Genomic DNA, 111,494 nt, shown 5'->3' on the forward strand with positions numbered 1-111,494 from the left:
TTTCCTGGCCGAGGTCGCGCGCGAGGTCGGCCTGCACAATATCGGCCTGTCGATCGACAATCTCGGCGCCAACTGGCCGTCGCTGATGGACCTCGACAAGATTCCCTTCGTCAAGCTGAAGGCCGATCGGCAGTTCGTCACCGGCAGCGGTGGCGATCGGCTGAAGCGCACGGTGTGCCGTCACATCGTCGAGCTGGCGCAGACCTTTGGCGCGCGCGCGGTGGCGCAAGGGGTCGAAAGTCGCGCCGACCTCATCGCGGCGAGCGAGATCGGCTTCGATGTCGTGCAGGGCTTTCTGTTCGGCAAGCCGATGCCGCTGAAGAAGTTCGCGAAGGCCGCGCTGACGCGGACGGTGATGGGATGAGCGCGCGCGTTCCCGGGCCTTGAGAGCTGCGTCCGTGCGATCCCGCAACTACGCCGTTGCCGCGCGGAGATCCGCCGTCGACCGCATCGTGCCTAGCTCGCCCCGCGCGCCGCCTTCGTCAGCTTGATCGAGGTGGAGCGCGAAACCGCGCGCTCCGGGAGACTCGAGCCCGGCGCGGAGCTGCATGCTCGGAATGATGTAATCGCCGCCATTCTGGCGCCGATAGGGAATCGGCAAAGTCGTCGCGAGCGTTCTCATGCGCTCGCGCAGGCGTTCGGCCGTCGCGCCGAAAGCGGCTTCATCGAACCTGTCGGCCTGATAGGCCACGAACGGCGGCAGGACGTCATAGCCGGGATAATAGAGAATGCCGTGATTGATTGGAAACAGCAGGTCGTCGATCGGCCCGTTGACCCCGCGAGCGGAATAATGGTCCTGCCAGCCGCCGGCCGTCACGATCAGCATCGCGCGCTTGCCCGCCGAGGTCCCTTCGCCGTAACGGTCGCCCCAGCGCTTGTCGCTGTGCTCGCCGACACCATAGCCGAAGCCGTAGGCGAACACGCGGTCGACCCAGCCCTTGAGGATCGCAGGCATGCTGAACCACCACAGCGGAAACTGCAGAATCAGAGCATCCGCCCACAGCAGCTTCTCGATCTCGCCCTTGACGTCGGCGGTCAGCGTGCCCGCCTCGAACGCCTGCTTGGATGCCGCGGCGACCGCGAGACGCGCATCGACCGGCAGCGACGGAAAGTCGCCGCGGTCGACCTCGGACTTCCAGCCCTCGGCATAAAGGTCGGAGACCCGCACCTCGTGCCCCTGCGCCTCGAGCTCTCTGACGGCGACATCCCGGAGCGAGCCGTTGAGCGAGCGCTGTTCAGGATGAGCATAGACGATCAACACTTTCATGTTCGGGCACCATTGGATTGAGGATTGTGGCTCGGCAGATAGCGCGGTGGCCCGCGATCCGGTAGACGTAGCCGATGGATAAGATTGTGCCGGAAAATGGATAGGTCGGAGGTTACGCTCGAGCGCATGCGCAGCTTCGTGCGCGTCGCCGAGCGCGGAAGCCTGTCTGCGGTCGCGCGCGAGCTCGGGGTCGGCCAGTCCACGGTGACTCGGCACATTCGGGAGCTGGAGCAAGCGGTCGGCGTGCCGCTGCTCACCAGGACCACGCGCAGGGTCACCGTGACGGAGGAGGGCCGCAATTACTACGCGGGCTGCGTGCATATCCTGCGTCTGGTCGAGCAGGCCGGTGATGAAGCGCGCTCGACGCGCGGCGCGCCGGCCGGAACGGTCCGGGTCTCCTGCACCGCTGCGTTCGGCGTGCTCCACGTCAGCCGCTTGATCTTCGCCTTCCAGGACGCTTATCCGGAGGTGTCGGTCGACCTCAGCCTGACCGACGAGCGGATCGACCTCATCAGAGAGGGCGTCGATGTCGCATTGCGTTTGGGACCGCTCGCCGAAAGCTCGATGAAGCTGAAGTCGCTCGGGCAGTCGCGGCGGCTGCTCGTGGCCGCACCCGGCTATCTTGCCGCGCGTGGCCGGCCTGCGCGCCCGCAAGACCTCGCCAAGCACGAGGGCGTTCGGATGTCCAACATCGCCGGCAGCGATGTCCTCGTGCTGCAGGGGCGCCGCGGTGGCCGCCATGCGATCCCCTTCTCGGGGCGGCTGCGCCTGGATCACGGGCTTGCCGCGCGTGAGGCGCTCGCGGCCGGCCGCGGCATTGGGCCGGCGCATCTTTGGCTGGTCAGCGACCTGCTCGCGGACGGCAGCCTCGAACGCGTGCTTCCGGACTATTCGCCGCCGCCGGTGCCGCTGAACATGCTGATCGTGCCGGAGCGGTCCGGCATTGCGCGCGTGCGCCTCTTGGTCGATTTCCTCGCCGCAGAGATCGCGCGACTACCCGGGATCGAAAGGCCTCAATCCGGCAGGAAATAAAGCGAGCGCGTTGCCCTCACGCAAACCGCCGCGCGAAGAAGACGCAGGCGACCACGATTGCCGTCGCGGCGATCATGCTGCCTGCGACCGGCTCGCCGAGCAGAAGGCCGGCGAGCGCGAGACCAAAGAACGGCTGGAGCTGCTGCAGCTGGCCGACGCGGGCAATGCCGCCGATGGCGAGCCCGCGGTACCAGAAGATGAAGCCGACGAACATGCTGAAGACGGAGACATAGGCGAGCCCGATCCAGGCCGGCACAGAGATGCCGCTCCAGACCGGCGGCCAGGTCAGCACTGCGAGCACCAGCATCAAGGGCAGCGCGAGCAGCAGCGCCCAGGAGATCACCTGCCAGCCGCCGAGACGGCGCGACAGCGCGGCGCCCTCGGCGTAGCCGAGGCCGCACAGCACGATCGCGGCGACCATTAGGAGATCGCCTTCGACCGACGCCGCGCCGTCGCCGGTGAGGGCAAAGCCGGCCACCGTGGCGCTGCCGAGACCAGCGAACAGCCAGAACAGCGGCCGCGGCCGCTCGCCGCCGCGCAGCACGCCGAAGATCGCGGTCGACAGCGGCAGCAGGCCGATGAAGACGATGGAGCGCGCGGACGTGATGTGCTGGAGCGCGAGCGCCGTCAGCAGGGGAAAGCCGACCACGACGCCGATGGCGACGATGGTGAGCGAGGCGAGATCACGGCGCTGCGGCCGCGCCTGCCGGAGCACGGCGAGCACCGCCGCCCCGATCAGCGCCGCGATGACCGCGCGCGCCGAGGTCAGGAACAGCGCCGAGAAGCCGCCGACGGCGACGCGCGTTGCCGGCAGCGAGCCGCTGAAGATGATGACGCCGAGAAGCCCGTTGCCCCAGCCGCTGGCGGAAGAGTGCATGTTGGTCTCGCTTGGTGGGGAGCGCCGGACCGATGCCGCGACGGTTGAACTCCTCGCGTGAAGGCATGGAGCAACAAAAGTTCGAAAACAACCCCATGCACAGTAGACGGGGGTTGCAAGATCAATGGGTTAGGTGGGGGGTGGGATGGAGTGCTGGTCGGACGGGGTTTCGGGAGCCAAAAAGTCGAGGGAGCGTGGTTTGACGCGCCTGTCCGGCGCGCCTTTGCGAGCCGACGAGATTGGTGGCGAGCGGTGTCGCCCATTCCGAATGACGTCTCCTGTCATTTGCTTCGTCGGGCAAAACAGGAGCATAGTGGCATCATCGCAGGAGGTCGGACAGGCAGAGCTTTGGCCCGGGTCTCTTGAAGGCGTTTGCCGCCGGACGGTGCGTGTCTTGTGCACTGTCACCGCAACATCCAGCACCCGCTCAGGCGAATTGAGAATAGCGCGAAAGCTGAAAGAAGCGTTCTGCCTGATAGGACGGATCGGTGGCAAGGCGAGCAAGCCTTTGCCCGATGGCGGGCGCGAACTTCGCACCATGGCCCGAACACGCGGAGCAGACGATCAGGCGGGAATCCGGCCAGCGGTCGATGATGAATTCCTCGCCCGCGTCTAGCCGGCGGTCGGCGGGCGCAGTGTTGGTGTAGAGGCAGACGTCGCGATCGATGATGGGCCCGGCCGCGCCGGGGGCGAGGGCGGCCAACGCTTCGCCAATCGGGCGGAGCTCGGCATCGGTGGCGTGCGGACCCCAGTCGTCGGGGCCGACCACGGGCCCGTGGTTGTGAGGCGCAGCTTTGACGCCGCGCTGTTCGAAGTCCGGAAAGCCGTAGACGGTGTCGTTCGGACCTCGGTCCAGAATGAAGATCGGGAAACGACCGAGCGCCACAGTTTCGGGGCGGGACGGCTTGAACCAGCCGACCGCCTGTCGGGTGACGTTCAGCAGCGCGCCTAGTCGCGGGAGTGCGCGATCGAGCCATGGGCCTAGCGCCAGAATCGCGCGCTCGGCGAAGAACTCCTGGGTCGCCGTGCGGATCGACACGCCGTTGGGGTGCGGCGTGAAGCTCGCGTGTTCCGGAATCACGCGGTTGCCGGCGCGTGCGCGCATCAGTTTCATGACGACTTCGGTCCGCAGGATCGCGCCGCCGTCCTGGACGACGACGTCCCAGTCGTCAGGCAGGGTGAAAGCCGGAAATTCCTTGTTCGCTTGAGCCGCGGTCAACATCGGATCCGGCCGCCCTTTCGCGATCGCGGCCGCGCGCGAGGACGCCACCATGGCGGAGCCGGAACGGCCAGCCTCCAGAACGGGGGTTTCCGTCAGAACCGTTTGACCGCTTTCGGTCTGCAGCCGGATCCAGCCGGCATGAGCCTCGTCGCTCAGGCTGGTGTAGTTGGGGTTTTCGAAATTGAAGCGACGGAAAATGCGACATGAACCATGTGACGAGCCGCGATCCGAACCTGCTGCGACAGGGTCGAAGCCGAGCGCATCGACGCCGGCATCCAGCAATGCGCCCAGCGCTGCTCCGCCCATGAGCCCCAGACCCAGCACGGCGACTTCGCATTTTCGCATGAAGGCCTCGCAAGCGATGCTACGACACGCCGATCATCCTGATGAATTCGCGTGTTGACAAGGTCTGCGGGAGGGCGATTACGGCACGACGGCCTGCTCGTGGCAACCGCGTTGACACACGATCTGACGCGGAATGATCGCGATGTTGCGGAGCTGGGGGCGAGGGTGATGAACGAGCGTCACGGCCATCGATTGTCCCAGCGCCATCCCGCCCTAATACAGCGGCTCCTCGTACACCTTCTCCCCGTCCAGCAGCAGCCGCTTGATCGCCGCCCGTCCCGAGGGCAGCACGGCGGCGACGATGCGGAGCTTCTGCTGGTTGCGGGCGTCCTCGAGCTTCTTGCCCTCGCCTTCGGGCACGAAATAGCTTTCGAGGCCGTATTTGATCGGCAGCTTGTCGCAGAAGCGGCGCCGGTCTTCGCCGCAGGATCCGCCATAATTTCCGACGCGGCCACGGATCAGCACTTCAGGCGCGGTGACCGCGACCGGCTCGGCATGCACCGAGACGGCTTGATAGAGCCCGTTCGCATTGGGCGCGAGCTTGACGAAGACATCAGGGTGGCGCGCGTCGGCTACCTTGCCGGCGAGGCTGCCTGCCGCCACTTGCGAGATGTCGTAGCTGAGGACGACATAGTCGCCGCGCAGGAGATCGCGGGGATCGACCGGCTGCGTCTGCAGGGTGACCTCGACGCCTTCGCGCAGGATCTGCATGCGGTCGGCCACCATCAGCACCAGGAGCGCAGATTGCAGCAGGACGGCAATGCCGAACAGCACGGCTTTCGGGATGCGCTGCCAAAGCGCGGTGAGCGAAGCGATCAGCCCTTTCATCGCGCGGCCCTCGGCAGCATGCGATTGAGCGCGGTCGCAAAGGCGACGGCCGCGACGCCCGCCACTGCCAGGAAGGCCGAGCGGCGCAGCAGCGAACCCTTCACGGCCCAGGTGATGCCCGCGACCACGCCGGCGATGCCGAGCCAGCCCGCGACGATGCGCGGACGCACGTCATCGAGCATGCCGGAGACGACGAGACACAGCATGGCCGCAAGCAGCGCGGCATAAGCGAGCCAGGATTCGCCGGCCATGGAGGCCGGCCAGACCGGCGCCGCGAGCAGGACCAGGCCGATCGCAGCTGCTGCAAGGAATTCTCCCGCGCGCCGGGTGATCGCGGCCGAGGCCAGCGCGAGGGTCACGCCGGCATTTCCGCACGCGATCGCCCAAAGCGGCTGGCCCGCAATGGATCCTTCGCGGAAGCGGACGAGATCGTCGACCGTCGTCACCTCCAGGAACGCGGCTATGGCCAGGGAAAACGCGCCGTAAACCGACAGGACGCTGCCGAGCCGGAGCGCGCGCGGCGACGGCGCCGCGGCGATCGCGAGCCCGGCGCCGAACAGCAGCGCCGCACCGCTCGCGAGCACGAAGGACGGCTGGGTGCCCTCGAATTCGAAGCGGAGCGCGCTCGCGATCCACCACGGCAGCAGCGCGAGCGCGACGAGATGGGCCGCGACGCGGGAATTCCAGGCAAAGGCGAGCGCGGCGGCGACGAGCCAGACCGCCACGAACGGAAGATGCAGGACATCGGACGCGTCGGTGATCCGCATGCAGGTCCAGATCGAGGCCGCGACGAGGCCGACCGCGAGCGCGCCGCGCGAGCCGGTCAGAAGCGCCCCGGCAAACGCGCCGATCGACCACAGCAGCATGCCGCCGGCAAAATCCTCGCCGAGATGATACATCTGGCCGACCAGCGCGATGCCCGCACCGAAGATGATCGCACCGATGCTGGCGCAGAGATCGGCGAGAACGTCGCGCCCTCGCGTCGCGAACCAGGCGCCGAGGCCGCCGGCGGCGGCCATGCCGGCGAGCAGGATCGCAAACCGCGCGAGGCGCGCGATCTCGGTCCAGTGCGCCGCCACGAAGGCGAGGAACGCCGCCGCGATCAGGAGGCCGCCGACGATGCCGACGACCACGGCGATGTTGATGCCGGGGGGAAGCGGCGGCAGCGCAGTGCGGATGGCGGCGGCCGCCGCCGGCGCGATCACGCCGTCGGCCTCCCATCGCGCAAGATCGGCTTCGAGTCGCTGCCGGTAGGTTTTGTCGAACATCGTGGTGGGGTCACCTGGGATCCTGCCGGATGGCGGGACCTTGCTAGGTCGGATCGTGCGGGCGATGGGTTCAAGCTCCCACGCGCGGCAGGGCTATCGCATAGGGCTCCTTGCGCGAGCTGAGCGCGCGCCTCGTCCTTCGAGACGGCGCTGCCGCGCCTCCTCAGGATGAGGCTAAGCGGGCATCGGAGCCCGCTGAAACCAGCGCCACGCACTCGGTCCTCATCCTGAGGGCCCGCCAACGGCGGGCGTCTCGAAGGATGGCCACAAGCGATATCACTCTCGTTTGCGATGACTCCCCTCCCCGCAGCCGGCCTATTGCGCCGGCGCAGGAATGCGCCGCAGGACATCGTCATAGGGGGCGAGGTCGAGATAGGCCGTGACCTCCGCCGCCTTGCCGTCCTGCATCAGCAGGATCCACGCATAGCTGTTCGCGTAGGGCTTGCCGTCACGCGCCACGCCGCTGCCTTCCCAATGCGCGATGACGTGGTCGCCATCGGCGAAGATCCTCACGGCTGTGGGGCGGACCGGTGTCGACAACCGGCTCGCGAACGGGCGGACCGCGCGATCGATGAAGACATCGCGGCCCCGGAATTCGCCGGCGCTGGGGCCGGACCCCTTGATGCGCCAGACCACGTTGTCGTGCAGCAGGTCATTGAAGAAGGTGGTCCCTCCCGCCGCCCAGCGATCGAACGCGTCGGTGACGATCCGCTTGTTGTCGTCCTGCACCGAATTGGCCTGTCCGCAAGGCGCGGCCGTCGTCAGGGTGGAAGCGGTGACGATGACCGCGTAGACGCAGGACGCAAGCGCGCGATTGAGCAGGGTTGCCATTGGTGTCTCCCTTTCTGGTGCAAGATGTCGTCTGCCCCGAAGTGATGCACGCAGGTCGGTCGCGTCGTTGCTCGACCTACCCGCGCCGCGCGACGGTGGCGCCGCCGAAGATGAGCTGCTCGACCATCGGGCGGCGCAGGAAGCGGCCTGGAAAAATCGGATCGGGCGCGGTCGCCTGGTCGAGGCGCGCCATCTGTTCAGGCGACAGCGAGATCGCGACCGCACCGAAATTGTCTTCCGCCTGCTCCAGGGTGCGGGCCCCGATCACCGGCGCAGTGACCGCGAGATTGGCCAGCGTCCAGGCGATCGCCACCTGCGAGGACGTCGCGCCGAGCTCCCAGGCGACCGATCGAACCACCTCGGCGGCATCCAGCGATCGCTCGTTGAGAAGGCCTGATGAAGCGATGATCGAGGCCCGTGTCGTTCCGACGGCGCTCTCCTTGGAATCCCTGAGATCGGCGCGGCTGTACTTGCCGGTGAGCACGCCGCCGCCGAGAGGCGACCAGGGCAGCACGCCCAGGCCGAGGGCGGCTGCCAGCGGAATGAGCTCATGCTCCACCGTGCGCTCGACCAGATTGTATTCGATCTGCAGGGCCACGAAGGGCGACCAGCCGCGCAGATCTGCGATCGTCTGCAGCTGCGCAATGCGCCAGGCCGGCGTGTTGCAGATGCCGACGTATTGGACCTTGCCGCTGCGCACGAGATCGTCCAGGCCGCGCATCACCTCGTCGGGCTGCGTCGTCGCATCCCAGGCGTGGAGGTAGTGCAGGTCGATGCGGTCGGTCTCGAGCTGCCGCAGGCTCTGCTCCACGGAACGAACCATGTTGAGCCGGTGGTTGCCGCCGGAATTGGGATTGCCGGGATCGCGCGCCATGGTGAACTTGGTGGCGAGCACGAGGCGGTCGCGCTTGCCGCGGGCGAATTCGCCGACCAGTCGCTCGGACGCGCCGTTGGTGTAGTTCACCGCGGTGTCGATGAAATTGCCGCCGCGGTCGACATAGAGGTCGAAGATCCGCCGGGCCTCGCCGGGATCGGCGCCCCATCCCCACTCGGTTCCGAAGGTCATCGTGCCCAGGGCAAGGGGAGATACGCGCAGACCGGAGCGGCCCAGCAGGCGGTATTGATCGAGTGACGTCATCAGAGCCTCCTTAGTATGGCTCGGAGATAGCCCCCGGCGAGAGGTGGGAGAAGTTGGCCAATGATGATTGGGGTGGTAAGCCTAACTAACCAATGAGCACCGACCTGAACCTCGTCGCCGTTTTCATCGCGGTCGCGGAAGCGAAGAGCTTCCGGGGCGCCGCCGAGCGTTTAGGGGTGACTCGATCCGCCGTGAGCCAGGCCATCCGACGCATGGAAGACCAGCTGGGCGTGGCTCTCGTGCAGCGAACGACGCGCAGCGTCAGTCTGACCGAAGCCGGCATGCGCCTGCACGAGCGCGTGGCCCCGGCGGTCGCCGAAGTCGAACAGGCGATCAATGGCGCGCGCGACCGTGACGCGCAGCCGACGGGGCAGCTGCGCCTCGCCGTCTCGTCGATCGCCGAGCGATTCATTCGCGGTCCATTGCTGGCCGATTTCGCGCAGGCTCATCCCGGCGTGCAGGTTGACGTGACCGTGACCGACGAGGAATTCGACATCGTGGCCGAGGGCTATGATGCAGGCGTCCGGCTTGGCGAGGTGATCGAGCAGGACATGATCGCCGTGCCTGTTTCGGGCGATCAGCGCCAGTTGGTGGTGGCAGCTCCCGCCTATCTGCAGCGGTTCGGCGCGCCCTCGCACCCGCGCGAGCTCTCACAGCATCGCTGCATCGGCTGGCGGCCGGCGCCGCACGTCGCGCCCTACCGCTGGGAATTTGCGGAAGGGGGGCGCGAGTTCGACGTCGCGGTGGAGCCGCGGATCACGACGAACGACATGTGGGTCATGGTGCGGACGGCTAGCGCGGGCGGCGGCCTGACATTCGGCATGGAAGAGACGTTCAAGCCGTATATCGAGCGGGGGGAGCTGGTACCCGTGCTGGAGGAATACTGCCCGTCCTTCCCCGGCTTCTTCCTCTACTTCCCGGATCGGCGGAATCTTCCGCCGAAGCTGCGCGCGCTGGTCGATCACGTGCGTTATCGGCCGGGCGGAAAGCGCTAAACTAGTTTGCCTTGATGCCGGCCTCGCTGATCAGCTTGCCCCATTTCGTGCTCTCGCTCTCGATGAAGCGGCCGAACTGCTCGGGCGAAGTCGGCGCAGGCTCCGCGCCGAGGGTGCGGATCTTCTCGGCCACGACAGGATCCTTCAGCGCCTTGGTGAAGGCATCGTTCAGCCGGGCGATGACGTCCGCAGGCGTGCCGGCGGGAGCAACGAGCCCGAACCAGCCGACGGATTCGAAACCGGCAAGGCCGCTCTCGGCCAGAGTCGGCACATCGGGCAGGGACGACAGGCGGCGCGCCGAGGACACGCCGATCGCGTTGAGCTTGCCGTCGAGGATCAATTGTCGCGATGCCGGAATATCCAGCACCGCGAACGGGACATGGCCTGCGAGAACATCGACCGCCGCCGGCGCCGTCCCGCGATACGGCACCAGCTCCATCGCGATCCCGCTTCTGTGCGTGAACAGCGCGGCGGTCAAATGCATCGCGGTCGAGTTGCCGCCATGCCCGATCGAGAGCCCACCCGGCTTCGCCTTGGCGAGCGCGATGGTCTCCGCAGCTGTGCGCGCCGGAATATTCGCGGACGCGACCAGCACAAAGGGAATTTCCGCTAGCAGGGTGATGGGCGCGAGATCCTTGAGCGCGAACGGCATCGCGGCATTGAGGTGCGGATTCACCGTCAGCGCGCCTGCCGGTGCCACGCCGAGCGTGTAGCCGTCGGGCTTGGCCTGCGCGACCGCGGTCATGCCGATGTTGCCGCCGGCGCCGGCGCGGTTCTCGATCACCAGCCCCTGCTTGAGCTCGGCGGTGACCAGCGGCTCGAGCGCGCGGATGACCGTGTCGGCGCTGCCGCCGGGCGGGAAGGTCACGATGATCTTGATCAATTGCTCGGGATAGGCGGCTTGGGCCGCCAGCGGCAACATCGCGAAAGAAGCGGCCGTCAGCGCGGCCAGGATGCGGCGTCTTGCAACGTGAAACACGTTCTCCTCCTCCATGCGTTTCTTTTCTAAACTTGACCTGGCGAGCTGCGCCGCCAGGCCGTCCGCTCGTGTCGTCTCACGCCGCAGCGCCGGTGATACGGGCCAGCAGGCCCAGCGGGTTGTCCGGCACGGACTGCCCGCGCCAGGCGATGTGCTGGTCGGGCCGCGCCAGCACGAGCTTCTCGGCATAGGCGCCGTTCGCCTCCTCCGGCGCGACGTCGACCAGCGCGAGCGGCACGCCGCGCGCCTTTGCAGCGTCTTGCAGCTGCGTCACATCGATTGCCGGATCGAAGCGCAGCAATGTGTATCCGGGGCCGAAGGCGTCATAGAGCGAGCGTCCGTCGCGCAGGAACAGATGCGGCGCGCGGGCGCCCGGCACGGTGGAGGGCGTGAAGCTGCCCATCGCGTAAGGCGGCGGCGTCTCGCCGTCATAGGCGATGATCGGCGAGGCGTCGTAATAGTAGCCGAAGTTGAGGCCGGCGCAGCAATATTGCTGCACGTTGAGATCGTAGGCCGCTTTCGCCAGTGCCGCGCGCGCCGCGTGGCCACGCGGCGTGTCATCCTCGATCTCGGCGGACACGCCGCCGCGCTGCGCCATCATCTTCATCGCATGGTCCATCGCAAAGCGCGACACCTGCTCGGTGATGGGCTGGCGCTCCGCCTCATAGGCTGAGAGGATCGCAGCCGGCGCCCAGCCGTTCAGATGCGCGGCCAATTGCCAGCAGAGATCGACGGCGTCCGCGATGCCGGCATTCATGCCGTAGCCGGCATAGGGCATCCACAGATGCGCGGCGTCGCCGCAGATGAAGACCCTGCGGTCGCGGAAGCGGTCGGCCACGAGGCGCCGTCCGACCCAATCCTCCTTGCTGAGCACGCGGTATTCGAAGCGCGCGTCGACGCCGAGGATGGCACGGATGGCCCAGTCGCGATCGACCGAGTCGAACTCGAGCTCATCCGGCTTCAGATGATTGTGAATCAGCCAGCGGTCGTGGCCGTCGATCGCAACAACGGTGCCGGAACGGCGCGGATTGAGCGAGAGCACCATCCAGGCCGGCTTGTGCGCCCCCATCAGCTCTTTCAGTTGCGGCGCTTCGATGAAGGTCGACTGCACGCGCTGGATCACCGGCGTGCCGGACAGGCTGGCACCGATTGCTTTTCTGACGAAGGATCGGCTGCCGTCGCAGCCGATCACGAAGCTGGCTTCGATGCGGAGCGAATTTCCGCTGTCGAGATCGCGCGCCAGCGCGACGACATGGTCGTCGTGCTGCTCGATGTCTGTGATTTCCGTGCGCGCCAGGATCTTGATGCGTGATTGCGCCGCGGCATGGCTGAACAGGATCGGCTCGAGATAGACCTGGTTGATTCGGTGCGGCGGCTCTGGCGTCGGCCACCAAGTGTCGGGGCCACCGGTCGCGCTATAGCGGCGCGCACGGGAGGGAATGTCGATGCGGCAAAGCTCGATCCCGGTCGCCGCGGTCCGATAGGAGCAATCGTTGGGAAAGTCCGCAGGGAGCCCCGCATCGCGCAAGCGGGCGGCAATTCCGAGCCGCCGAAAAATCTCCATCGAGCGCGCCGACACGTGATTGCACTTGACGCTGGGCGGATCGCCGGCGTGGCGGATTTCCGCGACGACGACATCGATTCCGCGCGAAGCGAGATCCATCGCTGCGGTCAATCCGACGGGCCCGGCCCCCACCACCAGCACTTGCGCTCTCATGCTCGCTCCAATCCTTGCCGCGGATTCTTTCCGTCCGCACAGCATGCATTTTATTGCAGGTCCGTTTATGCGATAAGTCGGAAAGAACTCATCAATTCATGAGCTTTCCAGATGAATGTTACACTGCGCCAGTTGCGGGTCTTCACCGGCGTGTACCGCACGCGCAGCATCACGCGGGCCGCCCGCGAGCTCGGCATCACGCAATCGGCGGCGAGCCTGTTGATCCAGCAGCTCGAGGCCGAGCTCAGCGTCAAGCTGTTCGACCGCTCCACGCGTTCGGTGCAGCCGACGCTGGCCGCCGACGAAGCGTTCGCCACTGCCGAGCGCATGCTGAGCGATGCGCAAGGCTTGTCGCGCCGCATGCGTGATCTCGCGCAGGCCCGCGCCGGCCGGGTCGTGTTCCTCGCCTCGGCCGGCACGGCATCGGCGCTGCTGCCCATGGTGCTGGCGAAATTCCGCGCTGGCCATCCCGACATCGAGATCGACATGCGCGACGTCGCCGCCGACGATCTCGTGCCACGGCTGAGCACGACCGATGCCGAGTTCGCGATCGGCAGCGTGGAGGGCGAATTCGCGGACATGACGATCGAGACGCTGACGAGCGGCCGCCTGAGCGCGATCGGCCGTCGCACCGCGGACTTCGCCGCGCGTCGGTCCCTGACCTGGGACGAGCTGGTGCAACTGCCCACCATCGCGATGCGCAGCGAGACACGCATCCGCATGCAGATCGATCAGGCCCTGAGCGCGCAGGGCAAGCGCCTCGATCCGACATATGAAGTGACCCTGATCAACACCGCGCTCGCCATGACGGCGCAGGGCCTCGGCCTCGCCATCCTTCCCGCGACGATGCTGCCAGCCGACCAGTTCCCGACACTGATCGCAAGACCGCTGGTGCGCCCCGCCCTCACCCGCCCCGTGTCGCTGCTGCAGCGCCAGGGCCGGACGTTGTCGCCGGCGGCGCAGGCCTTCGTGGCGACGGCGCGGATGGTGCTGGCGGGCCGAACGGCACCGGCATCAGGCTGATTTGACGGAGCTATTGCGGGAAGCTGGTCGTTGAGCTGGCGGAGAGGGAGGGATTCGAACCCCCGATAGGCTTGCACCTATGCCGCATTTCGAGTGCGGTGCATTCAACCACTCTGCCACCTCTCCTGAAGGCGCCATATTAGGAGCTGGGCCCCTGTGGTTGGGGGCGTTAATAGGCGAGGATGGCGGGCCAGACAAGGCGCGAACGAGCAAAATCCGCTGCCTCTTTTGCCCCGCGCCCGCCGCCTCTGGAAGGAACTGCCATGGAGCATCTCACGATCTCGGCCAATGGCGCCGATTTCCACCTGGTCCGCGCCGGACAGGGAAAACCGCTGCTTTTGCTGCATGGCTGGCCCGAATTCTGGCTGACCTGGGAGCCGGTGATATCGAGGCTTTCGGACCGGTTCACGCTTGTCGCGCCTGACCTCCGCGGCTTCGGCGACAGCGACAAGCCGGATGGCCCTTACGGGCCGGACGGCCATGCCGCCGACATGCTGGCGCTGATGGACCGGCTCGGCATCGACCGATTCGGCGTGGTCGGCCACGATGTCGGCGGCGCTGTCATGCAGCCGCTGGCCCGGCGGGCGCCCGAGCGGCTCGCGGGACTCTTCTTCTTCGATTTCGTCTATCCCGGGATCGGAGCGCGGATGGCGGCACCCGATCGGCTCAACCACATCTGGTACCAGTCCTTTCACCAGATGGAGATGGCGCCACAGCTCATCGGTGCGAGCCGGGAGAGCTGCCGGCTCTATATCAGCCATTTCCTCAAAGGCTGGGCGCACCGGACAAACGCCTTCGACGAGGTGCTGGACGCCTTCACGGACAATTTCCTGAAAGACGGCAACCTCGCCGGCGGCTTTGCGCATTACCGCGCCTCGCATGCCGGGCGCGTGGCGATGATGAAAGGCGAGGCGCCCAGGCTGCCGCCGATCGTGGTGCCGACCTGCGTGCGCTGGGCCGAGCACGATCCGCTGTTTCCCTTTGGCTGGACCGACCGGCTGTCCGAAACCTTCAGCGATCTCGACCTCGAGATGTTTCCCGGTGTCGGCCACTTCCCGCATCGGGAAAATCCGGATCGCGCGGCACGCGAGATCGCCGCGTTCTTTCAGCGTGTGGGGTGGAGCTGAGGAGAAAAACGGGGTGGGACCGCCAGACGCGGTAAACACTGGCGGTCCCGTGCCGCTCATTGAAATACTGGCCGTGAAGGGCGGCTTCGCCGGCCGAGTGGAAGCGACGATTCGACCCTAGCGTGCGGCGGGCGGTCCGCAACGCAATCCGGTCCTTAACCTAACCGGTCAAGGTTACTCCTTGTCCGCTTTACCTTTTTTCTTCCCGTTCTCCGTGGAATCCCGGTCCTTGCCGTTGCCTTCCTTGCGGCGGTTGGTGAAGCGCGCGTTGCCAAGTCCGGTGCCGATAGTGAGCACGCCCCAGCGCTGGACATGCTGCATGAACGGCACTTCCGACAGACCCTGCACCACGCCGTCATTGTGCATCAGGATCGCGGTGTCGTGCCCGCCAATCTGGGGAATCGCCTCCACGAGGCTCGCCGGCAGGTTGAACTTGCTGCTTTCCCAATTGCCGGGCAAGTTCTGCGCGCCCTTCTCGATCGAGCCGTTGGCAGCGATCACACCGGGACAGGCGATGCCGATGAAGGGTGCGAGCTTGAAGCCTTCGTTTTCGGCTTGCGTGACCAGCCCCTTCAGCATCTTGGTGAGCCGCTTCACCGCGCCTTCGCGGGTCGGCTCGTCGTCGGCATGACGCCACAGCTCCGAATGCACCACCTTGGCCTTCGACAGGTCCTGGGCCTTTTTCCAGCCGGTCTCGACGACGCCGCAGCGGATGTTGGTCCCGCCGATGTCAACAGCGAGAATGCTGTCATAGGCCTCGAAAATCCAGGACGGCGCGAGGTGCAGGGCTCCGATCAGGCCGGCATCGTCAGGATCGAAGCGGATCGGCACCAGGTCGACCTTGAAGCCTTCCGATTTCAGGATGATCTCGGCCCGGGCAATGGCGATCTCGCCGAGCCGGCTAGCGCGAAAGCCGCCCCCGACCACGATGCATTCGGTCTTGGCCCAGGCCTTGGTCTTGAGGAACCGCCGCGTGACGTAGGCGAGCTCCTGCGCAAAGTCCTCGATCGCGCTGTGCACGACGGCGGTCGCCTCGGTATCGTCGCCGACCAGAACGGCATCCAAGACCTTCTTGCTGATCTTGTCGGACGGCTCGTCGCCGAACGGATCCTCGCCGCTCTTGCGCAACGGCTTGCGCCATTCCTCGAGGATGTCGCGAAAGGCGCCCTTGCTGGCGCGGTCGCCGAGAAAGCCGTCCTCGTCCTTGATCTCGATGTTGAAGCTGTCGACATCGACCGACGGCAGCCGTTCGGCGCCATGCTGGGCGATGCCCGTTGTTTTGACCAGTTCGTCTGTTGCCATGAGAGCCCTTGCCCCGCTTGCTTGTTCCGGCCGGGACAACTGCGGGGGAACCCGTTTGTTGCAAAGCCCACCCGAGATTCGGCTGCGCGCTTTCAGCGCGGCCAAAGCCTTCAAATCCGGGCGGTTTTCGCCCAGTTTTCCTTGACTTGCGGCTGTTGGCCGCTATAAGTCCCACAGCCGGCGCGGGGCGTTTCTCGCGCCGCTTGTTTTTGCTTGGGTTTTCAAAGGGATAATTCCCGCCCACGCAGACTCGCATAAACCATAGCGACTGACAAAAAGCCGGCCCGGACGACGCTCGTCCCGAGGCCGGGATTGAACACGGAGAAAGAACGATGTTCGCAGTCATCAAAACCGGCGGCAAGCAATACCGCGTCGTGCCGGATGATGTTCTCGAAGTAGGCAAGATCGAAGGCGAAGTCGGCTCGATCGTGCAGCTGAATGAAGTGCTCGTGGTCGGCGGCGACACGCCGGTGCTGGGCGTCCCGACGGTCGCAGGCGCGTCCGTCGCGGTCGAGGTGCTCGACCACAAGCGCGGACCGAAGGTCATCGCCTTCAAGAAGCGCCGCCGCAAGAACTCGCGCCGCAAGCGCGGCTATCGCGACGAGATCACGGTTCTGCGCATCAGCGAGATTCTGACGGACGGCGCCAAGCCCACCAAGGGCCCGCGTCCGAAGAAGGAAAAGGCGGCGAAGGAGCCGGCAGCGGAAGCCGCCGAGTAACGGAAATCGATCACGCCAATTCACGAATTGATGCGTGCGACGTTTTGAAATGATTCCGTCAAGGAATTGACCTAGAACTACGCAGGATTTCGGAGACGAGCCATGGCTCACAAAAAAGCAGGCGGTTCATCGCGCAACGGTCGCGATTCCAAGGGCAAGCGCCTCGGTATCAAGGCGTTCGGCGGCGAGATCGTCACGCCCGGCAACATCATTGCGCGTCAGCGCGGCACGACCTGGCACCCCGGCCTCAATGTCGGCATGGGTACGGACCACACTCTGTTCGCCAAGATCGAGGGCCGCGTTGCGTTCCAAGCCAAAGCCAACGGCCGCACCTTCGTATCGGTGCTCCCGCTTGCCGAGGCTGCTGAATAGACGGTGGACAAAAACGGAGTCCGCCGGTCCCGACTGAACCGGCGGAGTCCTAGAGATCGCAAGAGATCGAAGGCTCCAAGGGGAGGCGGGAAACCAGCCTCCCCTTTTCTTTGCTCACTTTGTTCTTTGCACTTTGACTTAGTGACTTTCACGGAGCCGGACATGTTGCAGGATTTCTCGAGCGTGACCTTGGCCGAGGCGAGACCCAGCGTCGTCGCCACCGAGCGGCTGACCTTGCGGCGGCCGACGCTGGCCGACGTCAGGACCATCGCCCGGCTCGCCAACGACCGCCGTGTCGCCGAGAACACGCGCCGCCTGCCGCATCCCTATTCGCAGGACGACGCCGCCGAATTCATCCGCGCCACCGCCGAACTCGGAGCTGAGACCGTGTTCCTGATCGAGCACGACAGCGGGCCGGTCGGCATGGTCGGCATCGATTGCTCCAAGCCCGGCAATGCCGAGCTCGGCTACTGGCTCGGCGTCGAGCATTGGGGCCAGGGCTTTGCCACCGAGGCCGCGCGCGGCGCGATCGATTTCTTCTTCGAGGAGTTCGACGACGAGCATCTCTACGCCGGCGCGCGCGTCACCAATCCGGCCTCGCGCAAGGTGCTGGAGAAGTGCGGCTTCCAGTGGAGCGGCGTGCAGCTGCACCGCTTCCTGGCGCTGGGCTCCTCGACGCCCGTCGACTGCTTCCGCCTCTCGCGCGGCGTGTGGGCCTCGCTGAAGAGCTGGAGCAGTGCGAGGCGGCTGCGGTAGGCGAAGGCGCCGCACTCGCAATTGTCATCCCGGGGCGCGCGTAGCGCGAGCCCGGGATCCATAATCCCGGAGCGCAGTGCGGGGCAAAGCGCCCACTCCCGGTCGTCGTTCAACTGCTCCCTGTGGGTATGGATCCCGGGCTCGCGCTTTGCGCGCCCCGGGATGACGTGAGGGTGGCTACGCCGGCGGATTGACCTCGTCGCTCTCACGTCCCAGATCGCGCTCCCGAAGATAGATGTAGAACCCGGCGCCGATGATGATTGCGGCGCCGACGAGTGTTGCGATGGATGGGACGTCGCCGAACACGACGAAGCCGAAGATCACCGCCCATACGATCATCGAATATTGATAGGGCACCACGACGCTGGCCGGCGCCAGCTTGAGCGAGCGGTTGACGCAGAACAGCGCCGTCACCGAAACGCATCCGGCGAGCGCGAAGATCACGAGGCTGCCGGGCGTCGGCGGCACCCAGTTGAACGCCGACAGCACCGCGCCCAGCGAAAAGGTGCCGACGAATTGCGAGGACGCCATCACGATGTCGGGCGTCTTGCGCAGGCTGCGCGTGATCAGCATCAGGGTTGCAAAGGAGAGGCTGCCGCCGAGCGCGATCAACGCCGGCAGGCTGACGGTCTGCGCCGACGGCCGCAGCGCGATCAAGACGCCGCAGAAGCCGATCAGGATCGCGGTCCAGCGCCGCCAGCCGACCTTCTCGCCCAGAAAGATTGCCGACATCGCGGTGACGAAGATCGGGCCGGCGAGATAATAGGTGATGACGTCGGCGAGCGGCAGATAGACGGTTGCGAGAAAGAAGGCCGCGACTTCCAGCGTCGACAGCACGACGCGAACCACCTGCAGCCCCGGCCGCTCCAGATGCAGGAACAGGTGACGCTGCGTCCAGATCAGCGGCGACAGCAGCAGCAGCGCAGCGCAGGCGCGCAGGAACAAGAGCTGCCCCACCGAATAGGTCCCGACCAGGAACTTGCCCATGGCATCGCCGAACGAGAACATGAAGATCGACAGCACCATGAGCCCGATGCCGGCGAGGCGCGCGGAGCGATCGTCATAGGTGGAGAGATTCTTGAACAGGGGCATTGCGACGAGTTGCAGGTTCGGGGGCTCGTCATTGCGAGGAGCTCTTGCGACGAAGCAATCCAGAATCTTTCCGGGGAGGGATTCTGGATTGCTTCGCTGCGCTCGCAATGACGGGGAGAGAGCGGCGAAAGCAGGCGAATAGAGTCGCTTGCAGTCGTTTTAATGACGGCAGCCGCCGCGGCAAGCCCGCGCAAGCCGAATTGAACGGATTGTCGCATTGTTTGCATCGCGGTAGCGATAAGCGCCCAGCGACGAAAAGAGAGCTTTGACATGACCGACTTCGATCCCACCCGGCATCGCATGATCCCGACGCAACGCTGGTTTGAGGATTTCGTCGTTGGCGAACGTTTCGTGCTGCCGAGCCGCACCCAAACCTCGGCAGTGTTCGCCGCATTCCAGACCGCGAGCGGCGACACCCATCCCGTGCATTACGACTTGGAATATTGCCGCGCCCGCGGCATGCCGCATCTGCTCGCCCACGGCTTCCAGACCCTGATCCATACCGCGCCCGGCGCCGGCCTGTTTCCGTTCATGGTCGAGGACTCCCTGGTCGGCTTCCTCGAGCAGTCGAGCCGGTTCCTCAAGCCGGTGTTCGCCGACGACACCATCTATCCCGCGCTCGAAGTCACCGAGCTGGTGCCGGGGCGCAGCACCGGCGTGGTGACGCTGCGCAGCACCGTGTTCAACCAGCGCAAGGAGCTGGTGCTGGAGGGCACGCAGAAATTCCTGATCCGGCGGCGGCCGGCGGGTTAAGCAAGGGGTCCAATTCGCGGAATTCAGCCGATTTGCGGACCGATCCGGGTTGCCGCAGGGGGCCGGCTGGCCTACCTATGGCCCATGAAATTCCTCGACGAAGCAAAGGTCTATATCCGCTCCGGTGACGGCGGGAACGGCTGCGTGGCGTTCCGCCGCGAGAAGTTCATCGAATTCGGCGGTCCCTCCGGCGGCAATGGCGGCCGCGGCGGCAACGTCATCATCGAGGTCGCCGACGGCCTCAACACGCTGATCGACTACCGCTACCAGCAGCACTTCAAGGCCCAGAAGGGCGAGAACGGCATGGGCTCGGACCGTCACGGCGCCAACGGCAAGAATATCGTGCTGAAGGTTCCCGTGGGCACGCAGATCTTCGACGAGGACCGCGAGACGCTGATCCACGACTTCACCAAGGTCGGCGAGAAATTCGTGCTGGCCGAAGGCGGCAATGGCGGCTTCGGCAATGCGCATTTCAAGTCCTCGACCAACCGCGCGCCGCGCAACGCCAATCCCGGCCAGCCCGGCGAGGAGCGCTGGATCTGGCTGCGGCTGAAACTGATTGCCGATGCCGGCCTCGTCGGCATGCCCAACGCCGGCAAATCGACCTTCCTCTCCAAGGTCAGCGCAGCGCGGCCGAAGATCGCCGACTATCCCTTCACCACGCTGCATCCGCAGCTCGGCGTCGTGAATGCCGACGGCCGCGAGTTCGTGCTCGCCGACATTCCCGGCCTGATCGAAGGCGCGCATGAAGGCACCGGCCTCGGCGACCGCTTCCTCGGCCATGTCGAGCGCTGCCGCGTGCTGCTGCACCTGATCGACGCCACCTGCGAGCATGCCGGCAAGGCCTACAAGACCGTGCGCAAGGAGCTCGACGCCTATGGCGGCCAGCTCACCGACAAGATCGAGATCGTCGCGCTGAACAAGATCGACGCGGTCGAGCCGGACGAGCTGAAGAAGCAGAAGGACCGGCTGAAGCGCGCCGCGAAGAAGACGCCGCTGCTGCTGTCGGGCGCCACCGGCCAGGGCGTCAAGGAGGCGTTGCGCGCGCTGGCCGATGTGATCGGCGAAAGCCCGGTCTCCGCCAAGGCCAAGAGCGCGGCCGAAGCGGAGCCGTGGTCGGCTTGATTCGGATAATGTGACAACGCAGCGCCAATCCTGACACCTCTCCCGTAGCAGGGCAATCGCATTTGAATGTTGCAGAGGTCGTCATGCCCGGGCTTGTCCCGGGCATCCACGTTCTTTGTGCTGCGTGGAAAGGCGTGGATGGCCGGGACAAGCCCGGCCATGACGCTGTGGGGATAGTCGGTGCCCATAGCCACATCCCATATGCGATAGCCCTGCTACGGGAGAGGTTGTCATCGCCGCTTCTATATCGCAGCATCGAACGGCGAATGTGCGGAAAGGGCAAGGCATGGCGCGCGCGAAGAACGTTCTCTGGATCATGTGCGACCAGCTTCGCTACGATTATCTCGGCTGCACCGGTCATCCCACGCTGAAGACACCGAACATCGACGCCATGGCCAGGCGCGGCGTGCTGTTCAGTAAGGCCTATGTGCAATCGCCGATCTGCGGCCCGTCGCGGATGTCGTTCTACACCGGCCGCTACATGCGCTCGCACGGCTCGCACTGGAACGGCTGGCCGCTGCGGGTCGGCGAGCCGACGCTCGGCGATCATCTCAACAAGATCGGCGTGCGCAACGTGCTTGTCGGCAAGACCCACATGGCCCCTGATATCGAAGGCATGAAGGCGCTCGGCATTCCCCCGGAATCGGTGATCGGCACGCATGTCGCCGAATGCGGCTTCGAGCCTTACGAGCGCGACGACGGCCTGCACCCGACCGGACGGCCGCGGCCGAAATACGACGAATATCTGCGAAAGCACGGCTTTGAAGCCGCCAATCCCTGGGAGCACTGGGCCAATTCCGGCGCTGCCGAGGATGGCAGCTTGCAGAACGGCTGGCTGCTGGTGCACGCCGACAAGGCCGCGCGCGTGCCAGAAGAGCATTCCGAGACGCCCTACATGACGCGGCGCGCGATGGACTTCATCAGCGAGGCCGAGACCGACGGCCGGCCGTGGTGCCTGCATCTGTCCTACATCAAGCCGCACTGGCCCTATATCGCGCCGGAGCCCTATGCCAGCATGTATTCGACGGATGACATGATCCCGGTGATCCGCTCGGAGCGCGAACGGCAGAATCCGCATCCGGTGTTCGGCGCCTACATGGACATGCGCTACTCCCGCAACATGGCGCGCGATGAGGCCCGCGAGAAGGTGATCCCGACTTATATGGGCCTGATCACCCAGATCGACGACCAGATGGGCGTGCTGATGAAGTTTCTGGAGGCGCGCGGCCTGCTCGACACCACCATGATCGTGTTCACCTCCGATCATGGCGACTATCTCGGCGATCACTGGATGGGCGAGAAGGACCTGTTCCACGAACAGTCGGCGAAGATCCCGCTGATCATCATTGATCCCTCCAGGGAAGCCGACGCCACGCGCGGCACACGCAGCGACGCGCTGGTCGAGGCAATCGATCTCGCGCCGACCTTCGTCGATTATTTCGGCGGCAAGGTGCCGGGCCACATTCTCGAAGGACGTTCGCTGCTGCCGCTGCTGCGCGGGCCCACGCCATCAGATTGGCGCAAGGTGGCGTTCTCCGAATACGACTATTCCATGCAGGACGTGCGGCTGAAGCTGAACCAGCCGATCGAGCGCTGCCGCCTGTTCATGGTGTTCGACGGCCGCTGGAAATACATCCACGCCTCCGGCTTCCGCCCGATGCTGTACGATCTCGAAACCGATCCGGAGGAGTACGTCGATCGCGGCGACGATCCGGAATGCGCAGGCATTATCGCACGGCTCCAGGCCGAATTGTTCGAGTGGGCGCTGCATCCGAACGATCACATCACCACGCCGCGCGAGAAGATCGCCGCCTATGCGGATAATCAGCTCCAGGTGAAGGGTGGGGTCTTGATCGGCATCTGGGACGAGAAAGAGCTTGCGGCGATCAAGGACGGCATCGCCCAGCGCGCGAAGATGTGAGTCCGGAGCGCAGCTCTCTCAACTCGTCATGCCCGGGCTTGACCCGGGCATCCACGTCTCACCTCGGACGCGGAAGCACGTGGATGGCCGGGTCAAGCCCGGCCATGACGGAGTGTGGAGTGCGAGCGGGGCCTATTTCTCGATCTTGTAGCCCGTCGCCTTCACGATCGGCTGCCACAACGCGATGTTCGCGGCGAGCTCCTTCGTCAATCCATCCGCATTGCTGCCGATCGGAATCAGCCCGATCGCCGTCAACTTCTCCTTCACCTCCGGCTTGGCAAGCGCCGCGCTCGCCGCCGCCCCGAGCTTGCTCGCAAACTCCGGCGGGCTGCCGGCGGGGAGCCACATGCCGTACCAGGCGTCGGCGACGAGATCGATGCCGCTCTCCTTCAGCGTCGGTACGTCAGGCGCGAAGGGCGAACGCTCCGCGCTGGCGACCGCAATGATCTTCACGCCCTTGGCGCGATGCTGCGGCAGAGCGTCCGCCAGCGTGGTGATGCCGAACGAGATATGGCCGCCGACGAGGTCGTTGAGGATCGGCGCGCTACCGCGATAGGGCACGCGGGTCAGGGGAATGCCGAGATCCTTCTCGAGCTTGGAGCCGGTGAAATGCGGAATGGTGCCGTTGCTCGGCACTCCGAACGAGGTCTTGTCCGGATGCGATTTCAGCCACGCTACGAACGCTTTGAAATCGGCAGCATCAATGCCCGGGCCGATCACCAGCGCAAACTCGAAGCGCGCCAGCAGCGACACCGGCAGGAAATCCTTGGCCGTGTCGAAGCTCGGCGTCGCCTCCACCATTGGCAGCAGATACATGGTCGGCCCTGTCGTCACCAGCACCATGCTGCCGTCGGGGCTCGCGCCTTTCACCGCCTTGATGCCGATCAGGCCGTCGCCGCCGGTGCGGTTCTCGACCACGACGGTCCGCTGCAGCAGCGGGGCCATCTCCTGCGCGAGCAGCCGGCACAGCGTGTCGCCGCCGGCTCCGGCCGCAAACGGGAAGATGATCTTCGTCAGCCCGACCTGCGCCCGCGCACCACCCGCCTGCGCGAACAGCGGCAGGCCGAGGCATCCGGCCATGAATTTGCGGCGATCCATTCGTTTCCTCTTTCGGCCCGTTTATCGTTGCCGCCATTAGAGCCAGATGGACGGCTGACACAAGGTCGACATGCGCCGTTTACCATCCCGGCTGCCTTGCGCCGGTCACCGTCCTGCTGCAAAAGCAGGGCTCATCGGCGCCGCCTGTCGCTCCGCCGTCATTCGCATCCAGCGCCAGCACAGAGAGACATGGCCAGCCCCGAACTCAGTCAATTCCGCCGCATCGTCGTCAAGGTCGGCTCAGCGCTGCTGGTCGATTCCGACAGGGGCGAGGTGCGGGCGTCCTGGCTCGCCGCGCTCGCCGACGACATGGCCAAGCTGCACCAGGAAGGGCGCGACGTCCTCGTGGTGTCCTCCGGCTCGATCGCACTTGGCCGCAGCCGGCTCAAATTGCCGCGCGGCCCGCTGAAGCTGGAAGAGAGCCAGGCCGCGGCCGCGGTCGGTCAGATCGCGCTGGCGCGGATCTGGTCGGAGGTGCTTGGCGCCCACGGTATCGGCGCCGGCCAGATCCTGGTGACGCTGCAGGACACCGAGGAGCGCCGCCGCTATCTCAACGCGCGCTCCACCATCGGCAAGCTGCTGGAATGGCGCGCGATCCCCGTGATCAACGAGAACGACACGGTGGCGACCACCGAGATCCGCTACGGCGACAATGATCGCCTCGCCGCGCGCGTTGCGACCATGGCGAGCGCAGACCTGCTGGTGCTGCTCTCCGACATCGACGGGCTCTACGATGCCCCGCCGAAGAACAATCCGAACGCAAAGCTCATTCCCGTCGTCGACAGCATCTCCTCGGAGATCGAGGCGGTGGCCGGCGATGCCGAGTCCGAGCTGTCGCGCGGCGGCATGCGCACCAAGGTCGAGGCGGCGAAGATCGCGACGACCGGTGGCACGCATATGCTGATCGCCTCCGGCAAGATCGAGCATCCGTTGCAGGCGATCGCCGATGGCGGCCGCTGCACCTGGTTCCTGACGCCGGCCAACCCCATCACCTCGCGAAAGCGCTGGATCGCGGGCACGCTGGAGCCGAAGGGTACGCTGACGATCGATGCCGGCGCCGTGACCGCGCTACGGGCCGGGGCCAGCCTGCTGCCGGCCGGCGTGAACAAGGTCGAGGGCCAGTTCGCCCGCGGCGATGCCGTGATCGTGCGCGGCCCCGACGGCAGCGAGGTCGGCCGCGGCCTGATCGCCTATGACGCCGATGATGCCGAGCGGATCAAGGGCCGCTCCTCCCCGGATGTGATGACCATCCTCGGTATCAGCGGCCGCGCCGAGATGATCCATCGGGACGATCTGGTGGTGGGCGGGTAAGGACCCCGCCACGCCCGCCGCCGGGAGACCTGCCATACCCTCCCCGCCCTTCGCAAACGCGGGATTTCCGTGCTAGGACACCGCCTTAGCAGAAGGTTGAACTCCCATGGCCGCCCCCCTCAAAGCCGTTGACGGTAATGCCGATCGAGCTGGCGATCTCTTGGCGCTGATGTCCGATCTCGGAACCCGTGCCCGCGCTGCCGCGCGCGTGCTGGCGCTGGCGCCGCCGGAGCAGAAGAACCGGGCGCTCGAGGCCATGGAACGGGCGATCCGCGCGAACTCCGCGGCGATCCTCGCGGCCAATGCCGAGGACGTCGCGGAGGCCCGTGCCGCCGCCAATGCCACCTCCTCCTTCATCGACCGCCTGACGCTGACGCCGGCGCGCATCGAGGGCATGGCCGAAGGCATCGGCATCGTGCGCGGCATCGCCGACCCCATCGGCGTCGTCACCGAGCGCTGGCAGCGGCCGAACGGCATGTCCATCGAGCGCGTGCGCGTGCCGCTCGGCGTCGTCGGCGTGATCTTCGAGAGCCGGCCGAACGTTGCGGCCGATGCCGGCGTGCTGTGCCTGAAGTCGGGCAATGCCGTGATCCTGCGCGGCGGCTCCGACAGTTTTCGTTCGTGCCGCGCCATCCATGACTGCCTGGTGCAGGGCCTGCGGGAAGCCGGCCTGCCGGAAGCTGCGATCACGCTGGTGCCGACCCGCGACCGCGCCGCGGTCGGCATGATGCTGTCGGGCCTGAGCGGCGCCATCGACGTCATCGTGCCGCGCGGCGGCAAGAGCCTCGTCGCGCGCGTCGAGCAGGAAGCGCGCGTGCCTGTCTTCGCGCATCTCGAAGGCGTCAACCACGTCTATATCGACGGCAGCGCCGACCTCGCCATGGCGAAGTCGATCGTGCTCAATGCCAAGATGCGACGCACCGGCGTCTGCGGCGCGGCCGAGACGCTGCTGGTCGATCGTGCCGCCGTTGCATCGAGCCTGAAACCGCTGGTCGAGATGCTGCTCGATGCCGGCTGCGAGATCCGCGGCGACGAGGCCGTGCAGAAGGCCGATGCGCGCGTCAAGCCGGCGAGCGAGGAGGATTGGGACACCGAATATCTCGACGCGATCATCGCGGCGAAGGTGGTGGACGGGGTCGACGGCGCGATCGCGCACATCCAGGACCACGGCTCGCATCACACCGATGCCATCGTGAGCGCGGATGAGGCTGCGGCGAACAAGTTCCTGAGCGAGGTCGATTCCGCGATCGTGCTCCACAACGCCTCGACGCAGTTTGCCGATGGCGGCGAGTTCGGTTTCGGCGCCGAGATCGGAATCGCCACCGGCCGCTTCCACGCCCGCGGGCCGGTCGGCGCCGAGCAGTTGACGAGCTTCAAATATCGCGTCCGCGGCACCGGACAGACCCGGCCGTAGACGTCGCGGGGCGCGGGCATTGAGCAACAATCTCGTCGTGCCGCGCTTCGTGGCGCAAGCGGTTCCGCCCTCGACGCCGGGCATGCGCATCGGCCTGCTCGGCGGCTCGTTCAACCCGCCGCATCAGGCGCACCGCGCGATCAGCCGCTTCGCGCTGAAGCGATTGCAGCTCGATCGCGTCTGGTGGCTGGTCACGCCTGGCAATCCGCTCAAGGAGAACGGCACGCTGCACGAGCTCGGCGAGCGCATGCGGGCCGCGCGCGAGGTCGCCGATGATCCGCGCATCGAGGTGAGCTGTCTCGAATCCGTCATTCGCACCCGCTATACTATCGACACGATCAACACCTTGCGCCGCCGCTTCCCTGGCTTGCGCTTCGTCTGGATCATGGGCGCCGACAATCTCGCTCAATTCCATCGTTGGCAGGACTGGCGGCGCATCGCCGCCCAGGTGCCGATGGCCGTGATCGATCGCCCCCCGCAGAGTTTTCGCGCGCTCGGCTCGCCCGCGGCCCAGGCGTTATCGCGCTACCGTCTGCCCGAGAACAAGGCCGTCCAGCTTGCAGATCGGCCGGCACCGGCCTGGGTGTTCCTGACCGGATTGAAGCTGAATCTCTCTTCGACCGGCCTACGGAACCCGGACGGGAGCTGGAAAGGTACGAAGTGAGACGAAGTGTGCGGACTTGGTGGGGATTTCGGTCTCTCTGGCATATTGAAACCCTTAACCCCACATGATGTAGTGTAACCAGTGGGCGCCCGGATTCGGCGTTCGCGATACAGTGAAAGGAATGGTCCCTGACCGCATCTGTATTGTCCAAGCCTGTTTTACCCAAGGTTGCCAAGCCTACGCGTAAAACATCGACCAAAGCTGCGGCCTTGAAGGCGCAACCCGACGCCGACAAGACGCTGAGCCTGATCCTCTCCCGCCTCGAGGACATGAAGGCGGAAGAGACGGTCACCATCGACCTTCGCGGCAAATCGGCGTACTCCGACTACATGATCGTCACCACCGGCCGGGTGAACCGGCACGTCGGCGCGATCGCGGAAAACGTCACCAAGAGCCTCAAGGAAAACGGCATCAAGACCATCCATGTCGAGGGCTTGCCCAATTGCGACTGGGTGCTGATCGATTCCGGCGACGTGATCGTGCACGTGTTCAGACCCGAGGTCCGCGAGTTCTACAACCTCGAGCGGTTGTACACGCAGGGCCCAGGGGCGGCGAAGGCGATCTAGGCTCGAAGGCCGATTTCGAATCGGCTGACGCGCATGCTAGCGTCGTGCGCGCGCTTGTTGCGCGCGGTCTCGTCAACGCGACTCAAGAACCATGCGTGTTGCTGTCATTGCGGTGGGCCGGCTGAAGCAGGGCCCCGAACGGGAGCTTGCAGACCGCTATTTCGAGCGGTTCGAGGAGGCCGGCCGCAAGCTTGGATTCCGCGAGCTCGGCATCCACGAAATTCCCGAAAGCCGCGCACGCGATGCGGCGACTCGGATGGCCGAAGAGGCCGCGGCGATCTCGGCGCATATACCTGACAAGGCGGTCCTGGTGGCGCTGGACGAGCGCGGCCAGAATCTTGATTCCACCGTATTCGCACGGCATCTGGCGCGCTGGCGCGACGAAGGTGCCGGACATACTATCTTCGTGATCGGAGGGGCGGACGGACTTTCGCCCGAATTGCGCCGTAAGGCCAAGCTCGCGATCGCGTTCGGCTCTGCGACCTGGCCGCACCAAATGATCCGCGTCATGCTTCTGGAACAGCTGTATCGGGCCGCCACCATCCTGGCCGGCCATCCCTATCACCGCGCGTGATGCGCGCCACAACGAGCACCTTTGCCGACACGATGCGAGCGCCGCTCCTCAACCTGCTGCTGATCACCGGCCTTGCCGGCGCAAGCCTCTTCGCCGAAGAAAGCCTCGCGCAAGCTCAGACGCAAGGTCAGACAGTTGCGCCGCCGCAGACTGCTGCGGTCTCGCCCGACGCGATCAAGCAGCGCGAGCAGGAGCTGGAGGCCGCGCGCGCGAGGCAACGAAGCGCGGAAGAAGCGCAGGCCAAGCTGAAGGCCGAGATCACCGCGCTCGGCCAGGACCGCACCCAGCTCAATCAGCAGCTGATCGACACCGCCGCCAATGTGCGCGCCGTGGAAACCAAGATCGACGAGGCCGAGGCGCGGCTGCGAACGCTGAACGGCCGCGAGCAGCAGATGCGCGCTTCGCTGGATTCGCGCCGTGCCGACATCGTCGAGGTGCTGGCGGCCTTGCAGCGCGCCGGCCGGCGCACGCCGCCGGCGCTGCTGGTGAGGCCCGAAGATGCGCTGCAATCCTTGCGCACCGCGATGCTGCTCGGCGCCGTCGTGCCGGAATTGCGCGGCCGCGCCGAGAAGATCGCAAGCGAGCTCGGCGAGCTCGTGGCCCTGCGCAAGACCATAGCCACCGAGCGCGATCAGCTCGCCTCCGACCGCGACAAGGTCAGGAGCGACCAGACCCGGCTCACCGCCCTGATCGAGGAACGGCAGCGCCAGCAGTCCGCACGGGAAAAAGACCTCGATGCCGAAAGCGCGCGCGCGATCGCGCTGTCAAGGCAGGTCGGCGATCTCCAGGGGCTGATCGCCAAGATGGAGCAGGACCTGCAAACCGCCGCCAGGGCAGCCGAGAAGGCCGCCGAGGCCGCAAGGCAGGCCGAGGCCAAGGAGGCCAAATTGGCGGCCGCCAGCGCCAAACAGGGCCCGGGCGCGTTCAAGGACAAGTCCCGCACCACCCCGGCGATCGCCTTCGCCTCGGCCAGGGGTCTCCTGCCGCTTCCGGTTAACGGTAACAAGATCAGGGATTTTGGCGGTTCCGACGGGGTCGGCGGCGTCCAGAAGGGCATCTCGCTGGCGACCAAGCCCAGCGCCCAGGTCACGACGCCGTGTGATGGCTGGGTTGTGTATGCCGGCCCATTCCGCAGCTATGGACAACTCTTGATCCTAAACGCCGGGGGCGGGTATCATGTCCTGATCGCCGGAATGGAGCGCATTTCGGTCAACATCGGGCAGTTTGTGCTCACGGGGGAGCCGGTCGCGACCATGGGGTCGACCTCTCAGGTCGCCTCCATTCTCGCCACGAACGCGAGTCAACCTGTGCTGTATGTCGAGTTCCGTAAAGACGGCACTCCAATCGATCCAGGCCCATGGTGGGCCGCAAATGAAGGCGAGAAGGTTCGCGGATGATGCGCAAGACTTCAGTAATCCTCCTCAGCGCCGCAACCGGTGCGGCGCTGACGCTGTTCGTGACCCAGCCGCGCGCGGTGTTCATGGGCTCCAGCGCGCGAGCCGCCACCGCGGACACCTATCGCCAGCTCAACCTGTTCGGCGACGTGTTCGAGCGCGTGCGCTCCGACTATGTCGAGAAGCCCGATGACACCAAGCTGATCGAGTCCGCCATCAGCGGCATGCTTACCGGCCTCGATCCGCACTCGAGCTACATGGACGCGAAGAGCTTCCGCGACATGCAGGTGCAGACCCGCGGCGAATTCGGCGGGCTCGGCATCGAGGTCACGATGGAAGACGGCCTGATCAAGGTGGTCTCGCCGATCGACGACACGCCCGCCTCGCGCGCCGGCATCATGGCCAACGACATCATCACCAATCTCGACGACGAGGCGGTGCAGGGCCTGACGCTGAACCAGGCGGTCGAGAAGATGCGCGGTCCGGTCAACACCAAGATCAAGCTCAAGATCATCCGCAAGGGCCAGGACAACCCGCTCGACGTCACGCTGGTGCGCGACAATATCCGCGTCCGCTCGGTGCGCGCGCGCGTCGAGCAGGACGACATCGGCTATATCCGCATCACCACCTTCAACGAGCAGACCACCGAAGGCCTGAAGCGCGAGATCAGCAACCTCACGAACCAGATCGGCGGCGACAAGCTCAAGGGCTTCATCATCGACCTCCGCAACAATCCGGGCGGCCTGCTCGAGGAAGCGGTCACCGTCTCCGACTCGTTCCTCGAGAAGGGCGAGATCGTCTCGACCCGCGGCCGCAATGCCGAGGAGACCCAGCGCCGCGCCGCGCATGCGGGCGACCTGACCAAGGGCAGGCCGGTCATCGTGCTGGTCAATGGCGGCTCGGCCTCGGCGTCGGAAATCGTCGCCGGCGCGCTGCAGGACCACAAGCGCGCAACCATCGTCGGCACGCGCTCGTTCGGCAAGGGCTCGGTGCAGACCATCATTCCGCTCGGCAGCGGCAACGGCGCGCTGCGGCTGACCACCGCGCGCTATTACACGCCGTCGGGCAAGTCGATCCAGGCCAAGGGCATCGTGCCCGATATCGAAGTGCTCCAGGACGTGCCGGACGAGCTGAAGTCGCGCACCGACACCAAGGGCGAGGCTTCGCTGCGCGGCCACCTGAAGAACGACGGCGACGAGAAGACGGGCTCGCAGTCCTACGTCCCGCCGGACGCCAAGGACGACAAGGCGCTCAAGCTCGCCGGCGACCTGCTCCACGGCATCAAGAACAGCGCCTCCGCCGCGCCGACCCCGGGCGGCGACAACAAGGCGGCGACCGACAAGGCCAAAGCGGCGAACTAGGTCGGCGTATCACGCGATCCAGCGAAAGGGCGGCTTCCTGAAGCCGCCCTTTTTGCTTGGGAACTGCTGCTGCCTCCGGCCTATCCCGGCCTGCCGCCGCTTGACCTCGGCGTGGTATCGTCGGCTGGAGTGATTCGGGATCGCGCATGACTGAAACGGCCGATGATCTGAGCGCCCCGCTCGGACAGGATAAGCCGCGCCGCAAACGCCGGCTGCGGCTGCCGTTCACGTCTATGCAGCTGCTGGCTGTTCTGCTCGGCCTGTTCCTGGTTACCTTTGCCGGCTTCGCCATCTTCAACAAGGACCCGCTCGGCGGTGAGCCGATGAGCCGGATCGCGATCAACCAGCCCAGGCCGGCCGAGAAGGCGACGGACGACAAGTCTGCCATCGGCCAAGGCCAAGAAACCAAGCACGAGACCAAGGAAGCGCCGAAGCAGGCCGCGCCCGGCGAGCAGAAGACCATCACCATGATCGACGGCTCCACCGGCGCCCGCCGCGACGTGGTGATTGGCGGGGGCGATGCTGCGGACAAGGGCGAGGCTGCATCCGCCCCGCCGCCCGTCATGACCGGGATCAATCCGAAGCTGCTGGAGAAATCGCGCTACGGCATGATCCCGGTGGTCGCCGATGGGCTGAGGCCGTTCAACGTCTATGCGGCGGACGCCGACCGCGCCAAGGCCGCCAAGATGCCGGTGGTCGCGATCGTGATCGGCGGCCTCGGCGTCGGCGCCGCCAAGACCCTGGACGCCATCATGAAGCTGCCGCCGGCGGTGACGCTGGCCTTCACGCCCTACGGCTCCGACCCCGGCAAGCTCGCCGAGCGGGCGCGGGCGCAGCGCCACGAGATCTTCCTCCAGATCCCGATGGAGCCGTACGACTTCCCCGACAACGATCCGGGGCCGCAGACGCTGCTGACCTCGCTCAGCCCCGACCAGAACATGGACCGCCTGTACTGGCACCTCAGCCGGATGCAGGGCTATGCCGGTCTCACCAATTTCATGGGCGCCCGCTTCATCGCCACGGAGCCGGCGATGCAGCCGATCATCCGCGAGGCGGCCAAGCGCGGCCTCGGCTTCTTCGATGACGGCTCCTCGCCCCGCAGCATCGCGCCCCAGGCCGCGGCCAACCAGGCCGTGCCGTTCGGCAAGGGCGATATCGCCATCGACGCGGTGCCGACGGCGACCGAGATCGACCGCGCCCTCAACAAGCTGGAATCGGCGGCGCGCGAGCGCGGCATCGCCGTCGGCACGGCCTCCGCCTTGCCCGTCTCGATCGAGCGCATCAGCGCCTGGACCAAGACATTGGGCGACCGAGGTATCCTTTTGGTGCCATTGACAACCGCGATGCTGAAATCAAAATCCAGCTAAATCAACGAATTGGTTCGGCGCGGGTCTCGCGGGGCCGGCATGCCTTCCCAAGAAGCAGGCAAGAGGTCTGGCGGAATGGCGCGTTACGAGGATCTGCCCTACCGGACCTGCGTCGGCGTGATGCTGATCAATCCAAGGGGACTGGTGTTCATCGGCCGCCGCGCCGGCGGCATCGAGCATGTCGACGACACCCATGTCTGGCAGATGCCGCAGGGCGGGGTCGATCCCGGCGAGGACACCTGGGAGGCGGCCAAGCGCGAGCTCTACGAGGAGACCAGCGTGCGCTCGGTCGAGCGGCTCGGTGAGGTCCCGGACTGGCTCACTTACGACATTCCGCGCACCGTTGCCGGGCGCGCCTGGAAGGGCCGCTACCGCGGCCAGCGCCAGAAATGGTACGCGGTGCGCTTCACCGGCAAGGACAGCGAGATCAACGTCGAGCATCCCGGCGGCGGCCACAAGGCGGAATTCGTGAGCTGGCGCTGGGAGTCGATGAAGAATCTCCCTGAGTTGATCATCCCGTTCAAGCGCCCGGTCTATGAGCGCGTGGTGCAGGAATTTTCTGCGCTGGCGGAGGAGTGATCAGATCACCTGTCGCGGCTCTCTCGCCCGTCATCCCCGCGAAGACGGGGATCCATACTCCCCAGGCAGAAGTTGTGCGAAGGATAGCAGCGACGTCCTTTAAACCGACTACCGCCTGTGGTTATGGATTCCGGGCTCGCGCTCCGCGCGCCCCGGAATGACAAGATGACCAATGAAAAACCCTACCGCCCCAACGTCGGCATCGCGCTGTTCAACGCCGACGGCCGCGTGCTGATCGGCCATCGCTTCAAGGGCGATGGGCCGGAGATCATCCTGCCGGGGCTCGACTGGCAGATGCCGCAGGGCGGTGTCGACGAGGGCGAGAATTTGCGCGACGCGGCGATGCGCGAGCTATGGGAGGAGACCAACGTCGTCAGTGCCGACTATCTCGGCGAGACCGACTGGTTCACCTATGAATTCCCGCCTTACGACGGACCGCAGACGCACCGCCTCGCAAAGTTTCGCGGCCAGCGCCAGAAATGGTTCGCGCTGCGGTTCACCGGCACAGACGACGAGATCGATCCGCTGACGCCGCGCAACGGCCAGCCCGCCGAGTTCGACGCCTGGCGCTGGGAGCGCCTCGATCGTGTCGCCGAGCTCGTAGTGCCGTTCCGCCGCGAGGTCTACCGGGCCGTGGCGCAGGAGTTTGCGGGGTTCGCAAGCTGACTTTCGAAAACAATCCCATGCACAGTAGAAATGGCGTTGAAATTGTTAGAGAATTTTTTTGCCGGCGCGGGCGCGTGAGGTGGCACCTCTGTCATCATGTGCCAGGCCTCATCTCACGTGAGCGCTAATTGATCGGGCCCACCGTGAATGGGCCGATGGCGATGACGTGGCAGTCGCTGTCGCGCTTGGCGCAGTCGGCGAGCGCGGAGGTGACGGCGGTCTGCTCATCAGCGGCCTTGAGACCGAGGCCGGCCCGGCCGGATGTGCCGACGGCGACAGCGGTCCAGCCCATGGTGTCACCGAGCTTGCGGACGACCTCGCCGCGCGCCTCGGCCACGATCGAAGCGTTGGAGGCGGCATTGAAGAAGCCGGTGATCCTGAACGAGGTCGGGATCGGCACGACGAAATTGTCGTCGACCGCGACGACCATGCAGGCAACACCGGCGATCGCGCCGCACGATTCCAGAGAACGCCGCACGGCTTCATCCACCGATGATGCGCCGAGCACCATGAAATAATGCCCGGTCGGGCCGAGCGCGATCGAACGGGATTTTGCCGCGGGCGCGAACATGTTCTCGATCCGCACTTTTGCGGCACTGCGCACGATCGGAAAATCCTTCGACGCGAATGGCTTCTCAGTTATGGCATCGTGGCGGACCCAAGGCTGCGGCGGCATCGGCGGCTTGCCGTGGGTGTAGACGACGTTGCTGCCGACGGCATAAAGCTCGCAGCGTCGCGGCGATTGCGCGGCATCGGCGCGCTTCTGGCACTGTTCGAGCGCCGTGTTTCGCGCGGCTTCCTCGGTTGGTTGATTCAACGCCGAGCCGATGAAGCCGCCGACATTGAGCGCGAAGGCCTTGTAGTCGGCGGCAGCGGAGTAGTCGCCGGCGACGTAGTTGCGGGCGCGCTCGTTGATGAAGGGCACGCTGTCGGCCGCAAGCTTGCCTGTCATCGGTGAGGGTGACGGCGCGGGCATCGGCGCCATCGCGGCGCCGGCGTTCGGCGGCGTCATCGGCGCCTTTACCATCTGGGTCGGCATTGGACTTGGCGTTGCCGCCATCGCGGTCGGCGTTGCGCTCGGCACGGCGACGGGTGCCGCGGCACTCGCGGCGTTCTTCAGCTTGGTGTTGTAGAGAGAGCCGGTAACGGCGATGGCGACGATCGAGACGATTGCGACCGCCAACGGCCATATCCACACCGGCGCCGCCGCCATCTTGGAGGCCGGCTTCTTCAGCTGCGGCTTGGCATAGCCGCCGTCCTCGCGCCGCATCGCCACCATATAGGCGTGCACCGGTGTCGGAATGTTCTTGACCTCCTGCGCGCCGATATCGGCGAACTGCACCGACAGCTTGTTGGCGACCTGCTCATGCACCCCGCGCGAGACGCAGATGCCGCCGACCTCGGCAAGACCCTCGAGGCGCGCGGCGATGTTGACGCCGTCGCCCAAGAGATCGCCGTCGCGCTCGACCACGTCGCCGATGGTGATGCCGATGCGAAACGACATCTGCCGGCTCGGCGGATAGGCCATGTTGCGGGTCCGCAAGCTCTCCTGGATGTCGATCGCGCAGCGCACCGCATCCACAGCGCTCGGAAACTCCGCGAGCACGGCATCGCCCGCCGTGTTGAAGATGCGCCCGCCGGCCTTGGCGATGAAATCGTCGACGACCTCGCGATAGGAGGCCAGACGCCGCAGCGTCTCCTCTTCGTCTTCCGCGACCAGTCTCGAATACCCGGCAATATCGGCTGCGAAAATCGCTGCGATCTTGCGTTTCATCTGCCGGCCCCCGGAACAAATCCGCGCGCGCAGAATGCCGCCATCTCCGGCGCGGTGCAACAAAGTTCAGCGCCCGCCACGGTCGGTGACGAGCGCTGGACCTGTCCCAGAATTCCCTTGCAGGAATGTCTTGTTCGCCCCGGAGCGGTGCCCCGGGGCTTAGTGCATAGCCGTGGCGTTGAGCTGATGCTGGATGCTCTTGAAGTGGTCGAGCCGCTCGATGGCCTGATCGAGCTCGGTGCCTTCGTGCTCCTTCAAATTCTCTTCCATCTCCGCGATCGTCTCGGCGAACTGGACACGGTCGAGCTCGTCCAGCGAGGTCGCGACGTCGGCCAGCACGGTGAGGCCCTTTTCGGAGACTTCGGCAAGGCCGCCGAGCACGATGATCTTCTCGTGCTTGCCGCCGGTGGTGACGGTGAGGATGCCGGGCCGGATTGCAGCCACGACCGGCGCATGCCCCGCCAGCACGCCGAAATCACCCTCGGCGCCGGGGATGTCGACCTGATCGACCTCACCCGAGAAGGCGAGCTTTTCAGGAGAGACGAGATCGAAATGGAAGGTGGCCATGGGAAACCTGCGAATAGCGAGTGGCGAATGGCGAGTAGCGAATGGAAGCAGCGACTATTCGCTACTCCCCATTCGCCATTCGCTTCTTAAGCCGCTTCAGCGGCGAGCTTCTTGCCCTTCTCCACCGCCTCTTCGATGGTGCCGACCATGTAGAAGGCAGCTTCCGGCAGGTGGTCGTACTTGCCTTCCACCAGGCCCTTGAAGCCCTTGATGGTGTCGGCGAGGTCCACGAACTTGCCCGGCGAACCCGTGAAGATTTCGGCGACGTGGAACGGCTGCGACAGGAAGCGCTCGATCTTGCGGGCGCGGGCCACCGTCAGCTTGTCCTCTTCCGAAAGCTCGTCCATGCCGAGAATGGCGATGATGTCCTGGAGCGACTTGTAGCGCTGCAGCACCTGCTGGACCTGACGGGCGACGGTGTAGTGCTCCTCGCCGACGACCAGCGGCGAGAGCATGCGCGAGGTCGAGTCGAGCGGGTCCACCGCCGGATAGATGCCCTTTTCCGAGATCGCGCGCGACAGCACCGTGGTGGCGTCCAAGTGCGCGAACGAGGTCGCGGGCGCCGGGTCGGTCAAGTCGTCGGCCGGCACGTAGATGGCCTGCACCGAGGTGATCGAGCCCTTTTGCGTGGTGGTGATGCGCTCCTGCAGCGCGCCCATGTCGGTCGCGAGCGTCGGCTGATAACCCACCGCCGAAGGAATACGGCCGAGCAGCGCCGACACTTCCGAACCCGCTTGCGTGAAGCGGAAGATGTTGTCGACGAAGAACAGCACGTCCTGGCCCTGGTCGCGGAAGTGCTCGGCGACGGTCAGACCGGTCAGACCGACGCGGGCGCGGGCGCCCGGCGGCTCGTTCATCTGACCAAACACCAGCGCGCACTTCGACTTCACGCTCGGATCCGGATTGTGCGGGTCGGCGTTGACCTTGGACTCGATGAACTCGTGGTAGAGGTCGTTGCCCTCGCGGGTACGTTCGCCGACGCCGGCGAACACGGAGTAACCGCCGTGCGCCTTCGCGACGTTGTTGATCAGCTCCTGAATCAGCACGGTCTTGCCCACGCCGGCGCCGCCGAACAGGCCGATCTTGCCGCCCTTCGCATACGGCGCGAGCAGATCGACGACCTTGATGCCGGTGACGAGAATTTCGGCTTCAGTCGACTGGTCGGTATAGGTCGGCGCTTCCTGGTGGATGGCGCGGGTGCCCTCCGACTTGATCGGGCCGGCCTCGTCGATCGGCTCGCCGATGACGTTCATGATGCGGCCCAGCGTACCGTCCCCCACGGGAACCGAGATCGGCTGACCGGTGTCGGTCACTTCCTGGCCGCGCACCAGACCTTCGGTGGCGTCCATCGCGATGGTGCGGACGGTCGACTCGCCGAGATGCTGCGCGACTTCCAGCACCAGGCGGTTGTTGCCGTTCTTGGTTTCGAGCGAGTTGAGAATGGCCGGCAGGTGGCCTTCGAACTGCACGTCGACGACGGCGCCCATGACCTGGGTAACGCGACCGATCTGTGTGGCTGCTGTAGCCATTTACTGTCTCCTTCGATCCGAATTTCGTGTCCGGTCAGACTGCTTCTGCGCCGGAGATGATTTCGATGAGTTCCTTGGTGATCTGAGCCTGACGCGTGCGGTTGTAGACCAGCGTCTGCTTGCGGATCATTTCCCCGGCGTTGCGGGTGGCGTTGTCCATCGCCGACATCTGCGCACCGTAGAACGAGGCGTTGTTCTCGAGCAGGGCGCGGAATATCTGCACCGCGAGGTTGCGCGGCAACAGGCGCGTGAGGATCTCGTCCTCTTCCGGCTCATATTCGTAAGAGGTCGCGCTGCCATTCGCAGCGCCTTCCTCGACAACCAGCGGAATGATCTGTTGAGCGGTGGGGACCTGTGCGATCACCGACTTGAATTGCGAATAGAATAGCGTGCAGACGTCGAATTCGCCGTTGTCGAAACGCGCCAGAACCTTCTTGGCGATCTCCTCGGCGTTGACGAAGCCGAGCTGGCGGACGCTGCGCAGGTCCATGTGCTCGACGATCTGCTTGTCGAACTGGCGGCGGAGCTGCTCGTAACCCTTGCGGCCGACGCAGAAGAATTTCACCTCTTTGCCCTGCGCAGCGAGCGCCAGAGCGCGCTCGCGGGCGAGACGCACGATCGAGGAGTTGAAGGCGCCGGACAGGCCGCGCTCGCCGGTGCAGACCAGCAGCAGATGAACCTGGTCCCGGCCGGTGCCGGCCAGCAGCACCGGTGCGCCGGGCGAGCCGACCGCGGCGCTGGCGATGTTGGAGATCACCGCGCTCATCTTGTCGGCATAGGGACGCGCCGCTTCCGCAGCGGTCTGCGCGCGGCGCAGCTTGGAGGCCGCGACCATCTGCATGGCCTTGGTGATCTTTTGCGTCGCCTTGGTGGAGGCGATGCGGACGCGCATGTCTTTAAGTGACGCCATTCTTCGTCCCCAGCGATCAGCCTGCGGCTCGACCGCGACCCTATCCTTTCGTCATGCCCGGGCGTGTCCCGGGCATCCACGTTCTCCGTCTTCCACGCACAAGACGTGGATGGCCGGGACAAGCCCGGCCATGACGGCCTTCTTATGAGAAAGACTTCGCGAAGCCCTCGACCACCGACTTCAGCTTGGCAGCGGTATCGTCGGAGAGATCTCGGCTATCGCGGATCGCGTTGAGGATGTCGGCGTGCTTGCCGCGCAGCAGCGACAGCAGGCCGTCCTCGAACGCGCGCACCTTGTTGAGCGGGAGCGGATCGAGATAGCCGTTGGTGCCGGCCCAGATCACGCAGACCTGCTCTTCCATCTTCAGCGGCGAGAACTGCGGCTGCTTGAGCAGCTCGGTGAGGCGCGAGCCGCGGTTGAGCAGGCGCTGGGTCGAGGCGTCGAGGTCGGAGCCGAACTGCGCGAACGCCGCCATTTCGCGGTACTGCGCGAGCTCGCCCTTGATCTTGCCGGCGACCTTCTTAGTGGCCTTGGTTTGCGCCGACGAACCGACGCGCGACACCGACAGACCGACGTTCACGGCAGGACGGATGCCCTGGAAGAACAGGTCGGTTTCCAGGAAGATCTGGCCGTCGGTGATCGAGATGACGTTCGTCGGGATGTAAGCCGACACGTCGTTGGCCTGGGTTTCGATGACAGGCAGCGCCGTCAGCGAGCCCGAGCCCATGTCCTTGTTCAGCTTCGCCGCGCGCTCGAGCAGGCGGGAGTGCAGATAGAACACGTCGCCGGGATAGGCTTCGCGGCCCGGCGGGCGGCGCAGCAGCAGCGACATCTGACGGTAGGCGACAGCCTGCTTGGACAGATCGTCATAGATGATGACCGCGTGCATGCCGTTGTCGCGGAAGTACTCGCCCATGGTGCAGCCGGTAAAGGGCGCGATGTACTGCATCGGCGCCGGATCCGACGCGGTGGCGGCGACGACGATCGAGTATTCGAGCGCGCCCTGCTCTTCCAGCACCTTCACGAACTGCGCGACGGTCGAACGCTTCTGGCCGACCGCGACGTAGACGCAGTACAGCTTGATGTTCTCGTCCGGCTGCGCGTTGAGCGGCTTCTGGTTCAGGATGGTGTCGAGCGCGATCGCGGTCTTGCCGGTCTGGCGATCGCCGATGATCAGCTCGCGCTGGCCGCGGCCGATCGGGATCAGGGCGTCGATCGCCTTGAGGCCGGTCGCCATCGGCTCGTTCACCGACTTTCGCGGAATGATGCCGGGCGCCTTGACGTCGACGCGCATGCGCTTGTCGGCCTGGATCGGTCCCTTGCCGTCGATGGGATTGCCGAGCGCGTCGACGACGCGGCCGAGCAGGCCCTTGCCGACCGGCGCGTCCACGATGGCGCGGGTGCGCTTGACGGTCTGGCCTTCCTTGATCTCGCGGTCGGCACCGAAAATAACGACACCGACGTTGTCGGTTTCGAGGTTCAGCGCCATGCCGCGGGTGCCGTTCTCGAACTCGACCATTTCACCGGCCTGGACGTTGTCCAGACCGTAGACGCGGGCGATACCGTCGCCGACGGACAGCACCTGTCCGACTTCGGAGACTTCAGCTTCCTGGCCGAAATTCTTGATCTGGTCCTTGAGGATCGCGGAAATTTCCGCGGCGCGGATGTCCATCAGCCTGCCTCTTTCATCGCGTGCTTGATCGAATTGAGTTTGGTGCGAAGCGAACCATCCACCATGCGGCTGCCCAGCTTGACGACGAGGCCACCGATGATCGAGGGATCGACTTTCACGTTCAGCGCGACGTCCTTGCCGGTCACCGACTTCAGGGCAACCTTGAGGGCATCGAGATTCTTGTCAGAGAGCGCCTCCGCCACCGTGACGTCAGCCGTCGTCTCGCCCTTGAACCGGGCCACGAGGGCGCGGTAGGCGCGGCTGACGTCGGCCACCGCGAACAGGCGGCGGTTGGCGGTCAGCACTTTCAGAAAGTTGGCGGTGATGCCGGCGATGCCCGCCTTGTCCAGCACGGCCGAAAGGGCCTTGGACTGGGCGTCGGCGGCGAACACCGGGCTGCGAACGAGGCGCTTGAGATCAGCGCTTTCGTTCAGCATGGCATCGAATTTATCAAGATCGGCTTTGACCTCGTCGACCACGTTCTGGTCGCGGGCCAGCTCGAACAAGGCCGTTGCATAACGGCCGGACACACCTGAAACGGACGTATCTTCTGCAGCCACAGACGCGCTCTTTTTGCTGTCAAACTCGCAAGGGAAAAACCGTCGCCACGAAGCGGCGCCTAGCGATCCAAGCCCTTGGAATTCAAGCGGGACTTCGATTTCCGACCAGCACGGGAGGTGCCGGGCTCGTTAAAATCGCGGCTTTGCTAACATAGCAGGTGCGCAGGTGCAACATGACGCCAAACTAAAGGCATGAGGTTCTGTCGCCAGTTCGTCGCAGCCTCGCAACACATTCCGCGCGAGAGGGGCCGACCGAGGCGGCGACCTGCCACGTCACGGAATTCAGCGCCGGCCCTGCCGCGACACCTCCCATTGGTTCCTGCCCCCAGCGCATAGCGGCCATGAACACGGATCGCTGAGGCGTGAATCCGTTCCCACGAGTTCCACCCGCCGAATACTTATCGAATTCTAAACGCTATAGGCGATGACTTCGCTTTACAGTATTCGCAAGTAACCTAGAGGTTAATAAATCGTTAAAGGCGAAGATCACGGGATATCGGATGAATATCTCGCGACGGTAACAAGATATTTCATGACGACACATACCGGATTTACTGCCCAATTCACGCCTCATTGGGAATCGAAACGCCAAATCGCTCACAAACTGATGGGGGCTCCACTTGCCACAAATGTGGCAATACTAGCTTAGGGACCATTAAATGCTGTCTTTGAAGACGCTGGGCTTTGTGACCCGGCCGCGAACGGCGATTGCTTTCGTCGCCGCAACTCTCCTTGTCGGTGGAACTGCCACCGAAGCTTCCGCCAAATCCAAGCATCGCCATCACCACCGCCACCACGCCCAGACCGAGGCCAACGCGACCGCCGATTGGCGCAATGCCAATGCGTCAATGACGCCGACCTCCGGCACGGGCCGCAGCTTCTCCGGCATCGCGTCCTTTTACGGCAATGAGTCCGGTAGCAAGACCGCCTCGGGCCAGCGCTTCAACCAGAACGCCATGACCGCGGCGCACCGTTCGCTGCCCTTCGGCACCAAGCTGCGCGTCACCCATGGCAGCCAGAGCGTCATCGTCACCATCAATGACCGCGGCCCGTTCATTCGCGGGCGTGTGCTCGACCTCTCCACGGGTGCCGCCCGCGCCATTGGCCTCACCAGTCGCGGCGTCGGCCGCGTCACCGCGGAAGTCGTCTCCTAAAGGCGCGATCCGCGCCTGATCGAGCGCGCAGTTTTCATCAGTTTGCTGCGCACGTGAAACAAGCCCGCGGTCTTGGGGGACCGCGGGCTTTTTTTGTTTTGTCATTCCGGGGCGCGCGGAGCGCGAACCCGGAATCCATCGCGCGGCAGAGTCGGTGGAGGAATGGATTCCGGGCTCGCGACTTCGTCGCGCCCCGGGATGACGGCGGAGGATTTGGCTACGGCGATGGCTACAAAAAGCTCTGCGGATCGACGTCGACTTCCAGCTTCAGATTGCCTGTCGGCTTCGGGCAGACCGCGAGCCAGTTGCGCAAGTAGTCCGACAGGTCGAAGCCGCGCGCCGATTTCACCAGGATGCGGAAGCGGTAGCGGCCCTTGATGACGGCGAGCGGCGCTTCGGCGGGGCCGAGTACAACGACGCGCTCGTCGCGCGGCGCGAGCGCGACGAGCTTGCGGCCGAAGCCCTCGGCGCCCGGGCGGTCGCCGGCGGAGATGATCAGGCTGGCGAGCCGGCCGAACGGCGGATAGAGCGTCTTCTCGCGCAGCTCGATCTCGCTGTCGTAGAAGGCCTCGCGGTCGCAGGCGATCAAGGCCCGCATCACGGGGTGATCGGGCTGATGGGTCTGGAGATAGCCGACGCCGCGGCCCTGCTCGCGACCGGCGCGGCCGATCACCTGGTTGAGCAATTGCCAGGTGCGCTCGGCCGCGCGCGGATCGCCATTGCTGAGGCCAAGATCGGCATCGACCACGCCGACCAAGTTGAGCCGCGGGAAGTTGTGGCCCTTGGCCACGAGCTGCGTGCCGATGATGATGTCGACGCGGCCCTCCGCGATCTCGGCGAGCTCGCTTCGCATGGTCTCGATCGAGGTGATGAGATCGCTCGACAGCACCATGGTGCGCGCTTGCGGGAACAGCGCCGCCGCCTCCTCCTGCAGGCGCTCCACGCCGGGTCCGACCGCGACCAGCGATTCCTCGGCCGAACAGTTCGGGCAGATGTGCGGGCGCGGCATCGAGAAGCCGCAATGATGGCAGACGAGGCGCTGGCGAAAGCGATGATCGACCAGCCAGGCATCGCAGATGGTGCAGGCGAAGCGATGGCCGCAGGCACGGCACAAGGTCAGCGGCGCATAGCCGCGACGATTGAGGAACAACAGCGCCTGCTCGCGCCGCTCGATCGCGGTTCGGATCTCGCCGGCAAGCCGCGGCGAGATGAAGCGGCCGCGCGCGGGCGGCTCGCGGCGCAGGTCGATGGCCTCGATATGCGGCATGTGCTGGCCGCCGAAGCGCGAGGGCAGCGCGATGCGCTGGTAGCGGTTCTTGCGCGCATTGACCTCGGATTCCACCGACGGCGTCGCGGAGGCCAGCACGACCGGGATTTTTGCGATATGCCCGCGCACCACCGCCATGTCGCGGGCGTGGTAATGCACGCCGTCGTCCTGCTTGTAGGCCTGGTCGTGCTCCTCATCGACGACGATGAGGCCAAGATTGGCGTAAGGGAGAAACAGCGCCGAACGCGCGCCGACGACGACCGGCGCCGAACCTTCGGAGATCGCGGCCCAATTGCGCGCGCGGGTGCGCGGGGTGAGCTCGGAATGCCATTCGATCGGCCGCACGCCAAAACGCTGCGCGAAGCGATCGAGAAACTGGCCGGTAAGCGCGATCTCCGGCATCAGGATCAGCGCCTGCTTGCCGCGGCGGATCACCTCGGCGACGGCTTCGAAATAGACCTCGGTCTTGCCCGAGCCGGTGACGCCGTCGAGCAGCGCAACATGGAAGGTGCCGTTGGCCGCGAGCGCGCGCATCGCATCCACACCGGCACGCTGCAGCGGCGAAAAATCCGGCCGGCCGAATCCCGGATCGGGCGCCGGCGGCGGTGGCGGCGGCGGCATCGGCTCCACCGTGAGCGTGCCTTCATCGACGAGGCCGTCGATGACGCCCGAGGAGACGCCGGCCTCCTTGGCCGCCTCGGACTTGCCGTGCAGCAGCCGGTCCGACAGCAGCGCGATCACGCGCTGGCGCGCCGGCGTCAGACGCTTCGGCGGATCGCCGGTCAGGCGCACGCCGGCGCGCACCCGCTCCGGGCCGAGATTTTCGCCCATGCGCAGGCACATGCGCAGCACCATGCCGCGCGGGCTCAGCGTGTAATTGGCGACCCAGTCCACCACCTGGCGCAGCTCCGGCTTGAGCGGGGGAATGTCGAGCTTCTCGCTGACCTCCTTGAGGCGGTTATGCAGGCGCGGATCGGGATTGGCGTTCTCGCCCCAGACCACGGCCAGCACCTCGCGCGGACCGAGCGGCACACCGACGAGGTCGCCCGCCTTCAGCTCCATGCCGCGCGGCACCTTGTAGGAATAGGTCTGGTCGAGCGCGACCGGCACCAGCACGTCGACCATGCGGGTGGCGGGGGCGGTGGTGTTGCGCGGCGATTGGTCCATGAGCGGGGAATCGGAACCTTGAGGTCTTCAGGCTAGCGTCGCGCCGCGGCCTTAGCGAACGATAAACGAGTGTGATGCGATATACTGTGCGGAATCACCACGTCCAGAGCGCATGAGCAAAGCGGCCGCCCCACACATCGAGCTCGCCAGCGCCGATCCCTCGATCGCGCAGGAGATGGCGCGCTGGCTGGCGCATCTCGGCGCCGAGCGGCGGCTGTCGCCGAAGACGCTGGAAGCCTATGGCCGCGATCTGCGGCAGTGCCTTGATTTCCTCTGTGCCCATTGGGGCGAGCGGGTGACGCTGGAGCGGTTTGCAGCGCTGGAAGCCACCGATGTGCGCGCCTTCATGGCGATGCGCCGGGCCGACGACATCGCCGGCCGCAGCCTGATGCGCGCGCTGGCGGGCCTGCGCTCGTTCGGACGTTTTCTGGAGCGCGAGGGCAAGGGCAAGGTCGGCGCATTGTCGGCGATCCGCGCGCCGAAGGTCGCCAAGAGCCTGCCGAAGCCGCTGCCGATGGCATCGGCCAAACGTCTGGCCGATGCCGACGAGCGCGCCGGCGAGGAGCGCGAGACCTGGATCCTGGCGCGCGATGCCGCGGTGATGGCGCTGCTCTATGGCTCGGGCCTGCGCATCTCCGAGGCGCTGGGTCTCAAGCGCCGCGAGGTGCCGAAGCCCGGCGAGGGCGACGTGCTGGTCGTGACAGGCAAAGGCAACAAGACCCGCATGGTGCCGGTGCTGCAGAACGTGCTCGCATTGATTCAAGAGTACGTCGCGATGTGTCCGTATCCGCTGCCGGCGGAAGGACCGATCTTCGTCGGCGCGCGCGGCGGCCCCTTGAGCCCGCGCATCATCCAGCTCGCGATGGAGCGGCTGCGCGGCGCGCTGGGACTTCCCGACAGCGCCACGCCGCACGCGCTGCGGCATTCCTTTGCCACGCATCTGCTCTCGCGCGGCGGCGACTTACGCGCCATCCAGGAATTGCTCGGCCATTCCTCGTTGTCGACGACGCAGGTCTATACCGGGATCGATTCCGAGCGGCTGCTCGAGGTGTATGCGAGCGCACATCCGCGGCGGTGACGCTGACAAGCTCTCGTGCCCCGGACGCAGCGCAGCACTTCTTCAGTGATGCGCTGCTGAGCCGGGGCCCATCCTCCGGCGCGATCGTTTGCAGCTTCTGGGTCCCGGCTCAGCGTCGCAGCGTTACACGCCGCGCCGCGTCCGGGACAAGAGAGCCGACAGACTGACACACTCTCGTCATAGCTCGCGTGCCTCTTGCGCCGCGCACGCGGTTGGTTCAATCGTACCGAACCAGGACAGGAGAGACTTATGGGCGCACATGAAAGCATGGAGCATGCCGAGCACGCCGAACACGCGTCCGGCTCGAACAAGAAGATCGCCCTTCTGATCGCCGTGCTGGCGCTGTTCCTGGCGATCTCGGAGACGCTCGGCAAGGGTGCCCAGACCGAATCGATCAGCAAGAACGTCGAAGCCGCCAATCTCTGGGCGTTCTTCCAGGCCAAGAGCATCCGCCGCACCGTGGTGGTGACCGCGGCGGAGCAGGGCAAGCTGACACTGGCCGCCGCGGCCGATGCACAGAAGCCCGCCGTGCAGAAGCAGATCGACGACTGGACCAAGACCGCGCAGCGCTACCGCTCCGAGCCCGAGACCGGCGAAGGCACCGAGCAGCTTGCGGACAAGGCCAAGCACGCCGAGCATGCCCGCGACGAGGCGACCGCGAAGTACCACCATTTCGAGCTGGCCTCGGCCGCCTTCCAGATCGGCATCGTGCTGGCCTCGGCCACCATCATCACGGGCATGCTGGCGCTCGCCTATGTCAGCGGCGTGCTGACGATCGCCGGCCTGATCATGACGGCGCTCGGCCTGTGGTGGCCGCATCTGTTGCATTTGCATTGAGGGTAGCGAGCGTTTGCTCTTTCCGCGTCATTGCGAGGAGCGAAGCGACGAAGCAATCCAGACTGCCTCCGGCGAAAGATACTGGATTGCTTCGCCGCGCTCGCAATGACGGAGGATAGAGCGGGGACGCCTGTCCCGGATTGCGCTGCGCTCCATCCGGGCCACGGACGGTCCTTGTGGTGGCGAAGATCACCGCGCCTGATGCACGCTCTTCCTGAAGCGCTGGATCATACGCAGCGTGCGGTAGGACCAGCCCTCGCCGTTGCCGGCGATCAGCTCGCGGATGCGGCGCTTGATCGGGTCGACCAGCTCCGCGGCCTTGGCGCGGATCTTCAGCACTAAGGCGTAGATCCGCTCGAACCAGGGCATCTCCAGAAGCTTGGCGCGCGTGACGTCGAACACGAAGGCGGTGACGCCGACGCCGACGAGCTTTCCGAACACGATCGTGACGAACGCGCCGGTCCAGTATTCATGCGCGAGCAGCCACAGCCCGACCAGCTTGAGCGGAAACAGCGGGACGACGGGCACCGCGAACACGAGCAGCGTCATGGCCGGCGAGAGCGCATCGACGCGCTCCGTCAGCCAATGCTTGAAGCGCGCCAGCGGGATGGCTGCGACGATCCTGGCGACGATCGGCTCGAGATGATCCCACAGCCAGGCTTCGATCAGGAAAACGATCGCAAGCAGGACCCAGACCGGTTGAAGAAGGCGGCGCAGCATGTGTTTCCCGCCCGGTTCGGCGCTGGGCGCGTCGTTACATATGGATGGCTCGCTTGCCGACCGCAAGCGCGGCTTCCTTAACGGCCTCCGAGCGCGTCGGATGGGCGTGGCAGGTGCGCGCGAGATCTTCCGCACTGCCGCCAAATTCCATCAGAACACACGCTTCATGGATCATTTCGCCGGCTTCGCGGCCGATGATGTGCACGCCGAGCACGCGATCGGTCTTCGCGTCTGCGAGAATCTTCACAAAGCCGTCAGTGGTTTGGTTGACCTTGGAGCGACCGTTGGCGGTGAACGGAAACTTTCCGACCGTGTAAGCCGTGCCCGCCTGCTTGAGTTCCTCCTCGGTCTTGCCGACGGAGGACACTTCCGGCGTGGTATACACGACGCCCGGGATCACGTCGTAATTCACGTGGCCGGCCTGGCCGGCGATGATCTCGGCGACCGCGACGCCCTCGTCCTCGGCCTTGTGCGCGAGCATGGGGCCTGCGACGACGTCGCCGATGGCATAGACGCCCTTCAGGCTGGTGGCGAAATGCGGATCGATCTGGACCCGGCCGCGCGCATCGAGCGCGACACCGGCTTCCTTGAGGCCAAGGCCGTCGGTGTAGGGCACGCGGCCGATGCAGACGAGCACGACGTCGGCTTCAAGCGTCTCAGCGGCACCGCCGGAAGCCGGTTCGATTTTCGCGAGCAATGCCTTGCTGTTCACTTCGACGCCGGTCACCTTCGAGCCCAGCTTGAATGCAAATCCTTGCTTCTCGAGGATGCGCTGGAATTGCTTGGCGATCTCGCCGTCCATGCCGGGCAGGATGCGGTCGAGGAATTCGACCACGACGACTTCGGCACCCAGGCGGTGCCAGACCGAGCCGAGCTCGAGGCCGATCACGCCGGCGCCGACGATGAGGAGCTTGCCGGGGACCTTCTCCAGCGACAGCGCGCCGGTCGAGGAGACGATGCGCTTCTCGTCGATCTCGATGCCCTTGAGGCGCGCGATGTCGGAGCCGGTGGCGATCACGATGTTCTTGGTCTCGACCACCTGCGACTTGCCGTCGGCGGAGACCTCGACCTTGCCGGTGCCGAGGATCTTGCCGGTGCCCTTGAGCACGTCGATCTTGTTCTTCTTCATCAGGAACTCGACGCCCTTGACGTTGCCGTCGATGCCCTGCTGCTTGAAGTTCATCATCGCGGGCAGATCGAGCTTCGGCGCGGAAACGCTGACGCCCATCTTGGCGAAGGAATGGCCGGCTTCCTCGAACATTTCGGAGGCGTGCAGCAGCGCCTTCGACGGCATGCAGCCGACATTGAGGCAGGTGCCGCCGAGGGTCGCGTTCTTTTCGACCACGGCGACCTTCATGCCGAGCTGGCTCGCGCGTACCGCGCAGACATAACCGCCCGGTCCGGTGCCGATGACGACGAGATCGTAGGTAGCCATGAGAGAAAGTCCCGTAAGGTTAGGCGTGGTGAGGATGCGTCAGCGCGGCGCGTCAGCGTCCGCCGGACACATCGAGAATGGCTGAGGTGACGTAGGAGGCCTCGTCCGAGATCAGCCAGACGATGGCATTGGCGATTTCATCGGCGGTGCCGACGCGCTTCATCGGCACCAGATGGGCCAGGCGATGGGCGCGGTCGGGCTCGCCGCCGGCAGCGTGGATGTCGGTGTCGATCAGGCCGGGACGGATCGCGGCGACGCGGATGCCCTCGCCCGCGACCTCATGGCCGAGGCCGACGGTGAAGGAATCGACCGCACCCTTGGACGCGGCATAGTCGACATAGGTGTTGGGCGAGCCGAGCCGCGCAGCGACGGACGACAGGTTGACGATGACGCCGCCCGTGCCGCCGTGCTTGGTCGACATCCGCTTCACCGCCTCGCGCGCGCAGAGGATGGAGCCGGTGACGTTCACCGCCATCACGCGCTGGATGCGCTCGGCCGACATCTCGTCGACGCGCACGCCGCTCTTGCCGACGATGCCGCCATTGTTGACGAGCGCCCCGAGCGTGCCGAACTTGTCGGCCTCCTTGAACAGATTGAGGATGTCACTTTCCTCGGCGACATCGCATTTCACCGCGATGGCCTTGCCGTTGCTGGCCGCGATCTGCGCGACCACCTCGTCGGCGGCCTGCTTATTGCTGGCATAGCCGACCACGACGCGGAAGCCGCGCGCGGCCGCCGCAAGCGCGGTCGCCCGCCCGATGCCGCGGCTGCCGCCGGTGATGACAACGACTTTATCCGTCACGCGCGCCTCCATGGTTCGACACGCGCCGTCGCATCAGTTGCGACGGCGCTCGCAAAGCATCAGCGATCAGAGATCGAGCACCAGGCGCGCCGGATCTTCCAGGCTCTCCTTGACGCGGACCAGGAAGGTGACGGCTTCCTTGCCGTCGATGACGCGGTGATCGTAGGACAGCGCCAGATACATCATCGGGCGGACCTCGATCTTGCCGCCGACGACCATCGGCCGCTCCTGGATCTTGTGCATGCCGAGGATGCCGGACTGCGGCGCGTTCAGGATCGGGGTCGACATCAGCGAGCCGTAGATGCCGCCATTGGTGATGGTGAAGGTGCCGCCCTGCATCTCGTCGATCTTGAGCTGGCCGTCACGGGCGCGGCGGCCGAAATCGGCGATGCTCTTCTCGATGTCGGAGATCGACTTGTGGTCGCAGTCGCGCACCACAGGCACGACCAGGCCCTTGTCGGTGCCGACGGCAACGCCGATGTGGTAGTAGTTCTTGTAGATCAGGTCGCTGCCGTCGATCTCGGCGTTGACGGCCGGGATGTCCTTCAGCGCCTGCACGACGGCCTTGGTGAAGAAGCCCATGAAGCCGAGCTTGGCGCCGTGCTTCTTCTCGAACGCGTCCTTGTAGTGTGCGCGCAGCGCCATGACGTTGGTCATGTCGACCTCGTTGAAGGTCGTGAGCATGGCCGCGGTGTTCTGCACGTCCTTGAGCCGGCGCGCGATGGTCTGGCGCAGCCGGGTCATCTTGACGCGCTCTTCGCGGGCGGCGTCATCGGCCGGCGACGGCGCGCGGACCTGCACGGCAGCGGCGGGTCTGGTTGACCGGCGTCGGCGCCGACGCGGCGCGCTCGATCGCGGCCAGCATGTCGCCCTTGGTGACGCGGCCGTCCTTGCCGGAGCCCGGCACGGTCGAGGCGTCGATGCCGGTCTCGGCCGACAGTTTGCGCACGGACGGCGCGAGCGGCGCATCGGCGGGCGGCGCCTTCGCGGCAGCGGGAGCCGGCGCCGGAGCAGCGGCAGCAGCGGCAGGCGCAGCAGCCTTGACCGGCGCGGCAGCGGGCTTGGCTGCGCCGGCACCTTCGGTGATCTGACCGAGCAGCGCGCCCACGGCAACGGTCGCACCATCAGCAGCGATGATCTCGCTCAGCGTGCCGGCGGTCGGCGCGGGGACTTCGATGGTGACCTTGTCGGTCTCGAGCTCCACCAGGGGCTCGTCGACGGCGACGGGGTCGCCGGCCTTCTTGAACCAGCGGCCGATGGTGGCCTCGGTGACGGATTCGCCGAGCGTCGGCACACGAATTTCAGTCATGGTCTCTTCCTTAATCGTTTTTGGCCGTCATCGTCCGCGCAGGCGGACGATCCAGTACACCGTGACGATCATGGATCAAACGGACGCCGCGGCGTACTGGATGCCCCGCCTTCGCGGGGCATGACAATTGGAATTTCGGTCAGCTCAGTGCTTCGTCCAGGAACGCCTTCAGCTGAGCCTGATGCTTGGACATCAGACCCGTGGCGGTCGCGGCGGAAGCGGCGCGGCCGACATAACGCGGACGCCGGCTCGCGCCGTTCACCTGGTTCAGCACCCATTCCAGATAGGGCTCGATGAAGTGCCAGGCACCCATGTTGCGGGGCTCTTCCTGGCACCACACCATCTCGGCCTTCTTGAAGCGCGACAGCTCGGCCACCAGCGCCTTCAGCGGCACCGGATAGAGCTGCTCGACTCGCATCAGGTAGATGTCGTCGATGCCGCGCTTCTCGCGCTCCTCGTAGAGGTCGTAATAGACCTTGCCGGAGCACAGCACGATGCGACGGATCTTCTCGTCGGGGACGAGCTTGATCGCCTCGTTTGGCAGCATCTGGGCGTCATCGTAGAGGATGCGGTGGAAGGTCGTGCCCTTCGCGAGCTCGTCGAGGCGCGACACCGCCCGCTTGTGACGCAGCAGCGACTTCGGCGTCATCATGATCAGCGGCTTGCGGATCTCGCGATGCAGCTGCCGGCGCAGCACGTGGAAATAGTTCGCCGGCGTGGTCGGGTAGACCACCTGCATGTTGTCTTCCGCGCACATCTGCAAGTAACGCTCGAGGCGCGCCGAGGAGTGCTCCGGCCCCTGGCCCTCATAGCCGTGCGGTAACAGGCAGACCAGACCGGACATGCGCAGCCATTTGCGCTCGCCCGACGAGATGAACTGGTCGAACACGACCTGCGCGCCGTTGGCGAAGTCGCCGAACTGGGCTTCCCACAGCGTCAGCGTGTTCGGCTCGGCGAGCGAATAGCCGTATTCGAAACCGAGCACGGCCTCTTCCGACAGCAGCGAGTTGATGACCTCGTAATGGCCCTGCTCGTGGCCGAGATGGTTGAACGGCGTGTAGCGGCTCTCGTCCTCCTGATCGATCAGGACCGAATGGCGCTGCGAGAAGGTGCCGCGTTCCGAATCCTGTCCGGACAGCCGGACGTGGTGGTTTTCGTTGAGCAGCGAGCAGAACGCCAGCGCCTCGCCGGTCGCCCAGTCGATGCCGTTGCCGCTCTCGATCGCCTTGGCGCGGTTATCGAGAAAGCGCTGAATGGTGCGGTGAACGCGGAAACCGTCCGGCACCTTGGTGATCTTGCGGCCGATGTCCTTCAGCGTAGCGATGTCGACGCCGGTGACGCCGCGCCGCGCATCCTCTTCCTGGTCGGCGATCTTGAAGCCCGCCCACTTGCCGTCGAGCCAGTCGGCCTTGTTCGGCTTGTAGGAGGTGCCGGCCTCGAACTCGGCATCGAGCCGGGCGCGCCAGTCCGCCTTCAGCTTGTCGACCTCGCCCTCGGTGACGACGCCTTCCGCGATCAGGCGCTTGGAGTAGAGCGTCAGCGTCGAGGGATGGGCCGCGATCCGCTTGTACATCACCGGCTGGGTGAAGGCCGGCTCATCGCCCTCATTGTGGCCGTAGCGGCGATAACACCACATGTCGATGACGACGGGCTTGTGGAACTTCTGCCGGAATTCGGTCGCGACCTTGGCCGCGAACACGACGGCTTCCGGATCGTCGCCGTTGACGTGGAAGATCGGCGCATCAATCATCTTCGCCACGTCCGACGGATAGGGCGAGGAGCGCGAGTAGCGCGGATAGGTGGTGAAGCCGATCTGGTTGTTGACGATGAAGTGCACGGAGCCGCCGGTGCGGTAGCCCTTCAGGTCGGACAGGCCGAAACACTCCGCGACCACGCCCTGGCCGGCGAACGCGGCGTCGCCGTGCATCAGGAGCGGCATCACCGAGATGCGCATGTCCGGGGGATCGCCGTGCTGGTCCTGCTTGGCGCGGACCTTGCCGAGCACGACGGGATCGACGATCTCGAGATGCGAGGGGTTGGCGGTCAGCGACAGGTGGATGCGGTTGCCGTCGAACTCGCGGTCCGAGGAGGCGCCGAGGTGATACTTGACGTCGCCGGAGCCTTCGACCGCGTCGGGATTGGCCGAGCCGCCCTTGAACTCGTGGAACAGCGCGCGATGCGCCTTGCCCATCACCTGGGTCAGCACGTTGAGGCGGCCGCGATGCGGCATGCCCAGCACGATTTCCTTCACACCGAGATTGCCGCCGCGCTTGATGATCTGCTCAAGCGCGGGAATCAGGGATTCGCCGCCGTCGAGGCCGAAGCGCTTGGTGCCGGTGAACTTGGTGTCGCAGAACTTCTCGAAGCCTTCGGCCTCGATCAGCTTCTGCAGGATGGCCCTGCGGCCCTCGCGCGTGAACGAGATTTCCTTATCGGGTCCCTCGATGCGCTCCTGGATCCAGGCCTTCTGCGCGGCGTTGCTGATATGCATGAACTCGACGCCGAGCGTCTGGCAGTAGGTGCGCTCGCAGATCGCGGTGATCTCGCGCAAGGTGCCGTATTCGAGGCCGAGCACGTGATCGAGGAAGATCTTGCGGTCGAAATCGGCTTCGCTGAAGCCGTAGGTGCGGGGATCGAGCTCTTCGCGGTTGCGCTGGGCTTCGATGCCGAGCGGATCGAGCTTGGCGTGGAAGTGACCGCGCATGCGGTAGGAGCGGATCAGCATCAGGGCGCGGACGGAATCGCGCGTGGCCTGAAGCACGTCGGCGGAGGAGATGTCGGCCCCCTTGGCCTGCGCCTTGGCGGCGATCTTGGCGCCGACGGCCTTCTCGACCTCGGCCCAGTTGCCGTCGAGGGCGGAGGTCAGGTCATCCTTCGGGGTCAGCGGCCAGTTGTCGCGCTCCCAGGACGGGCCTTCCGCGTTCTTGCTGATGTCGGCCGGCGCGTCGTTCAGGCTCTTGAAGAACTCCTGCCACTCGGCATCGACCGAGGACGGGTCCTTCTGGTAGCGGGCGTAGATTTCGTCGATGTAGGTGGCATTGGTGCCCTGCAAAAAGGATGACAGGGCAAAGGCTGCGTTCGCGTCCTGGCGAGACATACTTGAGTTCCTGGCGATTTCGGTTCGCGCATAACAAACGGCGCTGGCGCCGAGCTCCCCCGACAGGGCTCGACGCGACAGGCACCCTTTACCCTATTTGCTGCGAAACTTCGCCCGGAAAAGCACGAAGGAGTGAATTAGCCTTTCAACTTTTCGGCAAGCGTGTGGCCGAGGCGGGCGGGCGACGGGGACACTGTAATCCCTGCGGATTTCATCGCCTCGGTCTTGGAACCGGCGTCGCCTTTGCCGCCGGAGATGATGGCGCCGGCATGGCCCATGCGGCGGCCGGGAGGCGCGGTAACGCCGGCGATAAAGCCGACCATCGGCTTCTTGCGGCCACGCTTGGCCTCATCCTTGAGGAACTGGGCGGCGTCCTCCTCGGCGGAACCGCCGATCTCGCCGATCATGATGATCGATTCGGTCTTGGGGTCGGCGAGCAGCATCTCCAGCACGTCGATGAACTCGGTGCCCTTGACCGGGTCGCCGCCGATGCCGACCGCGGTGGTCTGGCCGAGGCCCTCCTGGGAGGTCTGGAACACGGCTTCATAGGTCAGCGTGCCCGAGCGGGAGACGATGCCGACCGAGCCGGTCTTGAAGATGTTGGCGGGCATGATGCCGATCTTGCATTCGCCCGCGGTCATGACGCCCGGGCAGTTCGGCCCGATCAGGCGCGACTTGGAGCCGAGCAGCGAGCGCTTGACGCGAACCATGTCGATCACAGGAATGCCCTCGGTGATGCAGACGATCAGCGGGACCTCGGCGTCGATGGCTTCGCAGATCGCGTCGGCTGCGCCCGGCGGCGGCACGTAGATCACCGACGCGTCGGCGCCGGTCTTCTCACGTGCCTCGCGCACGGTGTCGAACACCGGCAGGCCCAGATGCGTCGAGCCGCCTTTGCCCGGCGAGGTGCCGCCGACCATCTTGGTGCCGTAGGCGATCGCGGCCTCCGAGTGGAACGTGCCGTTCTTGCCGGTGAAGCCCTGGCAGATGACCTTGGTGTTCTTGTCGATCAGGATGGACATGAGGTCTGCTTTCGCGAAACTAACAGAGTGAGTGGGTCAGTGGATGCGGCGGTAGACGCCGGTGAGGACGTCGGACCAGCCTTCCGCGTCCGGCGAGAATTGAATCTTCAACGAGTAGGAATCCTCATTGATGATCTCGTAGACGTGGCGCGCATTGCCGCGGAGCGAGCCGCGCACCAGCGTCAGGGTCTTGCCGGCCCACCCGCCTGAGGCGGGCGAAGGCGGCGTGTAGCCGAGCGAGTCGTACCAGAACAATTTGTAGGTCCGGTCGTCGCGGTCGAAGGTGAAGATGCCGTGGGTGGCGAAGACCTGCTTGCCGTCACGCATCTGGACCGAGTCCTGGATCAGATAGAACCCGTTGAGATCCATGCGCGCGACGGTGCGCGAGGTCGCCGGCCCGCCCGCCGTCCAGCGCGACGGGAAGACCATCTCCTCACCAACCCATTCGCCGGCGAACGCGGCGAGGCGCGCGTGCTCGGGGAGTGGAGATGATGCGGCGAGATGGTCTTGGGCCATGGCGCTAGCCTCCCTTGACGGCCTTCACGATCTTCTGCGCAGCGTCGTCGAGATTGTCGGCCGGCACCACGTTCAGCCCGGATTCACGGATGATCTTCTTGCCGAGCTCGACATTGGTGCCTTCGAGGCGGACCACCAGCGGCACGCTGAGGCCGACCTCGCGAACCGCAGCCGTGACGCCCTCGGCGATCACGTCGCACTTCATGATGCCGCCGAAGATGTTGACCAGGATGCCCTTCACGTTGGGATCGGCGGTGATGATCTTGAACGCGGCCGCGACCTTCTCCTTGCTGGCGCTGCCGCCGACGTCGAGGAAGTTCGCCGGCGCCATGCCGTAGAGCTTGATGATGTCCATCGTCGCCATGGCGAGACCGGCGCCGTTGACCATGCAGCCGATATTGCCGTCGAGCGTGACGTAGTTGAGATCGTATTTCGACGCCTCGATTTCCTTGGCGTCTTCCTCGGTCAGATCGCGCAACGACACCGCGATCTCGGGATGGCGGAACAGGGCGTTGTCGTCGAAGGACACCTTGGCATCGAGCACGCGGAGCTCGCCCTGCTTGGTCACGACCAGCGGATTGATCTCCAGCATCGACATGTCCTTGGCGACGAAGGCCGCGTAGAGCTGCGCGGTGAGCTTCTCGGCCTGCTTGGCGAGGTCGCCGGACAGATTCAGCGCCTTCGCGACCGTGCGGCCGTGATGGCCCATGATGCCGGTCGCCGGATCGACCGAGAAGGTCACGATCTTCTCCGGCGTGTTGTGCGCGACGTCCTCGATGTTGACGCCGCCTTCGGTCGACACCACGAAGGAGACGCGCGAGGTCTCGCGGTCGACCAGGATCGAGAGGTAGAATTCCTTGTCGATGTCGGAGCCGTCCTCGATGTAGAGGCGGTTGACCTGCTTGCCGGCAGGTCCCGTCTGCACGGTGACCAGCGTCGCGCCCAGCATCTGCTTGGCGAATTCGTTGACCTCTTCCACCGACTTGGCGATGCGGACGCCGCCTTTGTCGCCGGCGGATGCCTCCTTGAACTTGCCCTTGCCGCGCCCGCCGGCATGGATCTGGCTCTTCACCACCCAGACCGGGCCGGGAAGCTGTCTTGCGGCGGCGTCGGAGTCCGAGGCCTTGAGAACCGCTACGCCGCGCGAAATCGGAACGCCGAATTCATGCAGCAGCGCTTTGGCCTGATATTCATGGATATTCATATGGTCGCTCCCTGAACCCGCGGGCGGTGACCTCATGGGCCCACCTCAGTCTTGTGGCTGGCATACCATATACCACAGGAACTGCAACCCGGATTCTTTGACAATCGAGATCTGCCGAGACCGGAACCCCACCCCGGTCAGCCGGGGTCCGGAAGTGAAATCGCCGAAGACCGGGTTTCGATCTTCGGCGGGTATTGCTTTGCCTTAGCGGCCGAGAAGATCGGGTGCGATCTTCTTGCAGGCATCGACCAAGCCCTGCACGGCACCGACCGACTTGTCAAACGCCTCGCGGTCCTTGCCGGCGAGTTCGATCTCGACCACGCGCTCGACGCCCTTGGCGCCGATCACGACGGGCACGCCGACATACATGTCCTTCACGCTGTACTCGCCGTTGAGATAGGCGGCGCAGGGCAGCACGCGCTTCTTGTCCTTCAGATAGCTCTCGGCCATCGCGATCGCGGAGGCGGCAGGGGCGTAGAAGGCCGAGCCGGTCTTGAGCAGGTTGACGATCTCGGCGCCGCCGTTCCGGGTGCGGTCGACGATCTCGTCGAGGCGCGCCTGTGAGGTCCAGCCCATCTTGACGAGGTCGGGCAGCGGGATGCCGGCGACGGTGGAGTACTTCACCAGCGGCACCATGGTGTCGCCGTGGCCGCCGAGCACGAAGGCGGTGACGTCCTCGACCGAGACGTTGAACTCGTCGGCGAGGAAGTAGCGGAAGCGGGCCGAATCCAGCACGCCGGCCATGCCGACGACCTTCTTGTGCGGCAGGCCCGAAGCCTTCTGCAGCGCCCAGACCATGGCATCGAGCGGGTTGGTGATGCAGATGACGAAGGCGTCGGGGGCGTACTTCTTGATGCCGGCGCCGACCTGCTCCATGACCTTGAGGTTGATCGAAAGGAGGTCGTCGCGGCTCATGCCGGGCTTGCGCGGCACGCCGGCGGTGACGATGCAGACTTTGGCGTTGTCGAGCGCCTCATAGGAGTTCGCGCCGGTATAGTGGGCGTCGAAGCCGTCGACCGGCGAGGACTGCGCGATGTCGAGCGCCTTGCCCTGCGGCACGCCCTCGGCGATGTCGAACATCACGACGTCGCCCAGTTCTTTCAGGCCGATGAGGTGAGCCAGCGTTCCGCCGATCTGGCCGGAGCCAATCAAAGCAATCTTGTCGCGCGCCATGTGAACCTGTCCTTTAGACACGTAAGGAGGGGAAACTGAGACGGGTGGTTATCCCTTTCGCCTCCCCCGTTCAAGTCGCCCAATGCCCAATTGTCGGGCTTGCCGAGATAGCAGCCAGCATACCCCGGCCGTCATTCCGGGGCGCGCGAAGCGCGAGCCCGGAATCCATAACCACCATCCGGAGTATGGATTCCGGGCTCGTCGCTTTGCGACGCCCCGGAATGACGGCGGGGATAGGACTTAAGTCTCCACCAGACCCTTGGTCGAGCCGCTGGCGGTGGAATCCTTGCGGCCGTGAGGCAGCGCCAGATAGGATTCCGAGCTCATTTCGATCAGGCGCGAGGCGGTCCGGTTGAACTCCATGGCCTCGGTGCCATCGGTCGCGAGGTAGAGCGAGATCGGATTGGCGTCGGCCGAGGCCATCAGCTTCACGGCGTTGTCATAGAGCGTATCGATCAGGGTGATGAAGCGCTTGGCCGCGTTGCGCTGGGAGAGGTCCATCACTGGAATATGGTCGACCAGGAGGGTGTGATAGTCGTGGGCCAGCCTGAGGTAGTCGGATGCACCGAGCGGCTGCTCGCAGAGGTCGGCGAAGGAGAACCGCGCCACGCCATGGGCCGAGCAGGGCACGTGCAGAATGCGGCCCTTGATCGAAATGTCGCGCGAGCGGCATTTGGCGCCGCCCGTCATCCGCTTCCAGGCGCGATCGAGCGCGGCATCCGCATCGCCATCGGCCGGTGTCAGCCACATCGGCACGCCCTGCAGCTTCTCCAGGCGGAAGTCGGTGCGCGCATCGAGCCGCGCGACGTCCATGTGGTCGGTGATCTGCTTGATGAAGGGCAGGAACAGCGAGCGGTTGAGACCGCCCTTGTAGAGATCGTCGGGCGCGACGTTGGAGGTCGCGACCACGACGGTGCCGAGCTCGAACAATTTGGCGAACAGGCGGCCCAGGATCATCGCATCCGCGATGTCGGTGACATGGAATTCGTCGAAGCAGAGCAGCCAGCTCTCCTCGAAGATCGCATTGGCCGTTAGAGCGATGACGTCGCTGTCGGCGATCTCGCCGCGCGCGATGCTCTGGCGATAATCGTAGATTCGCTCGTGCACGTCCGCCATGAACTCGTGGAAATGCGCGCGGCGCTTGTGCTCGACCGATGAGTGCTGGAAGAACAGGTCCATCAGCATGGTCTTGCCGCGGCCGACCTCGCCATGGATGTAGAGCCCGCGCGGCGCCTCGTCCTTGTCGCCAGAGCCGAACAGCCGGCTGAGCAGGCCTTGCTTGCGGGCGGGCTTGTAGGTCGAAAGCCGCAGGTCCAGCGCCGCATAGGCCTCGGCAACCTCGGCCTGCGCGGCATCCGGCTCGATCGCGCCGGACGCGATCTCGGCCTGGTAGGCCTCGCGGAATGAGGGATTTGGGGTGGAGAGCATGGCTCTTTACCGCCAGAGACGGACGGAAATTGCAACTGCGTTTTGGCGCAACGGGCGTATGCGGCCTGTCCCTCGCGCTCGCGATGCCGGTTCTCCCAACGAACTGTTCTTGCGCTCCTAGGCGGCTAGAATATACCTATTAAGGAACCAAGGAACTCGAAATGGCGCTTAGCATCAAGGACCCCGAAACGGAGCAATTGGCGCGAAGCCTGGCGCAACTGACCGGGGAGAACATTACCACAGCAACCCGGCGCGCCATTGAGGAGCGATTGCGTCGCCTTGGCGGTCAGAAAAACAAAGACGTGTTGCTCGAAGATCTGGCCGAGATCAGACGACGTTGGAGCGAAATGCGATTTCTGGACGACCGCACACCGGAGGAAATTCTCGGATATGACGAGCACGGATTGCCACGCTGATGGTGATCGATGCGTCGGCGATCGTGGCAATCGCGCTCAACGAAGACGACGCAGCGGATATCGAGCGACTGATCGTGGATGATCCGATCCGCCTGATCTCAGCGGCAACGGTGCTTGAAGCAACGATGGTGATCGAGACACGATTAGGTGATGCGGGCGGGCGCGAGCTTGATCTCTGGCTCGTCAAGATCGGCGCCGAGATCGTGGCAGTCGATGCCGGACAAGCCGATGCAGCACGGCGCGCCTGGCGGCGTTATGGAAAGGGGCGACACGCCGCGTCGCTCAACTACGGGGATTGCTGTTCCTACGCGCTGGCCTTGACCCGCAACGAGCCACTGCTGTTCAAAGGCGCGGACTTTGCGAAGACCGACGTGAGCCGGCCAGGCGCGGCGCCGCCGCCATAGCGCCCCGAAGTGAAAACCTACTCACACAGCTCGTAGGCGTCCTCGACCACATACGGGCCGCCGCCCGTCGATGCGCGCGAGGAGAACAGCACGAAGCGTTCGGCCATGAACGCCTTGCTCGGGAAATAGCCGCGCAGCGAGAGATAGTCGGCGACGTCGCGGTCGGAAGCGTCGTGCAGCCTCGCGAGCGTGACGTGCGGAATGAACTTGCGTCCCTCCGGGTCGAGGCCGATCCGCTGCATCATGCGCTCGAGCTCGGCCTGCAATTCCATCAGCGGCTTGCTCGGCGCAATCGTGGCGACCACCGCGCGGGGCTTGCGGCCGCCGAAGCTGGTGAGCCCCTGCACCTTCACCTCGAACGGCTTTCGGTCGACGCGAAACAGCATCGAGGCGATCTCGTTGGCGGAAGCGCCGTCGATGTCGCCGATGAAGCGCAGGGTGACGTGATAATTTTCGGGATCGATCCAGCGGGCGCCGGGGAGGCCACCCCTCAAGTTGGAAAGCGACTGGCCGATTTCGGCCGGAATTTCCAGACCCGTGAACAAACGCGGCATCGTTTCGCACTCCCGATGCTTGGGTACGGTGCTCGAACAGCGAGACCATATCCAAATTAGAGCCGGCGACGAATCACCGGTACCCTGATTCCTATCGCAGTTGTGTGACTCTGCGAAGCATGCCGCGCTTCACCCCGGTAAAACCCTGGGAATTAGGGTTCGCGCTGCCTGGTTTTCAACGCCGTTGCTCAGCGATCGTGCCAATGAATGCCTCCACCATGGGCATGATCCTGCCGACGATGATGTCGATGCCTTCAGCGGTCGGATGAATGCCGTCGGCCTGGTTGAGCTTGGCCTCGGCCGCGACGCCTTCGAGGAAGAACGGATAGAGCGGCACGTCGAATGTCTTCGCCAGATCCGGATAAATCGAATTGAAGCGCGCGGCGTATTCGGCGCCGTAATTCGGCGGCGCCAGCATGCCGCAGAGCATGACCGCAATCTTGCGCGCCTTGAGCCGCTGGATGATGTCGGTCAGCGCGGCGCGCGCCACGTCGGGATCGATGCCGCGCAGCGCGTCATTGGCGCCGAGCTCGACGATGACACCGTCAGTTCCATCGGGCACCGACCAGTCGAGCCGGTCGCGGCCGCCAGAGGTGGTGTCGCCGGACACCCCGGCATTGGTCATGTCGACCTCTATGCCTTTGGCCCGCAAGGCTTTTTGAAGCTTTTGGGGGAACGCCTCCTGGGCCGGAAGGCCAAGGCCCGCGCTCAGGGAATCGCCGAGGACGACGAGCTTGACCGGTTTTGTCGCACCCGCCCAAGCGGGGTTCGCCATCGTCATGACGGCGAGCATCAACACGGCTATGTGCATGAACAATCCGTAACGCCTCTCGACCCCGCGTGCGGACTTGCCATATGACCGGACCATGGACACTCGCATCGACCCCTCTTCGCTCGCCGCTACCGCGGACACCATCGCCATCTCCAACGTCAACCTCTCATTGGGCACGGGCGCGGCACGCGTTCACATCCTCAAGGATATCAGCCTGCGGGTCGGCCGGAGCGAGACGATCGGCCTGATCGGCCCGTCAGGCTCGGGCAAATCCACGCTGCTGATGGTGATGGCGGGGCTGGAACGTCCTGATAGCGGAGAGGTGGTGGTGAATGGCACGCCTTTCAATGCCCTCGACGAGGACGCGCTGGCGCGCTTCCGCGGCCGCCAGGTCGGCATCGTCTTCCAGTCCTTTCACCTGATCCCGACCATGACGGCGCTGGAGAACGTCGCTGTGCCGCTCGAGCTCGCCGGCAACCCCGATGCCGCCAAGCGCGCGGCAGAGGAGCTGCAATCGGTCGGGCTCGGTGACCGCCTGCATCATTATCCGACCCAGCTCTCCGGCGGCGAGCAGCAGCGCGTCGCGCTCGCCCGCGCGCTGGCACCCGATCCCGCGATCCTCGTCGCCGACGAGCCGACCGGCAATCTCGACGAAGCAACCGGAAAGCAGATCGTCGATCTCCTGTTCAGCAAACATGCCGAGCGCGGCATGACCTTGGTGCTGGTGACGCACGATTCCTCGCTCGCGCATCGCTGCGATCGCGTCATCCGCCTGCGCTCCGGGCGCATCGACACGCAGTCTGCGCCCGCATGAGCGCCGTGGCCGAATCGTTCGCGAAGCCGAACGCCGTTGCGCTGTCGCTGCGCTACGCCTTGCGCGAATTGCGCGGCGGCCTGCGCGGCTTCTACGTCTTCATCGCCTGCATCGCGCTCGGCGTGATGGCGATTGCCGGCGTCGGCTCGGTGTCGGCGAGCCTGAGCGACGGTCTGGCGCGCGAGGGCCGCACGCTGCTCGGCGGCGACGTCTCCTTCGTGCTGTTCCAGCGCGAGGCCAAGCCGGAAGAGGTCGCGTTCCTGCGTTCGCGCGGCACGCTGTCGGCGGCTGCGACCTTGCGCGGCATGGCGCGTTCGGCTGACGGCAAGCTGGCGCTGGTCGAGATGAAGGCGGTCGACAACACCTATCCGATGCTCGGCAAGTTGAAGCTTGCGCCGCAGCTGGAGATGTCCGATCTGCTCGCGGAACGTGACGGCGCGTTCGGCGCTGCCGCCGATCCGACGCTGCTGGCGCGGCTTTCTCTCAAGACCGGCGACCGCGTCACGATCGGGTCCGCAACGTTCCAGATCCGCTCCACCGTCGAGGCCGAGCCCGACAAGCTCGCCGGCGGCATCGGCTTCGGGCCCCGCTTTCTGATCAGCGAGGCGGCCTTGCGCGCCACCGGCCTGATCCAGCCCGGCAGCTTGGTGCGTTGGGTCTACCGGGTCAAGCTGCCGGAGGCCGCGAACAACGAGCGCGCCACCGGAGCCTTCATCGCGGATGCGCGCAGCGCCGCGCCGCAGGCCGGCTGGGAGATCCGCAGCCGCTCCAATGCCTCGCCGCAGCTCGAGCGCAACATCAACCGCTTCACGCAGTTCCTGACCCTAGTCGGCCTTGCCGCGCTGCTGGTCGGCGGCGTCGGCGTCGCCAATGCCGTCAAGAGTCACATCGACCGCAAGCTCGAGGTGATCGCTGCCTTCAAGGCCGTCGGGGCCACCGGCCGGGACGTGTTCGGCATCTATCTGGCGCAAGTGGTCCTGCTGGCCGCGATCGGCTCCGTGATCGGCCTGGCGCTCGGCGCCGCGATGCCCTTTGCGATCGTTGGCCTGTTCGGCAAGCTGTTGCCGCTGCCGGTGGTGCCGGCCGTGCACACCGACGAGCTCGCGCTGTCCTTTCTCTACGGCCTCCTCACCGCGCTCGCCTTCGGCCTGTGGCCGCTCGCGCGCGTGCACGACGTGCCGGTGGCCGCGCTGTTCCGCGACACCATCAGCTCCGAATGGCACCGGCCACGCGCGAGCTATCTCGTGTTCATGGCCGTCGTGATCGCACTCCTCATCGCGGTCGTGATCGGCCTGTCGTTCGACAGGCGCATCGCCGCGGTGTTCGTGGCCTCCTCAGTGGTCGTGTTCGCCTTGCTGCGCGGCATCGCCGCCCTGCTGATGACAATCGCGCGACGGCTGCCACGGACGCGGCTGCCGATGCTGCGGCTTGCGATCGCCAACATCCACCGGCCGGGCGCGCTGACGCCGTCCGTCGTGCTGTCGCTGGGACTCGGGCTCGCCGTGCTCGTCACCATCACCCAGATCGACGGCAATCTGCGCCGGCAGTTCCTGGCGGCGCTCCCCGACCAGGCGCCATCGTTCTTCTTCATCGACATTCCGAGCGCGCAGGCCGAGCAGTTCGATGGCTATCTGCGCCAGATCGCCCCCGGCGCCAGGATCGAGGACGTGCCGATGCTGCGCGGACGCATCGTCGCCGCGCGCGGGGTGCGCGCCGAGGAGCTCAAGCCGACCACGGATTCCGAATGGGTGCTGCAGAGCGATCGCGGCCTGACCTACACCGCCGAGCTGCCGAAGGGCTCCAAGGTGGTCGAGGGCGAATGGTGGCGCGCTGATTATTCCGGCCCGCCGCTGGTCTCGTTGGAGAAGAAGATCGCCGACGGGCTCGGCCTCAAGCTCGGCGACGAGGTGGTGGTCAACGTGCTCGGCCGCGACATCCCGGCCAAGATCAGCAATCTGCGCACGATCGACTGGCAGGGTCTCGGCATCAATTTCGTCCTGGTGTTCTCGCCCAACGCCTTCAAGGGCGCGCCGCACACCCATATCGCGACGCTGACGGAAGCGGGCGGAAAGGCGGGCGACGGCAAGATCATCAAGGAGGTCGCCGACGCCTATCCGATGGTGACCAGTGTGCGCGTGCGCGAGGTGATGGAGACGGTCGGCTCCGTGGTGACCAATCTGGCCCTGGCGATCCGCGGCGCCAGCGCCGTGACGCTGATCTCGGCGATCCTGGTGCTGGGCGGGGCGCTCGCCGCCGGCCACCGCCACCGGGTCTATGACGCGGTTATCCTGAAGACCCTGGGCGCGACGCGGCTGCGGCTGCTCGGCGCCTATGCCCTCGAATACCTCCTGATCGGCCTTGCTACCGCGGTGTTCGGGGTGATCGCGGGCAGCATCGCGGCCTGGCTGATCGTGACGCGGCTGATGACGCTGAGCTTCGTCTGGCAGGCCGGCAGCGCCGCCGGCGTGGTCGCCGCCGCGCTGGTCGTGACCGTCGGGCTCGGGCTTGCCGGCACGCTGCTGGCATTGAACAAAAAGCCCGCGACGGTGTTGCGAAATTTGTGACAAAATGTAGCGGCGGATCGAGCTGCCCGGAATCGGCCCGGTTTCCGCGATTAACCACGCTACCCCCGTCAGCTTCGCGTCAGGATTGACGCCGAGGGCGACATTCAGCCGCGCGTGGAAGGTTGCGGCGAATGTGTTAGTTTCCCACATATCGGATGGGTTCGGAGTCCCGATTGTGAGCCAAAATTAAATCGGCTGGCAGCGGTCTCCGAGATAGAATTTGACGAACCGGCGGCATGGCGACCCTCGTGCCGGACCGGACCAACCAACGGGAATTCGACCATGTCGGACCTAGACCGTAACTACGCTTCTCCTTTCGGCAGGGCCGCCGGGCGTGTTGACGCCGCGACGGTCGATGCCGGCCTGCGCGCCTATATGCTGCGCATCTACAACTACATGACCATTGGCCTGGCCATCACCGGCCTTGCCGCGCTCGGCGTCTACATGGCCGCCGTGACCGACGTTCCGACGGCGGACGCCGTTCGCGTCGGCAAGGTGTTCCTGACGCCGTTCGGCTACGCCATGTTCGTCAGCCCCCTGAAGTGGCTGTTCATCCTAGCGCCGCTCGCGATGGTGTTCGTGATCTCGGCGGGCATCAACCGTCTGGCCCCCTCGACCGCCCAGATCCTGTTCTGGGTGTTCGCGGCGCTGATGGGCATCTCGCTGTCGTCGATCTTCCTGGTGTTCACGCACACCTCGATCGTGCGGGTGTTCTTCATCACCGCGGCGACCTTCGGTGCGCTGAGCCTCTACGGCTACACCACCAAGCGTGACCTGACCGGCATGGGCTCGTTCCTGTTCATGGGCCTGATCGGCATCGTTCTCGCCAGCCTGGTGAACCTGTTCCTGGCCAGCTCGATGCTGCAGTTCATCGTGTCGGTGGTCGGCGTGCTGGTGTTCTCGGGCCTGACCGCCTGGGATACCCAGCGGCTGAAGAACGACTATATCTACGGCTATGCCTCGGCCGGCGGTGAAGTCGCAGAGCGTTCGGCCATCACCGGCGCACTGTCGCTGTACCTGAACTTCATCAACCTGTTCACGCTGCTGCTGCAGCTCCTCGGCCAGCGCGAGTAAGCTCTGAGACGAGAGAACGGACACGAACCCCGGCCGAAAGGCCGGGGTTTTCGTTTGGGGGTACGGGCTCTCCTCGTCATTGCGAGGAGCTCGCGACAAAATTGCGCAGCAATTTTGCTCTGATGCGACGAAGCAATCCAGAGTCCCTCCGCGGATGCATTTCTGGATTGCTTCGCTGCGCTCGCAATGACGCTGCGGAGGCGGCGGAACCCCTTCCAGCAGTCGGACGAAGGCTCTATCCTTCCCCCATGTCCGCACCCGATATCAGGCCCACCACCGAGGCCGACCTTCCCGCCGTCACCGCCATCTACCAGCAGGCCGTCCGCGAGGGCACGGCGACATTCGAGCTGGAGCCGCCCGACCTCACCGAAATGACGCGCCGCTATCGCGCGCTGATCGACGGCGGCTATCCCTATTTCGTCGCCATGCTGGACGGGCGCGTGGCCGGCTATGCCTATGCCGGCGCCTACCGGCCGCGGCCGGCCTATCGCTTCACGGTGGAGAACTCGATCTATCTCGATCCGTCCTTCCACCGCCGCGGCGTCGGGTCAATGCTGCTGGAACGGCTGATCGCCGAATGCGAGGCGCGCGGCTTCCGTCAGATGATCGCTGTCATCGGCGATTCCGCCAATACCGGATCGATCGGCGTGCACACGAGGTGCGGCTTCAAGATGATCGGCACGCATCCCAGTGTCGGGCTGAAATTCGGCCGCTGGCTGGACACCGTGATGATGCAACGCGACCTCGGCGAGGGCGCAAGCACGGTGCCGACAAAGTAGATGTCGTAGGGTGGGCAAAGCGAAGCGTGCCCACCGTTCGCCGCACTAGAGAAAGCGCGTGGGCACGGCGCTACGCGCCTTTGCCCACCCTACGGCACCGTTCGTTCGTCTACACCACCGCCAGTTTGCGATCGATCACCAGCAGCACCCGCTCGAGCTCGTGGCCGCGGCGCAGGATCAGGCCGGTCGCCGAGATCACGCTGTACATGCCCTGCTTGCGCGCCAGGCGCGGGTCCTTCTCGATGCGATAGATCGGCACTTCCGAGGCGCGGCGATAGACCGAGAACACGGCGCGGTCCTTCAGGAAGTCGATGGCATAATCGCGCCACTCGCCGTCAGCGACCATGCGGCCGTAGAGATTGAGAATCCGGTGCAACTCGATCCGGTTGAACGTCACCCGGTTCGGCTGCGCATGCACCGCGGCAGGACGCGCCGCCGCGCGCTGCTCGCTCGGGTCGGCATCCTCCGACGTCAGACTCATGGGAAGCGCCTCCTCATCGCACGGCTATGACCCGCGTCCGCCAAGATCGTCCCCGGAACCGCGTTCGTGACAATTGCATGATTGCGCCAACCGTTCCGCATCGCAAGGGGCTCGCCCCATCGAATCGGCGTCCAACAGGGCACACGCAAGGGTGGAACTCCGTCGCGGCAAACCGTCACGGGATCGTTAGCAGGAATCATAGTATCGCCGCTTTTCCGCCAACCGCCTGCCGCCCTGCACTGCGAAAAGGGTGACGTGCGTTGACCCGGTCCTTTCGGTTCCGGATTCCTCAGCCCCCAGCCCCCCGGGGTCGAACAGGATCGGGTCTGTACGCACGACAAGGAGGGCCAACGCAAGTTGGTCCTTTTTTGTTTGTGCCGGGATGTTTCCGGCGCCCGTCATTCCGGGGCGCGCGAAGCGCGAGCCCGGAATCCATTTCTCAGCTCGGATAATGGGATTGATGGATTCCGGGCTCGCGCCAAGTGGCGCGCCCCGGAATGACGAGAGACTGATGTCTCAAGAAGATCTGCGCTTCAATGCAGCGACGTGTACGCCGCACCCAGCATCGGGCCCGGTCGCTCGCGGCTGCCGTCCTGGACGTAGACCACTGCGCCGTCGACGCCGTCGCGCGTGAGGTTCTCGATCGGCACCGTCCAGCTCTCCGGGCGGCCGGTCCAGTCGCCGACCTTGAGCAGGCTACGCACCACGTTGTGATAGGTGACCTGCTGTCCCTTGTTCTCGCCGCGGGTGATCGCGATCGGCACCGACTTGGCGATCGAGCAGATCCAGACCTCGCCGCGCGAGACCGCGGGCTCCTTGCTGGCGGCGACCGAGACGTTGATCTGCTTGCCCGAGAGCGACATCGTCACCGGCACGCTCATCACGCCGGTGCCCTTGTCGGTCTTGCCGATCGCGTTCTCGATGCCGGCGCGATCGCTGCCGATGACATGGGTGGAGCCGTTGACCACGACCTGCGGCGTGTAGACCTCGCGGTCGCCGCGCATGCGCGAATAGGCACGCTGCCGTGCAGAGAAGCGCGAATCCGCCAGCGTGTCCTTCCAGCCGAGATAGTCCCAGTAATCGATCGGCATGCTCAGCGCGATCACGGAGGGGTCCTTGGAGAGATCGCCGATGATCTGATCGGCGGGCGGGCAGGAGGAGCAGCCCTGCGAGGTGAACAATTCGACGACGGCGCGGGGTTCAGCCTGGGCAGGACGAATGACGGCGATGATCGCACATATGCCGAGAGCTCCCGACCAGAGGGCGCCGGACCAACGTGGAATCAGATGGGAAGCCGTCATTGTCGTCATGTCGAACGCCGCACACCGTTGCTCTCAGGGGGAAATCTTATCGCCGGATGGTCACCGTAGTCTTACGGGGCGCGGTACATTCATCCATCCGGGCCACCGTCCAAAGGGAGGTTTTCCGCCGGGCGGGCCCATCTGAAGCGTACCGCAAACGCGCGAAGGCGGCCTTTGATAGGCCGCCTTCGTTAAGGCTTCTACTCACTTCGCAGTGAGCCATCATTCACAAATCCGCGTTTACGCCGCGAGCTTGCGCAGCACGTAGTGCAGGATGCCGCCGTTACGGTAGTAGTCGAGCTCGTCCAGCGTATCGATGCGGCAGAGCAGCGAAACGCGCTGCAGCGAACCGTCGCCGGAGACGATCTCCGCGGTCAGCTTCTGGCGCGGCTTGAGGTCGCCGACGAGGCCGCGGATGGTCACCTTCTCGTCGCCCTTCAGCCCAAGCGACTGCCAGGAGGTGCCTTCCTCGAAGGTCAGCGGCAGCACGCCCATGCCGACCAGGTTGGAGCGATGGATGCGCTCGAAGCTCTGGCAGATCACGGCGCGCACGCCGAGCAGGCGCGTGCCCTTGGCGGCCCAGTCGCGCGAGGAGCCGTTGCCGTACTCGGCACCGGCGAACACCACCAGCGGCACCTTCTCTTCCTGGTACTTCATCGCGGCGTCGTAGATCGACATCTGCTCGCCGTCGGGCCAGTGCTTGGTCAGGCCGCCCTCGGGGATGTTTCCGTCCGCGCCCTTCAGCATGAAATTCTTGATGCGGATGTTGGCGAAGGTGCCGCGCATCATGACTTCATGGTTGCCGCGGCGCGTGCCGTACTGGTTGAAGTCGGCCGGACGCACCTGGTGTTCGCTGAGATATTTGCCGGCGGGCGAGGTGAGCTTGATCGAGCCGGCCGGCGAGATGTGGTCGGTGGTGATCTTGTCGCCGAACATGGCGAGGATGCGCGCCTCGACGATGTCGGTGACCGGCTCCGGCTCCTTCTTCATGCCTTCGAAGTAGGGCGGGTTCTGCACATAGGTCGAAGACATGTTCCAGCGATAGGTCTCGCTCTCGACCGTCTTGATCTTGCGCCAGTTGGTGTCGCCCTTGAACACGTCGGCGTACTTCTTCTTGAAGATCGACGCGGTCACGAACTTCTTCATGAAGGCGTTGATCTCCTTGGTCGTCGGCCAGATGTCCTTCAGGTACACCGGCTTGCCGTCCTTGCCCTCGCCGAGCGGCTCGGTGGCGAGGTTCTTGGTGACGCTGCCCGCGAGCGCGTAGGCGACCACCAGCGGCGGCGAGGCCAAATAGTTCGCCTGCACATCCGGCGAGACGCGGCCTTCGAAGTTGCGGTTGCCGGAGAGCACGGCGGCCGCGACGACGCCGTTGTCGTTGATCGACTTCGAGATCTCCTCGGGCAGCGGACCGGAATTGCCGATGCAGGTGGTGCAGCCGAAGCCGACCAGGTTGAATCCGACCTTGTCGAGATCGGGCTGCAGACCGGAATTGGCGAGATATTCCGCGACCACTTGGCTGCCCGGGGCGAGCGAGGTCTTCACCCACGGCTTGGCCTTGAGGCCCTTCGCAGCCGCATTGCGCGCGAGCAAGCCGGCGCCGATGAGCACGCTCGGGTTCGAGGTGTTGGTGCAGGAGGTAATGGCGGCGATCACAACGTCGCCATGGCCGATGTCGAAGTTCTTGCCTTCCACGGGGAAGCGCTTGGCCGGCTCCTCGGCCTTCTTGTACTCGCTGGCAAGCGCGAGCGAGAAGCCGTCGGCGACGGTCGGCAGCGCGATGCGGCCTTCGGGACGCTTCGGGCCGGCCATCGACGGCACGACGTCGCCGAGGTCGAGGGTCAGCGTCTCCGTGAACACGGGGTCGGGCGACTTGGCGGTGCGGAACAGGCCCTGGGCCTTGGCATAGGCCTGCACCAGCGCGACGCGGGCCGAGGCACGGCCGGAGGTCTTGAGATAATCGAGCGCGGCGGCATCGACCGGGAAGAAGCCGCAGGTCGCGCCGTATTCGGGCGCCATGTTGGCGATCGTCGCCTTGTCGGCGACCGAGAGGTGGTCGAGGCCAGGGCCGAAGAACTCGACGAACTTGCCGACCACGCCGAGCTTGCGCAGCATCTGCGTCACGGTGAGCACGAGGTCGGTCGCGGTGACGCCCTCCTTCAGCGCGCCCTTCAGCTTGAAGCCGACGACGTTGGGCAGCAGCATCGACAGCGGCTGGCCGAGCATGCAGGCTTCCGCCTCGATGCCGCCGACGCCCCAGCCGAGCACGGCAAGTCCGTTGACCATGGTGGTGTGCGAATCGGTGCCGACCAGCGAATCGGGATAGGCCACCTCGAAGGTGCCGGTCTTCTTGCCGACGGTCATCTTCTCCTTCTTGGTCCAGACCGTCTGGGCCAGATATTCGAGATTGACCTGGTGGCAGATGCCGGTGCCGGGCGGCACGACGGAGAAGTTCGAGAACGCCTTCTGGCCCCACTTCAGGAACTCGTAGCGCTCCTGGTTCTGCTTGTATTCCTCGGTGACGTTCTTGCCGAAGGCCTTGTTGTCGCCGAAGAAGTTCACGATCACAGAGTGGTCGATGACGAGGTCGACGGGCACCAAGGGGTTGATCTTCTCAGGCTCGCCGCCGAGCTTCTGCATCGCGTTGCGCATCGCGGCAAGATCGACCACCGCGGGCACGCCGGTGAAGTCCTGCATCAGCACCCGCGCCGGGCGGAAGGCGATCTCATGCTCCAGCGACTTCTTGCGCAGCCATTTCGAGACCGCGACGATGTCTTCCTTCTTGACCGAGCGGCCGTCCTCGTTGCGCAGCAAATTCTCGAGCAGGACCTTCATCGAATAGGGAAGTTTCGAAATTCCCTTCAGACCATTCTTCTCGGCGGTGGGCAGGCTGTAATAGACATAGGTCTTGGCGCCGACCTTGAGAGTCTTTTTGCATTTGAAGCTGTCGAGCGAGGTCATGTAGGAGATCCCAATTGCTAGTTATACGCGGCAGGGTATTTTAACACCGTCAGCGCATCAGGCTGGGCCGCTTGCAGGGGCAGGTTGAGTTGCTGCATCAAGTAGTTCCGGGCTTATAGAAGCTTTCTAACCGCGCCGCCACAGCCACTATCGTGCCGCAGCAATTCGCGAGCCAAAAATTCCCATGCGCTACCCCAAGATTTCCTGAGGCCCGGCTGTGAACGGACTGAACCAAGGCGACATGCGGCTGTCAGGTCACGGGCTGAGATGCGTGCGGGGCGGGCGCGAGGTGTTCGCCGGGCTCGATTTCGCGGCCGGGTCGGGCGAGGCCGTCGCGGTGATGGGGCGCAATGGATCAGGCAAGACCTCGCTGCTGCGGCTGATCGCGGGCCTGCTCGTTCCGGCCGGCGGGACGATCACGCTGAAGGGGGGCGATGGCGAGCTGACCCTGGCGGAGCAGTGCCACTATCTGGGCCATCGCGATGCCCTGAAGCCGGCGCTGAGCGTGGCCGAGAACCTGGCGTTTTGGGCCGATTTTCTCGGCGGGGAGCGTTTCGACGCGGCCGAGAGCCTCGCCAAGGTGGGCCTCGACCACGCCACCCATCTGCCCGCCGGATTCCTGTCCGCGGGACAGCGCCGCCGGCTGTCGCTGGCGCGGCTGCTGACCGTCCGCCGCCCGGTCTGGCTCTTGGACGAGCCGACCAATGCGCTTGATGTCGCCGGTCAGGACATGTTCGCGGGCCTGATGCGCGAGCATCTGGCCGCCGGCGGCATGATCGTCGCGGCGACGCATGCCCCGCTCGGGATCGAATCGCGGGAGCTGCGGATCGGGGGAGTGGCGTGATGCGAGCCGACCCTCAGCTTTCCGAGCGGCCGGGCGCCGCCCGCTCCGTTGACTCCCTTCAGCTTGCCGCAGCGATCCATCTCGGGCCCGGCACCCAGGCGCCGCCGCGGGCTCCCTTGCCTCTCCCGCTCTTGAGGCACAAGGGGAGCCCCCCATGACCGCCCTTGCCGCCCTCGTCCGCCGGGACATCCGCATCGCGCTCCGCGTCGGCGGCGGAGCCTTGATTGGCGTCTTGTTCTTTCTGACCGTGGTGGTGCTGATGCCGTTCGCGGTCGGGCCGGATCTGGCGCTGCTGTCGCGGCTGGGACCTGCGATCCTCTGGCTCGGCGCCCTCCTAGCCAGCCTGCTGACCCTCGACCGGCTGTTCATGGCCGACCATGAGGACGGCTCGCTCGACCTGATCACGATGAGCCGGACGCCGCTGGAACTCGCCTGCGCCGCCAAGGCGCTGGCGCATTGGCTCGCCGCCGGCCTGCCGCTGATTGTCGCAACCCCCGTGCTCGGCCTGTTGCTCAACCTCGACATGATCGCCACGGCTGCGGTGGCGCTGACGTTGCTAGCGGGCACTCCGGCGCTGACCTTCACCGGCATGATCGGCGCGGCGCTGGCGGTGACGCTGCATCGCGGCGGGCTGTTGATGGCGGTGCTGGTGCTGCCGCTGTCAATTCCCGTGCTGATTTTCGGGGTTGCGGCCTCGCAGGCGGTGATCGTCGGCCCGATGACCTTCGGCGCGCCGTTCTCGATCCTGTGCGCGCTGTCGCTGGTCAGCCTCGTGATCGGCCCGTTCGCGGCCGCAGCGAGCCTGCGGCATGGTCTCGATTGAAATGGACCGGGCCGACCTTGACCCCGATCAACTTTCGCGACGGGCTTTCGTGTTGATTGCCTGAGCGGCCCCCGGTGATTATCAGGATACCATGACGCTGATCGACCTCGCCAACCCCACGCGGTTCCTCGCGCTGACAGCGCGGATGTTGCCGTGGCTGGCGGCCGCGACAATCATCCTGCTCACGATCGGTCTCTATCAAGCTGCGCTCGCGCCCGACGACTATCAGCAGGGCGCGACCGTCAAGATCATGTTCGTCCACGTGCCCAATGCCTGGCTGTCGATGTTCGTGTGGGGCGTGATGAGCATCGCATCGTTGGGCACGCTGGTGTGGCGGCATCCGCTCGCCGACGTCGCCGCCAAGGCCGCAGCTCCGATCGGCGCCGCCTTCACCTTCCTCGCGTTGCTCACGGGCTCGCTCTGGGGCCGGCCGATGTGGGGCACCTATTGGGAGTGGGACGCGCGGCTGACCTCGGTGCTGATCCTGTTCCTGATGTATCTGGGCCTGATGGCGCTGTGGCGCGCCGTCGACGATCCCTCGCGTGCGGCGCGCGCCGCCGCGGTGCTGACCCTGGTCGGCGCGATCAACCTGCCGATCATCAAGTTCTCGGTCGATTGGTGGAACACGCTGCACCAGCCCGCCTCGGTGATGCGCATGGGCGGCTCGGCGCTGGACAAGTCGTTCCTGATTCCGCTGCTGGTGATGGCGCTCGCCTTCACGCTGCTGTTCGTCACGCTGCATCTGGCCGCGATGCGCAACGAGATTTTGCGCCGCCGTGTCCGCTCGCTGCAGATGATGCAGGCCAGTCGCATGGCGTTCTCGAGCGGAGTAGAAAACGCGTCAAAAGAAGCTGGGGCTGCATGACGATGTCGCTCGGTCCTTATGCCTCTTTCATCGTGGCGTCTTACGCAGCTGTCGCCCTCGTGGTTGCGATCCTGATCGGCTGGGTCATGCTCGATTATCGCAGCCAGACGCAGCGCCTACGCGAGCTGGAACAGCGCGGCATCACCCGCCGGTCGGGCCGCAGCGCGACGGAGCCGCGATGAGCGATCAACCTGCCTCCGCTCCGCAGCAGCGCCGCACCTTCCTGGTGGTGCTGCCGCTGATCGTCTTCATCGGCCTGGCGCTTTTGTTCTGGTTCCGGCTCGGCAGCGGCGATCCCTCGCGGATTCCCTCGGCGCTGATCGGCCGGCCCGCACCGCAGACCGTGCTGCCGCCGCTCCAGGGGCTGCAGGACAACGGCACGCAGGTGCCGGGACTCGATCCCGCCGCCTTCAAGGGCAAGGTCAGCCTCGTCAACGTCTGGGCGTCCTGGTGCGTGCCGTGCCATGACGAAGCGCCGCTTTTGACCGAAATGGCAAAGGACAAGCGCTTCCAGCTGGTCGGCATCAACTACAAGGACGCCGCCGACAATGCGCGGCGCTTCCTCGGCCGCTACGGCAACCCGTTCGGCCATGTCGGCGTGGACGCCAACGGCCGCGCCTCGATCGAATGGGGCGTCTATGGCGTGCCGGAGACCTTCGTCGTCGGGCGCGAGGGCACCATCGTCTACAAGCTGGTCGGGCCGATCACGCCGCAAAATCTCAAGGCCGTGCTGATGCCGGAGCTGGAGAAGGCGCTGAAGGCAGGAAGCTGATGCCGCGCTCGTACCACACGCTCAACTGTCATCGCCCGACTTGATCGGGCGATCCAGTATTCCAGAGACGCCAGCGTATACGGAGAAGCTGCGGCGTACTGGATGCCCCGGTCAAGCCGGGGCATGACAGCGGTATGTGGAGCGGCGCTTCGCCTGTCCTTCGCCTATCCCTTGCTCACATCCCCCGCCTCGGCCTCGCTTCTCTCCAGCGAGACCGGAGCGAGATGATAGCGCTTGGTCAGCGGCATCTGGGCGATGGCGAAGATCATCGTGATCGGAGTGACGCCGAATACCTTGAAGTTCACCCAGAAATCCGTGCTCTGGGTGCGCCAGACGATCTCGTTCAGCACCGCCATTCCGGCGAAGAACAGCGCCCAGCGCAAGGTGAGGATGCGCCAGCCCTGCGGCGTCAGGTTGAAAACCTGGTCGAACATGACGGCGATGAAGGAGCGGCCGAACAACAGGCCGCCGCCGAGGATCGCGGCGAACAGGCCGTAGATGATGGTCGGCTTGACCTTGATGAAGGTCTCGTCGTGCAGCACCAGGGTCAGCGTGCCGAACACCAGCACGATCACGCCCGTGACGATCGCCATGATCGGGATGTGGCGCGTCACAATGTAGGAGGCGGCCATCGCGACCGCGATGGCCACCATGAAGGCGCCAGTCGCCGCGAACAGATTGAACTTCGCGTTGACGAAGAAGAACACGAGCAGCGGACCGAGCTCGGTCGCGAGCTTGAACAGCGGATGCGGCTGGGTCTTGTCCATTCTCTCTTCCGTATCTCCCATCCTTCGAGACGACCGCTTCGCGGTCTCCTCAGGATGAGGACCTCATGTGTGGCACGACCTCATCCTGAGGAGCCGCGCAAGCGGCGTCTCGAAGGATGACGCTATTCGATTCCGGCGATGGCGCGGGCGAAGTCGCGCGCGGTGAAGGGCGCGAGATCGTCGACGCCTTCGCCGACGCCGATGAAGTGCACCGGCAGCTTGAACTTCTCCGCGAGCGCCACCAGGATGCCGCCGCGCGCGGTGCCGTCGAGCTTGGTCATCACGAGGCCGGTGACCCCGGCGGTGCGATGGAAGGCCTCGACCTGCGACAGCGCATTCTGGCCGACGGTCGCATCCAGCACCAGCAGCACGGCATGCGGCGCAGTGTCATCCACCTTGCGGATCACGCGCACGACCTTCTCGAGCTCGTTCATCAGCTCGGCCTTGTTCTGCAAGCGGCCGGCGGTGTCGATCAGCAGCACGTCAATCGCCTGCTCCTTCGCCGCGGTGAGCGCGTTGAAGGCGAGGCTTGCGGAATCCGAGCCCTGCGCACCTGCGATGACGGGCGTCTTCGTCCGCTCGCCCCAGACCTTGAGCTGCTCGATGGCGGCGGCGCGAAACGTGTCGCCGGCGGCCAGCATCACCTTGCGGCCTTCGGAGGCGAATTTCTGCGACAGCTTGCCGATCGTGGTGGTCTTGCCGGAACCGTTGACGCCGACGACGAGAATGACGAACGGCTTCTTGGCCGCATCGATCACGAGCGGTTTTGCCACCGGCGACAGCACCTTCTCGACCTCGGTGGCGACGACGTCCTTGACCTCGTCCGCCGAGATCGCCTTGTCGTAGCGGCCGGTGCCGACGGCATCGGCAATGCGCACCGCGACTGACGTGCCGAGGTCGGCGCGCAGCAGCACGTCCTCGATGTCGTCGAGCATGGCGCGGTCGAGCTTGCGCTTGGTGACGAGGTCGGCGACCGCGGTCCCGAGCGAGGACGAGGTGCGCTTCAGCCCGTTGGACAGGCGGCGCCACCAGCTCAGCTTGGGGGTCTCGGAGGTGGTATCGTTCATGGTGGCGTGTTAGCCGTTCCGGCCCGTAAACGAAAGCCTTGACCGAAAGTCCTGCGATTGCTCGATGTTCCCCAATTGACCGCCGATGAGATCTTGGCCCGCGTGCTCCATCGCGACGGCCTGATGCTGGTCATCGACAAGCCTGCCGGCCTGCCGGTGCATCGCGGCCCGAAGGGCGGCCCTAATCTGGAGGATTGCTTCGATGCGCTGCGTTTCGGCCTGCCGCGGCCGCCGGTGCTGGCCCACCGGCTGGACAAGGACACCTCGGGCTGCCTCGTGCTCGGCCGCCACCGCAAGGCGACGGCATCGCTGGGCCTTTTGTTCAAGCACGGCAAGATCGGCAAGACGTACTGGACCGTGGTCGAGGGCGGGCCTGCCGAGGATGAAGGCACCATCGACATGCCGCTCGGCCGGCTCAATGCCGAGCGCGGCTGGTGGCAGAAACCGGATCCCGAAGGCCAGAAGGCGATTACGAACTGGAAGGTGATGGGCCGGGGCGACGGTTTCACCTGGCTTGCCATGGAACCGGTGACCGGCCGGACCCATCAATTGCGGGTACATGCGGCCGCGAGCGGCTGGCCGATCTTCGGCGATAACATTTACGGCAACGGTCCGCGCTTCGGCGAGCCGCGCCTGCACCTGCATTCGCGCGAGATCGTGGTGCCGATCTCCCGGAACAAGGAGCCCGTCCGCGTCGTGGCGCCGGCCCCGCCGCATATGCATGAGAAGCTTCGGGCCTGCGGGTGGAACGGGGAGTAGGTGCCGTTCACCGCTCCCGCTTGCGGGAGAGGTCGCGCCGAAGGCGCGGGTGAGGGTTCTATCCTCTAGGGGATTGTCCCGTTGTGGAGACACCCTCTCCCCAGCCCTCCCCGCAGGCGGGGGAGGGAGCGCACCGCATTCGTGGCGGCATCTCGCTCAACGACCGCATCCCGACCATGGTTTACGAAACCTTCAGCGCTCGCCTCTAATGATAACGGTTGCTTAGAACAAGCTTCCGTAACCGCTCAGGACGAGCCGCGCGTGATGACCAGGGACGGGCTATCGATCATCGACGAGGTCGAATCCGCACTGCGGATCGGCTCGCCGGAAAAGGGCCTGGAGACGGCCAGGCGCGTCACCGAGCTGTTCCTTTCCTCCGCCGGCAATTTCGACGACGAGCAGATCGCGCTGTTCGACGACGTGCTCGAGCGCCTGATCGGCACCATCGAGCTGCGCGCCATCGCCGATGTGGCAGCGCGCGTGGCGCTGGCCGAGATCAGCGCGCAGCTGGCGCCGATCGCGCAGGCGCCGCCGTCGGTGATCCGCCGCCTCGCCAACAATGACGAGATCCGCATCGCCGGCCCCGTGCTGCAGGAATCTGCGCGCCTCGATGACGGCGAGCTGGTGAAGATCGCATCAGCTAAGGGCGAGCCGCATCTGCTCGCGGTCGCCGGCCGCTGGTGGCTGAAGGAGATCGTCACCGACGCGCTGCTGGCGCGCCGCTATTCCAACGTCAGCCGGCGGCTCGCCGCCAATCCCGGCGCCCGCGTCTCCGCAAAGGGATTTGCCATCATCGTCGGCCAGGCCGAAAGCGATCCGGAGCTCGCGGTCAGCGTCGGCGTCCGCGTCGACTTGCCCTCGGAGCTGCGTCGCCAATTGCTGCGCTCGGCGACGGACGCCGTGCGCACCCGCCTGTTGTCGCGCGCCCCGCCGCATCTGTTCGAGGAGATCCAGAGCGCGATCGCCGCCGTCACCATCGGCGCCGAGCGCGAAATGTCGGCGGTGCGCGATTTCGAGGGTGCCAAGCGCGCCATTGCCGGCCTGAAGGCTACCGGCCAGCTCAACGAGGCGACGTTGCTCGGCTTCGCCAGACAGCGGCGCTATGAGGAGACGGTGGCGGCGCTGGCGGCGTTGTCGGGGTCGACGGTCGAGGTGATCCGTCCGCTGATGCAGAGTCTGCGCGAGGACGGCCTGCTGGTGCCGTGCAAGGCCGCACAGCTCAGCTGGGAAACGACCAAGGCCGTGCTCGAATGCCGCTTCGCCACAGGCGCGATGAAGCCCGCGGACATCGCGAGGACACAGGGGCATTTTGTGAGGATGACGGCGGAGAACGCCAAGCGGACGCTGCGATTCTGGCAGGTCAGGGCGTCGTAAACTTTTTAAGGTCCTCTGCGCACCACTCCACGGTGTCATCCCCCGCGAAGGCGGGGGATCCAGTATTCCAGAGACGTTGGTGGGTACGGATAAGCCGCGGTGTACTGGGGCGCCCGGTCAAGCCGGGCGACGACACCGACTATGTGGTGAGCCGCTCGCCATCAACGCCGGCAATCAATCGTGGCACGATGCTTCCCACCCGCTCGCCCGCAATCGCCACCGGCAGATAATGCTCCGTGCGGCCCTGCCCCTCGCTCTCGATCAGCACCTCGCGCATCGTGCCGATCTCGGCTTGCAGGCGCTGCTGCAGCGCCGCCTCTCCTACCGCGCGCAGCCGCTTCGCACGCTCTTTAATGACCGGCCCCGCCACCTGCGGCATCCGCGCGGCCGGCGTGCCGGGCCGCGGCGAATAAGGGAAGACGTGCAGGAAGGTCAGGCCGCATTGCTCGACGAGGTCGAGCGAGCGCGAGAACATGTGCTCGGTCTCGGTCGGGAAGCCCGCGATGATGTCGGCGCCGAAGACGACATCGGGGCGCAGGCGGCGGACCTGCTCGCAGAAGCCAATCGCATCCTGCCGCGAATGCCGCCGCTTCATGCGCTTCAGGATCATGTCATCGCCCGACTGCAGCGACAGGTGCAGGTGCGGCATCAGGCGCGCATCCTCCGCGATGGCATCGAGCAGGTCGTCATCCGCCTCGATCGAATCGATCGAGGAGATGCGCAGGCGCTTGAGCTCGGGCACATGGCGCAGGATCTGCTTGGTCAGCCTGCCGAGCCTGGGCGCGCCGGGCAGGTCCGCACCATAGCTGGTGAGATCGACGCCGGTCAGCACGATCTCGGCATGGCCGCGCTCGACCAGGGTGCGCACCTGCTCGACCACCGCGCCCATCGGCACCGAGCGCGAATTGCCGCGGCCGAACGGGATGATGCAGAAGGTGCAGCGATGATCGCAACCGTTCTGCACCTGCACGAACACGCGCGGCAGGCCGCTCGCATAGCCATCGACGAGATGCGGTGCCATCTCCTTCACGCCCATGATGTCGCTGACGGCGATCTTCTCGCTGGCGCCAAGATCGAAAGCGTGGCGCGTCTCCCGCCACGCCGCGCCGCGCATCTTGTCGTCATTGCCGACGACGCGGTCGACCTCGGCCATGTCGGCGAACATCGCAGCCTGCGTCTGCGCCGCGCAGCCGGTGACGACGATGCGCGCCTCGGGGCGCTCGCGCTTCAGCTTGCGGATCGACTGGCGCGCCTGCGCCACCGCCTCGTTGGTGACGGCGCAACTGTTGATGACGATGGTGTCGGAAAGACCCGCGGCTTCCGCTTTGCTGCGGATCACCTCGGCCTCGAAGGCGTTGAGGCGGCAGCCGAAGGTGACGATGTCGACGGCCATCAGGCGACCGGCGCGAACAGCGCCGGATCGAAGCTGCCCTCATATTCGAAGGTCGCGGTGCCCGTCATCAGCACGTGATCGTCGCGCTCGCGCCATTCGATGCCGAGCTTGCCGCCGGGCAAGGTGATCTCGACCTTGCGCTCGGCGCGCTTCAGCCGCGCGGCGGCGACCGCCGTGGCACAGGCCGCCGACCCGCACGCCTTGGTCAGGCCGGCGCCGCGCTCCCAGGTGCGGATCGTGATGTGCTCGCGATCGACGATATGGGCGAGCGTGATGTTGGCGCGCTCGGGGAAGATCGGATGGTTTTCCAAGAGCGGACCGAAGCGGCCCAGATCGTAGGCGTTGACGTCGTCGACCCAGAACACCGCGTGCGGATTGCCCATGCTCACCACTGAGGGCGAATGCAGAATGGGATTGTCGATCGGCCCGATCTGCAATTCGATGTAGCGGGTGTCGCGAAACTCTTCCGCCAGCGGAATGTCCTGCCAGCCGAATTTCGGCGCGCCCATATCCACTGTGTAGAGGTCGGGCGCCGGACCCTGCCAGGCATTGAGCAGGCCGGCGGCCGTCTCGAAGGTCGCGGTGGTCTGCCCGGTCTTCTCGAAGATGCGGCGCACGACGCAGCGCATGCCGTTGCCGCAGGCACCGGCCTCCGAGCCGTCGTTGTTGTAGATGCTGATGAAGGCCTCGGTGCCGTCGAGCCGCGGCCTCGAGAGCACCATGAGCTGGTCGTAAGCCACGCCGCCGTTCGCGGACGCGACGGCGCGGGCATCGTCCGGCGTGACCTTGGCCGCCGAATCGCGCAAGTCGACAACGACGATCTCGTTGCCGATGCCGTTCATCTTGGCAAATGCGTGGTTGGCCAGCGCGCTCATGAAAATTCCCGAATTTCGCCTGCCTTATATGGCGATCCTCGGCCGCTTGGCCAGTGATTTGCCACCCGAGCCGGCACATCGGGCAAGGTGCCTGCCATGACGCATCTGTCATGGGACGAATTCGGCGCTCGCGTGTTAGAACGGCGCGGTTCGCGCGAACCGGGACGCGCGGCCGGGTTAAGGCCTTGGTGGGTAAGGCCTTGATGAATTGAGGCCCCGACGAAGCGGGCCTCGGGGAGAATAAAATGAACACTTTTCGTCGCCTCGCTTTGGCCGCGCTGATCCCGGCTGCGGCCTTGTCGCATGGGCTGTCAGGCGCTCTGGCGCAGACCGCGAGCCCGGCGCCGGCCGCATCGGCAAGTCCCTCGCCGGCCCCGTCGGCTTCGCCCGCCCCGGCTGCAAGTGCCTCGCCCGCCCCCGCGGCCACCCCCTCGCCTGCGGCGAGCGCCTCACCCGCTCCTGCAGCATCGCCAGCGCCCGCCGCCAGCGCCTCGCCCAGCCCGCCGCCGGCCGCCGCCGCGACCCCCGCCCCGGTTCAGACCGCCGATCCCTTTGGCCTCGAGACCACGCTCGAGTCGAAAAAGGTCGTGATGGTCAAGGGCACCGCCAATTGGGACTCCGCCTTCGACACGCTGATCGACGCCTTCAAGGCGTTGAACACGCTGCTCGACAAGCAGGGCATCAAGCCATCGGGCAATTCGATGATCGTCTACACCTCGACGGACGATACCGGCTTCACCTTTCTTGCCCAGATCCCGGTCGATCAGGACCCGAAGAACCTGTCCAAGGACTTGAGCATCGGCAAATCGCCAGAAGGCAAGGCGCTGAAATTCGTCCATCGCGGCTCCTACGACAACATGGACAATACGTATGAGGCGATCACCAATCATCTCGACGACAAGAGGCTGGAAGCCAAGGACACCTTTATCGAGGAGTACCTCACCGATCCCCTAAAGACCTCCGAGGACAAGCTCGTGATCAATGTTTTCGTGCCACTGAAGTGAGACTGATGAAAAAGCCTGCCCTACTTGCCGCCGTCCTCGCCACCACACTGCTCGCCGCGCCCGCGCGCGCCGAGGATTTTCCCTCCGCGATCTCGGTGAGCGGCGAAGCCTCCGTGTCCGCGGCGCCGGATCTCGCGCAAATCGATGCCGGCGTCGCCAACGACGCCAAGACAGCGAAAGAGGCTTCCGATGCCAACAACGCCGCGATGGGCAAGGTGCTGCTGGCGCTGAAGAGCGCAGGCATCGCCGAGAAGGACTACCAGACCTCGCGGCTGTCGCTGCAGCCGCAATACGGCCAGAACAAATCCACCGGCGCCTCGCCAGTCGTCGGCTTCCGCGCGAGCAACCGCGTCACCGTCAAGATCCGCGACGTGACCAAGGTGGCCGGCATCATCGATACGCTGGTCAGCGCCGGCGCCAACGACATCGGCAACATCTCCTTCGAGGTGACGCAGGCGTCAAAGCTGCTCGATGATGCGCGCGAACAGGCTGTGGCGGATGCGCGGCGCAAGGCGGAGATTTACGCCAAGGCGGCCGGCGTGACGCTGGGCGCGCCGCTCAGCGTCACCGAGGGCGGCGGCCCGGTGCCGCTGTTCAAGGGCCGCATGGCCGAACGGATGGCCGCAGCCCCACAGGCCGCAGTCGCACCGGGCGAGGAGACGCTGACGGTGACAGTGAATGTGAGCTGGGCGATCAAGCAGGGGCAGTAAGTCCCGTGTCCCGGACGCGCTGCGGCACGCAGTGACGCTGCGCAGAGCCGGGACCCAGAAAATTGCACGGTTCGGCGACATGGGCCCCGGCTCTGCAGCGCATCACTGACGTGCTGCGCTGCGTCCGGGGCACGAGCGGTATGCTTGGCGAGACCTAAATCTCCACCACCTGCCCCGGCAGCATCGCCACGAACCGCTCCTGCGGGATCTTCGCTGCAGCGAGCGCTTCGACCAGCGCTTTCGCCGGCGCATCGATGGCCTCGTCCGTCAGCTGGAACGTGCCGTGATGATGGCCGAGCGCTTGCTCGGCGCCGCAATCGGCCAGCGCCTTCACGGCGTCTTCCGGGTTCATGTGCTGGTCGCGCATGAACCAGCGCGGCTCGTAGGCGCCGATCGGGAGGATGGCGAGGCGCAGCTTGCCGTGCTTCTCGGCGACGCGGCGGAAATGGCGGCCATCGCCATAGCCGGAATCGCAGACCACGTAGATCTTCCCGGCCGGCGTCTCCAGGACAAAGCTCGCCCACAGCGCCTTGTTGCGGTCGAACAGGCCGCGCGCGGTCCAGTGCCTTGTCGGCACCAGATGCACCGCGACGCCTTCGCCGAGCTCGACGCGATCGTGCCAATCGAACGCTTCGACCTTGATCGTGGAATCCCAGCTGCGCATGGTGACGTCGTTGCCGAGCGGGGTGACCACGCGCGGGGCGAAATTCTTGGTGAGCCGCGACAGCGTCGCGATGTCGAGATGGTCGTAGTGGCCGTGCGAGACCAGCACGACGTCGATCTTCGGCAGCTTCTCGAAGGCAATACCCGGGTCGTTGTGCCGCTTCGGCCCGGCGAAGGCGACCGGCGAGACCCGCTCGGACCAGACCGGATCGACCAGGATGTTGAGGCCCCCGGCCTGGATCAGCCAGCTGGCGTGACCGACGAAGGAGAGCCGCACCTTGTCGCCATCGACACGCGCCGGCGGGGTGTCGGCATGGGGGCTCGGCGCCCAATCCGGCCAGGTCGCCCGCTGCCGCTTGCCGCCGAGCTGCCAGCGCAGCACCTCGCGCAGCGATTTCGGCGGCGACCCGTCCGGATCGAAGAAGGTCATGCCGTCGAAATGGTCGGAGGCGGGACCGTCATAGGTTTTCATGCGGGACATCCAGAGGGAGGAGACGCCGACCAGCGCACCGGCTCCGGCAAGCAATCCGAAAAGGCGGCGGCGGGTGACTCGCACGGCGGGCTTCTAGCGATGGTCGGAGGGATAAGACATCACCGCCTATATGGGCGGGGCTGGCGGAAAAGGAACCTGCGACAAAAGGATCACGTTTTCAAAACCTTGGCTTACCAAGGGCGGGCCGACACCCTAACTTTCCTTGACTTTTGAGCGGGAGCGGCGTTTAACCCCGCCACTTTCTCGGAAAGGCTTTCTTTTCGACCCGCCGACCGGCCTTAGGGCCGGAGGTCAACGCCCGACAGCGCTGTGCGCCCTCGGGCGCAAAGGTGTTTGGAAGATCGCTTATCCAAGGAAGTGGTCATCGCCCGACTTGATCAGGCGATCCAGTATTCCAGGGGCGGCTCGGCTGGAACCGAGGTGCCGCGGCGTACTGGATGCCCCGGTCAAGCCGGGGCATGACAGCGGTGAGTAACGGAGCGCTCTTCCCGTCGGGAAGACAGCAACAGGACAAGGGCATTGTTCGACAATCTGTCGGAACGGCTTGGTGGCATTCTCGATCGTCTGACGGGGCGCGGTGCGCTGACCGAAAAGGACGTCGACGCCGCGATGCGCGAGGTGCGCCGCGCGCTGCTGGAGGCCGACGTCGCGCTCGAAGTGGTCCGCAGCTTCACCGAGCGCGTGCGCGAGCAGGCGATCGGCGCAACCGTCGTCAAGTCGGTCACCCCCGGCCAGATGGTGGTCAAGATCGTCCATGACGAGCTGGTCAACACACTCGGCAGCGAAGGCCAGACCATCGACGTCAATTCCGTGCCGCCGGTGCCGATCATGATGGTCGGCCTGCAGGGCTCCGGCAAGACCACCACCACCGCAAAGCTCGCCCGCCGTCTGGTCCAGCGCGACAAGCGCAAGGTGCTGATGGCCTCGCTCGACGTCTACCGTCCGGCGGCGATGGAGCAGCTGGCCGTGCTCGGCCGCGACCTCGATATTCCCACTTTGCCAATCGTGGCGGGACAGCAGCCGCCGCAAATTGCAAAACGCGCGCTGGAAGCCGGCAAGCTCGGCGGCTACGACATCGTGCTGCTCGACACCGCCGGCCGCACCACGCTCGACCAAGAGATGATGGCGGAAGCGGCCGCGATCAAAGCCGCGGCCAATCCGCACGAGGTGCTGCTGGTGGCGGACTCGCTCACCGGCCAGGACGCCGTGAACCTCGCGCGCTCGTTCGACCAGCGCGTCGGCCTCACCGGCATCGTGCTCACACGCGTTGACGGCGACGGCCGCGGCGGCGCCGCGCTGTCGATGCGCGCCGTCACCGGCAAGCCGATCAAGCTGATCGGCACCGGCGAAAAGACCGACGCGCTGGAGGACTTCCACCCCGATCGTATCGCCGGCCGCATCCTCGGCATGGGCGACGTGGTCTCGCTGGTCGAGCGCGCCGCCGCCAATATCGACGCCGAAAAGGCCGCGCGCACCGCCGAGCGCATGCGCAAGGGTCAGTTCGACCTCAACGACATGCGCGAGCAGCTGCTGCAGATGGCCAATATGGGCGGCATCAGTGGGCTGATGGGCATGATGCCCGGCATCTCCAAGATGAAGAACCAGATCGCGGCCGCCGGCATCGACGACAAGATCCTGAAGCGCCAGGTCGCGATCATCGATTCCATGACGCGCGAGGAGCGCCGTCATCCTGACCTGTTGAAAGCCAGCCGCAAGAAGCGCATCGCGGCCGGCAGCGGCCAGAGCGTCGAGCACGTCAACAAGCTGCTGAAGATGCACCGGAACATGGCCGACGTGATGAAGGCCATGGGCTCGGGCAAGCGCGGCCCGCTCGCAGGCATCGCGCAGGCGATGGGCTTTGGCGGCGGCATGAAGATGCCCTCGCCCGAAGAGATGAAGGCGCTGCAAGAGAAGATGCAAGGCGCGGGCGGCGGACAAGGCCTGCCGAATCTGCCGAAGGATCTGCCGCCCGGTCTTCGCTCGGGCCTACCGAATTTGCCGGGACTTACGGGCCTCAGCGGCAAGCCGACCCTGCCCGGGCTCGGCGGCTTTCCCGGCAAGAAGAAATGAGGAATTCGTCGCACGGGATCATCAGCATCTCGCGCGGCGCGGAAATACCAATCAACCGAACAAAACGTACTTTGCAAACCACACTTTCAAGGAGAACTGAATGTCCGTCGTTATCCGCCTCGCCCGTGCAGGCACCAAGAAGCGTCCCGTCTATCACGTCGTCGTCGCCGATTCGCGCTTTCCGCGCGATGGCCGCTTCATCGAGCGTCTCGGCCATTTCAATCCGCTGCTGCCGAAGGACAACGAGACCCGCCTCAAGCTCGACATGGACAAGGTGAAGGCCTGGCTCGCCAAGGGCGCGCAGCCGTCGGATCGCGTCGCGCGTTTCCTCGACGCCGCCGGCGTCAAGAAGCGCGAGGCGCGCAACAACCCTGAGAAGGCCGTGCCGCGCAAGGAGCGCAAGGCGCAGGCCGAAGCCGCCGCGAAGGCGTAAGGCCGGATCATGTCGGCGCTGGTCTGCGTCGCGCGGATCGGCGCCGCGCATGGTGTGCGCGGTGCGGTCAAGCTGTGGACCTTCACCGAGGATCCCTTCGCCGTCCGCCGCTACGGTCCGCTGTCGACCAAGGACGGCAGACGCCAGTTCGAAATCGCGCAGGTGCGCGAGGCGAAGGACCATCTGGTCGCGACGTTCAAGGGCGTCGCGACCCGCGATGAGGCCGAGCGCCTCAACGGCATCGAGCTCTATGTCGCGCGCGACAAGCTGCCTGCGACCGATGAGGACGAATATTACCACACCGATTTGATCGGGCTCGCCGCCGTCACAACTGATGGCGATGCGCTCGGTCGCGTGCTCGCGATCCATAATTTCGGCGCCGGCGACATCATCGAGATCGCGCCGCTCAAGGGCCCGACGATGCTGCTGCCGTTCTCCAACGCGGTGGTGCCGGATGTCGACCTCAAAGGCGGCCGCGTCGTGATCGCGCTGCCGCAGGAGATCGAGGGCGATCGGGACGATGCTCCTCCTCCCAATGCCGCCGAAGGCCGGGACCGATAACCACAGGCCGGAATTTTTCGCTAAGCTGATCGCTCCAGCTATCGCAAAACGGGCTGCGGTGGTTATGGGTCCCGGGCTCGCGCTTCGCGCGCCCCGGGACGACGAGATTAGGATGCAATGACCAATCCCTCACCCTGGCGCGCGACGGTGCTGACGCTGTTTCCGGAGATGTTTCCGGGGCCGCTCGGCGTGAGCCTCGCCGGCCGGGCGCTCGCGTCCGGACTCTGGCAGATCGAGGCTCGCGACATCCGGGCGTCCGCGACCGACCGCCACCGCAGCGTCGACGACACGCCGGCCGGCGGTGGCCCGGGCATGGTGCTTCGGGCGGACCTCCTGGCCGCGGCGATCGATGCCGCCGGGACCGGGCCTGAGCGTCCCCGCCTGCTCATGAGCCCCCGGGGTCGGCCGTTGACTCAGGCGCGCGTCACCGAGCTCGCCGAGGGCCCCGGCCCCCTGATCGTCTGCGGGCGATTCGAGGGGGTGGACCAGCGGGTGATTGACGCGCGCGGCCTGGAGGAGGTCTCGATCGGGGATTACGTGCTGTCCGGGGGCGAAATCGCAGCCATGGCCGTGCTCGACGCCTGCGTCCGATTGCTCCCGGGGGTGATGGGCAAGGAAGCCTCGGGAACCGAGGAGAGTTTTTCGGACGGCCTGCTCGAGTACCCCCAATACACCCGCCCGCAGCTGTTCGAGGGGGTTCCGATCCCGGCCATCCTCACCTCTGGCGACCACGCCAAGGTGGCGGCGTGGCGGCGGGCCGAATCCGAGGCCCTGACGGCCGCCCGGCGCCCGGATTTGTGGGAAAAAGCCGCGAATCGGGGGAGCGGCCAAAAAACGCCAAAAAACAAGACAGACGGGTGACAAACGCTCCGGCTTGCCTTATAGGAGCGGCCAAATCCGCAATGGCTGGATAGATGAATTTTGCGCAGCCCCCCGTTTCCAGGGCTGGGCGCGCCGATGGAGATTACCCCATGAACCTGATCAAGCAGCTCGAGCAGGAGCAATTCGACAAGCTGTCCGCCGGCAAGGATATCCCGGAATTCGGCCCTGGCGACACCGTGATCGTCAACGTGAAGGTGGTCGAAGGCGACCGCACCCGCGTGCAGGCCTATGAGGGCGTCTGCATCGGCCGTTCCGGCGGTGGCCTCAACGAGAGCTTCACCGTACGCAAGATCTCCTACGGCGAGGGCGTCGAGCGCGTGTTCCCGCTGCTCTCCCCGATGATCGACTCGATCAAGGTGGTGCGCCGCGGCAAGGTGCGTCGCGCCAAGCTCTATTACCTCCGCAACCTGCGCGGCAAGTCGGCCCGCATCGTCGAGAAGCAGGATCGCCAGGCCGCCGTCGGCGAGTAAGCTTTCGTCACCACGCAAGTCTTTCGAAAGCGCGGGGCTCGGCTCCGCGCTTTTTTGTTGGCTCTGCTGTCATTGCCAGGAGCCCTTGCGACGAAGCAATCCAGACCGTCTCCGCGGATGCATTTCTGGATTGCTTCACGGAGCCTGTCATCGGGCCGCGCTACGCGCGGACCCGGTGGCTCGCAATGACGAGCTGAAACTCTCGCGCTTTAGCTTTCGCGTGCTATATAGCTTCTAGAATGTTTCCAGATCCGACCAGCTTCGCCCGCATCCAGCGCATCGTCATCGACGATCGCTCGCGGCTGCCTGGCCGGTTCTTCGGACGCTTCGCGACCTCGGCAACGTCAGAGCTTAGCCGCGCAGCCTAAAAGCTGCGCTGACGATTTTGTTGCCCGCGCGCTCTGCCGCGCTCATCGCTGACACACATTCTTCGGAGCTCGAGCTCATGTCCAAGCCGACCACCCTGTACGACAAGATCTGGAACGACCATCTGGTGCACGAAGCCGAGGACGGCACCTGCCTGCTCTACATCGACCGCCATCTGGTGCACGAGGTGACCTCGCCGCAGGCGTTCGAAGGCCTGCGCGCCACGGGGCGCAAGGTCCACGCGCCGGAGAAGACGCTCGCCGTCGTCGATCACAACGTGCCGACCACCGACCGCACCAAGCCGAATCCCGATCCTGAAAGCATCGAGCAGATCAAGGCGCTCGCCGAGAACGCCAAGGAATTCGGCATCGAATATTACAACGAGTTCGACAAGCGTCAGGGCATCGTCCACGTCATCGGCCCCGAGCAGGGCTTTACCCTGCCCGGCACCACCATCGTCTGCGGTGACAGCCACACCTCGACGCATGGCGCGTTCGGCGCGCTCGCCCACGGCATCGGCACGAGCGAGGTCGAGCACGTGCTGGCGACGCAGACGCTGATCCAGAAGAAGGCGAAGAACATGCGCGTCACCGTCGACGGCCAATTGCCTGATGGCGTGACGGGCAAGGATATTATCTTGGCCATCATCGGCGAGATCGGCACCGCCGGCGGCACCGGCTACGTGCTGGAATATGCCGGCGAAGCGATCCGTGCGCTCTCGATGGAAGGCCGCATGACGGTCTGCAACATGTCGATCGAAGGCGGCGCGCGCGCCGGCCTAGTTGCGCCCGACCAAAAGGCGTTCGACTTCCTGCGTGATCGTCCGAAGGCTCCGAAGGGCGCGGCCTGGGACGCGGCGATGCGCTACTGGGAGAAGTTGCGCTCCGATGACGGCGCGCATTTCGACCACGAGCTGCGCCTCGATGCCGCAAAGCTGCCGCCGATCGTGACTTGGGGCACCTCGCCTGAAGACGTGATTTCTGTCACCGGTATCGTGCCCGATCCCGACAAGATCGCGGACGAGGCCAAGCGCATCTCCAAGCATCGCGCGCTGAAGTATATGGGCCTGACCGCGGGAACGAAGATCACGGACATCAAGCTCGATCGCGTCTTCATCGGCTCCTGCACCAACGGCCGCATCGAGGATTTGCGCGCGGCAGCGAAGATCGCGGAAGGCAAGACCGTCTCGGCGAACGTCAACGCCATGGTCGTGCCGGGCTCCGGCATCGTGAAGGAGCAGGCCGAGGCCGAGGGCCTGGACAAGATCTTCATCAAGGCCGGTTTCGAATGGCGCGAGCCGGGCTGCTCGATGTGCCTTGCCATGAACCCGGACAAGCTGAAGCCGGAAGAGCGCTGCGCCTCGACCTCGAACCGCAATTTCGAAGGCCGCCAGGGTTTCAAGGGCCGCACCCATCTGGTGTCGCCGGCGATGGCGGCGGCGGCGGCGATCGCAGGCCACTTCGTCGACGTCAGGGACTGGCGCTGAGCTGGTTCCTGCAATTGTAGCGATCGCGGCAAAGCGTCGTTAATCGGCGGCGCCGACGATGTCCTCGCGACGGTTTCGCGAGGACACGTCATGGCCAACAAGCCGGAATATGTCGATCTCATCAGCGAGGCCACGCGCCAGCACCGGCGACGCGCGCCGTTGCGCATCGTCGCCAAGCCGGAGGTCGAGGAGACCTCCAAGCTCAGCCGCTGGCCACCGGCGATGTTTCGGCAGTGGAAGCTGGAGAACCTCACGCGCTGGACGTCGGCATCGTGGAAGCTGAAGGATTGGCTGTAGCCATTCTCTCCGTCATGGCCGGGCTTGTCCCGGCCATCCACGTTCTTAGACGCACATGGAAAGTTCGTGGATGCCCGGGACATAGGCGAGCGGAAGCGACGCCGTCCTTCGGACGGCTATGCCCGGGCATGACGAGTGCGGCGCCAGCAAAAACTCACATCATCAATAGTACCGGTACGGATAGTGCCAGCGCGGCCAGCGGCAGACGCGGCGCGGGCCGTCATAGGTCCAGATGATCCGGCAGCGGCGCGGATAGTGGTAGGCGGGATAGTAGCCGCCGACATAGTAGCGCCGGTGGAAGTGACGATGGCCGAAGTGGGGACGATGATGGCCCCAGTGCCGGTGGACCCCGCCATATCCGCCGTAGCGAAAGCCGCCATGGCGATGGATGCCGACATGTCTGTGGTGAAAGGCCGGCGCGGCGCGGAAGCCGCCGCCATGGAAACCGCGGCCGATATGTCCGCCGCCGCCGCGAAAACCGCCCCCGTGAAAATGCCCGCCGCCACGATGTCCGCCATGCCCACCCTGGCGAACCTGCGTGACGAGATCCTCGGTCGCGACCTTCGCCGCGGGCGACGTGGCCGGATTGATCAACGTGAGCGCTTCAGCGCGACGCACGCTGCCGGCCGACAGCATCAGCGTCGCGGCGGCCGCAAGCCCAAGCAAGCGCATCGGGCCAGCCCGGCGGCCAAACATTCTCAGCATGGAATCCTCCCTGAATCCGGACGGCAGAGCTGCGACATCTCAGCCGCGCCATTGCCGTTCAATTGCGGTCGCTCCCGGGATCAAGTTGCGGACAGCGATGTGAACGCGCCATGAATGAACGAAGCACGGCGCCGCGCTGCGACGCCGTGCCTCGCGCGATCCCAAAGCCGACGGTTCAAGACGGCGCCTTACCAGAAGGGCCCGTAGCTGAAGATGAACGGCGCGGGCACGCCATAGGGATAGGGACGATAATGGACGGGGCGCGCGTAGTAGCGCGGATCGCGGCGTACGGCAGGCCGTGCGATGTCGTAGGTCCGCGCGTGTCGTCGCGCATCGAAAACCGCGATTCCCGCCGATGCCTCCGGGATGGTCGCCCTTGGCGCGGCGGACGCGCGAGGCAGTCCGGCGGCGAGCGCGGCGGCAATTGCCAGTGCGATCCATCTTGCCATCACACCCTCACGAGGCCGCCGCGAGGTCAACCTCGGCGCCAGTAGCAGCTCACGCGCGGCACGATCACCGTGCCGCTCGGCCGGTACTCCTGCACATAGGTGGCGTTGCAGACCCGGACCGCGTCGGGGCCGGGATTGTAGCGGGGATAGACGCCGTCCGGGCTGTAATAGGGCGTGATGCGCAGGCGCGGCCGCTTGCGCAGCGGGGGGACATCGTCCGGCGAGACCAGTTGGGCCATCCGGATTTCGGAACTGGCGGCCTGCGCCTCGGCGCCGACGCAAAGCTGCGAAAACAACCCCATGCACAGTAGAGTCAGCGCTGTTTTCGTTCGCATTTTTCCGCCCACCCTGAAACGTCCCGTTGACGACCCACGCTCCCCGTTTTGGCGGCGCCCGTCAACCTCGCCGCGCTTATAAAGCCAGATGCATCAGCGGGAAACCCGCGCTAAGAGGTGCTCATGTGGACGGAATTGAAAGCCCCTTCGCTGGCCGAAATGGAAGCGATGGCTCACGACGTGTTCGAGCGCCTGCCGGCGGAATTTCGCAAGCTTTGCGAGGGCGTGATCGTCCGTGTCGAGGACTTCCCGACCGAGGAAGTCCTGGACGAGATGCAATGCGAGAGCGAGTTCGACCTGCTCGGCCTGTTCCAGGGCGTCGGCCTGCCCCAGCAGAGCTTTGGCGACGTGGCGCGGCTGCCCAACATGGTCTGGCTCTACCGCCGCCCGATCCTGGACTATTGGGCCGAGCACGACGAAAGCCTCGGCCACATCGTCCGCCACGTCCTGATCCACGAGATCGGCCACCATTTTGGTCTATCGGACGACGATATGGCCGCGATCGAGGCTAAGGCGGAGTAGGACGCTCTCGGTCCACCTCTCCCTGCCGGGGAGAGGTGAAATCCCGATGCCGCGCCAGTTCGGCTTCAAACCCCTAAGGCAGATTAGATCTGCCGAATTCGGCCTAGGATTTCCGGCCCGATCGCGATAAATAGCCGGTTCCCTGAACCACGTGCGGGAAAGCGCAACCATGGACAAGTTCACCACGCTGGAAGGCGTCGCGGCGCCGCTGAAGATCATCAATGTCGACACCGACATGATCATTCCGAAGCAGTACCTCAAGACCATCAAGCGCACCGGCCTTGGCAAGGGGCTCTTCTCCGAGCAGCGCTACAAGGACGACGGCAGCGAGAATCCGGATTTCGTGCTCAACCAGCCCGCCTATCGCAATGCGAAGGTGCTGGTCGCCGGCGACAATTTCGGCTGCGGCTCCAGCCGCGAGCACGCGCCCTGGGCGCTGCTCGACTTCGGCATCCGCTGCGTGATCTCGACCTCGTTCGGCGACATCTTCTACAACAATTGCTTCAAGAACGGCATTCTGCCGATCCGCGTCAGCCAAGAGGACCTCGACAAGCTGTTCGACGACGCCGAGCGCGGTGCCAACGCGACGCTGACGATCGACCTGCCGAACCAGGAGATCCGCGGCCCCGACGGCGGCAAGGTCAAGTTCGAGATCGACCCGTTCCGCAAGCACTGCCTGATCAACGGCCTCGACGACATCGGCCTCACCATGGAGAAGAAGGCCTCGATCGACTCCTACGAGGACAAGCTCAAGCGCGAGCGCGCCTGGGCCTGATCGCAAGTTTTTGTTGAGCCCCGGTGCCGCAAGCGCCGGGGCTTTTTCTTTGCCTGGATTGTCCCGTATAGATTTGCCCATGCTGCCCGAGATCGTCACCTTCTGGCATGGCCCGATGGATGCGCTGCGCCAGACCTGTCTGCACTCGCAATTGGCTGCCGGCCACAAGGTCACGGTCTACAGCTTCGATCCGATTCCCGGACTGCCGGCCGGCGTCGCGAACGCGGAGGCGGAAGCGATCCTGCCGCACGCGTTCTCCGAACGCCTGCGCCCCCCGCAGCCGGACGGCAGCTGGCGCGACTGGACCATTCTGCAGTTCAGCGACTTCTTCCGCATGAAGCTGATGGCGAAGGGCCTCGGCCTCTGGCTGGATGCCGACGTGCTGCTGCTCAAGCCCGTCGAGATCGATCCGGCAAAGCCCTACTTCGCCTGGGAGCGGCCCCGCCAGCTCGGCAATTCCGTGCTCTATCTGCCGCAAGCGCACGGCATCGTCGCCGCGTTCGAGGAGCTGATGGAGCAGGAGGAGCTGACGCCGGACTGGCTGTCGCTGCGCCACCGCATCACCTTCATGATGCGCCGCCTGCGCGGCGGCTCGAACCGGCTCGCCGATATTCGCGTCGCGATCTACGGGCCCGCGGCGCTCACCGCGCTGGCGCGCCGCACCGGCGAGCTGCAGTACGCATTGCCGAAGCAGTCGTTCTATGCCGTGCATGCCGAGCCGAAACTGTTCTTCGATCCCTCGAGCTATCTTGGCCTCGTCGCCGACCCCGCCATCATCGGCCTGCACATCTCGCCCAAGGGCCGCGGCGGCGAGAAGCCGATTCCGGGCAGCCTGTATGCGTGGGCGGCGGAGCGGTTCAGGTAGCTGCTGCGCAGGAAGTGCGCTCCCTCTCCCGCTTGCGGGAGAGGGTTGGGGAGAGGGTGTTTCCGCAAAGGGACAATCCCCAAGAGGAAAGAGCCCTCACCCGCGCCTTCGGCGCGACCTCTCCCGCAAGCGGGATAGGTGCGGAGGCCGCGGCTCCTTTCCCTGTTTGATCCAGCGCAACGCGCCGCTGCATCATTGTGCTTATCTCGCTCCAATTCCGCTCGTCCGAATGGAGCTTGCCATGAGCACCGCAACCAGGCCCTATCCCATCGTCCAGGATCTCATCGAGTCCTTTGCGAACTGGGTGAAGCATCGCCGCGAGATCAACGAGATGCGGCAGCTCGACCGCGCCGATTTCGACCGGATCGCCAATGATCTCAGGATCGCTCCCGACGATCTGGAGGAGCTGGTCCGTCATGGCCGGCACGCCGCCGACGAGCTGCCGAAGCTGCTCGATCAGCTCGGCATCAGCACTGAGGCGCTCGGCCGCGCGCAGCCGCTGCTGCTGCGCGACCTCGAGCGGGTCTGCTCGTTCTGCAATCACAAGGGACAGTGCGACCGCGATCTCGCCGACGGCACCGCCGCGGAGAACTATCACGGCTATTGCGCCAACGCCTCGACGCTGGAGACGCTCGAGCGTGCCGAACATGCGCTGCGGTGAGCATTGCGTTACTCGATCCACTTTGGCGCGTAAGCCATCCCCTGGCTTTGCGCCGTATCGTGATTGATCCAGATTTCGGCGTTCTCGACCCGTAGCAGCTCGACCACCTTGGCCATCGACGCAACCGTCGCCTGCGGGTCGGCATTGAACGACGGTACGCGCATGTGCCGGAGGTTGTCCCGGTTGTGCGCGACGTCGCCGCTCAGCAGCACGGCGCCGCGCCGCGGCAGCCTTGCCATCAGCGAGCAATGCCCAAGCGTATGGCCGGGGGTGAAGATCATGCGCACCGCGCCGTCGCCAAAGATGTCGTGGTCGCCATCGACGATCTCGAAAGGCCGCTCCCGCAACGCCTCGTAGTGCGGCAGCGAGTAGCCGAACTCGTCGGGCTCCGGCCCGAACATGGCTTCGAACTCGGCCCGTTGAGCGATCCATCTTGCGTTTTCGAACAGGTCGACATTTCCGATATGATCGAAATGCGCATGCGAGAGGAGGATCGTGCCGATGTCGCGGGGCCGCACCCCGATTTCATCCAATTGGTCCGCGATGGGACGACGCACGATGCCGCGTATGCCGTGGGCGATGATGCGCCCTTCCGGAACCTTCGCCAGCTCATCCGCTATTCCCGTATCCCAGATCAGCCACTCACCGCGATGACGGATGAGATAGGCATTGCAGCTCAACGTCATGGGAATGCCGACATTGATGCCGGGAGAATAGATCGAGCCGTCCTCGACCTGCGCAATGCCTCCGTCGAGGATGTAGATCCGGTCGATGGTCGCCATGTGAGAACTCTTCAAGCCGCCGATTCGACGCGCCGCTTCGCCTCGCGCATGTCGCGCCCAGGCGGCATGCCGAACAATCGGCAATATTCCCGCGTGAACTGCGTAACGCTTTCGTAGCCGACCCGATGAGAGGCAGTCGCGATGCTCGCGCCATCGGCGAGCATGGTACGGCGCGCCTCGATCAGACGAAGCTGCTTCTGAAACTGAAGCGGGGTCAGCGACGTGATGCTGCGAAAATGCAGGTGAAATGCCGACTGGCTCATCCCGGCGGCCTTGGCAAGCCGGTCGACCCGCAAAGGCGTGGCATAGTCGGCGCGAATGATCGCGACCGCACGGCCGATCCGCTGCGCATGGCTGTCGGCCATGCCGAGCGCCCTGATGGCGCCACCGTGCCGACCGGCCAACAGCCAATAATGCAGCTCTCGCAGCACTTGGCTCTGGAGGATCGAGGCGGATGAGGGCCGATCGATCAGGCGCAGCAACCGCAGCGCCGCGTCGCTCACATCCGGCTCCGTCGGCTCGACCCGCAGCGGCTGGGACGGAACGTAAGGCGCCGCCCCCATCTCGACGACCAGCTCCTCGATGATAATGGGATCGAGCTCGACGACGAGCGACAAATACGGCACCGCGAAAGTGGCGCGCGTAATCTGGCTGACCGTCGGCACGTCGCTCGCGATCACCAGCGAATCGCCCGCACCCAGGTCGAAGGACGTGGCGCCGACCGCAACGCGCTTGGCACCTTGCAGCACCAAAGCCACCAAGGGCTTGGCGATCGCAAATTGGAGCGCGCTCGGCGCGGTCTCACGAACGATTGAGATGCCGGCGAAAGGCGTTGACGCGAGGCCTTTGCCGTCGGCGTGAGCTGCGGCGTAATTGCTGGCGATCTGGAGTAGCGTTTCGGTCACGGGCCCAATCTAGGCCGCGCCAAGCATGCCGGCAATTGCCGAGGGGCGATCAGGCAAGAAGACGGTAGTTTCAGGCAAGCCTGAAGGGGCTACATCTGCCGCCGGCCGCATTCCTGGAGGATTGGGCAAGACGACCACAGGATCCGGCAACATGCGCTTCTCGATCACAGGCAGAAAGGGCCCGTCGAAACTTCACGAGGAATTTCCAAATGCCCACCATTTCGCTCGTCACTGGCGCCAGCCGGGGCCTTGGCCGCAATACCGCAATCGCCATCGCGCGTCACGGCGGCGACGTCATCGTGACCTATCGCAGCGGGGCCGCCGCCGCCCGCGAGGTCGTCACCGAGATCGAGGCGCTCGGCCGAAAAGCGGTCGCGCTCCAGCTCGACGTCACCTCCGTATCGACCTTTCCGGCGTTCGCCGCAAAAGTCCGGTCAGCGCTGGCGGAGCATTGGCACGCCGACAAGTTCGATCATCTCGTCAACAATGCCGGCCAAGGCGAAATGGCCACCTTGGCCGAGACGACGGAGCAGCAGTTCGACGCACTGTTCGACACCCATGTCAAAGGGCCGTTCTTTTTGACGCAGGCCTTGCTGCCGCTGCTCGGCGACAATGGCCGGATCGTCAACTTCTCGAGCGGGCTGACGCGCGTGTCGTTCCCCGGCTTCTCGGCCTATGCCGCAGCCAAGGGCGCCATCGAGGTTCTGACCGTCTACATGGCAAAAGAATTCGGCGAACGCGGCATCACCGCCAACGTCGTTGCGCCGGGCGCGATCGAGACCGACTTCCTTGGCGGCGCCGTCCGCGACATGCCGGATCTAAACAAGCAGTTCGCGCAAATGACCGCGCTTGGCCGCGTCGGTGTGCCCGACGACATCGGGCCGATGGTCGCGAGCCTGCTCGGTCCGGAGAATCGCTGGGTTACGGCCCAGCGCATCGAGGTGTCCGGCGGCCAGACGATCTGAGTGCGGCGGCATTGGCGCACTCCGTCGCGACGCGACGGAGTGTGCGAGCCCTCAGCCCTTCCGCATCACCGCGATCGCATCCGCGATCTCGTCACCGCTACCGCCACCGAGAACGACCCGACCACCTGCCGGACCGCTGATGGCAGCGTACAGCAGAGCTTTCACCTCTTGCGCATCGCCCGGTGGCAACGGGCGTAAATAGTATGACTGTTTGCGCGGCCAGGATGCGGGAAAGCTCACCGCAAATATCCGTGCTTGATCTCGACTATTAGCTCTGTTTGGATCGCTACCGTTCCGCAATTCGCATTTCGGATAATCATGGCGAATGAAACAGATGATTCCCGTCGTTCGTTGGGTGCTCGTTCAACAGAGGACACCGTGACTGCCCACCGCAAGGGCATCGGGAATCGGCTGTTGGCGGCGCTGCCGCCGGCGGATCTCGCTTTGCTGACGCCCCACTTCCAGAAGGTCTCGTTCGAACCCGATGCCGTCCTGGTGCGATCGGGCGACGAACTCGACCCGGTCTATTTTCCCCATAGCGGCGCGATCGCCTTCATGCTCGATATGCCGGACGGGCAAACGGTCGCGACCAGCTTGATGGGACGCGAAGGCGCTTTGGCCTCGTTCTCCGTGCTCGGCCCCTCGCCTTCGTCCGTGACCGCGATTGCTCGCACAGCCGGCACTGCATCGGTGATTTCCGCCGCCAAATTTCGCGCTGCCCATGTGCAAAGCGCAGCGATCAGGAATGTCGTGCAGGTCCACGCCCGCGCCGTGTTGCTGCAGCTGCAGCACGTCGCCGCTTGCAACGCGCTGCACCGGGTGGATGGCCGAATGGCGCGGTGGCTCCTGCAGCTTCACGACCGCGTTCCGGAGGACCTGCTTCCGGTGACGCAGGAGGCGCTGGCGCAGCTGGTTGGGGTACGGCGGACGACAGTAACTTTGACGATGAGCAAGCTACGCGAGGCCGGCGCCATCCCGTCCGAGCGGCGCGGGTTTGTCGAGATCCATCGGACGCGGCTCGAGAGGATCGCATGCGATTGCTATGCGCTCATGCAGCGCACGATCGATCGAATGTATTGCCAGGAATTGGCCGCGCCGCAGCCTGCCGATGCGCCGTTCCGGCAAAGCGCCATCGCCGCCTCCCACGGAGCGGGCGGTGAATTCAAAGCCGTTTCGCGGGCGGGACGATAGAGCGCAAAACTTGCGGCGCGTGGAGAAGTGGATCTCGCGCCTCAGCCCTTCCCCATCGCCGCGATCGCGTCCGCAATCGCAATGGTGCGCCGGGCCATGTCCGCGTGCAGGCGCTCCACCATCGCACCATCGAGGCGGATCGCGCCGCGCGAGGCGTTCTCGGGCAGTTCGAACGCCGCGATGATCTTTCGCGCGCGGGCGACTTCCTCCTCCGGCGGGGTGAAGATGGCGTTGCAGGCGTCGATCTGGGAGGGGTGGATCAGCGTCTTGCCGTCGAAGCCGAGATCGCGGCCTTGCGCGCATTCGGTGGCGAAACCGTCGGAATTGGCGATGTCGCTGTAGGGACCGTCGAGGATCTCGAGGCCGTGCGCGCGGCTCGCCAGGATGCAATGGGTGATCATCGGGATCATCGCGGCGCGGCCCGGCAGCATCCTGATCCGCGTCTCGCGCGAGATGTCGTTCGGGCCGAACACGAAGCCCGAGAGACGGCGCGAGGGATCGCGGCCGGCGGCGGCCAGTTCCTCGGCATGCAGCACGGCGCGCGCGGTCTCGATCATGGCCCAGACCTTGACGGTCGGCGCGGCGCCGAGCTCGGCCAGCTTGCGGCCGATGGCGTCGAGATCCTCAACACTCGAAACTTTTGGAACCAGGATGCCGTCCGGCGAGGCCTTGGCAGCCATGGCGGCATCATCCGGCCACCAGGGCGTGTCGAGGCCGTTGGTCCGGATCAGGACCTCGCGCCTGCCAAATCCCTTGGCGGCGATCGCCGCCGCAATGCCGTCGCGTGCCGCCGCCTTGGCCTCAGGAGCGACGGAATCCTCGAGGTCGAGGATCAGGCCGTCGGCGGGGAGATTGCGCGCCTTTTCCAGCGCGCGCGGGTTGGAGCCGGGCATGAACAGATGGCTGCGGCGCGGGCGGGTCATGCTGCGTTCCTTCCTGGTCTATCGTCCCCCAGCCGATAGCATTTGGCCTGCCCATTCGAAAGGCTTGTCGGCCTTGGCGGTATGTGATTAGGCATGGGCCATGACGACATTCCCGACGCACTTGCTGGAAGGCTACAAGGCCTTCGCCACCCAGCGGCTGCCGACCGAGCAGAACCGCTACCGCGAGCTCTCGGTCAAAGGGCAGTCGCCTGAGACCATGGTGATCGGCTGCTGCGACTCCCGGGTCTCCCCCGAGGTGATCTTCGACGCCGGGCCGGGCGAGCTCTTCGTCGTCCGCAACATCGCCAATCTGGTGCCGACTTATCAGCCTGACGAAGGCGCGCACGGCGTCTCGGCAGCGCTGGAGTTTGCGGTGACAGTGCTGAAGGTGAAGCACATCGTGGTGCTCGGCCACGCCCAATGCGGCGGCATCCGCGCCTTCATCGACAAGATCGACCCGCTCACGCCCGGCGACTTCATCGGCCGCTGGATGCAGATGTTCATCAAGCCGGGCGAGGTGGTCGAGCAGCGCGAGCACGAGACCATGGCGCAGTTCGTCGAGCGCATCGAGAAGGCCGCCGTGTTCCGCAGCCTGGAAAACCTGATGACCTTCCCGTTCGTCCGCAAGGCCGTGGAGAGCGGCCGGATGCAGACCCACGGCGCCTATTTCGGCGTGGCCGAGGGGTCGCTGTTCGTGCTGGACAAGGCGACCAAGGAATTCAGGAACGCACGCGAGGGATAATCCTGCTCGCCCTGCGAAATGCGGGGCTATCGCATATGATTTGTGGCAGCGGCCTGCGCGCACGCCTCGTCCTTCGAGACGGCGCTTACGCGCCTCCTCAGGATGAGGCTATCAGCGTCAGTGCTCCTTGAAACTGTTGCCGCGCACTCCGCCCTCATCCTGAGGAGCCCGCCCAAGCGGGCGTCTCGAAGGATGGCCGCAGGGAAAAACTCTCAAATGCGATAGCCCTCCTTGCGCAATAGGGCATATCGGAAGTGCAAATCGTGCGTGACGAATGGCGGACAGGCGCCTGGTTCGCTAGAGTGTTCTCCATTCGCCACTCGCCATTTGCTCCATCATGCTGATCCTTGCCATCGATACTGCGCTCGAAGCCTGCGCGGCCGCCGTTCTCGACACCGACGCCGGCGAGCTCCTCGCACGGGAATCGCAGCTGATGAAGCGCGGCCATGCCGAGGCGCTGATGCCGATGATCGCGCGCGTGATGCAATCGGCCGGCCGCGCCTTCACCTCGCTCGACCGCATCGCCGTCACCGTCGGGCCCGGCAGCTTCACCGGCCTGCGCGTCGGCATCTCGGCGGCGCGGGGCCTTGCGCTTGCGGCGAAACGGCCGGCGGTCGGGCTGACGACGCTGTCGGCCTATGCCGCTGGGGTCGTCGCCAAGAGCGGAACGGTGCCGGTGATCTCTGCGATCGATGCGCGGCACGATCACGTCTATTTCCAGATCGTCGCCGGCGACGGCAGCCAGCTGGTGCGGCCGGCTGTCGCCTCCATCGACGCGGCGATCGCGGCCTCGCAACACGGTGCGCCGCATCTGGTCGGCAATGCCGCCGGGATCCTCGCAGGTCGCTGGCCGAAGGACGGACCGCAACCCGTTGCGATCGACGCGCAGCCCGCGCCCGACATCAGCTGGGTCGCCTGGCTCGGCGCGGCGGCCAATCCCGACACCAATCCAGCGCGGCCGTTCTATCTGAAAGCGCCCGACGCCAAGCCCGCGGCATCGACGCCGCTCGCAGCACAAGCCGCGAGCTCATGATGGGATGGCTGTCGGAGTGGTGGCGCGGTGGCACCGCCGCCGTCGAGCCCGCGACCATGCGCGATGCCGCGCGCCTCGCGCAGCTGCACGGCGCCTCCTTCGCGCAGGGCTGGGGCGAAGGCGAGTTCGAGAGCATGATGAGCGAGCGCAACACGCTGGTGCATCGCTTGCGGCTCGGCCGCAAGACGATCGGCTTTGCGGTGTCGCGGATCGGCGCGGACGAAGCGGAGATTCTCTCGATCGCGGTGGACGGGGCTTATCGCGGCCGGGGGCTCTCCCGCACGCTGCTGATGACCCATCTCGGCCACCTCGCCGGGCGCGGCGTACGCACCATATTTCTGGAAGTGGAGGAGAACAACCAGCCGGCGCGGCGGCTTTACGATCGAGCCGGATTCGTGGTGGTCGGGCGCCGCGATCGCTACTATAAGCAGCCCAACGGGGAACAATTGAACGCCCTTCTGATGCGGCGTGACTTGTCGTAACATCGGCGGCAGAAAGCGCCCGCCCAGGCAGACAACGCTATGACCACACTGAAACATTCTTCTGCGTCCAAGGCATCCGAGATCGAGGCGCGCTGCGCCGCAACGGGCATGCGCATGACCGAGCAGCGCCGCGTCATCGCCCGCGTGCTGGCGGAAGCGATCGATCATCCCGACGTCGAGGAACTCTACCGGCGCTGCGTTGCGGTCGACGACAAGATCTCGATCTCGACGGTCTATCGCACCGTGAAGCTGTTCGAGGACGCCGGCATCATCGAGCGCCACGATTTTCGTGAAGGCCGCGCGCGCTACGAGCAGATGCGCGACAGCCATCACGACCACCTCATCAACCTGCGCGACGGCAAGGTGATCGAGTTCACCTCGGAGGAGATCGAGAAGCTGCAGGCGGAGATCGCCCGCAAGCTCGGCTATCGCCTGGTCGACCACCGGCTCGAGCTCTATTGTGTCCCGCTCGACGACGACAAGCCGACGAATTGATGAACCTACCTTTCGGCGCGCTCTCTTCACCCCTCCCCGTTGGGGAGAGGTCGATTTGCGAAGCAAATCGGGTGGGGGGCCTCGGGTCCCACGAGAGAGCAGATCCCCTCACCCGGCGCTTCGCGCCGACCTCTCCCTTTGGGAGAGGTGGCACCGCCCGCTCTGAACCACGGTGCCAAAACCGAGCTGCACACTGAATGCCCATCGACCTCATCATCTTCGATTGCGACGGCGTGCTCGTGGACAGCGAGGTGATCTCATGCCGCGCGCATGCGGACGTGCTGACGCGCCACGGCTATCCGATCACGTCGGAGCAGGTGTTCGCGCGCTTCCTCGGCCGCTCGACAAAGCAGGCCAATCTCGAGATCGAGACCGAGCTCGGCCGCAAGCTGCCTGAGGCCTATCACGGCGATCTCCAGGACGAGCTGTTTCGCGCATTCGAAGCCGACCTCGAAGCGATCCGCGGTATCCATGATGTGCTGGATGTCGTCACGCAGGCCGTCTGTGTCGCCTCCAGCGGCTCACATCCGCGCATGCGCGTGAGCCTCGGGAGCACCGGGCTGTACGAGCGCCTCGCGCCAAACATCTTCTCGGCCTCGCAGGTGGCGAACGGCAAGCCGGCGCCGGACCTGTTCTTGTTCGCGGCGAGCCAAATGGGCGTGCCGCCCGAGCGCTGCGTCGTGATCGAGGACAGCCTCGCCGGCATCGCGGGCGCGCGGGCCGCCGGCATGAAAGTGTTCGGCTTTTACGGGGGCAGCCATTGCGGCAACGGCTATGCTGAAACGCTGCGCCAGGCGGGCGCCGACCTGATCTTTGCCGACATGCATCGGCTGCCGGAGCTGGTCCGGCGGGTCGCGGCGGAGGCCGTGGCGGGCTGATTTTCGCCCCGGACCGTCATTCCGGGGCACGCGCGACGCGCGTGAACCCGAAATCTCGCAGTAAAGGTCTGGATTCCGGGTTCGCGACTGCGTCGCGCCCCGGAATGACAGGCGGAAATGGCTCCATTCGCTGGATTTTCGGCCCTCCAGCCTATATCTGAGGGCCGTCCTCCACCTCCATTTCGGGTTCCATGACGCCGCCGCGCAAGCTGCACATCAAATCATATGGCTGCCAGATGAACGTCTACGATGCCCAGCGCATGGTGGACACGCTGGCCCCGGAAGGATTCGTGGAGACGGCGAGCGCGGAGGATGCCGACCTCGTCATCCTCAACACCTGCCATATTCGCGAGAAGGCCTCGGAGAAGGTCTATTCCGAGCTCGGCCGCCTTCGCGTCGCCAAGGACGAGGCCGCGCGTGCGGGCCGCGCGATGAAAATCGCGGTGGCGGGCTGCGTGGCGCAGGCCGAGGGCGAGGAGATCGTGCGCCGCGCGCCTGTCGTCGACGTCGTGGTGGGCCCGCAGAGCTATCATCATCTGCCGGGGCTGTTGAAGCGCGCCGAGGACGAAGGCCGCGCGATCGAGACCGAATTTCCCGCCGCCGACAAGTTCGGCTTCCTGGCCCAGCCGAAGCCGGACGCGATCCGCGCGCGCGGCATTTCCGCCTTCGTCACGGTGCAAGAAGGCTGCGACAAGTTCTGCACCTTCTGCGTCGTGCCCTATACGCGCGGCGCGGAGGTGTCGCGCCCCGTGGCGAAGATCGTCGAGGACGTGAAGCGGCTCGCTGACAACGGCGTGCGCGAGCTCACGCTGATCGGGCAGAACGTCAACGCCTATCACGGCGACGGCCCGGACGGAAAAACCTGGCCGCTCGGCCGGCTGCTCGAACATCTGGCGACGATTCCCGGCATCGCGCGGCTGCGCTATTCGACCAGCCACCCCCGCGACGTCGACGACAGCCTGATCGCGGCCCATCGCGACCTCGGTGCCCTGATGCCGTTCGTGCACCTGCCGGTGCAGTCGGGCTCGGACCGCATTTTGGCGGCCATGAACCGCAAACATACCGCCGATGATTACCGGCGGGTCATCGACCGTTTTCGTACCGCACGCCAAGACATTGCTTTTTCATCGGATTTCATCGTCGGCTTCCCCGGCGAAAGCGAGCAAGATTTTCTCGCCACCCTCGCGCTTGTCACGCAAATCGGCTACGCTGCGGCCTATTCGTTCAAATACTCCGCCCGGCCGGGAACGCCGGCCGCGGATATGCAGGAGACGGTGTCCCCCGCCGAGATGGACCAGCGATTGGAGCGGCTCCAGGAACTGATCGACAGCCAGCAATCGGCCTTCAACAAGGCCGCGATTGGCTCAACGGTCGACGTGCTGTTCGAGCGTCCGGCGCGCAAGGAGGGCCAGATCGTGGGCCGCACCGCCTACCTCCAGCCCGCCCACGTAATGGCCGCGCCCGACATCATCGGACAGATCCTGCCGGTCAGAATCGACAGCCTCGAGCGCTACAGTTTTCTCGGCGAGCTCGTGACGCCGCGCAAGATGCGCGAGCCCGCTTTATCGCAAGCCAGTGGAGCCTGAACCCTTGCCCAAAAGCGCATCGGATTCGTCTTCGTTCGCTCCCAGCCGCAAGTTCGACCGCGACATGCAAGTACCGCCCGAGACCCAGGTCGTCATCGACTTCGACGACAACCGCGCCGCTTCCGCGCTGGTCGGCCCCTACGGCCAGCACCTGGCGCAGATCGAGCGGCGGCTCGGCGTCATCGTCGATTCCAAGGGCAACCACATCACGATCGGCGGCACCCGCGACGGCTGCGACGCCGCGCGCCGCGTGCTGGAGATGCTCTACGCGCAGGCCGCGAAGGGCCACGATCTCGACCAGGGTGAGGTCGAGGGCGCGATCCGCGCCGTGATCGCGCAGGGCTCGTTGTTCGAGTTCGACGCCAAATCGGCCAAATCGACCTTCGACAGCATCAATCTGCGCAAGCGTCCGGTGCGGGCACGCACGGCGGCGCAGGATTCCTACATCCGCGCGCTGAAGCGGCACGAGCTGGTGTTCGGCATCGGCCCCGCCGGCACCGGCAAGACCTGGCTCGCCGTCGCGCATGCCGCGCAGCTGTTCGAGCGCAAGGAGGTCGACAAGATCATCCTGTCGCGCCCGGCGGTGGAAGCCGGCGAGCGGCTCGGCTTTCTCCCCGGCGATCTCCGCGAGAAGGTCGATCCTTATCTGCGGCCGATCTATGATGCGCTCTACGACCTCATGGATGCGCGCATCGTCGAGCGCGCGCTGCAGACCGGCGAGATCGAGATCGCGCCGCTCGCCTTCATGCGCGGCCGCACGCTGACCAATGCCGCCATCATCCTGGACGAGGCCCAGAACACCACCTCGATGCAGATGAAGATGTTCCTGACGCGTCTCGGCGAGAACAGCCGCATGATCGTGACGGGCGATCCCTCGCAGATCGACCTGCCGAACGGCCAGACCTCGGGCCTGGCCGAGGCGACCCGCCTCCTGAGCGGCGTCGAGGGCATCGCCCAGGTTCATTTCAAGGCGGAGGACGTGATCCGCCACGAGCTCGTGGCGCGGATCGTCGCCGCCTATGAAGGGCCGCCGCAGCGGCCGGCCACCGGTCAATCCTGACGAGGCAACACCGGACCCAAGAGGGCCCGAGCACGGCGCCCTTCGTCCGAGACAACACAATGTCCCATTCCAACCTTCCCATGACCGAGGTCCTCGTCGTCGCCGATTGCTGGCAGCGCGAGCCCGATTCCGAAGCCGTGATCCAGCGCGCACTGGCGGCGGCCGCCGAGAGCGTCGACGAGGACGTTGCCGACGCGGAAGTGGCCGTAATGCTGACCGATGATGCCGGCATCCGCACGCTCAACAGCAACTGGCGCGGCATCGACAAGCCGACCAACGTGCTGTCGTTCCCGGCGCTGCAGCCGGAGGGCGCCTGGAAGCCGGGCGATGCCCCGCGCATGCTCGGCGATATCGCGATCGCCTATGAGACCATGCGGCGCGAGGCGGACGAGGAGCACAAGCCGTTCGACCATCATCTGAGCCACCTCGCCGTGCACGGCTTCCTGCACCTGATCGGCTACGACCACGAGAACGACGACGACGCCGAGGAGATGGAAGCGCTCGAAACCGAGATCCTCGCTTATCTCGGCATCCCCGATCCCTATGCCGATCGCCCGGGGACGCACTGAGATGCCGGATTCCGAGCCTACCCACGACAATCCCCGCACCACGGCCAATTTGCCGGTTGTGGTGACGCCGGGCGAGGTGCTGCGCCCGAGTGCCGAAAGCTGGCTGCTGCGCGCCATCCGCACGCTGTTCGGCTGGAAGGCGGGGTCGGTGCGCGACGACCTCCAGGTCGTGCTCGACGCCTCGACGCCCGACGACACCGGCTTCTCCGCGGTCGAGCGCACCATGCTGCGCAACATCCTCAGCCTGCACGAGCGTCGCATCGCCGACGTCATGGTGCATCGCGCCGACATCGTCGCGGTCAAGCGCGACATCCCGCTCGGGGAATTGATGGACCGCTTCGAGAGCGCCGGCCATTCGCGCCTCGTCGTCTTCAACGAGACGCTCGACGATCCCGTCGGCATCGTCCACATCCGCGATTTGCTCGCCTTCATGACCGCGCGCGCCCGCGTGTCGGAAGCCACCAAGACCAAGCGCAAGAAGCCGCTGCCGGCCGGGCTCGATTTGCGCGCGGTCGATCTCGCGCTGCCGCTTCACGAGGCGCACATCATCCGCAAGCTGCTCTACGTACCGCCGTCGATGCGGGCGATCGACCTGCTCGCGCAGATGCAGGCCTCGCGCATCCATCTGGCGCTGGTGGTCGACGAATATGGCGGCAGCGACGGGCTGGTCTCGATCGAGGACATCGTCGAGCAGATCGTCGGCGAGATCGACGACGAGCACGACAGCGACGAGCCGCCCTCGATCGTGCGCCTGCCCGACAACGCCTTCATTGCCGACGCCCGCGCCAGCCTCGACGACGTCCGCTCGGTGATCGGCGAGGATTTCGTCACCGGCGAGGCAGGCGAGGAGGTGGAGACGCTGGGCGGCTATCTCGTCAGCTTCGTCGGGCGCCTGCCGGTGCGCGGCGAGGTGATCTCGGGCCCCGGCAATTACGAGGTCGAGGTGCTCGATGCCGATCCGCGCCGCGTCAAGCGGCTGCGCATCGCGACGCGGAAGGAACGCCCGGCGCCCCGCACCCAGCGCGAGAGCCGGCGGCGTGAAGCCACGCCGGAGAGCGGACAAACGCCGGCCAGCGACACGCCGACATCGCCGCCGCGCGACGGGGCCGCCTCGCAGTGAGCCCATCGCAGCGCCTCCGGCAAATTGCGCTCGCCATCATCCTCACCTGGGGATGGCAGCGCGCAGTCGTCGCCATGGCGGCCGGAGCCTTGTCGGTGCTGGCGCTGGCGCCGTTCAACCTCTTTCCGGTGCTGTTCGTCACCTTCCCGGTGCTGGTCTGGCTGATCGACGGCGCCGGGGGCGGCCGCTATGGCGGCGTGCCCGCCGCCGCCTTGACCGGCTACTGGTTCGGGCTCGGCTATTTCGTGCCCGGCCTTTACTGGATCGGCTACGCCTTCTTCGTCGAAGCCGACACATTCGCCTGGCTGACGCCGTTCGCGGTGCTGGGCCTGCCGGCCTATCTTTCGATCTTCACGGCGATCGGCTTTGCGCTGGCGCGCCTGCTCTGGAGCAAGAACGCCACGCGCGTGCTGGCGCTCGCAGCGAGCCTCACCATCAGCGAATGGCTGCGCGGCCATGCGCTGACCGGCTTCCCCTGGAACACGTTCGGCTATGCGCTGTCCGAGCCATTGCCGCTGGCGCAGACGGCCTCGCTGATCGGCCTGTGGGGCATGACGTTCCTGACGATTGCGATCTTCGCGAGCCCGGCGACGCTGATCGACCGCACGCCGGATCGGCGCCTGCAACGGCGGGTGCCGGCCGCGGCCGTCGCGCTCCTGCTTGTCATGAGCATCTTTGGCGCAATCCGCCTGTCGCTGCATCCGACCACGATCGTATCCGGCCCCAAGCTGCGCCTGATGCAGCCCAACCTGCAGCAGGACGAGAAATTCAACTATGCCGCCAAGCCGGAGGTGATGAAGAAGTACCTTGCGCTGTCGGACCGCGCCTCCGGCCCGCAATCGACCGGCGTGCGCGATGCCACCATCCTGATCTGGCCGGAATCCGCCTTTCCGTTCTTCCTGACCCGCGAAGCCGACGCGATGGCGCAAATCGCCGATCTGTTGCCGAAGGGCACGGTGCTGATCACGGGATCGGTCCGCGCGCCCGATGTGCCGCGGGGCACGCCGATCACGCGCGCCTACAACTCGATCTACGTGATCGATCACGACGGCAGCGTGCTCGCCGTCTACGACAAGCTGCATCTGGTACCGTTCGGAGAATTTCTTCCGTACCAGTCGTTGATGGAGAAGCTCGGTTTCGAGCAACTGACGCGTGTGCGCGGCGGCTTCATTCCAGGCACCGTGCGGCATGCGCTCCCCGTTGCCGGCGCGCCGCCCGCGTTGCCGCTGATCTGCTACGAGGCGATCTTTCCCGACGAAGTGGCTGTGCGCAACGAACGTCCGGGCTGGATCGTGAACCTGACCAATGACGGCTGGTTCGGCATCTCGACCGGTCCCTACCAGCACCTGGAGCAGTCGCGAATGCGCGCGATCGAGCTCGGATTGCCGCTGGTCCGCTCGGCCAATACCGGCATCTCCGCAGTGATCGATCCGGTCGGCCGCACCGTCGCGAGCCTAGGACTCGGCCTCGAAGGCATTTTGGACGCAAACCTGCCGGCCGCGATCCCACCGACCGTTTATGCACGGGTGGGTGATGTGCCCGCAATCATGCTCGTCGCGGTGGCCGTGCTGCTGGCGGTCCGCCGACGAATAGGCAAACGCCAGCCCTGATCGCACCGCCGCCGCAGCGGCCGGAATCCTTTGACAACCGTAGTCCCACGGTTGACAGACTGCACGCGGGCTCCCCATTCTGCACCGGCTGCGAAAGATGGCGGTGCATTGCTAAATTTCTCCGCAATGTTTCCCAATAACAGGGTTTGATTTTGACGGTGCTGCACCCGAGGCATGCTTGATCATTGCGCCGAAGGTGGTGTTTGGAGGGCTGAGGAAATGTCGAAAGCGCCCAACCCTGTTGACAAATATGTCGGCAGTCGCGTGCGCATGCGCCGCATCATGTTGGGCATGAGCCAGGAGAAGCTCGGTGAAGCTTTGGGCCTGACTTTCCAGCAGATTCAGAAGTACGAGAAGGGCACCAACCGGGTTGGCGCAAGCCGCATCCAGCAGATCGCGGAGATTCTGCAGGTGCCGGTGTCCTTCCTGTTCGAGGGCGGCCCGAGCGGCGTGCCGGGTCCGGATGGCTTCAGCGAAGGCGCCTCGCCCTCTTACGTCTCGGACTTTCTCGCCACCTCCGAAGGGCTCGCTTTGACCAAGGCGTTCACGCGAATCACTGATTCGAAGATGCGCCGCTCGATCGTCGATCTCGTCGAGCAGATTGCGGCCCGCGAAGGTCCGGACAAGCGTTAAAGCTCATGCCCCCCGCGATTTGAGACTGCATCAAATCTGGCCTATGTCGTCATTTACGACCGCGCTTTGATGCGCGTCCGCTTCGATGATGCGATTCAAAGGCACAGATGCGTCCATGACCGGCTCCAATTGGTTCGATTCACAAACTATTCTCGATGGCATCCGCCGCTGGGTGGAGATCGAGACGCCGACGGAAGCACCTGAACAGGTCAACAAGCTGGTCTCCGTGGTCGCGGAGCAATACGGCGACCTGCCCGTCACGCTCGAGCGCATCGCGGGCGTGGACGGCTGCGGCGATCATCTCGTGGCGCGCACGAATTGGGGGCAGGATCGACCGGGCATCCTGGTGCTGAGCCATCTCGATACCGTCCATCCCATCGGCTTCATCGAGCGCCTGCCGTTCAAGGTCGAAGGCGACGTCGCGTTCGGTCCGGGCATCTACGACATGAAGGGCGGCGCCTACATTGCCCACCACGCCTTCCGCGCGCTTTGCGCGACGGGCGATCGCTCGCCGCTCGGCATCACGCATCTGTTCACGTCCGACGAGGAGATCGGCAGCCCGACCTCGCGTGCGCTGATCGAGCAGGAAGGACGCAAGGCCAAATACGTGCTGGTGACCGAGCCGGCGCGCGACGGCGGCAAGATCGTCACCGGGCGCAAGGGCGTCGGACGCTTCCGGGTATTCATCAAGGGCGTGCCCGCGCATGCCGGCTCGCGGCCCGAAGACGGCCGCAGCGCCGTCCGCGAACTCGGCAACGTCATCCTGGCGCTGGAAGGAATGAACGATCTTGCGCGCGGCGTGACCGTCAATGTCGGCGTGGTGCGCGGCGGCACGCGCCCCAACGTCACGCCCGAGGAGGCCTATGCCGAAGTCGATCTGCGCGTCGTGAGCCTGAAGGACGCGGACGAGTTCGTCGGCAAGATTCTCTCTTTGACCTCGAAGACCGATGGCGTCACCGTCACGGTCACCGGCGAGCTCAACCGTCCGCCTTACGAGAAGAGCAATGCAGGCGCCGCGCTGTACGAGCATGCCAGGACGATCGCCGGCGAGATCGGCTTCGAGCTGATCGACACCCACACCGGCGGCGGCTCGGACGGCAATTTCACCGCCCCGCACACCGCAACCCTCGACGGGCTCGGCGTCGACGGCAAGGGCGCACACACCCATTATGAGCAGCTCTATGTCTCCTCGCTCGCACCGCGCGCGCGGCTGCTCCATCGGCTTTATCAGACGCTGCGATGAGCGAACGTAAATCAAGCCCCGACCGCGACGACAGCGAGCGCGCCTTCTTCGGGCGCCGCAAGGGTCACAAGCTGAGGCAACACCAGGCCGGCTTGATCGAGCAACTGCTGCCGCATCTTGCCCTCGATATCGACGGTCAGGCGCCGGCGGACGCGCGCGACATCTTCGATCCCGCAGCCGACGACGTCAGGCTCGAGATCGGCTTCGGCGGCGGCGAGCATCTCGCGGCCGAGGCGCAGAACTTCCCCGCCACCGGCTTCATCGGCTGCGAGCCCTATGTCAACGGCATGGCCAAGATCCTCGCGCAGATCGAGGCGGCCAACATCGGCAACATCCGCCTGTTCGCGGGCGATGCCGCCGAGCTCTTGGCCTGGCTTCCCAAGGAGTCGCTGTCGCGCATCGACCTGATCCATCCCGATCCCTGGCCGAAGCGACGACACTGGAAGCGGCGCTTCGTCCAGGACCGCACCATTGCGGTGATGGCGCGCGTGCTCAAGCCGAACGGCGAATTCCGCTTCGTCTGCGACATCGACGATTACTGCGCCTGGACACTGTCGCATCTTGCGCGCTCGCAGGACTTCGTCTGGCTTGCCGAACGCGCCGACGATTTCCGTCTTCCATGGCCGGGCTACACGATGACGCGCTACGGCCGAAAGGCCGCGCGCGAGGGACGCAAGGCGGCCTATCTGCGGTTCAGGCGGGTGGGTTAGCCGTCATTGCGAGGAGCCCGCGACAAATTGCAAGGCAATTTGCGCTGGCGACGAAGCAATCCAGAGCGTTTTCGCGGAACGAGTTCTGGATTGCTTCGGTTCGCTCGCAATGACGGAGTGGGACGCTAGATCGTCTGCCGGTTGCGCCAGAAATTCACGACGCGTTCGGCGGTCGTCGGCATCAGGCGCGTGAAATTCACGCGGGCGGCCTCGATGTCGGCATCGGCCGGCGTGCGGTTCGAACCGTACCAGAGCAG

General features: G+C 65.5%; 110 protein-coding genes, 1 tRNA gene and 1 pseudogene (2 of these 112 running past the window's edge). 65 read left to right on the forward strand and 47 right to left on the reverse strand.

All coding sequences use genetic code 11. The annotated features are described in order from the left end of the window. On the forward strand, positions 1-364 hold the 3' portion of the coding sequence (locus ABIA40_RS29320; protein ID WP_404544691.1) for an EAL domain-containing protein. It extends 845 nt beyond the left edge of the window; only the last 364 of its 1,209 coding nucleotides appear in the window; the start codon falls outside the window, past its left edge; its stop codon occupies positions 362-364. A gap of 48 nt (positions 365-412) precedes the next feature. Here the strand turns inward: ABIA40_RS29320 and ABIA40_RS29325 are convergent, their stop codons facing one another. Next, on the reverse strand, positions 413-1,267 hold the full coding sequence (locus ABIA40_RS29325) for an NAD(P)H-dependent oxidoreductase (RefSeq protein WP_404544694.1): 855 nt from the start codon (positions 1,265-1,267) through the stop codon (positions 413-415). Between the two features lie 96 nt (positions 1,268-1,363). Here ABIA40_RS29325 and ABIA40_RS29330 point away from each other — a divergent pair, with 96 nt between their 5' ends. Next, positions 1,364-2,299 carry a LysR family transcriptional regulator gene (locus ABIA40_RS29330; RefSeq protein WP_404544696.1) on the forward strand — a complete coding sequence of 312 codons (936 nt, stop codon included), beginning with the start codon at positions 1,364-1,366 and terminating at the stop codon, positions 2,297-2,299. Between the two features lie 16 nt (positions 2,300-2,315). Here ABIA40_RS29330 and ABIA40_RS29335 read toward each other — a convergent pair whose 3' ends face one another. From ABIA40_RS29335 to ABIA40_RS29360, 6 genes are all read right to left on the reverse strand, one after another. Then, positions 2,316-3,176, reverse strand: coding sequence for a DMT family transporter (locus ABIA40_RS29335; protein ID WP_404544699.1), 861 nt, complete (start codon positions 3,174-3,176; stop codon positions 2,316-2,318). A gap of 427 nt (positions 3,177-3,603) precedes the next feature. After that, entirely contained in the window at positions 3,604-4,722 is a 1,119-nt protein-coding gene (locus ABIA40_RS29340) for an FAD-dependent oxidoreductase (protein WP_404544701.1), read from the reverse strand. Between the two features lie 234 nt (positions 4,723-4,956). Further along, complete coding sequence (locus ABIA40_RS29345; protein WP_404544704.1) at positions 4,957-5,571, reverse strand: GDYXXLXY domain-containing protein; 615 nt, start codon at positions 5,569-5,571, stop codon at positions 4,957-4,959. Continuing rightward, positions 5,568-6,839, reverse strand: a complete 1,272-nt coding sequence (locus ABIA40_RS29350) for a DUF2157 domain-containing protein (RefSeq protein WP_404544705.1) — start codon at positions 6,837-6,839, stop codon at positions 5,568-5,570. The genes ABIA40_RS29345 and ABIA40_RS29350 overlap by 4 nt, the downstream gene beginning before the upstream one ends. A 315-nt stretch (positions 6,840-7,154) precedes the next feature. After that, the gene (locus ABIA40_RS29355) at positions 7,155-7,670 is read right to left on the reverse strand and encodes a nuclear transport factor 2 family protein (RefSeq protein ID WP_404544706.1); all 516 of its coding nucleotides are present in this window, start codon (positions 7,668-7,670) and stop codon (positions 7,155-7,157) included. Positions 7,671-7,746: 76 nt separating this feature from the next. Continuing rightward, complete coding sequence (locus ABIA40_RS29360) at positions 7,747-8,808, reverse strand: aldo/keto reductase (protein WP_404544708.1); 1,062 nt, start codon at positions 8,806-8,808, stop codon at positions 7,747-7,749. Positions 8,809-8,900: 92 nt separating this feature from the next. Here ABIA40_RS29360 and ABIA40_RS29365 point away from each other — a divergent pair, with 92 nt between their 5' ends. Then, positions 8,901-9,803 carry a LysR family transcriptional regulator gene (locus ABIA40_RS29365; RefSeq protein ID WP_404544709.1) on the forward strand — a complete coding sequence of 301 codons (903 nt, stop codon included), beginning with the start codon at positions 8,901-8,903 and terminating at the stop codon, positions 9,801-9,803. 1 nt (position 9,804) lies between these two features. Here ABIA40_RS29365 and ABIA40_RS29370 read toward each other — a convergent pair whose 3' ends face one another. After that, entirely contained in the window at positions 9,805-10,782 is a 978-nt protein-coding gene (locus tag ABIA40_RS29370) for a Bug family tripartite tricarboxylate transporter substrate binding protein (RefSeq protein ID WP_404544712.1), read from the reverse strand. Between the two features lie 76 nt (positions 10,783-10,858). Next, positions 10,859-12,499, reverse strand: coding sequence for an FAD-dependent oxidoreductase (locus tag ABIA40_RS29375; RefSeq protein ID WP_404544714.1), 1,641 nt, complete (start codon positions 12,497-12,499; stop codon positions 10,859-10,861). A gap of 111 nt (positions 12,500-12,610) precedes the next feature. Between ABIA40_RS29375 and ABIA40_RS29380 the strand changes: the two genes are divergently transcribed. After that, a complete protein-coding gene (locus tag ABIA40_RS29380) occupies positions 12,611-13,522 on the forward strand; it encodes a LysR family transcriptional regulator (protein WP_271543639.1) in 912 nt (303 codons plus the stop codon). Between the two features lie 36 nt (positions 13,523-13,558). Here the strand turns inward: ABIA40_RS29380 and ABIA40_RS29385 are convergent. After that, positions 13,559-13,648: transfer RNA gene (locus ABIA40_RS29385), tRNA-Ser, on the reverse strand. A 137-nt stretch (positions 13,649-13,785) separates the two neighbouring features. Between ABIA40_RS29385 and ABIA40_RS29390 the strand changes: the two genes are divergently transcribed. Further along, positions 13,786-14,649, forward strand: a complete 864-nt coding sequence (locus ABIA40_RS29390) for an alpha/beta fold hydrolase (RefSeq protein WP_271543637.1) — start codon at positions 13,786-13,788, stop codon at positions 14,647-14,649. Between the two features lie 174 nt (positions 14,650-14,823). On the opposite strand, the gene ABIA40_RS29395 is transcribed toward ABIA40_RS29390, so the two are convergent. Continuing rightward, positions 14,824-15,951, reverse strand: a complete 1,128-nt coding sequence (locus tag ABIA40_RS29395) for an ROK family protein (protein ID WP_157286461.1) — start codon at positions 15,949-15,951, stop codon at positions 14,824-14,826. Between the two features lie 332 nt (positions 15,952-16,283). On the opposite strand from ABIA40_RS29395, the gene rplU reads away from it, so the two are divergent. The 3 genes from rplU to ABIA40_RS29410 all read left to right on the forward strand — a co-directional run bounded on the left by rplU (position 16,284) and on the right by ABIA40_RS29410 (position 17,798). After that, positions 16,284-16,670 carry a 50S ribosomal protein L21 gene (gene rplU, locus ABIA40_RS29400; protein ID WP_157286462.1) on the forward strand — a complete coding sequence of 129 codons (387 nt, stop codon included), beginning with the start codon at positions 16,284-16,286 and terminating at the stop codon, positions 16,668-16,670. 102 nt (positions 16,671-16,772) lie between these two features. Continuing rightward, entirely contained in the window at positions 16,773-17,042 is a 270-nt protein-coding gene (rpmA, locus tag ABIA40_RS29405; protein WP_025032812.1) for a 50S ribosomal protein L27, read from the forward strand. Positions 17,043-17,204: 162 nt separating this feature from the next. Beyond that, entirely contained in the window at positions 17,205-17,798 is a 594-nt protein-coding gene (locus ABIA40_RS29410; RefSeq protein WP_271543633.1) for a GNAT family N-acetyltransferase, read from the forward strand. A 177-nt stretch (positions 17,799-17,975) separates the two neighbouring features. Here ABIA40_RS29410 and ABIA40_RS29415 read toward each other — a convergent pair whose 3' ends face one another. Further along, positions 17,976-18,890, reverse strand: a complete 915-nt coding sequence (locus tag ABIA40_RS29415; RefSeq protein ID WP_404544718.1) for a DMT family transporter — start codon at positions 18,888-18,890, stop codon at positions 17,976-17,978. A 270-nt stretch (positions 18,891-19,160) separates the two neighbouring features. Between ABIA40_RS29415 and ABIA40_RS29420 the strand changes: the two genes are divergently transcribed. The 3 genes from ABIA40_RS29420 (at position 19,161) to ABIA40_RS29430 (ending at position 22,689) form a co-directional block, all read left to right on the forward strand. Further along, a complete protein-coding gene (locus tag ABIA40_RS29420; RefSeq protein WP_157286465.1) occupies positions 19,161-19,643 on the forward strand; it encodes a MaoC family dehydratase in 483 nt (160 codons plus the stop codon). Between the two features lie 84 nt (positions 19,644-19,727). Next, a complete protein-coding gene (gene obgE / locus ABIA40_RS29425) occupies positions 19,728-20,768 on the forward strand; it encodes a GTPase ObgE (RefSeq protein ID WP_057026545.1) in 1,041 nt (346 codons plus the stop codon). Positions 20,769-21,054: 286 nt separating this feature from the next. Continuing rightward, positions 21,055-22,689 (forward strand): alkaline phosphatase family protein, encoded by a 1,635-nt coding sequence (locus ABIA40_RS29430; protein WP_404544720.1) that lies wholly within the window; start codon positions 21,055-21,057, stop codon positions 22,687-22,689. A gap of 132 nt (positions 22,690-22,821) precedes the next feature. On the opposite strand, the gene ABIA40_RS29435 is transcribed toward ABIA40_RS29430, so the two are convergent. After that, positions 22,822-23,787 carry a Bug family tripartite tricarboxylate transporter substrate binding protein gene (locus tag ABIA40_RS29435; protein ID WP_404544722.1) on the reverse strand — a complete coding sequence of 322 codons (966 nt, stop codon included), beginning with the start codon at positions 23,785-23,787 and terminating at the stop codon, positions 22,822-22,824. 189 nt (positions 23,788-23,976) lie between these two features. Here ABIA40_RS29435 and proB point away from each other — a divergent pair, with 189 nt between their 5' ends. The 10 genes from proB (at position 23,977) to ABIA40_RS29485 (ending at position 33,683) form a co-directional block, all read left to right on the forward strand. Next, entirely contained in the window at positions 23,977-25,098 is a 1,122-nt protein-coding gene (gene proB / locus ABIA40_RS29440; RefSeq protein WP_157286468.1) for a glutamate 5-kinase, read from the forward strand. A gap of 106 nt (positions 25,099-25,204) precedes the next feature. Further along, the gene (locus tag ABIA40_RS29445) at positions 25,205-26,512 is read left to right on the forward strand and encodes a glutamate-5-semialdehyde dehydrogenase (RefSeq protein ID WP_404544724.1); all 1,308 of its coding nucleotides are present in this window, start codon (positions 25,205-25,207) and stop codon (positions 26,510-26,512) included. A 19-nt stretch (positions 26,513-26,531) separates the two neighbouring features. Beyond that, entirely contained in the window at positions 26,532-27,176 is a 645-nt protein-coding gene (locus ABIA40_RS29450) for a nicotinate-nucleotide adenylyltransferase (RefSeq protein ID WP_271543621.1), read from the forward strand. Between the two features lie 209 nt (positions 27,177-27,385). Continuing rightward, on the forward strand, positions 27,386-27,742 hold the full coding sequence (gene rsfS, locus ABIA40_RS29455) for a ribosome silencing factor (protein WP_128265207.1): 357 nt from the start codon (positions 27,386-27,388) through the stop codon (positions 27,740-27,742). 91 nt (positions 27,743-27,833) lie between these two features. Beyond that, positions 27,834-28,316 carry a 23S rRNA (pseudouridine(1915)-N(3))-methyltransferase RlmH gene (rlmH, locus tag ABIA40_RS29460; protein ID WP_275503042.1) on the forward strand — a complete coding sequence of 161 codons (483 nt, stop codon included), beginning with the start codon at positions 27,834-27,836 and terminating at the stop codon, positions 28,314-28,316. Between the two features lie 32 nt (positions 28,317-28,348). Beyond that, complete coding sequence (locus tag ABIA40_RS29465; protein WP_404546391.1) at positions 28,349-29,713, forward strand: murein hydrolase activator EnvC family protein; 1,365 nt, start codon at positions 28,349-28,351, stop codon at positions 29,711-29,713. Further along, positions 29,710-31,071: a S41 family peptidase gene (locus ABIA40_RS29470; protein WP_404544728.1), complete on the forward strand. Its 1,362-nt coding sequence runs from the start codon at positions 29,710-29,712 to the stop codon at positions 31,069-31,071. Before ABIA40_RS29465 ends, ABIA40_RS29470 begins: the two co-directional genes overlap by 4 nt. Before the next feature lie 146 nt (positions 31,072-31,217). Then, a complete protein-coding gene (locus ABIA40_RS29475; protein ID WP_404544730.1) occupies positions 31,218-32,438 on the forward strand; it encodes a divergent polysaccharide deacetylase family protein in 1,221 nt (406 codons plus the stop codon). A gap of 75 nt (positions 32,439-32,513) precedes the next feature. Continuing rightward, positions 32,514-33,017 (forward strand): RNA pyrophosphohydrolase, encoded by a 504-nt coding sequence (locus tag ABIA40_RS29480; RefSeq protein ID WP_404544732.1) that lies wholly within the window; start codon positions 32,514-32,516, stop codon positions 33,015-33,017. Between the two features lie 165 nt (positions 33,018-33,182). Continuing rightward, positions 33,183-33,683, forward strand: coding sequence for an RNA pyrophosphohydrolase (locus ABIA40_RS29485; protein ID WP_404544734.1), 501 nt, complete (start codon positions 33,183-33,185; stop codon positions 33,681-33,683). 124 nt (positions 33,684-33,807) lie between these two features. Here the strand turns inward: ABIA40_RS29485 and ABIA40_RS29490 are convergent, their stop codons facing one another. From ABIA40_RS29490 to ABIA40_RS29515, 6 genes are all read right to left on the reverse strand, one after another. Next, on the reverse strand, positions 33,808-35,457 hold the full coding sequence (locus ABIA40_RS29490; protein WP_404544735.1) for an adenylate/guanylate cyclase domain-containing protein: 1,650 nt from the start codon (positions 35,455-35,457) through the stop codon (positions 33,808-33,810). 159 nt (positions 35,458-35,616) lie between these two features. Further along, a complete protein-coding gene (locus ABIA40_RS29495) occupies positions 35,617-36,024 on the reverse strand; it encodes a F0F1 ATP synthase subunit epsilon (protein ID WP_157286478.1) in 408 nt (135 codons plus the stop codon). Positions 36,025-36,110: 86 nt separating this feature from the next. Beyond that, a complete protein-coding gene (gene atpD, locus ABIA40_RS29500; protein ID WP_036008750.1) occupies positions 36,111-37,553 on the reverse strand; it encodes a F0F1 ATP synthase subunit beta in 1,443 nt (480 codons plus the stop codon). A gap of 34 nt (positions 37,554-37,587) precedes the next feature. Next, entirely contained in the window at positions 37,588-38,463 is an 876-nt protein-coding gene (locus tag ABIA40_RS29505) for a F0F1 ATP synthase subunit gamma (RefSeq protein ID WP_225158377.1), read from the reverse strand. A gap of 142 nt (positions 38,464-38,605) precedes the next feature. Continuing rightward, positions 38,606-40,135, reverse strand: a complete 1,530-nt coding sequence (atpA, locus tag ABIA40_RS29510; protein ID WP_057026554.1) for a F0F1 ATP synthase subunit alpha — start codon at positions 40,133-40,135, stop codon at positions 38,606-38,608. Next, positions 40,135-40,695: a F0F1 ATP synthase subunit delta gene (locus ABIA40_RS29515; protein WP_271543605.1), complete on the reverse strand. Its 561-nt coding sequence runs from the start codon at positions 40,693-40,695 to the stop codon at positions 40,135-40,137. The genes atpA and ABIA40_RS29515 overlap by 1 nt, the downstream gene beginning before the upstream one ends. Before the next feature lie 659 nt (positions 40,696-41,354). Between ABIA40_RS29515 and ABIA40_RS29520 the strand changes: the two genes are divergently transcribed. Continuing rightward, the gene (locus tag ABIA40_RS29520; protein WP_036040689.1) at positions 41,355-41,849 is read left to right on the forward strand and encodes a septal ring lytic transglycosylase RlpA family protein; all 495 of its coding nucleotides are present in this window, start codon (positions 41,355-41,357) and stop codon (positions 41,847-41,849) included. A gap of 229 nt (positions 41,850-42,078) precedes the next feature. Here the strand turns inward: ABIA40_RS29520 and ABIA40_RS29525 are convergent, their stop codons facing one another. Then, a complete protein-coding gene (locus ABIA40_RS29525; RefSeq protein WP_404544740.1) occupies positions 42,079-44,283 on the reverse strand; it encodes a primosomal protein N' in 2,205 nt (734 codons plus the stop codon). Between the two features lie 112 nt (positions 44,284-44,395). On the opposite strand from ABIA40_RS29525, the gene ABIA40_RS29530 reads away from it, so the two are divergent. After that, the gene (locus ABIA40_RS29530; protein WP_157286481.1) at positions 44,396-45,361 is read left to right on the forward strand and encodes a tyrosine recombinase XerC; all 966 of its coding nucleotides are present in this window, start codon (positions 44,396-44,398) and stop codon (positions 45,359-45,361) included. A gap of 249 nt (positions 45,362-45,610) precedes the next feature. After that, positions 45,611-46,198, forward strand: coding sequence for a DUF4337 domain-containing protein (locus tag ABIA40_RS29535; protein ID WP_157286482.1), 588 nt, complete (start codon positions 45,611-45,613; stop codon positions 46,196-46,198). A 189-nt stretch (positions 46,199-46,387) separates the two neighbouring features. Here ABIA40_RS29535 and ABIA40_RS29540 read toward each other — a convergent pair whose 3' ends face one another. The 10 genes and pseudogenes from ABIA40_RS29540 to zapE form a co-directional block, all read right to left on the reverse strand. Further along, positions 46,388-46,918, reverse strand: a complete 531-nt coding sequence (locus tag ABIA40_RS29540; protein ID WP_157286483.1) for a hypothetical protein — start codon at positions 46,916-46,918, stop codon at positions 46,388-46,390. A 34-nt stretch (positions 46,919-46,952) separates the two neighbouring features. Continuing rightward, a complete protein-coding gene (gene lpdA, locus ABIA40_RS29545) occupies positions 46,953-48,353 on the reverse strand; it encodes a dihydrolipoyl dehydrogenase (protein WP_157286484.1) in 1,401 nt (466 codons plus the stop codon). A 52-nt stretch (positions 48,354-48,405) separates the two neighbouring features. Next, positions 48,406-49,167, reverse strand: a complete 762-nt coding sequence (locus ABIA40_RS29550) for an SDR family oxidoreductase (protein ID WP_128265196.1) — start codon at positions 49,165-49,167, stop codon at positions 48,406-48,408. A gap of 54 nt (positions 49,168-49,221) precedes the next feature. Continuing rightward, positions 49,222-50,464 (reverse strand): annotated as a pseudogene (odhB, locus tag ABIA40_RS29555) (2-oxoglutarate dehydrogenase complex dihydrolipoyllysine-residue succinyltransferase). Positions 50,465-50,603: 139 nt separating this feature from the next. Continuing rightward, complete coding sequence (locus ABIA40_RS29560) at positions 50,604-53,561, reverse strand: 2-oxoglutarate dehydrogenase E1 component (RefSeq protein ID WP_404544743.1); 2,958 nt, start codon at positions 53,559-53,561, stop codon at positions 50,604-50,606. Positions 53,562-53,698: 137 nt separating this feature from the next. Further along, positions 53,699-54,583, reverse strand: coding sequence for a succinate--CoA ligase subunit alpha (gene sucD / locus ABIA40_RS29565; RefSeq protein WP_036008780.1), 885 nt, complete (start codon positions 54,581-54,583; stop codon positions 53,699-53,701). A gap of 36 nt (positions 54,584-54,619) precedes the next feature. After that, the gene (locus ABIA40_RS29570) at positions 54,620-55,099 is read right to left on the reverse strand and encodes a DUF1579 family protein (protein ID WP_271543593.1); all 480 of its coding nucleotides are present in this window, start codon (positions 55,097-55,099) and stop codon (positions 54,620-54,622) included. A 4-nt stretch (positions 55,100-55,103) separates the two neighbouring features. Then, positions 55,104-56,303, reverse strand: a complete 1,200-nt coding sequence (sucC, locus tag ABIA40_RS29575; protein ID WP_036008785.1) for an ADP-forming succinate--CoA ligase subunit beta — start codon at positions 56,301-56,303, stop codon at positions 55,104-55,106. A 204-nt stretch (positions 56,304-56,507) separates the two neighbouring features. After that, positions 56,508-57,476, reverse strand: coding sequence for a malate dehydrogenase (gene mdh / locus ABIA40_RS29580; RefSeq protein ID WP_025032846.1), 969 nt, complete (start codon positions 57,474-57,476; stop codon positions 56,508-56,510). Between the two features lie 240 nt (positions 57,477-57,716). Continuing rightward, on the reverse strand, positions 57,717-58,904 hold the full coding sequence (gene zapE, locus ABIA40_RS29585; protein WP_271543589.1) for a cell division protein ZapE: 1,188 nt from the start codon (positions 58,902-58,904) through the stop codon (positions 57,717-57,719). Between the two features lie 161 nt (positions 58,905-59,065). Here zapE and ABIA40_RS29590 point away from each other — a divergent pair, with 161 nt between their 5' ends. Further along, positions 59,066-59,320: a type II toxin-antitoxin system VapB family antitoxin gene (locus ABIA40_RS29590; RefSeq protein WP_404544746.1), complete on the forward strand. Its 255-nt coding sequence runs from the start codon at positions 59,066-59,068 to the stop codon at positions 59,318-59,320. Continuing rightward, positions 59,320-59,724: a type II toxin-antitoxin system VapC family toxin gene (locus ABIA40_RS29595; protein ID WP_404544747.1), complete on the forward strand. Its 405-nt coding sequence runs from the start codon at positions 59,320-59,322 to the stop codon at positions 59,722-59,724. Before ABIA40_RS29590 ends, ABIA40_RS29595 begins: the two co-directional genes overlap by 1 nt. Positions 59,725-59,741: 17 nt before the next feature. Here ABIA40_RS29595 and thpR read toward each other — a convergent pair whose 3' ends face one another. Together thpR and ABIA40_RS29605 are read right to left on the reverse strand one after the other, a co-directional pair. Beyond that, the gene (gene thpR, locus ABIA40_RS29600; protein ID WP_027572985.1) at positions 59,742-60,278 is read right to left on the reverse strand and encodes an RNA 2',3'-cyclic phosphodiesterase; all 537 of its coding nucleotides are present in this window, start codon (positions 60,276-60,278) and stop codon (positions 59,742-59,744) included. A 175-nt stretch (positions 60,279-60,453) separates the two neighbouring features. Continuing rightward, positions 60,454-61,089 carry an arylesterase gene (locus tag ABIA40_RS29605; protein WP_404546393.1) on the reverse strand — a complete coding sequence of 212 codons (636 nt, stop codon included), beginning with the start codon at positions 61,087-61,089 and terminating at the stop codon, positions 60,454-60,456. A gap of 55 nt (positions 61,090-61,144) precedes the next feature. Between ABIA40_RS29605 and ABIA40_RS29610 the strand changes: the two genes are divergently transcribed. The 4 genes from ABIA40_RS29610 (at position 61,145) to ABIA40_RS29625 (ending at position 66,281) form a co-directional block, all read left to right on the forward strand. Next, complete coding sequence (locus ABIA40_RS29610; RefSeq protein WP_057026565.1) at positions 61,145-61,864, forward strand: ABC transporter ATP-binding protein; 720 nt, start codon at positions 61,145-61,147, stop codon at positions 61,862-61,864. Further along, positions 61,861-64,428 carry an ABC transporter permease gene (locus ABIA40_RS29615; RefSeq protein WP_404544749.1) on the forward strand — a complete coding sequence of 856 codons (2,568 nt, stop codon included), beginning with the start codon at positions 61,861-61,863 and terminating at the stop codon, positions 64,426-64,428. Before ABIA40_RS29610 ends, ABIA40_RS29615 begins: the two co-directional genes overlap by 4 nt. A 282-nt stretch (positions 64,429-64,710) precedes the next feature. Continuing rightward, positions 64,711-65,502, forward strand: a complete 792-nt coding sequence (locus ABIA40_RS29620) for a Bax inhibitor-1/YccA family protein (RefSeq protein ID WP_157286490.1) — start codon at positions 64,711-64,713, stop codon at positions 65,500-65,502. 248 nt (positions 65,503-65,750) lie between these two features. Beyond that, a complete protein-coding gene (locus ABIA40_RS29625; RefSeq protein WP_404544751.1) occupies positions 65,751-66,281 on the forward strand; it encodes a GNAT family N-acetyltransferase in 531 nt (176 codons plus the stop codon). 109 nt (positions 66,282-66,390) lie between these two features. On the opposite strand, the gene ABIA40_RS29630 is transcribed toward ABIA40_RS29625, so the two are convergent. From ABIA40_RS29630 to acnA, 3 genes are all read right to left on the reverse strand, one after another. Next, positions 66,391-66,762, reverse strand: a complete 372-nt coding sequence (locus ABIA40_RS29630) for a DUF2794 domain-containing protein (RefSeq protein ID WP_157286492.1) — start codon at positions 66,760-66,762, stop codon at positions 66,391-66,393. A gap of 533 nt (positions 66,763-67,295) precedes the next feature. Next, on the reverse strand, positions 67,296-68,072 hold the full coding sequence (locus tag ABIA40_RS29635) for a thioredoxin family protein (protein WP_157286493.1): 777 nt from the start codon (positions 68,070-68,072) through the stop codon (positions 67,296-67,298). A 231-nt stretch (positions 68,073-68,303) separates the two neighbouring features. After that, positions 68,304-71,024, reverse strand: a complete 2,721-nt coding sequence (gene acnA / locus ABIA40_RS29640) for an aconitate hydratase AcnA (RefSeq protein ID WP_036008823.1) — start codon at positions 71,022-71,024, stop codon at positions 68,304-68,306. A 241-nt stretch (positions 71,025-71,265) separates the two neighbouring features. Here acnA and ccmA point away from each other — a divergent pair, with 241 nt between their 5' ends. The 5 genes from ccmA to ABIA40_RS29665 all read left to right on the forward strand — a co-directional run bounded on the left by ccmA (position 71,266) and on the right by ABIA40_RS29665 (position 74,328). Next, the gene (gene ccmA, locus ABIA40_RS29645) at positions 71,266-71,868 is read left to right on the forward strand and encodes a heme ABC exporter ATP-binding protein CcmA (RefSeq protein ID WP_404546395.1); all 603 of its coding nucleotides are present in this window, start codon (positions 71,266-71,268) and stop codon (positions 71,866-71,868) included. Positions 71,869-72,022: 154 nt separating this feature from the next. Then, positions 72,023-72,691 carry a heme exporter protein CcmB gene (ccmB, locus tag ABIA40_RS29650; protein ID WP_275503068.1) on the forward strand — a complete coding sequence of 223 codons (669 nt, stop codon included), beginning with the start codon at positions 72,023-72,025 and terminating at the stop codon, positions 72,689-72,691. A gap of 91 nt (positions 72,692-72,782) precedes the next feature. Then, positions 72,783-73,556 carry a heme ABC transporter permease gene (locus ABIA40_RS29655; protein WP_275503070.1) on the forward strand — a complete coding sequence of 258 codons (774 nt, stop codon included), beginning with the start codon at positions 72,783-72,785 and terminating at the stop codon, positions 73,554-73,556. Further along, on the forward strand, positions 73,553-73,738 hold the full coding sequence (gene ccmD / locus ABIA40_RS29660; RefSeq protein ID WP_036040763.1) for a heme exporter protein CcmD: 186 nt from the start codon (positions 73,553-73,555) through the stop codon (positions 73,736-73,738). Before ABIA40_RS29655 ends, ccmD begins: the two co-directional genes overlap by 4 nt. Continuing rightward, positions 73,735-74,328 carry a DsbE family thiol:disulfide interchange protein gene (locus ABIA40_RS29665; RefSeq protein ID WP_157286495.1) on the forward strand — a complete coding sequence of 198 codons (594 nt, stop codon included), beginning with the start codon at positions 73,735-73,737 and terminating at the stop codon, positions 74,326-74,328. Before ccmD ends, ABIA40_RS29665 begins: the two co-directional genes overlap by 4 nt. Positions 74,329-74,492: 164 nt before the next feature. On the opposite strand, the gene ABIA40_RS29670 is transcribed toward ABIA40_RS29665, so the two are convergent. Both ABIA40_RS29670 and ftsY read right to left on the reverse strand, forming a co-directional pair. Next, on the reverse strand, positions 74,493-75,095 hold the full coding sequence (locus ABIA40_RS29670; protein WP_036008846.1) for a septation protein A: 603 nt from the start codon (positions 75,093-75,095) through the stop codon (positions 74,493-74,495). 122 nt (positions 75,096-75,217) lie between these two features. After that, complete coding sequence (gene ftsY, locus ABIA40_RS29675; protein WP_128265185.1) at positions 75,218-76,162, reverse strand: signal recognition particle-docking protein FtsY; 945 nt, start codon at positions 76,160-76,162, stop codon at positions 75,218-75,220. 57 nt (positions 76,163-76,219) lie between these two features. Here ftsY and ABIA40_RS29680 point away from each other — a divergent pair, with 57 nt between their 5' ends. Beyond that, complete coding sequence (locus ABIA40_RS29680; protein WP_198399943.1) at positions 76,220-76,921, forward strand: RluA family pseudouridine synthase; 702 nt, start codon at positions 76,220-76,222, stop codon at positions 76,919-76,921. A 264-nt stretch (positions 76,922-77,185) separates the two neighbouring features. After that, entirely contained in the window at positions 77,186-78,295 is a 1,110-nt protein-coding gene (locus tag ABIA40_RS29685) for a DUF2336 domain-containing protein (RefSeq protein ID WP_404544755.1), read from the forward strand. A 139-nt stretch (positions 78,296-78,434) separates the two neighbouring features. Here ABIA40_RS29685 and mtaB read toward each other — a convergent pair whose 3' ends face one another. Beyond that, positions 78,435-79,688 (reverse strand): tRNA (N(6)-L-threonylcarbamoyladenosine(37)-C(2))-methylthiotransferase MtaB, encoded by a 1,254-nt coding sequence (gene mtaB / locus ABIA40_RS29690; protein WP_404544757.1) that lies wholly within the window; start codon positions 79,686-79,688, stop codon positions 78,435-78,437. Then, a complete protein-coding gene (dapF, locus tag ABIA40_RS29695; protein ID WP_057026575.1) occupies positions 79,688-80,563 on the reverse strand; it encodes a diaminopimelate epimerase in 876 nt (291 codons plus the stop codon). Before dapF ends, mtaB begins: the two co-directional genes overlap by 1 nt. Positions 80,564-80,808: 245 nt before the next feature. Between dapF and ABIA40_RS29700 the strand changes: the two genes are divergently transcribed. Both ABIA40_RS29700 and ABIA40_RS29705 read left to right on the forward strand, forming a co-directional pair. Next, on the forward strand, positions 80,809-81,567 hold the full coding sequence (locus tag ABIA40_RS29700; protein ID WP_404544759.1) for a GyrI-like domain-containing protein: 759 nt from the start codon (positions 80,809-80,811) through the stop codon (positions 81,565-81,567). Positions 81,568-81,572: 5 nt separating this feature from the next. Continuing rightward, complete coding sequence (locus ABIA40_RS29705; protein WP_404544761.1) at positions 81,573-82,277, forward strand: SIMPL domain-containing protein; 705 nt, start codon at positions 81,573-81,575, stop codon at positions 82,275-82,277. A 154-nt stretch (positions 82,278-82,431) separates the two neighbouring features. Here the strand turns inward: ABIA40_RS29705 and ABIA40_RS29710 are convergent, their stop codons facing one another. Further along, positions 82,432-83,496, reverse strand: a complete 1,065-nt coding sequence (locus tag ABIA40_RS29710) for an MBL fold metallo-hydrolase (protein WP_404544763.1) — start codon at positions 83,494-83,496, stop codon at positions 82,432-82,434. 456 nt (positions 83,497-83,952) lie between these two features. Between ABIA40_RS29710 and ffh the strand changes: the two genes are divergently transcribed. From ffh to ABIA40_RS29745, 7 genes are all read left to right on the forward strand, one after another. Continuing rightward, positions 83,953-85,503, forward strand: coding sequence for a signal recognition particle protein (gene ffh / locus ABIA40_RS29715; protein WP_404544764.1), 1,551 nt, complete (start codon positions 83,953-83,955; stop codon positions 85,501-85,503). A 100-nt stretch (positions 85,504-85,603) separates the two neighbouring features. After that, entirely contained in the window at positions 85,604-85,936 is a 333-nt protein-coding gene (gene rpsP, locus ABIA40_RS29720) for a 30S ribosomal protein S16 (RefSeq protein WP_025032875.1), read from the forward strand. Between the two features lie 6 nt (positions 85,937-85,942). Further along, entirely contained in the window at positions 85,943-86,497 is a 555-nt protein-coding gene (rimM, locus tag ABIA40_RS29725; protein ID WP_404546397.1) for a ribosome maturation factor RimM, read from the forward strand. Between the two features lie 117 nt (positions 86,498-86,614). Continuing rightward, on the forward strand, positions 86,615-87,358 hold the full coding sequence (trmD, locus tag ABIA40_RS29730; RefSeq protein WP_404544767.1) for a tRNA (guanosine(37)-N1)-methyltransferase TrmD: 744 nt from the start codon (positions 86,615-86,617) through the stop codon (positions 87,356-87,358). Positions 87,359-87,468: 110 nt separating this feature from the next. Continuing rightward, entirely contained in the window at positions 87,469-87,849 is a 381-nt protein-coding gene (rplS, locus tag ABIA40_RS29735; RefSeq protein WP_212431686.1) for a 50S ribosomal protein L19, read from the forward strand. A gap of 445 nt (positions 87,850-88,294) precedes the next feature. After that, entirely contained in the window at positions 88,295-89,701 is a 1,407-nt protein-coding gene (gene leuC, locus ABIA40_RS29740) for a 3-isopropylmalate dehydratase large subunit (RefSeq protein ID WP_275500544.1), read from the forward strand. A 90-nt stretch (positions 89,702-89,791) separates the two neighbouring features. Then, a complete protein-coding gene (locus ABIA40_RS29745; protein ID WP_404544770.1) occupies positions 89,792-89,998 on the forward strand; it encodes a hypothetical protein in 207 nt (68 codons plus the stop codon). A 162-nt stretch (positions 89,999-90,160) separates the two neighbouring features. On the opposite strand, the gene ABIA40_RS29750 is transcribed toward ABIA40_RS29745, so the two are convergent. The 3 genes from ABIA40_RS29750 to ABIA40_RS29760 form a co-directional block, all read right to left on the reverse strand. After that, positions 90,161-90,703, reverse strand: a complete 543-nt coding sequence (locus ABIA40_RS29750) for a hypothetical protein (RefSeq protein ID WP_404544772.1) — start codon at positions 90,701-90,703, stop codon at positions 90,161-90,163. A 188-nt stretch (positions 90,704-90,891) separates the two neighbouring features. Next, positions 90,892-91,152, reverse strand: a complete 261-nt coding sequence (locus ABIA40_RS29755; RefSeq protein WP_404544774.1) for a hypothetical protein — start codon at positions 91,150-91,152, stop codon at positions 90,892-90,894. Between the two features lie 26 nt (positions 91,153-91,178). After that, the gene (locus tag ABIA40_RS29760; protein WP_271543696.1) at positions 91,179-91,454 is read right to left on the reverse strand and encodes a hypothetical protein; all 276 of its coding nucleotides are present in this window, start codon (positions 91,452-91,454) and stop codon (positions 91,179-91,181) included. Between the two features lie 156 nt (positions 91,455-91,610). On the opposite strand from ABIA40_RS29760, the gene ABIA40_RS29765 reads away from it, so the two are divergent. The 4 genes from ABIA40_RS29765 (at position 91,611) to ABIA40_RS29780 (ending at position 94,310) form a co-directional block, all read left to right on the forward strand. Beyond that, positions 91,611-92,009, forward strand: a complete 399-nt coding sequence (locus tag ABIA40_RS29765) for a metallopeptidase family protein (RefSeq protein WP_157285946.1) — start codon at positions 91,611-91,613, stop codon at positions 92,007-92,009. 169 nt (positions 92,010-92,178) lie between these two features. Further along, positions 92,179-92,784 (forward strand): 3-isopropylmalate dehydratase small subunit, encoded by a 606-nt coding sequence (gene leuD / locus ABIA40_RS29770; RefSeq protein ID WP_027573022.1) that lies wholly within the window; start codon positions 92,179-92,181, stop codon positions 92,782-92,784. A gap of 79 nt (positions 92,785-92,863) precedes the next feature. After that, positions 92,864-93,649 carry a hypothetical protein gene (locus ABIA40_RS29775; protein ID WP_404544777.1) on the forward strand — a complete coding sequence of 262 codons (786 nt, stop codon included), beginning with the start codon at positions 92,864-92,866 and terminating at the stop codon, positions 93,647-93,649. A gap of 241 nt (positions 93,650-93,890) precedes the next feature. Then, positions 93,891-94,310, forward strand: coding sequence for a hypothetical protein (locus ABIA40_RS29780; RefSeq protein WP_404544779.1), 420 nt, complete (start codon positions 93,891-93,893; stop codon positions 94,308-94,310). Positions 94,311-94,318: 8 nt separating this feature from the next. Here the strand turns inward: ABIA40_RS29780 and ABIA40_RS29785 are convergent, their stop codons facing one another. Beyond that, entirely contained in the window at positions 94,319-95,092 is a 774-nt protein-coding gene (locus ABIA40_RS29785) for an N-acyl homoserine lactonase family protein (protein ID WP_404544781.1), read from the reverse strand. Positions 95,093-95,103: 11 nt separating this feature from the next. Continuing rightward, positions 95,104-95,997, reverse strand: coding sequence for an AraC family transcriptional regulator N-terminal domain-containing protein (locus tag ABIA40_RS29790; RefSeq protein ID WP_404544783.1), 894 nt, complete (start codon positions 95,995-95,997; stop codon positions 95,104-95,106). A 209-nt stretch (positions 95,998-96,206) separates the two neighbouring features. On the opposite strand from ABIA40_RS29790, the gene ABIA40_RS29795 reads away from it, so the two are divergent. Both ABIA40_RS29795 and ABIA40_RS29800 read left to right on the forward strand, forming a co-directional pair. Beyond that, positions 96,207-96,962, forward strand: a complete 756-nt coding sequence (locus ABIA40_RS29795) for an SDR family NAD(P)-dependent oxidoreductase (RefSeq protein WP_157285950.1) — start codon at positions 96,207-96,209, stop codon at positions 96,960-96,962. A gap of 378 nt (positions 96,963-97,340) precedes the next feature. Beyond that, on the forward strand, positions 97,341-98,153 hold the full coding sequence (locus ABIA40_RS29800; protein WP_404546399.1) for a Crp/Fnr family transcriptional regulator: 813 nt from the start codon (positions 97,341-97,343) through the stop codon (positions 98,151-98,153). Positions 98,154-98,194: 41 nt separating this feature from the next. Here the strand turns inward: ABIA40_RS29800 and ABIA40_RS29805 are convergent, their stop codons facing one another. Beyond that, positions 98,195-99,076, reverse strand: coding sequence for a CoA ester lyase (locus ABIA40_RS29805; RefSeq protein WP_271543524.1), 882 nt, complete (start codon positions 99,074-99,076; stop codon positions 98,195-98,197). A 100-nt stretch (positions 99,077-99,176) separates the two neighbouring features. On the opposite strand from ABIA40_RS29805, the gene ABIA40_RS29810 reads away from it, so the two are divergent. From ABIA40_RS29810 to trmB, 13 genes are all read left to right on the forward strand, one after another. Beyond that, the gene (locus ABIA40_RS29810; protein WP_404544786.1) at positions 99,177-99,818 is read left to right on the forward strand and encodes a carbonic anhydrase; all 642 of its coding nucleotides are present in this window, start codon (positions 99,177-99,179) and stop codon (positions 99,816-99,818) included. A 337-nt stretch (positions 99,819-100,155) separates the two neighbouring features. Then, positions 100,156-100,851: a tRNA (adenosine(37)-N6)-threonylcarbamoyltransferase complex dimerization subunit type 1 TsaB gene (gene tsaB / locus ABIA40_RS29815; protein ID WP_404544788.1), complete on the forward strand. Its 696-nt coding sequence runs from the start codon at positions 100,156-100,158 to the stop codon at positions 100,849-100,851. Beyond that, positions 100,848-101,333, forward strand: coding sequence for a ribosomal protein S18-alanine N-acetyltransferase (gene rimI / locus ABIA40_RS29820; RefSeq protein ID WP_404544790.1), 486 nt, complete (start codon positions 100,848-100,850; stop codon positions 101,331-101,333). Before tsaB ends, rimI begins: the two co-directional genes overlap by 4 nt. A 39-nt stretch (positions 101,334-101,372) precedes the next feature. Then, on the forward strand, positions 101,373-101,828 hold the full coding sequence (locus ABIA40_RS29825) for a Fur family transcriptional regulator (RefSeq protein ID WP_109141846.1): 456 nt from the start codon (positions 101,373-101,375) through the stop codon (positions 101,826-101,828). Between the two features lie 197 nt (positions 101,829-102,025). After that, a complete protein-coding gene (locus ABIA40_RS29830) occupies positions 102,026-102,706 on the forward strand; it encodes an HAD family hydrolase (RefSeq protein WP_404544793.1) in 681 nt (226 codons plus the stop codon). 191 nt (positions 102,707-102,897) lie between these two features. Further along, positions 102,898-104,292, forward strand: coding sequence for a tRNA (N6-isopentenyl adenosine(37)-C2)-methylthiotransferase MiaB (gene miaB / locus ABIA40_RS29835; RefSeq protein WP_271543515.1), 1,395 nt, complete (start codon positions 102,898-102,900; stop codon positions 104,290-104,292). Between the two features lie 64 nt (positions 104,293-104,356). Next, a complete protein-coding gene (locus ABIA40_RS29840; RefSeq protein WP_036008958.1) occupies positions 104,357-105,352 on the forward strand; it encodes a PhoH family protein in 996 nt (331 codons plus the stop codon). A gap of 59 nt (positions 105,353-105,411) precedes the next feature. Continuing rightward, the gene (ybeY, locus tag ABIA40_RS29845) at positions 105,412-105,921 is read left to right on the forward strand and encodes an rRNA maturation RNase YbeY (protein WP_271543512.1); all 510 of its coding nucleotides are present in this window, start codon (positions 105,412-105,414) and stop codon (positions 105,919-105,921) included. 1 nt (position 105,922) lies between these two features. Beyond that, on the forward strand, positions 105,923-107,041 hold the full coding sequence (locus ABIA40_RS29850) for a hemolysin family protein (RefSeq protein ID WP_404544797.1): 1,119 nt from the start codon (positions 105,923-105,925) through the stop codon (positions 107,039-107,041). Next, complete coding sequence (lnt, locus tag ABIA40_RS29855; RefSeq protein WP_404544798.1) at positions 107,038-108,651, forward strand: apolipoprotein N-acyltransferase; 1,614 nt, start codon at positions 107,038-107,040, stop codon at positions 108,649-108,651. Before ABIA40_RS29850 ends, lnt begins: the two co-directional genes overlap by 4 nt. Positions 108,652-108,870: 219 nt before the next feature. Beyond that, the gene (locus tag ABIA40_RS29860; RefSeq protein WP_018319423.1) at positions 108,871-109,284 is read left to right on the forward strand and encodes a helix-turn-helix domain-containing protein; all 414 of its coding nucleotides are present in this window, start codon (positions 108,871-108,873) and stop codon (positions 109,282-109,284) included. Between the two features lie 85 nt (positions 109,285-109,369). Beyond that, positions 109,370-110,527, forward strand: a complete 1,158-nt coding sequence (locus ABIA40_RS29865; RefSeq protein WP_404544801.1) for a M20 family metallopeptidase — start codon at positions 109,370-109,372, stop codon at positions 110,525-110,527. Continuing rightward, on the forward strand, positions 110,524-111,237 hold the full coding sequence (trmB, locus tag ABIA40_RS29870) for a tRNA (guanosine(46)-N7)-methyltransferase TrmB (RefSeq protein ID WP_275500524.1): 714 nt from the start codon (positions 110,524-110,526) through the stop codon (positions 111,235-111,237). The genes ABIA40_RS29865 and trmB overlap by 4 nt, the downstream gene beginning before the upstream one ends. Before the next feature lie 125 nt (positions 111,238-111,362). On the opposite strand, the gene ABIA40_RS29875 is transcribed toward trmB, so the two are convergent. Then, positions 111,363-111,494 carry the 3' end of a DUF2336 domain-containing protein gene (locus ABIA40_RS29875; RefSeq protein ID WP_404544802.1) on the reverse strand. Its footprint extends 951 nt past the window's final position, so the window shows 132 of its 1,083 coding nt (coding positions 952-1,083); its start codon lies beyond the right edge, outside the window; it ends in the stop codon at positions 111,363-111,365.

It is taken from the genome of Bradyrhizobium sp. USDA 223 (assembly GCF_044909005.1).
Taxonomy (GTDB): domain Bacteria; phylum Pseudomonadota; class Alphaproteobacteria; order Rhizobiales; family Xanthobacteraceae; genus Bradyrhizobium; species Bradyrhizobium yuanmingense.

Coding starts and splice junctions, on each gene's coding strand:
- ABIA40_RS29805 (WP_271543524.1), bottom strand. CDS start 99,076: ATGACCCGCCCGCGCCGCAGCCATCTGTTCATGCCCGGCTCCAACCCG.
- ABIA40_RS29765 (WP_157285946.1), top strand. CDS start 91,611: ATGTGGACGGAATTGAAAGCCCCTTCGCTGGCCGAAATGGAAGCGATG.
- ABIA40_RS29410 (WP_271543633.1), top strand. CDS start 17,205: ATGTTGCAGGATTTCTCGAGCGTGACCTTGGCCGAGGCGAGACCCAGC.
- sucD (WP_036008780.1), bottom strand. CDS start 54,583: ATGTCCATCCTGATCGACAAGAACACCAAGGTCATCTGCCAGGGCTTC.
- ABIA40_RS29865 (WP_404544801.1), top strand. CDS start 109,370: ATGATGCGATTCAAAGGCACAGATGCGTCCATGACCGGCTCCAATTGG.
- ABIA40_RS29495 (WP_157286478.1), bottom strand. CDS start 36,024: ATGGCCACCTTCCATTTCGATCTCGTCTCTCCTGAAAAGCTCGCCTTC.
- ABIA40_RS29355 (WP_404544706.1), bottom strand. CDS start 7,670: ATGGCAACCCTGCTCAATCGCGCGCTTGCGTCCTGCGTCTACGCGGTC.
- ABIA40_RS29625 (WP_404544751.1), top strand. CDS start 65,751: ATGTCCGCACCCGATATCAGGCCCACCACCGAGGCCGACCTTCCCGCC.
- tsaB (WP_404544788.1), top strand. CDS start 100,156: ATGCTGATCCTTGCCATCGATACTGCGCTCGAAGCCTGCGCGGCCGCC.
- rpmA (WP_025032812.1), top strand. CDS start 16,773: ATGGCTCACAAAAAAGCAGGCGGTTCATCGCGCAACGGTCGCGATTCC.
- ABIA40_RS29830 (WP_404544793.1), top strand. CDS start 102,026: ATGCCCATCGACCTCATCATCTTCGATTGCGACGGCGTGCTCGTGGAC.
- ABIA40_RS29780 (WP_404544779.1), top strand. CDS start 93,891: ATGAGCACCGCAACCAGGCCCTATCCCATCGTCCAGGATCTCATCGAG.
- atpD (WP_036008750.1), bottom strand. CDS start 37,553: ATGGCTACAGCAGCCACACAGATCGGTCGCGTTACCCAGGTCATGGGC.
- atpA (WP_057026554.1), bottom strand. CDS start 40,135: ATGGACATCCGCGCCGCGGAAATTTCCGCGATCCTCAAGGACCAGATC.
- ABIA40_RS29610 (WP_057026565.1), top strand. CDS start 61,145: ATGGACACTCGCATCGACCCCTCTTCGCTCGCCGCTACCGCGGACACC.
- ABIA40_RS29745 (WP_404544770.1), top strand. CDS start 89,792: ATGGCCAACAAGCCGGAATATGTCGATCTCATCAGCGAGGCCACGCGC.
- ABIA40_RS29810 (WP_404544786.1), top strand. CDS start 99,177: ATGACGACATTCCCGACGCACTTGCTGGAAGGCTACAAGGCCTTCGCC.
- ABIA40_RS29380 (WP_271543639.1), top strand. CDS start 12,611: ATGAATGTTACACTGCGCCAGTTGCGGGTCTTCACCGGCGTGTACCGC.
- ABIA40_RS29670 (WP_036008846.1), bottom strand. CDS start 75,095: ATGGACAAGACCCAGCCGCATCCGCTGTTCAAGCTCGCGACCGAGCTC.
- ABIA40_RS29345 (WP_404544704.1), bottom strand. CDS start 5,571: ATGAAAGGGCTGATCGCTTCGCTCACCGCGCTTTGGCAGCGCATCCCG.
- ABIA40_RS29665 (WP_157286495.1), top strand. CDS start 73,735: ATGAGCGATCAACCTGCCTCCGCTCCGCAGCAGCGCCGCACCTTCCTG.
- ABIA40_RS29465 (WP_404546391.1), top strand. CDS start 28,349: ATGCGAGCGCCGCTCCTCAACCTGCTGCTGATCACCGGCCTTGCCGGC.
- obgE (WP_057026545.1), top strand. CDS start 19,728: ATGAAATTCCTCGACGAAGCAAAGGTCTATATCCGCTCCGGTGACGGC.
- zapE (WP_271543589.1), bottom strand. CDS start 58,904: ATGCTCTCCACCCCAAATCCCTCATTCCGCGAGGCCTACCAGGCCGAG.
- proB (WP_157286468.1), top strand. CDS start 23,977: ATGGCCAGCCCCGAACTCAGTCAATTCCGCCGCATCGTCGTCAAGGTC.
- leuD (WP_027573022.1), top strand. CDS start 92,179: ATGGACAAGTTCACCACGCTGGAAGGCGTCGCGGCGCCGCTGAAGATC.
- ccmD (WP_036040763.1), top strand. CDS start 73,553: ATGACGATGTCGCTCGGTCCTTATGCCTCTTTCATCGTGGCGTCTTAC.
- rlmH (WP_275503042.1), top strand. CDS start 27,834: ATGCGTGTTGCTGTCATTGCGGTGGGCCGGCTGAAGCAGGGCCCCGAA.
- ABIA40_RS29330 (WP_404544696.1), top strand. CDS start 1,364: ATGGATAGGTCGGAGGTTACGCTCGAGCGCATGCGCAGCTTCGTGCGC.
- ABIA40_RS29445 (WP_404544724.1), top strand. CDS start 25,205: ATGGCCGCCCCCCTCAAAGCCGTTGACGGTAATGCCGATCGAGCTGGC.
- ABIA40_RS29490 (WP_404544735.1), bottom strand. CDS start 35,457: ATGAAACGCAAGATCGCAGCGATTTTCGCAGCCGATATTGCCGGGTAT.
- dapF (WP_057026575.1), bottom strand. CDS start 80,563: ATGAGCGCGCTGGCCAACCACGCATTTGCCAAGATGAACGGCATCGGC.
- ABIA40_RS29850 (WP_404544797.1), top strand. CDS start 105,923: ATGCCGGATTCCGAGCCTACCCACGACAATCCCCGCACCACGGCCAAT.
- ABIA40_RS29535 (WP_157286482.1), top strand. CDS start 45,611: ATGGGCGCACATGAAAGCATGGAGCATGCCGAGCACGCCGAACACGCG.
- ABIA40_RS29540 (WP_157286483.1), bottom strand. CDS start 46,918: ATGCTGCGCCGCCTTCTTCAACCGGTCTGGGTCCTGCTTGCGATCGTT.
- ABIA40_RS29375 (WP_404544714.1), bottom strand. CDS start 12,499: ATGAGAGCGCAAGTGCTGGTGGTGGGGGCCGGGCCCGTCGGATTGACC.
- ABIA40_RS29750 (WP_404544772.1), bottom strand. CDS start 90,703: ATGCTGAGAATGTTTGGCCGCCGGGCTGGCCCGATGCGCTTGCTTGGG.
- ABIA40_RS29615 (WP_404544749.1), top strand. CDS start 61,861: ATGAGCGCCGTGGCCGAATCGTTCGCGAAGCCGAACGCCGTTGCGCTG.
- ABIA40_RS29525 (WP_404544740.1), bottom strand. CDS start 44,283: ATGGACCAATCGCCGCGCAACACCACCGCCCCCGCCACCCGCATGGTC.
- ccmA (WP_404546395.1), top strand. CDS start 71,266: ATGCGGCTGTCAGGTCACGGGCTGAGATGCGTGCGGGGCGGGCGCGAG.
- ABIA40_RS29630 (WP_157286492.1), bottom strand. CDS start 66,762: ATGAGTCTGACGTCGGAGGATGCCGACCCGAGCGAGCAGCGCGCGGCG.
- ABIA40_RS29560 (WP_404544743.1), bottom strand. CDS start 53,561: ATGTCTCGCCAGGACGCGAACGCAGCCTTTGCCCTGTCATCCTTTTTG.
- ABIA40_RS29415 (WP_404544718.1), bottom strand. CDS start 18,890: ATGCCCCTGTTCAAGAATCTCTCCACCTATGACGATCGCTCCGCGCGC.
- ABIA40_RS29755 (WP_404544774.1), bottom strand. CDS start 91,152: ATGGCAAGATGGATCGCACTGGCAATTGCCGCCGCGCTCGCCGCCGGA.
- ABIA40_RS29505 (WP_225158377.1), bottom strand. CDS start 38,463: ATGGCGTCACTTAAAGACATGCGCGTCCGCATCGCCTCCACCAAGGCG.
- ABIA40_RS29795 (WP_157285950.1), top strand. CDS start 96,207: ATGCCCACCATTTCGCTCGTCACTGGCGCCAGCCGGGGCCTTGGCCGC.
- ABIA40_RS29550 (WP_128265196.1), bottom strand. CDS start 49,167: ATGGAGGCGCGCGTGACGGATAAAGTCGTTGTCATCACCGGCGGCAGC.
- ABIA40_RS29590 (WP_404544746.1), top strand. CDS start 59,066: ATGGCGCTTAGCATCAAGGACCCCGAAACGGAGCAATTGGCGCGAAGC.
- leuC (WP_275500544.1), top strand. CDS start 88,295: ATGTCCAAGCCGACCACCCTGTACGACAAGATCTGGAACGACCATCTG.
- ABIA40_RS29595 (WP_404544747.1), top strand. CDS start 59,320: ATGGTGATCGATGCGTCGGCGATCGTGGCAATCGCGCTCAACGAAGAC.
- ABIA40_RS29325 (WP_404544694.1), bottom strand. CDS start 1,267: ATGAAAGTGTTGATCGTCTATGCTCATCCTGAACAGCGCTCGCTCAAC.
- ABIA40_RS29700 (WP_404544759.1), top strand. CDS start 80,809: ATGAACACTTTTCGTCGCCTCGCTTTGGCCGCGCTGATCCCGGCTGCG.
- ccmB (WP_275503068.1), top strand. CDS start 72,023: ATGACCGCCCTTGCCGCCCTCGTCCGCCGGGACATCCGCATCGCGCTC.
- ABIA40_RS29705 (WP_404544761.1), top strand. CDS start 81,573: ATGAAAAAGCCTGCCCTACTTGCCGCCGTCCTCGCCACCACACTGCTC.
- ftsY (WP_128265185.1), bottom strand. CDS start 76,162: ATGAACGATACCACCTCCGAGACCCCCAAGCTGAGCTGGTGGCGCCGC.
- rplU (WP_157286462.1), top strand. CDS start 16,284: ATGTTCGCAGTCATCAAAACCGGCGGCAAGCAATACCGCGTCGTGCCG.
- ABIA40_RS29760 (WP_271543696.1), bottom strand. CDS start 91,454: ATGGGGTTGTTTTCGCAGCTTTGCGTCGGCGCCGAGGCGCAGGCCGCC.
- ABIA40_RS29775 (WP_404544777.1), top strand. CDS start 92,864: ATGCTGCCCGAGATCGTCACCTTCTGGCATGGCCCGATGGATGCGCTG.
- ABIA40_RS29395 (WP_157286461.1), bottom strand. CDS start 15,951: ATGGCAACAGACGAACTGGTCAAAACAACGGGCATCGCCCAGCATGGC.
- miaB (WP_271543515.1), top strand. CDS start 102,898: ATGACGCCGCCGCGCAAGCTGCACATCAAATCATATGGCTGCCAGATG.
- ABIA40_RS29785 (WP_404544781.1), bottom strand. CDS start 95,092: ATGGCGACCATCGACCGGATCTACATCCTCGACGGAGGCATTGCGCAG.
- rimI (WP_404544790.1), top strand. CDS start 100,848: ATGATGGGATGGCTGTCGGAGTGGTGGCGCGGTGGCACCGCCGCCGTC.
- ABIA40_RS29475 (WP_404544730.1), top strand. CDS start 31,218: ATGACTGAAACGGCCGATGATCTGAGCGCCCCGCTCGGACAGGATAAG.
- ABIA40_RS29860 (WP_018319423.1), top strand. CDS start 108,871: ATGTCGAAAGCGCCCAACCCTGTTGACAAATATGTCGGCAGTCGCGTG.
- ABIA40_RS29390 (WP_271543637.1), top strand. CDS start 13,786: ATGGAGCATCTCACGATCTCGGCCAATGGCGCCGATTTCCACCTGGTC.
- trmD (WP_404544767.1), top strand. CDS start 86,615: ATGACCAATCCCTCACCCTGGCGCGCGACGGTGCTGACGCTGTTTCCG.
- thpR (WP_027572985.1), bottom strand. CDS start 60,278: ATGCCGCGTTTGTTCACGGGTCTGGAAATTCCGGCCGAAATCGGCCAG.
- ABIA40_RS29485 (WP_404544734.1), top strand. CDS start 33,183: ATGACCAATGAAAAACCCTACCGCCCCAACGTCGGCATCGCGCTGTTC.
- ABIA40_RS29570 (WP_271543593.1), bottom strand. CDS start 55,099: ATGGCCCAAGACCATCTCGCCGCATCATCTCCACTCCCCGAGCACGCG.
- ABIA40_RS29335 (WP_404544699.1), bottom strand. CDS start 3,176: ATGCACTCTTCCGCCAGCGGCTGGGGCAACGGGCTTCTCGGCGTCATC.
- acnA (WP_036008823.1), bottom strand. CDS start 71,024: ATGACCTCGCTCGACAGCTTCAAATGCAAAAAGACTCTCAAGGTCGGC.
- rpsP (WP_025032875.1), top strand. CDS start 85,604: ATGTCCGTCGTTATCCGCCTCGCCCGTGCAGGCACCAAGAAGCGTCCC.
- ABIA40_RS29840 (WP_036008958.1), top strand. CDS start 104,357: ATGCAAGTACCGCCCGAGACCCAGGTCGTCATCGACTTCGACGACAAC.
- trmB (WP_275500524.1), top strand. CDS start 110,524: ATGAGCGAACGTAAATCAAGCCCCGACCGCGACGACAGCGAGCGCGCC.
- ABIA40_RS29685 (WP_404544755.1), top strand. CDS start 77,186: ATGACCAGGGACGGGCTATCGATCATCGACGAGGTCGAATCCGCACTG.
- ABIA40_RS29605 (WP_404546393.1), bottom strand. CDS start 61,089: ATGCACATAGCCGTGTTGATGCTCGCCGTCATGACGATGGCGAACCCC.
- ABIA40_RS29430 (WP_404544720.1), top strand. CDS start 21,055: ATGGCGCGCGCGAAGAACGTTCTCTGGATCATGTGCGACCAGCTTCGC.
- ABIA40_RS29365 (WP_404544709.1), top strand. CDS start 8,901: ATGAGCACCGACCTGAACCTCGTCGCCGTTTTCATCGCGGTCGCGGAA.
- mdh (WP_025032846.1), bottom strand. CDS start 57,476: ATGGCGCGCGACAAGATTGCTTTGATTGGCTCCGGCCAGATCGGCGGA.
- ABIA40_RS29420 (WP_157286465.1), top strand. CDS start 19,161: ATGACCGACTTCGATCCCACCCGGCATCGCATGATCCCGACGCAACGC.
- ABIA40_RS29435 (WP_404544722.1), bottom strand. CDS start 23,787: ATGGATCGCCGCAAATTCATGGCCGGATGCCTCGGCCTGCCGCTGTTC.
- sucC (WP_036008785.1), bottom strand. CDS start 56,303: ATGAATATCCATGAATATCAGGCCAAAGCGCTGCTGCATGAATTCGGC.
- lpdA (WP_157286484.1), bottom strand. CDS start 48,353: ATGGCTACCTACGATCTCGTCGTCATCGGCACCGGACCGGGCGGTTAT.
- mtaB (WP_404544757.1), bottom strand. CDS start 79,688: ATGGCCGTCGACATCGTCACCTTCGGCTGCCGCCTCAACGCCTTCGAG.
- ABIA40_RS29470 (WP_404544728.1), top strand. CDS start 29,710: ATGATGCGCAAGACTTCAGTAATCCTCCTCAGCGCCGCAACCGGTGCG.
- ABIA40_RS29620 (WP_157286490.1), top strand. CDS start 64,711: ATGTCGGACCTAGACCGTAACTACGCTTCTCCTTTCGGCAGGGCCGCC.
- ABIA40_RS29530 (WP_157286481.1), top strand. CDS start 44,396: ATGAGCAAAGCGGCCGCCCCACACATCGAGCTCGCCAGCGCCGATCCC.
- ABIA40_RS29360 (WP_404544708.1), bottom strand. CDS start 8,808: ATGACGTCACTCGATCAATACCGCCTGCTGGGCCGCTCCGGTCTGCGC.
- ABIA40_RS29480 (WP_404544732.1), top strand. CDS start 32,514: ATGGCGCGTTACGAGGATCTGCCCTACCGGACCTGCGTCGGCGTGATG.
- rplS (WP_212431686.1), top strand. CDS start 87,469: ATGAACCTGATCAAGCAGCTCGAGCAGGAGCAATTCGACAAGCTGTCC.
- ABIA40_RS29655 (WP_275503070.1), top strand. CDS start 72,783: ATGACGCTGATCGACCTCGCCAACCCCACGCGGTTCCTCGCGCTGACA.
- ABIA40_RS29350 (WP_404544705.1), bottom strand. CDS start 6,839: ATGTTCGACAAAACCTACCGGCAGCGACTCGAAGCCGATCTTGCGCGA.
- ABIA40_RS29635 (WP_157286493.1), bottom strand. CDS start 68,072: ATGACGACAATGACGGCTTCCCATCTGATTCCACGTTGGTCCGGCGCC.
- ABIA40_RS29520 (WP_036040689.1), top strand. CDS start 41,355: ATGCTGTCTTTGAAGACGCTGGGCTTTGTGACCCGGCCGCGAACGGCG.
- ABIA40_RS29825 (WP_109141846.1), top strand. CDS start 101,373: ATGACCACACTGAAACATTCTTCTGCGTCCAAGGCATCCGAGATCGAG.
- ybeY (WP_271543512.1), top strand. CDS start 105,412: ATGTCCCATTCCAACCTTCCCATGACCGAGGTCCTCGTCGTCGCCGAT.